Raw genomic sequence first — 115,343 nt, forward strand, 5'->3', positions numbered from 1 at the left:
CGAGACCGGCCGCCAGCTCGTCTCGTACATGAGCATCGAGAACTGGAACTCCGCCGGCCCCGCCGGGCCGCACTGGAAGTCGCGCTACGCGGGGCTGGCCTACAGCGACAACGGCAACGACTTCGTCCGTACGCCGCTGAAGTGGTGGAACGACGGCACCAACACGGACCCCTTCCAGATGTGGACGATGCAGCGCGACGGAGACTGGGTGTACGTCTTCTCGGTGCGCTCGGGCCGGCAGGACGGCCCGATGATGCTGCGCCGCGTTCGCTGGGACCGGCTCTTCTATCCCGAGTCCTACGAGGGCTGGGGCTGGAACGGCACCAACTGGGGCTGGAGCCGCCCGTGCACGCCGATCCTCACCGGCCGGTTCGGCGAGCCGTCGGTGCGGCGGCTCGCCGACGGCACCTGGGTGATGTCCTACCTCAACTGCGCGACCGGCTGCATCGTCACCCGCACCGCCGGCGGGCCGGACCAGGTCTGGACGGCGGAGAAGGTCCAGGTCACGCCGTGGCAGGAGCCCGGGCTCTACGGCGGCTTCATCCACCCGTGGTCCAGCCGCCGGGCCAACGACCTGCACCTGATGGTGTCGAAGTGGACCAGGACGCCCGACAACCGGAGCACCGCGTACCACGTCAGTCAATTCGTCGCGTCGGCGTGAACCCGCCGGACGGAGGCGGGCGCGCAGCAGTCGTCACGCCGGGTCGACGCGGCCCCGGCGCTGGAGGGAAACCATGAGTGAGAGTGGCAACGTCCGTCGTCGAGTGAGCCGCCGGCGCCTGCTGGCCGGCACGGCGGGAGTCGCCGCCGCCGGAGCGTTCGTCGGGGCGTTCTCCGCGTCGTCCCCCGCGGTCGCCGCTGTCGACGGCCACGGCCTGCACATCGTCGACCGCAACGAGAACCCCGGCCGGCTGCAGTACTACCGCTTCGCCACCGCCGCCGTCGAGTGGGACCCAGCGGTCAACGTCCTGCTGCCCGACGGCTACCACACCAGCGGCAGGCGCTATCCCGTGCTGTACCTCCTGCACGGCGGCGGAGCCGACTTCCGCACCTTCCACCTGCAGGACAACATCATCAATCTCACCGCCGGCCGGGAGATCATCGTCGTCATGCCGGACGCCTCGACCGGCTGGTACTCGAACCCGGTGCACAGCAACACCGGCCCCCGCAACTGGGAGACCTTCCACATGGCGCAACTGCTGCCGTGGATCGAGTCGAACTTCCGCACGTTCCCGGAGTACGACGGACGCGCGGTCGCCGGGTTCTCGATGGGCGGGTTCGGCGCCCTCAAGTACGCCGCGAAGTACTACGGCCACTTCTGTTCGGTCAGCTCCCACTCCGGTCCGGCCAGCCTGCGCCGGGACTTCGGCCTGGTCGTGCACTGGGCCAACGCCACCTCGGCGGCGCTGGACCTGGGCGGCGGCACGGTCTACGGCGCACCGCTGTGGGACGAGGCCCGGGTCAGCGCCGACAACCCCGTCCAGCGCATCGGCAGCTACCACAACAAGCGCGTCTTCCTCGCCGCCGGCACCTCGCCCGACCCGGTCAACTGGTTCGACACCGTCAACGAGACCCAGGTGCTGGCCGGCCAGCGCGAGTTCCGGGCGGCTCTCGCCCGCGCCGGCATCCCGCACGAGTGGCGCGAGGTTCCCGGGGGCCACTACTTCCGGCACGAGCTCTTCGTCCAGGACCTCGACGGCATGCTCCGCCGCCTCCGCCGCGCCGGCTGACCTCGTCGACGTCCCCGCCGCGCCACCCGAGCCGTGGCGCGGCGGGGACGTCGTCGCAGGCTGCGCGGTGCACGGAATCCGCGCCGGCGGGCACTCACCGCGGCGCGGCGGGCTGCCGGCCGGGATCGTCGGGCGCGGTGATGGTGACGTCGAAGACGTCGAGGAGGCCGAGCAGCCCCGCGAGGGCGACGGCTTCGTCTCGTTTGAGGATGATGCTGCGGGCGGCGTCGGGGTCGTCGCCGTCGTGGTAGACCAGCTCACGCCGGCCGCCGGCGTAGTGGGTCACCACCCCGACGCGGCATCCGGCGTCGGTGGTGAACATGCGGCGAAAACCGATGCCGGGCAGCGGTGTCAGTTCGACGTCCATCGGAACTCCAGGTGGTGAGGGAACCGCAGCGGTGGGCGCGGTGCGGTGACGGCCGGACGAGGGCACGTCCGGCTGCGGCGGCGACGGCAGGCACGGCGCAGTCGTCGGCTCGCCGTGCGGGGACCGTCGCCCGGGGTCAGCCGGTGAGCAGCAGGCGCAGGCCGGCGAGCGTGGCCAGGTGCGGATCCGGGGGCATCGTGACGGTGCGGCCGGTCAGGGCGGCCAGCCGGGCCGCGAGCCCCGGATGCGCCGCCCCGCCACCGGTGATCAGCAGCCGACGTCGACCCGGGCCGACCGGGCGGGCGCCGACGCGGCGCACGGCGGCCGCGATGAACGGCACCTGGTCGACGGCGTTGGGCACGTCGACGTGCTCGGCGGCGGCGACCGCGCGGTCGGCGATGCGGGCGATCTCGGTGCGGCCGTGCCCGATGTCGACGGCGACGACGTCGTCGCGGTCCAGGTCGGCCTGGCAGGCCAGGGCGGCCGCCAACGGCTCCTCCACGGTGGCGACGCGCCCGCCGAGCGCCCGGCGGACCACCGCGACGAGGAGGTTCTTCTGCTGCAACGTGGCGGTGGCCGGCACGCCGACGACGACCGGTGAGACGTCGTCGCCCGGCCGTCCGGCGGCCGCCGCCACCACCCGCAACAGGTGTACGCAGGTGAAGAAGTCCTCCACCACGCCGTGCCGCACCGGCCACAACAGCTTCGCGCCGCTGGTGGCGCGCAGGTCCATCGCGGCGCGCCCGACGGCATGGCCGCCGGAGGGTATCCGCGCGACGACGGCGGGTTCGGTGACGACCTCCCCGTGCACCGGGGTCCACACGCGCACCGTCGACGTGCCGAGGTCGAGGGCGACGGGATGCCGTACGCCGAGGCGGGCGTACGCGCCGGGAGCCAGCATGCTCATCGCCCCCGCGCCGGAGCGGGCGCGGCGGCGCACGTCGTCGGTCGGGGCGGTCCGTCACCGACGGACAGGGAACGGGGGCGCGTGTCGTGACGCAGGGTCGGCATGGTGCTCCAAGCCACGGGCCGGCGCCGTTGGGCGTCGGGAGGCGAACAGGCTTCAGACGGCGAACGTCAGCCTGGGCGGAGCACGGTCCGCCGACCACGCCGGCACGCAACCGGGGACGGCCCGCCGCGTGCACCGGAACACGATGCACAGCCCGACGGCCCGCGCCGCCGACAGCACCATGACCAGCACGGCCAGCATCAGCAGCGCCGACAGCGAGACGCGCTTGCCGACGCGGCGGAGACCGTGCCGATCCTGCATGGCCGACACCATAGCCGGGCGACCGGCCGCTCGGCCACGGCGTTCGACGGGCGCCACCCGGCCGCCGGTTCCGCAAGCCCTGGCGCCGGGACAGATAGCTGACTAAAGTCAGGTTTCATGACCTCGGATCAGCTCGTCGCCGCGGTGCGGCGGTTCAACCGGACGGTGACCCAGCGGGTGGGCGCCCTCGACGACGCGTACATGGCGCGCGGGCGTCCCCTCGCGCAGGCGCGGGTGCTGTGGGAGATCGGTCCCGGTGGCAGCGAGGTCGCGGCGCTCCGGGCCCGGCTCGGGCTGGACTCGGGCCACCTCAGCCGGCTCCTGCGCACCCTGGAGCACGACGGGCTGGTCACCGTCGGGCCCTCCGACCCTTTCGGGGGCGACGGGCGGGTACGGGTCGCCACGCTCACCGACGCCGGCCGGGCGGAGTGGTCCGAACTCGACAGGCGCTCCGACGAGTTCGCCTCGTCGATCCTCGCGCCGCTGTCCGCGCGGCGCCGGGAGCGGCTCGTCGCGGCGATGGCCGAGGTCGAGCGGCTGCTCGTCGCGTCGATGGTGGTCATCGCACCCTGCCCGCCCGGCGACCCGCGGGCCCGGGCCTGCACGCGGGCCTATGCCCGGGAGGTCTCCCGACGCTTCGACGACGGGTTCGATCCGAGCCGGAGCAACCCGGTGCACGACGAGGACCTCGTCCCGCCGGCCGGCCTGTTCCTGCTCGCCACCCTCAACGGCGAGCCCGTCGGGTGCGGCGCGGTCAAGCTCCACCGCGACGCGCCCGCCGAGATCAAGCGGGTCTGGGTGGCGGACACCGTACGCGGGCTCGGGGTCGGGCGGCGGATGCTCGGCGAGCTGGAACGACACGCCGCCGCACGGGGCCGGACCGCCGTCCGGCTGGACACCAATCGCAACCTCACCGAGGCGATCGCGATGTACCGCGCGGCCGGCTACCGGGAGATCGAGCCCTACAACACCGAGCACTACGCGCACCACTGGTTCGAGAAGCGCCTGACGCCGTGACGTGTCGACCGCCGCGCCGCCGCCCGACGGCGAGCCCGGGCGACGGGCGGACGGGCAACGGGCGACGGGCGGAACGACGCCAGCAGGGCGACGGGAATGGCGAATCAATTGACGCCGGCCCTCGTTCCCGCTGCGCGCATTCTGCTCTGACCGCCATGGGCCGGGGCACCAATCCGGGTAGTTTCTCCGTGTGGTCTACCCCCATTGCCGTGTGACGATGACGACGGTGGGGAATTGCCGTCTCCGGCGTACCGAATGACGGGCCCGGCATTTCTTCCGGGCCGGCTCGGCGGGCGCGGAACCACCGCGGAGCGTTGATCGGAGTGGTCACGACACGGCGCCTTCCGGCCGAACGGCCTCGCCAGTGGGCGGTCGGCAGGCAAGCGGCTCCCGGTCAGCGCTGGGGCGGCGCGGACGACTCCGGGACCAGCGGGTCGTGCGCGGCGTGCCGCAGTTGGCGGGTGCCGACGGCCTCGGCCAGCGCGAACGCGCACAGGGCGCCGGCGAGGACGGCCAGCCCCGCCAGCCGGGACACCGCGGTGGTCACCGCCGTCAGCCCGACCAGCGCCACGATCGCGACGAGCCGCAGGCCACGGACCCGGTGCTGGATGCGCCACCAGAAGGCCTGGTCGGCGAGGAGGAAGACGATCACCCCGCCGTAGAGGGTGAGGTGGGACATGTCCCACCACCCGACGGGTCCGGCGACCCGCTCGACCTCCGCCACCGTCTTGCGCAGCCCGAGCGCGACCAGCACGACCCCGACGATCATCGGCAGGTGCGAGTACGTGTACGCCTCGAGCGCGAGCCGGCTGCGCCGGCCGTCGTGCAGTCTCTGCACGCCTCGCTGCCCCGCGGTGGCGTCGACGTCGAAGTACGCCCACCAGAGCATGGCGACCACCACCAGGCTCAGCACGGAGGCGACGGCCACGGGCACGGAGACCGCGCGGTTGCTCACCGAGGCGCCGGTCGAGACGATCGCGCCGCCGAGCGCGACGAGGATGATCAGGCCGAACCGGTCGGCCCAGTGCTCGGCGGAGCGGACCGGCCAGTGCCGGGCGTTGAGCAGGTAACCGCTGCCGAGTTCGACGATGACGGCCGCGGCCCACAGGGCGGCACGGACGGGTCGGAAGGCCTGCGGATCGTCCGACGGCGGCGGGACGATGGCGGCGGCGTAGAGCAGCGCGAGCGCCACGGCGGCCGACACCGCGAGGCGCACCAACTGGCCGCGGAACAGCCGGTCCTTCCTGGCGACCGTCCAGAACGCGACGAAGTTCAGGGCGCGCACGAGGCCGTAGCACGTCACGAAGACCAGCGGTCCCGGCAGGCCGCCGGGCAGGCCGATGAAGACCGCGGGCACGGCGACGGCGATCACCAGGATGCTCGCCGCGGCGCCGAGGAGCAGGAGCCGGGCGAGGGCGTTCTCGGTGCGGAACGAGCTGCCGAGCCAGGCGTAGCTGCACCACGCCCACCAGAGCAGCACGAGCACCGCCAGCCCCTGGAGCAGCCCGCGCCAGCCGGGTTGCGCGGTCATCAGCTCGGTGACCTGGATGAAGGCGTAGACGAAGACCAGGTCGAGGAAGAGTTCCTTGGGCGTGACTCCGGTGGAGCGCTCGGTGACCGGCTCGATCGCCCGGTGCAGCGCCCGGTGCCGCACCCGGAAGACGGTGCGGTCGAGCAGGACCAGGCTGGCGACCGCGGCGGCGAGCAGCCCCAACTGGGCGACCACCGGCGCCCGCGCCGCCACCGGGACGAGCGCCAGCACCAGGACGAGGCCGACGAGCGGCCCGCGGCCCCAGATGCCGATCGTCCGGCGCTCGAAGGCGATCAGGGCGAGCAGGTACAGTGCCACCCCGCCGTACAGGGCGAAGAGGCCGAGCGCCGGCTCCGACCGCACCGACTGGAACGCCACACTGTTGAACGTGTGCTTGAGCCCGAGCGAGAGCAGGATCAGCCCGACGATCATCGGCAGGTGCAGGAACGTGTACGCGTCCCGGGCGAGCCGCGAGCGGGCGACGCCGGAGGCCTGTTCCAGCGCGTCCTCGGCGGAGAACCTGGCGATGTCGAAGTACGTCCACCAGAGCACGCCCACCAGCAGCATGCTGAGCACGGCGCCCCCGACCACCGCCCAGGTGACCGGGCTGGCCCAGCCGACACCCTGGCCCGTGCCGGCCGAGATGATGATCTCGCCGAACGCCACCAGGATGATCAGATGGAACCGTTCGGTCCAGTGCTTGACGGACTGGACGCGCCACCAGCTCACGCCGATGATCGCTATCCCGAGGTACTCGACGAGGAAGGCGGCCAGCAGCAGCGCGAAGCGGGCCCACTCCCGGGCTTCGCCGGCGGCACCGAACGCGCCGACGGGCAGGAGGCCCGCGGCCAGCAGCAACGGCGCGGCGGCAAGCAGGGGCACCCAGACACGCGGGTACGTGCGCCGGGCGGCGGGATCCCGCCAGACGGCGACGGTGGCCACCAGCAGCGCGCCGGAGCGGACGACCAGGTAGCAGACCACGACGACCAGCGGCCCGTGCAGGCCGCCCGGCTTGTCGGAGAACGTCTCGTTGAGGGTCACCCCCACGACCAGGATCAGCGCCGCCAGGCCGAAGATGACCACCGGCATGACGCCCCGGTCCACCCGGACGACGTTGCCGAGCCAGGCGTACGACAGCCAGCAGGTCCAGAGCAGGACCAGTAGCACCACGCCGTGCAGCAGGCTCGCGACGGTCAGGTCGGACGCGGCCGTGCTGGACACGGTGATGAAGGCGAAGACGAAGATCAGGTCGAGGAAGAGCTCCAGCCGGCTGACCGCGCTGGACTCCCCGACCAGCTGGATCCGGCCGGCCGCCACCGTCGGCCCCTTCTCGGTCACGTTCCCCACTCTGCCAAGGCCCGGCGGGGTGGACAGCGGATCCGGGAAGCGGGCCCGGGAGTCGGCGCCGCCCGGCCGGCACGCCCGGCGGTCTGCGGGGCGGCGACGGCAGGCCCCGCATTTCACGCCGTCGCTTTCTGCGTCATTTCCCTGCCGGCCCACCCGGATTTTCCAGTCGTCCACCGAAATCGTCGCGGGCGAGCCGTCGGGCGCCGCCGCATTGGCGGCGGCGGCCCGTGGTGGAGTCAAGAAGACGAAAATCACGCTTTCTCGGATTTCCCGCGCGGCCCGTCCCTTTGTAGGCTCTGTGGGCCGGTTTCCCGGCCCGGTCGGCGCGTGATTTCCGACGCCGAGGCACTACCCGCCACCCATCCCCGCCCATCCAGAGGGGCGGCGCCGTCGGCTGCGGTGACGCGTGTCCGGGCATGCCGGGGCGCCGGCCAGGTCCATCGACGACACGACACGGGAGCACGACACATGCAGGGGACATCCGCAGCACGCTGCCGGGCGACGCCGGCCCGACGGCGCCTTCTCACCGCACTGCTCGCCGCCACGGTGGGCGTCGTCGCGGCGGCGCCCCCCGCCCGGGCCGCGGACACCGGCTACGTGTCGGCGACCTCGGTGGAGGCCCTCGGCGGCGACCTGTCCACGGTGAGCCCCACGGTGCAGACCACCTATTCCGGCGACCCGCTGCGCCCCGCCGACTACCTCAAGCCCATGGGCCCGCTGGGCCACTACGGGCTGATCGGCCCCTGGGGGCCGCTCGGCGTCGCCGGTCCGATCGGCGTCGAGCCGTGGCACCCGTCAAGCTGGATCACCGGGACGGCCTGGGACGACTGGGCAGGCATGCTCGGCTGGTACGGCGGGCCGATGAGCGAGTGGGGCCCGCTCGGCCCCGACGGGCCGCTGTCGCCGGAGGCGTACCACGGGACGCTGCCCAGCCTGGGTGACTTCAGCAAGCAGGTCCAGGCCGGCGGCGTGTGGGGCGTGCTGGGCCCCGTCGGGCCGCTCGGCCCGCTCGGCCCGTTGGGTCCACTCGGCCCGGCCGGCGCGCACGGGCTCGGGCGCACGGCCGACGGCGCGTACGTCACCAGCGGCGGCGCGGTACGCCGTACCGCGACCGTGCCGTACGGGACCTCCACCCGCAGCTACGAGCTGTACGAGCAATACCGCGACGAGTACGCCCGCGGTCTCGGCTACGGCAACGACACCTCGTTCATGGTGGAGCGCAGCACGCTGTCGCCCGGCAGCTCCGTCGACTACCGGTTCACCTCCCAGAGCACCCAGTGGGTCACCGTCAACGTCGTCCCGAAGTGGATGCGCTACGACCTCGCCACCCTGTCGGGGTACGTGAGCAGCGCCGCGAACAACCACCTGGACTACCCGAGCGGCGCGGCGGGTGGCACGGCGCTCGTGGACGACTTCGACCTGCGGCTGACCGATGACACGGGGCGGGTGCTCGCCGTGTCGAACTCCGTCGAGCTGGCCGACACGATCCAGGTCCAGGTTGCCGCCGGCACGCGGCTGAACCTGCGGGTGACCCACCACCAGCGTGGCTCCTACCTCGGCTACCACGACGGCTACCGGCTCTTCGTCACCGGCTCCACGCCGCACATCGCCGGCACCGACATCACCGGCGCCCACCAGCGCCCCGTCGGGACGGTGTGATCCCGCCCGGAGGTCGTCCCGCCTGATGCGCGGGCCGTACCCGGTGGCGCCGTCGGTTCGCTCCGCACGGCGCCACCGGGTGGCGCCGTGCGGAGCGAGGATCGAGGTCCGCTGCCGTAGCGCGCGGCTCCGTCGACAGGGTAGAAACATGCCACGTCGAGAGAGCGCTCTCACGGAGAGGACGGTCCACATGAGAATCCAGTCCACCCGCCGAGGACGACTCGGCCGGGCGCTCGTGCTCGGCCTCGTGTTGACGACCGCCGCCAGCACGGCCGGCCCGGCCGCCGCCGGGCCGCCCCGCCCCGGCCCGCCGGACTTCGGGCCCCACGTGACGATCTTCGACCCAGGCATGCCGGTCGGCGAGATCCAGGCGACCCTGGACGCGGCGCACGCCCGGCAGGTCGACGACGAGATGGGCACCGCGCGGCACGCGTACCTCTTCATGCCCGGCACGTACGGCACCGCCGAGCAGCCGTTGCAGGTGAGGGTCGGCTACTACACAGAGGTCGCCGGCCTGGGCGCCTCCCCCACCGACGTCGGCGTCAACGGCAAGGTCGAGGTCTACAACCGGTGCCTCTCCGGCGGCGGCACGGGCAACTGCATCGCCCTGGTCAACTTCTGGCGCACCCTGTCCAACCTGTCGATCGCCGTCAACGCCGCCGGCCAGGACGGCTGCCGCTCGTCGGCCAACTTCTGGGCGGTGTCGCAGGCGGTGTCGATGCGTCGGCTCGACATCAGCGGCGGTGGGCTGTCCCTGATGGACTACTGCACGGCGGGCCCGCAGTACGCCAGCGGCGGCTTCATCGCAGACTCGCGGCTGCCCCTCACCACGAACGGCTCGCAGCAGCAGTGGCTGACCCGCAACAGCGAGGTCGGCGGCTGGTCCAACGCGGTGTGGAACCAGGTCTTCGCGGGCACCGTGGGCGCCCCCGACGACGCCGGCTTCCCCGACCCGCCGTACACCACGCTGCACACCACGCCGCTCAGCCGGGAGAAGCCCTACCTGTACGTCGACGCGAAGGGCGGGTACCACGTCCGCGTGCCCGCCGCCCGGCGCGACAGCCGGGGCATCTCCTGGGGCGCGGGCACGACACCGGGCCGGAGCATCCCGATCCGTGACTTCTTCGTCGCCCGGCCGTCGGACCCGGTGCACGTCATCAACCGCCAGCTCGCGCGCGGCAGGCACCTGCTGCTCACCCCCGGTGTGTACGACATCGCCCGCAGCATCGAGGTCAGGCGGCCCGACACCGTGGTCCTCGGCCTCGGCCACGCGACGCTGACCGCCGTGGACGGCGCCGTACCCCTGGACGTCGCCGGCGTCCCGGGCGTGGTCGTCGCCGGCGTCACCGTCGACGCCGGCCCCACCGAGTCGCCGGCGCTGCTGCGGGTGGGCCGCGAGCACGGCCGCAACGCCAGCACCCCACGCAACCCGATCACGCTGTCCGACGTGTACTTCCGGGTCGGCGGGCCGCATGTCGGCAGGGCGGACACCGCGCTGGAGGTCAACGCCGACCACGTCCTCATCGACCACACCTGGGTGTGGCGCGGAGACCACGGCGTCGAGGGCTTCACCGAGGGCGTGAACGGTGACACCGATCGCTGGCGGACCAACACCGGCCGCCACGGCGTCGTCGTCAACGGCGACCATGTGACGGCCACCGGCCTGTTCGTCGAGCACTTCCAGCGGTACAACACGGTCTGGACCGGCGAGCACGGCACGACGATCCTCTACCAGAACGAGCTGCCCTACGATCCGCCGACGCAGGCGGACTGGATGGACGGCGACGTTGAGGGCTGGGCCGGCTACAAGGTCGACGGCCGGGTGCGGCACCACACCCTGCACGGCGGCGGGGTCTACGTGTTCAACCAGAACAACCCGTCGATCCACACCGAGAACGGCTTCGAGGTGCCGGTGACGCCCGGCGTGCGGCTGCACCACGTCATGACCGTGAACCTCAGCGCCGGCACCATCGACCACGTGGTCAACGGCGTGGGCGGGCCGGCCGACCCGACCCGGGTCGGCGCGCCGGTCTACGTCGCCCGGTATCCGACGCCCTGAGCGGCGGCTCTCAGCACGGGCCGGAGCCGTGCGGCTGCGGCCCGTGCCGGCGGGCGTCAGCCGGCGCAGTTGTAGTTCTGCACCGGCTGGGTCAGCTTCTCCTGGCTGCCGAACTTCGCGTAGACCCGCAGGTAGCACGGCAGTTCGACGTCACCGTAGTAGCTCTGGACCGCGTTGTCGTAGTGCGTGGTGCCGCTCTGCGCGACCTGCCAGCCGCCCGCGTCGCCCGACTGGATCTCCCAGTAGACGTCACCCGAACAGCCCTGCAGCCCCTGGGACCAGGCGATCATGTTGGCGCCGTTGTAGATCTCGGACTGCACGAGGGTGCAGCTCGCCGCCTGCGCCGGGGCGGCGCCGGCCAACAACCCCACGGTCAGCAGGGCTCCCGCTCCGACCGCTGACATCACTTTGCGCATGACCAGTCTCCTCCACGATGGACGGTAGGTGGTCCCCAGGAGGGTAGTCGCTCTGGAGATAAGTTCCAAGAGGATCATCAATGGAGACGAAAACTTTTATCGAGACGTCCCGCCGCCGGCGAACACGAGGTCGAGGTGGGCGTCCAACGCGGCGAGCGCCTGCTCGGCGGTGTAGTGGCCGCCGAGCAGGTGGACACCCAGCCCCTCCATCAGCGCCAGCACGCCGGCCGCGTACTCGTCCCGCCGGGGACCCGGGATGAGACCGGCGACGAAGGCGCGCAGCTGGTCGGTGCCCTCGCGCATGCCGGCGGCCACGTCCGGCCGCACCGCCGCGTACGCGAGGAACGCCAGGGCTACCCGCCCGTCGGCGAGCGACTCCTCGGACAGCGGTAGCAACGCGGCGACCATCGTGCGGAGCAGCAGCCGGGGGGCCGGGTCCTCGCCGAGCCGGGCGATCGCGTCGGTCACCCGGGCCTGGCTGCGCTCCCGCACGACGGTCATGGCGAAGGCCATCATCTCGTCCTTGGTGCGGAAGTAGTGCTGGACCATTCCGGCCGAGACCCCGGCCTCGGCCGCCACGTGACGCAGGCTCACGGCCTCCACGCCCTGACGCGCGGCCACGCGCATCAGGGCGGCCGCGATCAGCGTGCGCCGTTCGTGGCGGTCGACCTTCTTCGGCATGGCCTCATGCTGTCACGACGCGGACGCCTCGCCGACCACCGACGGCTCCTCGGCCCCGGGGGCGGGGTGCAGGGTCACCGTCCCGGCGGCGGCGTCCACCGTGACGAGTTGGCCGGTCCGGATCCTGCGGGTGGCGTCGGGGACGCAGATGACGGCGGGGATGCCGTACTCCCGGGCGACCGTCGGGCCGTGCGCCATCACCGCCCCCGTCTCGGTAACCAGCGCGGCGGCGGTGAGGAACAGGGGCGTCCAACCCGGGTCGGTGGTGGCAGCGACCAGCACGTCGCCGGGTTCGACGTGGGCGGTGGCCGGGTCGTGGACCACCCGGGCCGGGCCGGTCGCCCGGCCCGCCGCCGCGCCCACCCCCCGGAGGGCGCCGTCCGGGGCCGGCGGCGGCGCGAGGACGGCCTCGATGTCGGTGCCGTCGGAGAGCAGGGCCACCGGCACCGCCGGGCGGCGCAGTTCCCGCCGGTACGTCGCGCGGCGCGCGGCGACCGTCGAGCGGTGGTCGGCGCCGTCATGCACGGCCGCGTGCGCCTCGTCGAGGGTGAGGAACATGATGTCGTCGGGCCGCCCCAGCAGCCCCCGCTCCGCCAGCTCGGCGCCGACGAGCAGCAGTTGACGGCGCATCTCCCGCAGCCGGTAGAGGCCGGCGAACTTGCCGGCCTCCCGCAGGCCGGCCAGCATCCGTGCCCGGCGCAGGAGGAATCCGGCGATCCGGCCGCGGACGGGCCGGCGCCGGCGCGCCCGGGCGACGAGGTCCGCGCAGGCGGCCTCGGCGGCCTCGGCGGCGCGGGCGAAGCGCCGGTCCGGGGCCTGCTCCGGGTCGGTGACGCGCAGGTAGTTGGCGATCATCGCGAAGACCGGGGTCGGGTCCTCGTCCCAGCGCGGCACCCCGAGGTCGACCTCGGCGGCGGCGCGGTGGCCGTAGCGGTCCAGGAACGCCGCCAGGCCGATGTCGGGCAGCGTTCCCCGCGCGTACGCCGTGGCCAGGTCGTGCGGCGGGGTGGTGAGCAGCAGGTGACGGTGCGCGGCGGCCTGCTGGCTCAGCCGCCACAACGCCAGGTCCATCTCGATGGTGACGTTGTGCGGCATGCCGCCCAGCACCGTGTCGATCTCGCCGGGGCCGGCCACGCCCCGCAGCAGCGCGGCCGGCAGCGTGGCGGCGAGCATCCCGGCGACGATCGGCCAGACGATGTCGTCGGGGCCGGCCGACGGGTCCTCGTCGCGCACGTACCGCAGCCGTTCGGCGGCGGTGTCCAGCCCGGCGGGCGCGGCCGAGCCGACCCGGAGACGTTCGACCTCCCGGAACAGTCGGGCCCGGGCGGCCTCCGGGCGGGCCAGCGCCCGCACGACCCCGGTCGCCGCGCGGGCGGCGGTCCGCAGCGCCGGGCCGGTGGCCCTACGCCCCGGACCGGAAGCCGGCAGCGGCGCGAAGCGCGGGTCGGCGAGCACGTGCTCCATCACCGCCTGGGCCCGCGGCCCGAAGTCCACCGCCATCAGCTTGACCAGCCGGTTGCGGGTCGACGGGTGCCGCGCGAGGTCGGTCAGGTCGCCGTAGAGGCGCCCGCCGATGTCGGTGATCTCCACGGTCAGGCCGAACGACGCCAGCATCGCCGCCACCAGCGACTTCAGGGTGGACATGCCCATTGGGGTGGCGGGTTGCCGCATGCCCTGCACGTGGCCGAACTCCAGGTAGACCCGGGGAGCCGGCCGCCCGGTCTCCGGCGGCAGCGGGAACAGCGTGGTGATCGGCCGCGACTGGAGCAGCCAGAGCACGCCCTGCCGGTCGTAGGCCCACTCGACGTCCTGCGGGCAGCCGAACCGTTCCTGGAGACGACGACCCGCGTCCCGCAGCTCGTCCAGCCGCTCGGCGGTGAGCAGGCCGGCACCGGCCCGGGGCGGTCCGTCGAGGACGTACCGCTCCACGGCGGCGCTGCCGTCCACGACGGCCGTGCCGAGCCCCTCGGCGGCCTCCACCATCATCTCGGTGCGGCAGCCGGTGAGCGGGTTGGCGGTGAACAGCACACCCGCGGTCACCGGTTCGACCATGCGCTGCACGAGGACGGCCATCCGCGCCGACGCGTGGTCGATCCCGTGGGCGTCGCGGTAGGCGACGGCGCGGGGGTCGTGCAGCGAGCGCCGGCATCCCTCGATCGCCGTCAGGAGATCGGCGATCCCGGTGACGGCGAGGAAGGTGTCCTGCTGCCCGGCGAAGCTGGCGTCCGGGAGGTCCTCCGCGGTCGCGCTGGAGCGCACCGCCACCGGTCCCCCGCCGAGCCGCTCGTACGCCTGCGCGATCTCGGCCCGCGGCGCCACGCCCCGCTCGTGGGCGGCGGTGGTGACGCAGAAGCCGTCCGGCACCCGCTCGCCCGACCGCGCCAGCTCCGCCAGCCGGGCCGCCTTGCCGCCCACCAGCTCGGTCATGTCCCCGGTCACCTCGGACAACGCGATCACACGCATGCCGACCCCTTTTTGCAATACGCCTGCATTGCTATCACCGTACGTCGTTCGCAATGCAGGTGCAATGCCATGCCTCCGGCGACCCTCCCGAGCGAAACACAAATGGAAACCGTTATCGTTTCGGCGACCGCCCGCACGACTGTCCACCTGCCTCCGGAAGGACCCGCCAGCATGGCCCTCTCGCCCTCCGCCACGCCGAGGCTGACCCGCCGCGGTTTGCTCGGCGCCGCCGCCCTCTCCGCCGCCGCCTCGACCGGTGTCGCGCTGACCGGCTGCGGCGTCCACACCGGCCCGGACGCCGCCCCGTCCGGCCGGCCCCGGCGCGGCGGGCGGCTGCGGGCGGCGTTCGCCGGCGGCGGCGCCAACGAGACCCTCGACCCCCACCTGGCGAAACTGTTCAACGAGGCGTCGCGGGCCAAGGCGATGTTCGACAAGCTCGCCGACTACGGCCCCGACGTCTCCATCCGGCCCCGCCTCGCCGAAGGCTGGGAACCCAGCGCCGACCTCACCCGGTGGCGGATCACCCTGCGCCAGGCCACCTTCCACGACGGCCGGCCGGTACGCGCCACCGACGTCCTGTACAGCTACGCGCGCATCACCGACCCGAAGCGGGCCTTCCGCGCCCGGGCGAGCCTCGACATGGTCGACCTGGCCGCGAGCAGGGCGGTCGGCGACCGCGTCGTGGAGCTGGCCCTCAAGCGGCCCTTCGCCGAGTTCCCCAACGCCCTCGCGGCCTTCGGCGCCTACGTCGTCCCCGAGGGCACGGAGACCTTCGAGCGTCCCGTCGGCTCCGGCCCGTTCACGTTCGACACCTGGCGGCCGGGCCGGTCGCTGCTGCTGCGGCGCTACGCCGACCACTGGGACGGCGCGGCCCACCTCGACGAGCTGGAGTACCTGACCAGCAACGAGGAGTCCGCCCGGGTCAACGCCCTGCTCGCCGGCCAGGTGGACTACGCGCACGACGTCACCCCGACCACCGCCCGCACGTACGCCGCCGACCGCCGGATGACCGTCACGCGGATGCCGAACAGCACCATGCAGTCCTTCGCGATGAAGGTGGACCGTCCCCCGTTCGGCGACCGCGACCTGCGCGAGGCCATGTTCCTGCTGACCGACCGGCGGCAGCTCGTCGACACCGTGCTCGCCGGCTCCGGGCAGGTCGGCAACGACCTGTTCGGCAAGGGCTACCAGCACTACGCCGACGACATCGCCCAGCGCTCCCACGACCTCGACCGGGCCCGGTTCCTCGTCGACCGGGCCGGCGCCCGCGGCCTGCGCGTGCCGCTCGACACCGCGCCGGTGGCCAGCGGCTTCGTCGAGGCCGCCAGCGTCTTCGCCGAGCAGGCCAGGAAGGCCGGCCTCGTCGTCGAACCGAGGATCGGCGACAAGGACACCTACTGGAGGGACATCCTCGGCTCGGGCGTGCTGGCCTCGTACCGCTCCGGCGCCATGCCCATCGAGACGCACATCTCCCAGCGGCTGCTCACCCACTCCACCACCAACGCCACCAGGTGGGCCCGGCCCGACTTCGACGCCCACTACGCCAGGGCCGTCTCCAGCGCCGACGAGCAGACCAGACGGCAGGCGTACGGCGACATGCAGCGCATGCTGCACGCCGAGGGCGGCTTCCTGATCTGGGGCTTCGCCGACTTCCTCGTCGCCACCAGCCCACGCGTCGGCGGCGTCTCGGCCGACGCCCCCGCCAACACCCTCGACTGGGCCCGCTTCGACAAGGTCTGGCTCGGATGAGCCTGCCCCGCTACGCCGCCCGGCGGCTGCTGCTCGGCGTCGGGCAGGTCGTCGGCGTCGCCACCGTCGTCTTCGTGCTCACCGAGGCGCTGCCCGGTGACGCCGCCGTGGTGATCGTCGGTGACCAGCCCGATCCGGCCCGCATCGCCCTGATCCGCGCGCACCTGCACCTGGACCAGCCGGCCTGGCAGCGCTATCTCGACTGGCTGACCGGCCTCCTGCGGGGCGACCTCGGCGTCTCGCTGGTCTCCCAGCGGCCGGTCGCCGAGCGGCTCGCCGACAGCGCCGGCGCCACCGTGCTGCTGGCGGCCCTCACCCTGACGGTGCTGGTGCCGCTGGCCGTGGGCGTCGGCATGCTGGCCGCCCGGCGCGAAGGGGGCCGGCTCGACCGGGCGCTGTCCGCCGGGTCCGTCGCCCTGTACGCCATGCCGGAGTTCGCCCTGGCGATCCTCCTCGTCGCCGGGTTCGGCGTACAGCTCGGCTGGTTGCCGCCCACGGCGTTCGGCGCCGACCTGTCCGCGCGGCCGGCCGTCCTCGTCCTGCCCCTGCTCGTCCTGCTGGCCCGGCCCGTCTGCACGATCAGCCGGCTCACCCGGGCCGGCATGGTGGACGCGCTGCGCGCCGAGCATGTCGGGCACGCCCGGCGGCTCGGCATCACCGGCGGCCGACTCTGGCTGCGCCACGCGCTGCCCCACGCCCTGGCCCCGGTGGCCCAGCAGCTCGCCCGCACCACCGACTGGCTGCTCGGCGGAGTCATCGTCGTCGAGGCGGTGTTCGTCATACCCGGTCTCGGCACCGCCCTCGTCGACGCCGTCTCCACCCGGGACGTCCCCACGGTCCAGGCGCTGTGCGTACTCGTCGCCGTCACCGCCGTGGCCGTGAACCTGACCGCCGACCTGGTGGCGTTCCGGCTCGCGCCGCGTACCGGAGCCGTCCGGTGAGGCCCCCGCTGCGTACGCTCGTCGCGGGCCTGCTGCTCGCCGTGCCGCTCGGCCTCGCCGTGCTCGGCCCCGCCCTGGCCGGCGACGCCGCTCCCCGCAGTCTGCCGTTCGCCCCCGAGGGGCCGCTCGGCACCGACTTCGTCGGCCGGGACGTCCTGCACCAGGTGCTGCTCGGCGGCCGGTCCGTGGTCCTGGTGGCCGTCGCCGCCACCCTGCTGGCCTACCTCGTCGGGGTCCCCGTCGGCCTGCTCGCCGCGACGACCCGCCGCCGGTGGGTCGACGAGATCCTCATGCGCCCGCTGGACCTGGTCCTCGCCGTGCCGTCCCTGCTGCTGCTGATCCTGGTGGCCGCCGTCGCACGGCCCGGGCCGGCCACCCTCGTCGGCGTCGTGGCGCTCGTCGCCCTTCCCGAGGTCGCCCGGGTCACCCGGGCCGCCGCCCTGCCGCTCGCCCACGGGCCGGCGATGGAGGCGATGCGCCTGCACCGGGAGACGTGGTGGCGCCGGGCCGGCGGGTACGTGGGGCGCGGCGTCCGGCGGGTCCTGCTCGCCGACGCCGGGGTCCGGTTCGTCGGCGCGGTCTACCTGGTCGCCACGGCCAGCTTCCTCGGCGTCGGTGTCGCCCCCGACGCCGCGGACTGGGCCGTGATGGTCGACCGCAACCGCACCGGACTGTTCCTGCAACCGTGGGCCGTCGTCGTACCGGCCGCGCTGGTCGTCGCCCTGGCGGTGGGCGTCAACCTGGTCGCCGACCAGGTGCTGGCCGCCCGCGCCGACCCGGCCCCGCCGCCCGGGGACGCGGAGCCGCCCGCCCGGGGCGCCCGCCCGCCCCGCCGGGACCGCCGCTCCGGCCCGCAGGCTCCCGGAGCCGATCGGCGACCACCGCCCGGCGGGCCGCTCCTGCGGGTACGGCGACTGACCGCCGCGGCCGGGCAGCGGCGGCTCGTCGACGGGGTGTCCTTCGACCTCGCCGCCGGGGAGATCCTCGCCGTCGTCGGCGCGTCGGGCAGCGGCAAGACCACCACCGGCCGGGCGCTGCTCGGCGAGACCACGCCGGGCGTCCGCCTCACCGGCGGGATCGCGCTGGCGGGCTCGGCCGTCGCCGCCGGCGCGCCGCCCCCGGCCGGCACCGTCGGGTACGTCCCCCAGCAGCCCGCCGTGGCGCTCCATCCCCTCCGCCGCGTCGGCGCCGTGCTCGGCGAGATCGCCCGGCGCCACCCGCCCGGCCGGACCCGCCGCGCGCGTCGACAGGCGGTGGCCGACGTGCTCGACCGGATGGCCCTGCCCACCGACCGCCGGTTCCTGCGGCGCTTCCCCCACCAGCTCTCCGGCGGGCAGCAACAGCGGCTGGTCATCGCCCACGCCCTGCTCTCGCGGGCGGTCCTCCTCGTCGCCGACGAACCCACCACCGGGCAGGACGCGCTCACCCGCCGCGACGTCGCGCGCGAACTGACGGCGCTCGCCCGCCACGGCATGGCGGTGGTCCTGCTGAGCCACGACCTGCCTCTCGTCCGCGCCGTCGCGGACCGCGTCCTGGTGCTGCGCCACGGAACCGCCGTCGCGCAGGGCCCGACGGCCGAGGTCCTGACGGCGCGGGACCACCACGACCGGCAGGAGGAGGCACCCGTCCCGCCGACCCGGGGCCCGGCCACCGGTCGGGAGGCCCCACCGCTGCTCGCCGTCACCGGCCTCGTGGCCACCCACCGCCACGGGGGTCTCCGGCGCACCGTCGTCCGCGGCGTCGGCGCGACGGCCGCCGCCGGGGAGTGCCTCGCCGTGGTCGGCCGGTCCGGCAGCGGCAAGACGACGCTGGCACGCTGCGTCGCCGGGCTGCACCCGCCGACCGGCGGCCGGGTCGCGCTCGCCGGCCGACGCCTCGACCCGCACCTCGACCGGCGGGACCGGCGCGACCTCGCGGCCGTCCAGTACGTGTTCCAGGACGCCCGGGCGAGCTTCGACGCGTACCGCCCGGTCCTCGACCAGGTCGCCCGCGCCGCCCGGCGCCTGCGGGACGCCACCGACGCCGAGGCCCGGCGCACCGCCCTGCGCCTGCTCGACCAGGTGGGCCTCGCCGAACACACCGTGGCCGGCACGCCCGACCGGCTCTCCGGCGGGGAGTTGCACCGCGCGGCACTGGCCCGCGCCCTCGCCGGCGAACCCCGCGTGCTGATCTGCGACGAGATCACCGCCGGCCTGGACGGCGACGCCCGGGAGCGCATCCTCGCGCTGCTGGACGACCTGCGCCGACGCCGCGACCTGGCGCTGGTCGTGATCAGTCACGACCGCGACGTCGTGGCCCGCCTCGCCGACCGGATCGTCGTGCTCGACGGCGGACGCGTCGTCGAGCAGGGACCCGCCGACGCCCTGCTCGGCGCGGCCCGACACCCGCTGACCCGCGCGCTGCTCCCCGCCGCCGCGGAGCGTCGGCAACAGGACGACGAGGAGTGGCGGGCGGATCCGGCGGCGACACGATGAGGGAAGAGACCATGCGGCAGTACCGACACGGCGTGGGCGCGTACGAGGTGCGGATGGCCGACGGCCGGCACCTCGACGGGGCCCGCAGCGTCATGCTCGACACGTTCTACCGGGAGTTCGGCCACGGCTACCGTCCCGACTGGCACCACGACGTCATCGACCTGGCCGGCACCTACCTGACGCCGCAACCGCACGCCCTGTTCGTCGCGACCCGGGGGGACGAGGTCGTCGGCACCACCGCCGTCCGCGCCGCGGCGCCGAAGAGCCCACCGCACCCGCGCTCCCTCGCGGAGCGCTTCCCCGAGGAGTCCACCGCGCAGCTCTTCCGGGTCTACGTCCGGCCCGAGCACCGCCGCCGGGGGCTCGCCCGCGCCCTCGTCGGTCTCGCCGTCGACTTCGTCGGCCGGCAACCCCGCTACCGGGAGCTGTACCTGCACACCGACACCCGGGTCGACGGTGCCGAACGGTTCTGGCGGGCGGTGGCCGAGCCGGTGCACGACGCGCGTGACGGCCGGGCCGGCACCCACCAGACCGTCCACTTCCGGATCCCGCTGGCCGGCCGCCGACCGCGGGCGTAAGAATCCTTCCAGTCATCCATTGACTTCGATGATTTACGCCACAACAATCACCTCCTATATCGATGAACGTCGCTGTTGATCGGATCTGGAGGGGAGGTACCCGTGGTTGCTCTGAGAGGCGAGGTGTCGTGGTTCTGCTGCGGCAACGCCTGGGGTCCCTGCGGCTCGGCCGGTGGTGGTGCCTGCGGCACCTGTTCGTCCGGCAACTACCAGCACGCCTGGCCGAACACCTCGGACGCGTGCCTGGCCATCACCCGCCCGCACGTCTGCGGGATCAGCGGGATGAGCCGCCGCGGCTGCGGCTTCCGGCACTACACCACCAACCTCTGCAACGGTGCCCGGGTCGGCACCGCCATCGCCGACTGCGGCCCGCAGACCGACCTCTTCTGCGGCGAGCGCACCTGCTGCGGCTCGGCCTGCGGCAGCAACCGGATCATCGACCTGACGCCCGCGGCGTACAGCGCGATCGCCAGTCTCTCCACCGGGCTGCGGCCCTGCTCGGTCGACAGCGTCTGAACGGGAGGACCCCATGGACCAGACCCTGAGGCGCCGCCGGCTGCTCGCCACCGCCGCGCTCGGCGGCGTGGTCGGCGCCACCGGGCTCGGCTCGCTCGCCCCCGAGGCGGCGTTCGCCGCCGACGCCGCGACCGTCGAACCCGGCACGCCGGACCCGAACTTCGCCGAGGGCCGGATCAGCACGATCTCCGGCAACATGCTGCTGGTCACCGGCTCGGACACCGTGCTCCACTCGATCCGGATCACCGACGGCACGAGCATCTGGAAGCTGCACCCGACCACGTTCGACCGGGTCGCCGTCGGCGACGGGCTCTACGCCCGCGGCGTCCGCCTGCCCGACGGCACGCTCGCCGCGGACGCCGTGTGGGTCAACATCGTCAACCTGCACGGGCACATCGCGGCGGTCGGCCGCAACGTGCTGCACCTCGACCACAAGGGCCGTCGGATCGTCGCGCACGTCGTGCCGGACCGCTCCGCCGCCGTCTACAACGGCACCCCGGCCGTCAGCGACATGTCGCTGCTGCGGGTCGGCCGGCACGTTCAGGTGCTCGGCGCCTGGCACCCGGACACCAACGAGATCGACATCGCCACCGTCTACGCCGCCGCCTGACGGCGCGGCCTCCGGGCGCTACGCAGCCGCGGACCGCCCGGAGGCCGCCCGCCGGACCACCCGATGGAGACCACATGTTCGACATGATCGCGGCGCTGCAACCGCTGGTCGTCGGCGCGGTGCTGATCTGGTCCGCCCGCGTGAAGCTCTTCAGCCGGCACGCCGCCGCGGCGGCCGGCCGGTCGGCGCTCGTCCGCCTGCTCGGGCAGCACCGGGCGCTGCCCGCGTACCGGCTGCTCGGCGGTGTCGAGCTGGCCCTCGGCGCGCTGCTCGTGCTGCCGCCCGCGCTGCCCCTGGAGGCGGTCGGCGCGGCCGCCCTGACCGCCGGGTTCCTCGCCTACCTGACGTACGCCCGGCGCGCCGCCCCCACCTCCTCCTGCGGGTGCCTGAGCGCCCGGCCGACCCCGGTCTCCGGCCGCGGCCTGGCCCGGGCCGGGCTGCTGCTCGCGGCGGCCGGGCTGGCGGGGCTGGCCGACGGCGGCTGGGCGGGCGCACTCACCGGGCGGCCGGTGGCCGGCGGCGCCGTGCTGGTCGCCGAACTGGCCGCGGTGGTGGCGCTCTCGCCGGAGCTGGACGCGGCCTGGCTGCTGCCGCTGCGCCGGCTGCGCGCCCGGCTGACCCATCCGCTGCGCGGCGGCACCGGCGTGCCGCTGCTGGCCACCGTGCAGCAGCTCCAGCTCAGCGACGCCTACCGGCGGGTGGCCCCGCTGCTCCGCTCCGACGTGCGGGAACACTGGGACGACGGCGACTGGCGCTTCGTCGGGCACGCCGCGCGCTACCGGGGCCGCCCGGCGACCGCGGTGTTCGCCGTGCCGCTGGCCGACCGGGAGCCCGACGCCGTGCGGGTCGCCGTGGTCGACGACGCCACCGGGCACACCCTGCTCAGCCTGGCCGCCGCGCCGCCGCCCGCCGGCCCTCGGCTCTCCGTCGCGCCGGTCTGAAGCCTCCCCCACGTCCCCCTCCGGCGACCGGCGTCAGGGCTGGAAGCGGTACCCGCCGGGGCTTCAGTCGGCGGTCAGCCAGGCGCGGATCTCGTCGCCGTGCTCGTCGAGGCGGGGCGGCGGCAGGTCGTACCGGGGCGGCGTGGCGGAGAAGCCGATCGGGTTGCGGACGCCCGGCACCCCGCCGACGGTGACCACCGGGTCGAGCCCGAGGTCCCGGGCCAGGGCGACGCCGCCGTCGACCGTGTTGATCGGGGCGCACGGTACGCCCGCCGCACGCAGGTCCCGGAACCACTCGTCGCGGGTGCGCCGGACCAGCCGCTCGACCAGCATCGGGCGCAGGACGTCCCGGTTCGCGGTCCGGTCGGGGTTGTGCCGGAACCGGGGGTCGTCGGGCAGCCCGGGCAGGCTGAGCACCTCGCACAGCTTCCGGAACTGGCCGTCGTTGCCGGCGATGACGACGAGGTCGCCGTCGGCGGCCGGCAACGGCTCGTACGGGAACAGGCTCGGGTGGGCGTTGCCCATCCGGAACGGCGCGGCGCCGGCGGCGACGTGGCCGCTGGCGTGGTTGACCAGGCCGGACAGCGCCGAGGAGAGCAGGTTCACCTCGACGTGCTGGCCGACCCCGGTATGGGCGCGGTGGTGCAGGGCGGCGAGGATGCCGAGGGCCGCGTGCAGACCCGCCATCACGTCGAACACGGCGACACCGGCCTTGTACGGCGGGCCATCCGGCTCGCCGGTGAGGCTCATCAGGCCCGACGCGGCCTGGACCACGAGGTCGTAGCCGGGCAGGTCCGCGCCCGCGCCGGTGCCGAAGCCACTGATCGAGGCGTAGACGATCCGTTCGTTGTCGGCGGCGACGCCGTCGTAGTCGAGGCCGAAGCGCTTCAGCCCGCCGGGGCGGAAGTTCTGGATCATGACGTCGGCCCGCCGGACGAGTCGCCGGGCGACGTCGAGGTCGTCGGGGTCGGCGAGGTCGAGGACCACCGAGCGCTTGTTGCGGTTGACGCCGAGGTAGTAGGTGGACGTCCCCTCCCGGACCGGCGGCATCCAGGCGCGGGTGTCGTCCCCGCCCGGGCCCTCCACCTTGACCACCTCGGCGCCGAGGTCGGCGAGCAGCATGGTCGCGTACGGCCCGGCCAGGATCCGCGAGAAGTCCGCGACGAGGATGCCGCTCAACGGCCCGGCCTGCTGCTCCGCCATCGCCCCTCCCCTTACCCGCTGCCGCCGCGGGCGCGCGCCGTCGGGTGCGGGCGTTTCGCCGTCCGCACCCGACGGAACCCGATGGAAGGACAACGATGGCACAGCCGGCGCGCCGGACATCGCCCGCCCCGAGGGACCCGACGCCGGACGGGCGCGCCCGCCTCATCGGACGTGCTGGCACTCCGGCAGGCTGTCCAGGTTGTTCGGCGACGCGTCGTCGGCGACGGTACGCAGGTAGGGCCGGCCGCGCTTGGGCCGGACCACCCGGATGGCCGTACGTTCCGTGCCGGGCTCCTGCACGAAGAACGCGAACCGGCCGCTGCCCATCAGCTCGATCGCCTCCGGCACCGGGATGAGGAAGTGACTGCCGTCGCCGTTGTGCCCGCCCAGGGCGAGGGTCGTGCCGCTCGAGGTGCGCACGCAGCTCACCCGCACCGGCACGGCCGTGTCGTGGTACTCGGTGTCGGCGACCAGCGCCACCTGCAACCAGCCCTCGCTGGCCGTCGACGGCTCGTTCGGCAGCAACGCGTCCGGGGTGCTCGGCACCACCACGTCCGTCCGCCACGTGCCCGGCTCGGCGCGCCGGTGCCAGTGCCACGAGCCGCGTACGTCCTGCGGCAGCGGCAGGCGGGTCGTCTCCAGGTCGTGCAGGACCGGGCCGTGGCGCAGGGCGGGCGACAGCCGGGACAGTGCCGAGGACGTCCACTCCCGCAGCAGCCCCACCGACTTCTGCGGCACCAGCCCCGCGGTGACGTGCACGTCGGAGCCGGGCACCATCAGCAGGGTCAGCGGCACCGGCACCCCCGGGTTGACCGTGAACACCCCGGAGGTGTCCACGTACGGCGAGGTGATCGGGTCCGCGCCCGGCAGCGCTGCCGCCCCGCCGGCGTCGGGCAGCCCCGGCGCGAGCAGCGCCACCGCCGGGTCCACGATGTGCAGCCGGTCCATGTCGTCACCGACGCAGTACGCCAGCAGCCCGTCCTGCGCCCGTGACAGCGTGCCCAGCCGCACCGGGACGCCGGTGCGCGCGTTCTCCGGGGGCTGCCGCGGATCCTCCACCTCCACCTTCAGGTACGCCCGCACCACCGCGACCGGCCGGCCGAGCAGCAGCGCCAGGTGCTCGTCGCCGGCCCGGCCGGTCACGTCCACCGTCCACCGGGTGGTGTCCAGCACCCGCAGCAGCGACTCCAGCGCGCTCTGCGCGCCGCCGGCCGGATGGCCGCCCGCCCGGGCGGTGGCCAGCGCGTGGTCGGCGGCCAGCATGCGGTCGGCGAAGCGGGCCAGCAGCGGGTTCGGCAGGAACCGGCTCGGCGGCGCGCCCAGGGTCGCCGGGCGGCCCGGGTCCTCCTCCCACGCGGTCACCGTCTCCGGGTCGGGGCGCAGCCGCCCGTAGCCGTTGCCCTTGTCGTCGAAGAACTCCAGCGTGCGGTCCACCGACGACGGCACCAGGTAGCCGCACACCGGGCTGACGCCCGCGTCCGCGTCGCGCGGCGCGCCGAGCGCGTCGGCGAAGCGCAGCAGGACCCGGGCCGGGGCGGTGAAGCGCGGCCGCAGGGCGGCCAGGTCCGGGTGGCCCGGCACGGCGAGCGTCACCCCGTGCGTCACCGGCGCGGGCGTCGCCACGTCCGGGCCGAGCACCTCCAGGAACCGGCCGTAGCCGTCGACCAGGCGGGCCCGGTCCAGCCGCAGGAACCCGGCCCGCAGGGCCACGAAGTCCGCGGCGCGGGGGGTCTGTGGCGGCTGCGCGGCGTCGGTGGCGTTCGGGGCGTCCACCACCAGGCCGGTGGCGTCGCGACGCAGCTGCTCGGCGATCCCGACGAGTTCGCCGGAGAGCAGGTCGCGTTCGGCGTCCCGCGGGTCGACCGTGCCGTCGAGCAGCGCCGCCGCCGACGCCGACAACATCACCCGCCCGCGCAGCGTACGGCCCGTCTCCGGCGCCGGCTCGGTCACGACGGCCGGCAGGTCGTGGTCGACCTCGCCCAGCGGCCAGTCGTGCGCGCCGCGCGGCGTCGGCAGGTAGGTGGCCGACCACTCCAGCAGCAACGGGTTCCACGGCCGGCTCGGCGGGGTCACCCCGACCGGGCTGGGCAACTGGCCGTCGACCACGGCGCCCGCCGGCGGTCGCGTCGGGTCCCCCACGCCCGGGTCGAACGTCGCCCACCACGCCGCCCGCGCGGCGGCCACCGGCGACGGCCGGGTGTCGGTGGCCAGCGCCAGGTCGGGGGCGGATCCCGGGTCGATGCTGGCCAGCTCGACGAGCAGGTCCGTGGCCACCGCCGGCACGCCGTACTGCGGCAGCAGCCCGGCCAGCGGGGTCGGCGGCAGCACCGCCGCGCCCGGACCGGCGTCGCCGCCGGCCACGCCGAAGCCGCGTACGGTCTGCCCGTCCACCCGGCACAGCAGGTTGCCCAGCTCGGAGTAGCGGCCGTCGGCGCCGTGCTTCGGGCTGCGTCCGCCACCGGCCACCACCAGCGCCGGCTCCAACGCGTGCCAGACCCGCGGCCGGGTCCGTTCCACCTGCACGAACGACCCGCCGCCGGCGGCACCGCCGGAGCCGGCCGCCGGCTGCCAGATGTACTCGTTGCCCGCCGCCGCCGGGGCCGAGCCGAACCGGCTCTGGTGCAGCGAGGCGTCCAGCCGGGCGGGACCGTCGGCGCCGGTCACGTCGGACAGCGCGCCCTGCAGCAGCGCCTCGACCATCCGGGCCGCGTCGGCGGGGTCGTCCGGTTCGGCGGCGAGCGCCGCGAGGGCCTCGGCGAGGGTCTCCCCCAGCGCCACCGCCACCGCGTCCGACGCGGGACGGTAGTCGGTCTCCCGACCGAGCAGCCCGCCGTCGCCGGGCCAGTTCGGCTGCGGCCAGCCGATGGACACCGCCGCCGCGTGGTAGACCGACCGGTCCGGCACCGGCTGGTCGTCGCGGCGCGGCGGGTAGACCTCCCAGCCGAGGTCCTCCATCCGCTCGGTGTACGCCGTCTCCCCGGCCACGTGCAGCGGGTCGCGAACGGGGTCGGTGTACCAGCCGAGCACCAGGTACGCCACCGGGCCGGTCACCCCGGTCAGCTCGTCGTGCAGGGCGAACCGGTGGGTCACGTTGTCGTAGTAGCCGGCCCAGCCGAGGTCGCCGTGGCCGAGCGCGGTCAGCGGGGACCTCGGCGCGGCGCCGGGGGCCGGCAGGGTCGGGCCGGTCAAGGCCCGGTCCACCCGGACGGGTTCGATCGCGCCCGCGTACGGCAGCAGCCACGCCTCCACCGCCCGGGGACCGGGCGTCGCCGGGCCAGAGATCCGCACGACCAGCCACCGGTCGGGCACCGGCGGGAACGTGGTCGCACCGGTGTCGTCGGCGACGCCGCGGGTCAGCCCGTCGGGCAGCCCCCAGTGCAGGTGCGCGCCGGGCGGCCGGGCGGTCTGCCGCGCGCTGAACGGTTCGGGCAGCACGTCCTGCTGCACCCGGCCGCTGGCCGGCGGAGTGGGCCGGGTCAGCGCCGTACGCGCCCAGTCGGAGGCGGCGCCGGGCTCCCGCACGACCAGGACGTCGAGCGCGACCGGGACGAGGACAGTTGTCACGACGAGGGGCTCCCTCTGTTCGGCGGGCCTGACTGCGGTCGGGCCCCGCGGTGGATCGGCGACGCCGAGGATCAGGCCGGCGGGGTGGAGGCGCCGAACCGCTGCCGCGACGGTGCCTGGAGCAGGGACAGCGCCACGGCGGCGCCGCCGCGCGGCCGGGGCAGGGGGCGGGCCTGGTCGAGGTTGCGGGCCAGGCCGGCGACGTCGACGACGCCGGGCACCGGGCCGGGGCGCATCGGCACCGGGACGCTGCCCAGGTCCGGTCCCGCGCCGTCGCGGATCGGCGCCCGCCAGCCCGCCCCGTCGGCTTCCAGGCCGAACTGCACGCTCTGCGGCGGTTCCTCCAACCACACCAGGCGGGGGGCGCCGCGGAACAAGGCCACCAGCACCGACGGCGACAGCCGCTCCAGGCGCAGCAGCTCCACCACCAGGTCGGGTCGGGTGCGGGCCAGCTCGTCCGGGTCGACGCCCGGCCGCACCACGGCGGGGTCGTCGCTGGTCCAGGCGCGTACCTCCATGCCGGGCCAGCCGCTGACCAGGGACGAGCGGAGCAGGAACCCGGTGACCGGGACCGGCCCGGCCGCGGCGGTGAGCTCCCCCGCGGCCCGGGCCTCGGCGAGCAGGTCGGCGGCGACCGGAATCGACATGCGGGTGCGCTGCACCTCCCGCACCAGCGGCAGCTGCTCGGTCACCGCGGCGGTGACCCGCGGCAGCAGCGTTCGGGTGCCGGCGCGTTCCCGGCTGCCGTCGCCGCCGACGGCCAGCGCCCCCGCCCGCAGCCGCTCCAGCCAGCCGTCATCCAGGCGGAAGAACCGGATGGACTCGGGCGGCAGCAGGCGCGCGTCGGGCACGAGGTAGCGGAACGGCAGGTCGTGCAGCAGGCTCCAGCGGGCCAGCAGGTGCTCGACGTACGGGGGCAGCGGCGGCGCGTCGGCGGTCGCCGCCGCGACCGGCTCGGCGACGGCACGCGCGGCGGCGGCGGCCAGGGTGCGGGCCCGCGGCGCGGGCTGCCCGGTGGTGTCGGCGGGCGGGCCGACCAGCGCGCCGAGCCGTTCGGCGAGCAGCCGGCCGCCGGCGGACAGGTGGGTCGTCACGACGGTTCTCCTTCCGGGCGCAACTGGCGCGGGATGACGCTGGAGCCACCCGGGTGCGCCTGCCACAGGTCGGCGCGGGCGGTGCGGGACAGCAGCCGCTGCGCGAACGTCTCACCGAGGGCGGCGAGAGGGTCGGCGCCGTCGACGGCCACCGCGGCGGCACGCCGCAGGTCGGTGCCCTCGGCGGCCACCGTGGCGGTGCGGCGCACGGCGGTGCCGGAGGCGGCGTACGAGCGGGCGCTGTCCTCGCGGAGACCCGCCGCGCTGCCGGCTCGTGCCGCGTCGTCGGCGGCGCGGTGCCAGGCCACCACCTCGCGGATGAACCGGCCGTCGGCGGCGGCGAGGAGCCGGCCCAGCTCGAACGCGGCGTCGCCGGTCACGTCGCCCGGCCCCGCGGGCAGCGGGTCGGGTGCCGCACCGAGCAGCGGCGGGCGGTAGCCCATGGTGGCCGGCGTGCCGTCGCGGCGGGTGGCGGCCAGCGCGAGCGCCCCGTCGGCGTCCACCAGCGGGGGCTGCCCGGCCGGCGGGGCGCCGAACGCGCCGAGGTCGAGGTGCCCGGCGACGTGCTCGAAGGTGCCGCCGGCGGTGCTGGTCACGAACGGCCAGGACGCCAGCACGAGCAACGTGGGCACGCTGGTCAGGTTGGTCGCCCAGACGTCGTCGCGGGCCTCCAGCGACACCAGGCAGGCCGTGTACGGCGTGGGCGTAACCCCGCCCAGCGGCAGCCGGTTGGCGGTGACCACGGCGAACCAGCCGTCGTCGTCGCTGCCGGCCAGCGCGGTGTCCGCGACGTTGACCTGACGCACATGGGTGAGCAGCCTGACGTCGGTGCGGCTGGGCAGCAGCGACCGGAACGTGGTCAGGTCCTTGGCCCGCAGCCCGACGACGGCCCGGTTGCCGTCGACCGGCTCGATGCCGTTGAGGCGGGTGAACACCGCCTCGCCGACGACGGAGCGCAGCGTCCCGGTGGTCAGGGTCGCCTCGTCGGACCGGACGACCAGCAGCGCCAGCCAGGGCGTGCCGTCGCCGAGCCGTCGCTCCCACGGCAGGGCGCGTCGGCCCAGCACCACGTGCGGCAGACGGTCGCCGAACGCGCCCACCGCGTCGCGGGGCGGGTGCTGCCCGGCGACCTCGGTGGCGTCGAGGGCGAGCCGGGGCGCGCCGACCTGCACGTGGGTGGCGTGCTCGGGTGGCGAGGTCTTCGGGGTGCCCCGGTCCGTCACCTCCAGCCTGCTGGTGAACCGGTAGATGCCGGCGGTGAGCGACGGCGTCACCGTGTCGTGCAGCCGGATCGATCCCGGCGCGACGGGGGTCTCCGTCATCACGCCTCCGTTTCGTCGTCGTCGAAGGCGACGAACGCCGCCGCTGGTGCCGGGGCCGCCGGCTCGGTCGCCGGGGCCGCCCCGGCGACCGCGGTACGCGCCGCCGACCGGGCGGCGACACCCGGGCGGCCGGGCACCGTCGCGGGTCTGGTGACCCGGGCCAGTTCCCGCCGGGCGGCGGTGCAGTCGGTGTCGACGGCGTGGTCCGGGGTGCCGATCACGCCGGCGACCCGCCAGCCGTCCCCGGCCACGACCTGCACCGAGATCGCCTCGGCGCCGCGCTCCGCGTCGACCGTCAGGAGGATGCGGTGCGGCTGGTCGTCGTCGGGGGCGTCCTCCCGGCTGCTGACCCGCACCCCGTCGAGTTCGACGCGGACGTCGGCGAGGCTGGCGGTGGCGGACACCGGTTCCAGGGACACCACGACCGCGCGGGTCGTGGCGGGCAGGTTGGTGACCAGACCGTCGACGGCGGCGGAGAGCAGCGCCGCGGGCACCGGCACGTGCTCGCCGGCCTGGCGGTAGCGGGCCGGCGGATGCCACGGGTGCGGCAGCAGGACGGTGGCGCCCGGCGCGACGAGCACGCCGTCGGTGACCGGGACCAGCGGCGTGTCGGCGGCCCAGCCGGCGGCGGCGCCGGCCGCCGGGGTCACCACCGCGCGGGCGGCGTCGGCGGGCACCCGGGTGCCCGCCCGGGCCGGGCCGTCGCTGAGCGGCGCGCCGGTGCCGGTGAAGGTGACCAGCCGCAGCGGCGCGGACCCCTCGTCGAGGCGCAGCCGCAGCCCACCGGCGCCCGTGGTGTCCCAGACCTGGGTGCCGCCCACCGGCAGGGCCGCGCCGCTGTCCCCCTCCGCGCGGGCCCGGGCGACGGCGCGGAGCTCCGCCCGCCCCGCGCCCCGGTGCTGGTCGGTGGAGACGGTCGCGCGCAGCCTCGGCCCGGCCGGCGCCGCCACGGCCCGGCGGGCCGCGGTCACGGCGGTCTCGGACGAGTCGGCGGTACGTCGCAGGCGCAGCACCGACGGCGCCGGCGCGACGGCGTCGGGGACCGACAGCGGCAGGTGGCGCTGTGTCTCCTCCTCGATCATCGTGGCCAGGGCCACGTCCGGCAGCACGCCGGTCGCCTCGGAGACGGTGATCGGGGCGGCCAGGCCCACCGACGACAGGGCCCGGAGCATGGTGGGAGTGGCGCCACCCTTCGCCGTGCCCGCGAGGGCGCTGTCCCACAGGCCGGCCGGGAATCCGGCGGTGGCGGTGGAGGGCCGCAGCGTCTGGATCTGCGCGGCGGGCACCGCGACCCAGTTGGCGCCGACGCGCTGTTCGACCGCGACGACCATGGTCGCGCGGGTCCTGCCCATGTTCCATCCGGCGGGGACGACGTCGACCTCCCGCCCGTCGGTGCGGTCGTCGGCGCGGCCGCTGCCGGTCAGCCGCCACCCGTACAGCGGCATCAGCGACTCCACCCGGACCGCGAACTCCGGCGCCACGGACCACGGGCGCTCCAGGGTGCCGTCGGGGCGGCTGCCGACCGCCGGCGGCAGGGTGCCGGCGGTGACGGTGCCGCTGGTCGCCGGGCGGGCCGCGTCGCCGCCGCCGAGGTACTTGACGGTCACCTGGTTCCAGTCGAGGAGCGGCTGCTGCTGCGCCCTGCCGAACTTGACGGTGACCGAGGCGATGGCCAGGTCGACCGTGACGGTGCCGTGCAGCGGCGGGCCCTGGATGCGTACCCGGGCGCCGAGGGAGACGCTGACGTTGATCCGCGCGCAGGCGAAGAAGCACACCTTGATCGTGAAACGGGCGCCGACGCTGACGCTGGCGGTGATGTCGTAGGTCAGCGGGTCCCACCGCAGGTACACGTCGAGGGCGGCGACGAACCAGACCCGCACCGGTGAGCGGTCGTAGGAGGCCTCCAGGCGACCGCCGAGCATCACCGCCGACGGGGTGAGGGTGAAGTACGCCTCGCCCTTGACCACCACGCCGCCGCCGACGGACCAGTGGAACCCGACCCGGGGCACGTCCGGGTAGTGTGCCGGCTTGTTGAACCGGGGGTGGTAGCCGCCGATGGAGAGCAGCACCTCCGGCCGGTCGAGCCACACCACGAAGGCGAACCCGCCGGTGACCTGGCAGTCGCGGCTGAGCAGCCACGAGTTGCGGGTCAGCGCCGCCCGGACGGAGAGCACCTTGTCCACCGTGCTGTACCGGGCGGCCAGGGCCAACTCCAGGTTGACCACCGCGGCCTGCGCGTCGGGCAGCGCCATCCGCATGAGGCCGAGGAGGCCGACCTCCAGTCCCCGGTCGGCGGAGACGTAGGCCAGGGCGGTGGTGTGCAGCAGTTGGAAGGTGGAGAACTTCACCCCGGCGGCGAGCCAGAACGCGCCCCGGGCCGGCGGGATGTCCCTGGACATCCGCGCCAGTGCGCCCATCGGGCCGCCAGAGCCCCCGAAGCCGCCCTCGTCGATGGCCTTCACCAGGGGGAAGGCGGGCACGCCCTGCGGGTCGCGGGGCACCATCAGCCGGCGGTTGTAGCCGGCACCGCCGGCGAGGCCCAGGACGTACAGGTAGGGCGGGCCGCCGAGCGGGAACCCGACGGACAGGAACACGAACAGCGAGGTGTACTCGCCGAGGTCGTCGCGGGGTCGGGCGTACGAGCCGACCGCGGTCAGGCCGCGCCCGGCCAGGTCGACCGAGAGCATGCCGTCGTACTGCACGCCGTTGGCGCCGGTGACCTTGACCAGCCCGCCCGCGACCGACACCCCGGGCGAGCTGAACGACACCGACAGGCCGGCCAGGTCCACCTCCCAGGCGCTGAGGTCGGTGGGGTTGCGCAGCGGCACCAGCAGCGACAGGTCGTCGACGTCGAGGGTGAGCCCGGCGACGGCGACCCCGCCGTCGACGGACACCCCGACCTTGCCCGGCCCGGAGGTGGCCGCCTTGTACAGCAGCGCCAGCTCCGCGATGTGCAGCGGACCGTAGCTCCGGTTGATCTCGAACCGGGCCTCGGCCTTCCCGCCGAACAGCACCAGCCACCGGCCGCCGCCGCGGGCGACCAGCACGTCCAGGGGCGGATTCGCCGGGGCGGCGTCGCCGCCGCCGCCGGTCTGCAGCAGCGACGCCGCGACCGGGTTGGACCCGCCCCCGCCGGGGGCCATCGGGAACCCCAGCCCGTCGAGCATGACGGCCCCGTCGACCACGGTCGGCCGGTCCAGCGCCGCCGGGCCGGTCAGCGCCAGGTCGGCGCGGACGTGGGCGCCGACGGCACCGAGGCGGAATCCGCCGGTCTCGACCAGCGCCCTGCCGGACGCGCCGGCGGCCACCCGGATGCCCAGCCCGCCCAGCCGCAGCACCGGCCGCAGCTGCGGCGCGGCGGGGGTGGTGAGGTCGAGCAGCAGCAGGCCGACGCCCCGGCCGGCCTGCCCCCACCCGGCGTCGACGGTGTCGGGCAGCCCGAAGCGCAGCTGCACGGCGGTGTCGCCGGCGGGCAGGGCCAGCTCGCCGCGCAGCACGAGGCCGTAGCGGGCGCCGTCGGTGACCACGGACAGGGTCAGCCCGCCCGGCACCGGCACGGGCACCCCGGTGACGGCGTCGAGGGCTCCGCGCAGCAGCCCGACCGGGGTGGGCAGGGCGGGAGCCATCCGCATCCCGTCCGGGGAGTCCACGGCCACGCCGGCGCTCGTGAGGATCTGCGCGGCGGTGCGGCCGCCGGACCACAGGGGCCGGCGCAGCCACGGCTCGGCCGCGCGCAGGGCGAGGGTTCCGGCCATCGGCACGACCAGCCGCTGGGCGAGCTGCGCCAGCTCGGCCGCCCCGGGCAGCTGCACCACCGGGGCGAGCTGGACGCCCAGCTCACCGGTGCCGGCGTCGTCGCTGCCGAGCAGGCCGAGCCGCACGGCCAGTCCCGCCGCCGTGGCCTGCGCCGACAGCCGGGCGCGCAGGGTCACCCCGAGCCCCGTGTCGACGTACGCGTGGGCGGCCAGCGACGCGGTCACGGCGGAGTCGGCGTAGCCGACGGCGATGTCGGCGGTGACCGCGCCGGCGGTGAGGCCCTGCACGGCCAGCCCGAGTTCCGGTCGATCGGCGGCCAGGTCGGTACGCAGTTCGACGGTGCCGTCGAGCACCGCGACCCGGACCACCACCTCTCCCGGAGTGGCCGGCGGCGGCACCTGGGCGTCACCCAGGACGCGGCGCAGCAGGGCCACGACGGCGGGCGCGGCGACCGTGCCGACGCTGGCGAGGGCCCCGGTGGAGAGGTCCCGCGCGAGGTCGGCGAGCGCGCCGGTGCGGGCGGCGAACCCGTACGGCGCCGACTTCGGGTCGTAGACGCCGAGCGCCGTGGCGACGTCGAGCACGTCGTCGAGGGCGGCGGGGTGCGGGTCGCGGGCGCCGATGCCCTCGACGAGCCGGTCGAGGAGCTCCGGCAGCAGTCTCGCCCCGGCGGCCTCCACCAGCGTGTCCAGGCCGCTCACCGCCGGCAGCAGGGTGACCGTGGCGTCCAGCGCGGCCGGGGTGACGGCCACGGACAGGCCCGAGGCATCGGCGCCCAGCCGCAGGTCGAGCGCGCCCCAGTCGCCGGGCAGCGGCAGGTGCAGGGTCAGCTCGCCGCCCGGCCGCACCTGCCGGGCGGCGTCGACGTCCAGCCGCAGCGCGAGGTCCAGGGTGGCCGTGCCGGCGTCGTCGGTCCACAGCACGATCGGGTCGGTGGCGCCGACCAGCAGCCGCAGCGCCCGGTCCTCGGCGGTGCCGACGTCGAGCAGGTCGACGGTGACGCCGCCGGGCAGGGTGAGGGCGTGCGCGGGGTCGGCGGCCAGGCCCAGCGGGGCCGCGGCCAGGCGCAGCAGGCCGGCCAGCGGCGCGGCCTGCGGCGGCGCGCCGGGCGTACCGGCGAAGGTGCGCTGCAGCCAGGCGGCCGGCTCGGTCAGCAGCCCGTCGAGGGAGGCCACCCGCAGGTCCTCGCCGGTCAGCTGTTCGAGCAGGACGCCGAGCGCGCCGCCGACGAGCAGCCGGGGCAGCAGCGACGCGAGGCGGGCGGGCAGGTCCGGGCCGGCCGGCGACAGCCCGACCGGCCCGGGCAGCCACGGCGCGGCCAGCGACATCGCGCCGGCGGCCCGGGTGAGGGTGACGCCGCCGACCGCGAGCGCGGCCTGCACGCGCGGGGTGGGGTCGGCCAGCGCCACGGTCGAGGAGCCGGTGAGGGTGACGCCGTGGCCGAGCCGCAGCCCGGTGCCGGTGGTGCGGGCGGTGAGCCGCCACGGCCGGGCCTCCAGCACCAGCTCGACCGGCAGTCCGGCGAGGCGGCGCCGCCAGGGACCGCCGCCGGCGGCGGTGTCCCGGACCAGGCCGAGGAGCCCGGCGGCCCGGTCGACCAGCGCGGGCAGCCGGGGCGCCAGCCAACCGGTGGCGTCGGTGCGCAGCGCGGCGACCGCGTCGGCGAGCACGGCGGCCGGCCGGCCGGGCGCGGCGCGGTGGATGACGCCGAGGGCGGCGAGTTCGTTCAGCAGCCGGGCCAGCCGGCCGTTGGCGGCGGCCACCCGGTCGAGTTCCTGCACCAGGGCGTCGAGCAGCTCCGGCGACCGGGGGTCGGCCAGGTCGACGGCGGCGGCCGACTCGCCGCGCAGGGCGGCGTCGTGCAGCACCACGTGGATGTCGGTGACGGGGCCGGCGGTGCCGGCGCGCACGGTGGCGCGGACGGTGAGGGCGCGGACCCGGGCAGGCCTCGGGGCGCCGGTGCCGGGCCCGCCGAGCAGCCACCCGCCGGGGCGGGCGACGCGGACGCGCACCTGCGCCGACGAGAGGTCGGCCGGCGCCGCCGGGTCCAACGCCACCGAGCCGAGCCCGAGGCGTACGTCGACGTCGACGTCGGGGTCGCCGGCCGCCGGGGCGCCCAGGTCGAGGGCGAGCCGCAGGGCGGCGACCGCGTGGGTGGGCGGTGCGGCCGGTCCGGCCTCCTCGACGGTGTGCGTGGTCAGCGCGGCGACGAGCGCCGCCCGCAGGTCACCCGCTCCCCCACTGCCGTCGACGTCGCCGAGGCTGCCGTGCAGCGCGAGCGCGGGCACACCGCGCAGGTCGACGGGTGTGCCGAGCCAGCGGGCGAACGCGGCGGCGGGTAGCGGGCGGGGGCGGGCCTGCGCGCCGGGCTCCCCGGCGGCGTACCCGTCGAGCAGGCGGCGCTGGAGGCGCAGGGCGGCGTCGAGCAGTGGCGCGGCCGGCAGGCCGGTCGGGGCCAGCACGCCGGCCAGCCGCACCCCCTCGGCCACCGCCGGGGCGTCCAGCGGCAGCAGGGCGCCGTCGAACGCGGTGCCGACGGTGATCAGGCCGAGCACCTGCGCGGGGACGGCCGCGACGAGTTGCCGGGCGACCAGGCCGAGGTAGGAGTGTCCGACCAGGATCGTGCGTACGCCGGGACGCACCGTCCGCACCGCGTCCTGCACGTGCCGCAGCGCGGCGAGCGCGGCGGCGGCGGGGAGGGTGCCGTCGTCGGCGAGGTCCACCACGTACCAGTGGGCGGCGGGCAGCGTGCCGAGGTCGACCAGGTCGGGTGGGGTGCCGGGGACCCGCAGGTCCACGGTGGCGACCTGGTCGGGCGCGACGTCGCCGAGCAGGTCGGCCCAGGGTCGTGACCCGGCCAGCGGCGGCGCGAGCAGCAGCACCGCCCAGTCGTCGCCGGCGGCGGCCGTGCGGGCGGCGATCTCGTCGCGGAGCTGGGCGACCGCCGCCGGCGCGGTGGTGAGGGTGTCGTGGGTGGCGGCGACCGGGGTGCCGGCCCGCCAGCCGGTCTCGGCCGGCAGGGCGGTGCCGGCGGGGACCAGCCCGTCGCCATCGGTAAGCACGCCGGCCAGCGCCCCGAGCGCCGCCGCGGCGTGGGTGGCGTCGACGCCGTCGAGCACGCCGGCGACCTCCGGCAGGTACGCCCCGGCGGCCTCGGCCGCCGCGAGCACGTCGGCGCCGGTGACCGGGATCGGGTCGGCCTCCTCCGAAGCGTCGTCGGTGTCGGCGCCGGCGAACCGGTCGACCAGCGGCGCGATCGCCCACTTCGCGGGCGGGCCCTGCGGCTCCAGCCAGGCGAGGACCTCCACCGCGTCGTCGCCGGCGCGGTGGACCGGCACCCGCCAGGGCGCCGCCTCGGTGCCGCCGCCGGAGACGGGCAGGTCGACCTGTGGCAGGTCCTGGCCGGGCAGGGCGGGCAGCCGGTCGGTCAGCGCGGCCTGCAGCAACCGCAGCAGCGCCACCAGGTACGGCGTCCCGTCGTCGGTGCGGGCGTCCTCGTCGCGGGCCAGGTCGGCGAGCCACCGGCGCAGCGCGGCGGCGGGGTCGGCCAGCAGCGACGACAGGTCGGTCGGGTCCGGGGGCAGCAGCGGCGGCATCCCCGCGAGCGGGCCGGTGGTGCCCGGCCCGGCGATGCCGACCAGCGCCAGCAGGTCGCGGGCGGTGGGGCCGGCCCACGACTCGGCGACCCGGGCGAGCAGGCCGCGGGCGGCGCCCCACAGTGCGGCGGGGTCGACGCCGAGGCCGAGGTCGGGCAGGGCGGGGTCGATCGGGCCGGCGGGCGGCAGGGTGAGGTCGCCCAGCAGGTGGGGCACGCCGTCGACGGTGACGGCGAGGTCGTCGACGGTCGCGGTGACCGCCACCGGCGACCCGAGCGACCAGGCGACGTCGAGGCGGACGCCGTCGGTGGAGACGCGTACCGGCGCGCCGATGGCCAGGGCCGGCGGGTCGAAGACGGCGGTGGCGGTGACCCCGCCGAGCCAGGCCGGACCGGTCGCCCCGTCGAGCGGGATCGAGGCCAGCGCCGCGCGGACGTCCACCCGCCAGGGCAGGGTCGCGTCGAGGTGGGCGCCGCCGCGCAGGGCGAGTCCGAGCTCGACGACGGGCGCGGCGGCGGTGCCGGAGTCCCACAGGACGAGGTCCAGCGCCACGGGGGCGCCCGGCGCGGCGGCGAGCGCGTCCACCGGGACCCGCCACGGGTCGGCCGGGGTGCCGGCGCCGGTCACCACCGGTGTGGCGGTGCCCGCGAGCCGGGCGACGTCGCGCAGCACGCCGGGCCAGCCGTCGGGTGCCTGGCGCAGCTGCCGGTAGTAGGCGGCCAGCGCGCGGGTCGGCGCGGTGGTGAGCAGTCCGAGGTCGACCCCGGGGGTGGTGCCCAGCCCGAGCAGGCGCCGCAGCGCGGCGACCGGGCCGGCGGCGGGGCCGAGCCCGGTCTCGATGGCTTCCTCCAGCAGCGACTGCGCGGCGGAGGTCAGCGACCGGGCGTCGGTCAGGTCGACCAGGTGGAGGTGGTGCGGGTCGTCGCCGATGGCGACGGTGACGTCGCGCAGTTCCAGCAGCGGGGTGATCGTGCCGCTGGCCGCCCGGTAGCGCAGGCCGGCGCGCAGCCCGCCGACCTGCACGGCACCGGCCGGCTCGCCGGCGGCCGGGAAGAGCCGACCGCCGTGGGCGGGCGCGGCGACGAGCACGTCGAGGCGTTCGAAGAGCGTGACCGGGGCCGAGCCGGTCAGCGGCACCACCAGCAGCACGGCGTCGCCGCGTACGACCGCGTCGAGCGTGCCGTCGCCGGTGTAGGTGACCCGGGCGCCGACCACGAGGGCGCCGGCGCCGGTGGCGGGGTCGGTGCGGACGGCCACGGTGAGGTCGACCGACGGCGGGCCGGCCAGCACCGGGATCAGCAGCGGGTCGGCGTCGGTGGGCAGGTCGGTGCGCTTGGACTCGTCGGCGCCGAGCAGGCCGGCGACCGAGTCGAGCCAGCCGACCAGGCCGGGCGCGCCGTCCGGGGTCCGCGCGGCGACCAGCGCGGCCAGCCAGGACCGGAACGCCGCCGGGTCGGTGGCGAGGTCGCCCAGGGGCAGCGGCACCAGGCCCGGGGCCAGGCCCAGCAGGCCGGGCAGGTTGGCCGCGACCAGTCGCACCGGTGCGGGCACGCCGTCGCCGACCTCGGCCAGGACGTAGCGCAGCAGCGCGGTGACGAGCAGGGCCAGCTGGGAGCTGCCGGCGGCCGGGTCCAGCACGAGCGGCTCGGTGGCGCCGGGCAGGCCCCGGACGGTGACGGTGACGCGGCTCAGCGCCTCGTCGGGTGGGGCGACCAGCAGGACGGCCGCCTCCACGCTGGCGCCGGTGTCGCCGAGGGGCGCCCGGGCGCGCAGCCGGATCGGGTGTTCCCTGCTGGCGGCGACGGCGGTGACGGTGCCGGCGGACGCCACGAGCAGGTCGAGCCGCGCGGTGACGGCGGGGCCGCCGGCGACCGGCCCGGCCTCGGCCTCGATCGCCAGGGTCAGCGGGGCGGACGCCGCCGGCCCGGCGCGCTCGACGACCAGGTAGACCTGACCTTTGCCGCCCTGCTCCAGCAGCGGCACGTGCCGGGCGACCCGGTCGGGCCGGCCGGCCGCCTCGGTCGCGAAGCGCGGCCGGGCCGAGGGCAGCAGCACCTCGATCGCGCGCACCAGCGCGGCGCGCTGGACGTCGCTGGCGACCAGCTTGCCTACCCGCGTCCACGGGTCGGCGAAGAACTCCTCGACCAGCCGGACGCCGCCACCGGAGGGGGCGAGCAGCCCGAGCGCGATGCCGAGGTCCTCGACCTCGGCGGGAATGCCGTCAACGTTGATCATGGGCCCACCCACCCCATCGTCCCCCCTCGGTTCCCGCCCTCCTCGGTGGATTCGGCGCGGGAGTTCCCGGAGGCTACGGAGGACCGACCCCGAAACTCTGTCGCCCTTCGGACGTTGCCGACCGTGCCGTCGCCGAGACGGTCCGAAGCGTCAGACCGCGTTCGCCCGTTGCGGCACGCGGCTCCCCCGCCCGGCCAACCGGGTCGACGACTCGGTCGGCCGGCGGCTGACCGATCGATCAGTCAAACGCGTCCCCGGCCACTGGAATACCTGGCCGGAGTGGACACGTTCGACGACCGTCGACCGTCGTCCGGCGGCGGTGACCGACCGGTCGGTCAGTCGTGATGCCAATAGGCGACTCTCCCCTTGCCGGCCCGCCGCCGCGATCCCGAAGGTTGCCCACGAGAACGTCAGTCACCCGCCGTCGACCCGGGGCGGCGACGCCCGTGCCGCACACCGCGAGGCGCGACGCGGCCGGGCCGCCCTGATCCGGCCGGCAGGGTGACGATTCGGAAGAGGGGGGACCACTGGTGGACACCGCCAGCATCGACGCCGAGTACCTGGTGGCCACGTTCGAGGAGGACGACGACCCGGAGCAGCTGATCGGCGACGCCGTCGACTACGACCTGCTCGCGGCGCTGGCAGAGGAGGAGTGACGATGGGCGTGCACCTGGCCCCGACGCTGCGCGTGCTGCGTGAGGAGATCAACACCCGCTGGCCGCACCGGGACAAGGCCTCCGACGGCTGGATCGGCGACGCGGCCCACCAGGCCCGCAAGTCCGACCACAACCCGGACGCCGACGACCGCTCGGTCAACGCGGCGGACTTCGACATCGACGGGATCGACCCGTTGCTGGTCGTCCGGCACTGCATCGAGCACCCGTCCACCCAGTACGTGATCTACAACCGGCTGATCTGGAGCCGTACCCGCGACTTCCGGCCCGCGCGCTACACCGGATCCAACCCGCACACCAAGCACCTGCACGTCAGCGTCAGCCACGCCCGGGCCCTGGAGGACAGCCTGCGCCCGTGGGGCGTCGCCACGGCCCGGGCCGCCAAGCTCGGCGACCGGGTCCTGCGGGCGGGCTGCAAGGGCAGCGACGTGCGGGAGTTGCAGACCCTCGTCAACCGGTTGGGCGCCCGCCTCACCGCCGACGGCGTGTTCGGGCCGAAGACCACCGCCTGGGTCCGGACCTTCCAGAAGTCGAAGAAGCTGACGGTCGACGCCGTCGTCGGACCGAAGACCCTGACCGCTCTCCGCACCGCCACCAGGCCACCGGCGCCGCAGCCGGCAGGCCGGGCCCCGGGCTCGCGCACCGTCCGCGTCGGCAGCACCGGCGAGGACGTGGCGTACGTCAAGCGGTTCGTCGGCGCGCGGCGGTGCGGGCCGCCGGGCACCCGCTTCGACGCGAAGACCGAGGCGGGGGTCCGCTGGTACCAGCGGATGCGCGGGCTCACCGACGACGGCATCGTCGGCCGGCTCACCTGGGCCGAGATGGGCGTACGCGTCACCTACTGATTCACGGTGCGGAACCGGGTCGCCCCGGTCCCGCGCCCGTACCGAACCGCCTGGTCGTGCCGACGACCCGGGGCGCGCAATCGATGACCGGAGTGTCCATGGTGTGGCGTGGTCGCCACGCCGGCGGGGCGGGGGAGTTCATGACCCAGAGCTTGAGCGAAGAGGGCGTACGCGGGGCCGTCCTGGCGACCGTGGGCACGCGGCGGCCGGACCCGGTGGCCGTCACCCAGAGCCCGACCAGCCGCGTGCCGCACGACCTGTTGCTCGCGGAGCTGCTCGACGCCGTCGACGACCTCGTCCCGTACGCGCGGGAGCTGAAGCCGGCGCGCCGCCGGCTGTGGGCCATGCTGAACCCGGCGGCCGGCGCGCCGGCGCCCACCGCCCGGGCGATGGCGCGCCGGGTCCGGGGCGTGGAGATGGCCTGGGCGGTGACCGTGGCGCTCGGCCCGGCCCTGCGCCAACTGGCCGACCTCGCCCGGCCCGGCCAGTACCTCCCCCCGTTCGAGCCACGGCTGCGCGGCTACCTCCACAAGGCCCGCGAGGCGTACTGCGCCGCGATCACCGAGGCGCTCGACGCCGCGCCGCCGCACCGGATCGAGGCCCGGCAGAACGAGGGCGACCGGTTGGTCGGGGAGTTCTCGACGACGATGCCGCTGCTCTACCTGACCGACCGCATGGGTCTGGAGGCCGTGATCGGGCAGCTCGCCGACCAGGTCACCGACCTCGTCGCCCTGCGGGCGGAACGGGAGGACGACGCCCTTCCCGGACGGGCCGCGGACGCCGAGACCGGCGTCGCCATGACCGCCCCCGGGCAGGAGTGGTTCCTGCGCCGCCGCCTGCTGGCCGAGCTGTACGCGGTACGCGCCTACTCGTTCCGCGACTACCTGCAGCCGTATGTGCGGTTCAGCCAGAAGTTGCGCACCATCAGCCTGGCGGTGCAGATCCTGACCACCCGGGAACGGCTGTCGTGGCTCGCCGACCAACCGGTGCTGCCCAGCGCGGCGACGGAACGGGTGGACGGGTACGTCGTCGAACTCGCGTCGGCCCTCACCCATGTGGAGCAGAGCTTCCTGCTGCACAAGGACGGCGCGTACGTCGAGGCGGCGGAGCGGCACCGGCTCGCCGTCGCGGTGCTGGCCACCGTCACCGGCCGACCCGGGTTCAAGGCCGACCTCGACGACATCGCCGACACCATCGAACTGCAGAAGACCGTCAAGGCGATCGCGGCCGGAGTGGCGATCGGCGTCGCCACGGCGATCACCGCAGGGGCGGCCGGCGCCGCCGCCGGCGCGGTGCTGGAGACCGTCGTCGGCAGCGGCACGGTGCTCGGCTCGATCGCCGTCTCGGCGGGCGTGGTCGCCACCCGGCTGATGTGGGAGACGCTCGTCGCCCGTGGCGCGTCCGAGCTGCTGCTGGGGCCGGAGTCCATCACGGCGACGTCGTTCCAGGAGGACCTCGCGTGGCAGGCGCTGCAGGCCGCCGTCGTCCGTGTCGTGCTCTGCGGCTCCGGGGACATCTTCAAGGCGGTGGCCCGGTCCGGTGACCGGGCCGAGCAGGTCGCCCGGCTCGTGGTCGAGCAGATCACCACCTTCGGGTTCGGCGAGGCGCAGCACCTGATCCGCACCGGGGAGCTGCGCAGCCTGCGGGACAGCGTGGTGGCCGCGGTGCAGCAGGCCGCCACCACGGGCGCCGTCATGGTCGGCGGGCTGATGGCGAGGTCGTTCCTCGACCGGCTCGGCGCGGCCCGCGGGGCGCTCACCGTCGACGGCGAGCGGCGGCTGCAGGAGCTGGAGGCCGAGCGCGCGCAGGTCGCCCAGGACTTCGAGGCCGTCCGCAACGGCACGGCCGGCCCGGAACAGTTCCGGGCGTGGGCGGCCCGCGCGGCACAGGCCTGGAACGGGCTGGTCGCCCTCGTCGACGGGCTGCCGCCCGGGGCGGAACGCGACGCGGCGCTGCTCCGGCTCACCGCCGCCAAGGGCGAGATCGAGCTGCGCCTCGCCGAGGCCGGGATCAGCGCCTCGCTGACCTGGCCGGACGCCGTACCGACCTTCGAGGGCCTGCTGCCGGGCCTGGTGGTCTTCAGCGACGACGCCCGGCCGGTGCTCGACGCCGCCTACCCGCCCGGCACCCGGCGGCCCACCGACCTCCCCGACGCCGTGCTCGTGTCCGGCTCCGGCGGCCGGCGCCTGCTCCTGCTGCCCGAGGGCGACCTGCCGGCGCGGGCCGCGACGCCGGAGCGGCTGGTCCACGTGCCCGAGGCGAGCATGCGGCCCGGGCCAGCACCCGAGCCGGTGGTGCTGCCCGGCGCGGCGACCCTGGGCCTGGAGCGCCTCCAGGCCGCCTTCGGCCCCGACAAGGTGGCGAAGATCCTCGCGCAGGCGGCCAGGGGACGGGAGTCGTTCCTGCGTCTGCTCGCACACCCGGACCTGGCCGGCGTCGGCGCCGTCCAGTCCCGCTCGACCGCCCTGTACGGGCTCGCGTCGCATCCCGCGTCGATCGCGTTCGGGCGGCAGTGGGGTCCGCTGCTGGTGCTGCGGCTGCGCAAGCGGCTCGGCACGGCGCAGGTCGACGACGGGCTCGGCCGGGCGGGCACCCTGCTGGAGCAGGCCCCGGCGGGTGACCGCCCGGCGCTCGTCGCCCGGCTGATGTCGCTGACCAGCCAGCAGTTGCGCCGGGAACTGGCACTCGCTCCCCCGCTGCGCCCGCCGCGCCGCAAGATCACGCCGGAGAACCTGGGCGTCGACCGGGCCCACCCCAGTTGGCGGGTCCTGGCCGACGAGGTGGCCCGGGACTTTCCCGCGCTCACCCCGGACCAGCGCCGGGCGATGACCGACTGCCTGCAGGTCGTCGAGGTCGCCGAGGCCGGCGAGTTCGACGCGTACCGGCCGCAGACCAGGATCGCGCTCGTCGACTCGTTCGAGAAGATGATGGTCGACGGGCAGATCCGCGTGCCGGATCTGACCATCGTCGCCAACCGCATGCGCGGCCGGCTCGCCGAGCACGTCTTCCTCGGTCCGCTGCCCGTCCTGCAGCAGACGATGTGGTTCCTCGGCGCGCGGATCGGCACCTGGCTGACCGGCCGGTCCAACCTGGACGGGCACTGGATGGCCGGCGACGTGCCGTGCTTCCTCGAGCTGAAGTCCGACGCGATCCACCTCCAGACCGCCGCGGAGCAGCAGGCGACGGCCCGGCAGTACCTGCGCGACGCGCTCGGGGACTTCGAGAACATCCCGGCCGGATCGCAGTACCACCTCTGGTTCATCCGGGACCCGGGGCCGGACGGGCGGCAGCGGATGCTCGAGATCCTCCTGCCGCCGGGCGGCCCGATCGCGGGGGTGCACTTCGGGCCGGAGCCGCCGCCGGGCGTGCCGCAGCGGTGACCGCCGCGGCGCGACACCACGGCCGACAATCCGGCAGGAGCGTCGGCGACCGGGATCGACACGTGGACTCCCGGCCGCTACTCGACGAGTGGGACGCCGTCCTCGACCGATGACGAAAAAACAGGCGTGTCGGCACGGCAAGTCCTTCACATCCGCGTGGAATCAGCAGGAAACGCGGAAATTCTTTCATCTATACATTCGAATGCATCGCCGTCTAGCATCACCTCCGACCAGATCGACATTCCCGGATCTCCGCACCACCCCCCGCACGGGATCCGGCGTCAGGAGAGGGACGACCGATGACACTCCCCCGCCTGTCCAGGCGCCACTGGCGTCTGGGCGTCGCAACAGCCGCGGTCACCGCCGCGGTGGCGTTCGGCACCCCAGCGACCGCCGCTCCCGCCGAGGGGCAGATCCTCCAGGCCGGCGGCGCCACCGCGGTCTCCGGCTCGTACATCGTGGTGTTCAAGGACACCGCGGTGACCCGGGCCGAGGTCACGGGCAACGCCCGCGCCCTGGCCAGTCGGCACGACGGCACCGTCGCCCGGACCTTCCAGCACACGGTGCGCGGGTTTGAGGCCCGGATGTCCGCCGCGCAGGCCCGGCGGTTGGCCGCCGACCCGTCGGTGAAGTACGTCCAGCAGAACCACGTCGTGCGGATCTCCGGTACGCAGAGCCCCACCCCGTCGTGGGGCCTGGACCGCAGTGACCAGCGCGACCTGCCGTTGAACAACTCCTACACCTACCCGAACGGCGGCTCCGGCGTCCGGGCGTACATCATCGACACCGGCATCCGGTTCTCGCACAGCGACTTCGGTGGCCGCGCGGTCACCGGTTTCGACTCGGTCGACGGCGGCGCGGCCGACGACTGCAACGGCCACGGCACCCACGTCGCGGGCACTGTGGGCGGCACCGCGTACGGCATGGCCAAGAACGCCACCCTGGTCGGCGTCCGGGTCCTCGACTGTGGGGGCAGCGGCACGTACGCCGGGGTGATCGCGGGCATCGACTGGGTCACCGGCGACCACGACCCCGGCGAGCTGGCGGTGGCCAACATGAGCCTCGGCGGCGGGAAGGACCAGGCCGTCAACGACGCGGTGACGGCCTCCATCGCCGACGGCGTCAGCTACGCCATCGCGGCCGGCAACGACTACTCCGCCGACGCCTGCGGCGTCTCGCCGGCCAGCACCCCCAACGCGATCACCGTGGGGGCGACCACCAGCACCGACGCCCGGGCGGACTACTCCAACATCGGCACCTGCCTGGACATCTTCGCCCCGGGCTCGTCGATCACCTCGGCGTGGCACACCGGCGACAGCGCCACCAACACCATCAGCGGCACGTCGATGGCCACCCCGCACGTGGCCGGCGCGGCCGCGCTGGTCCTCGCCGCCAACCCGTCGTACACCCCGCAGCAGGTCCGCGACAAGCTCGTCAACGACGCGACCAACGGCAAGGTCACCAACCCGGGCACCGGCTCACCGAACAAGCTGCTCTACGTCGGCAACATCAGCACGCCGACGCAGGACTTCGCCATGTCGGTGTCGCCCACCTCCGGAACGGTCAACCCGGGCAGCTCGGTCACCGCGACCGTCGGCACCACCACCACGGTCGGCAGCGCGCAGAACGTGACGTTCTCCGCCAACGGCCTGCCCGCCGGGGCCACGGCGAGCTTCAGCCCGGCGTCGGTCACCTCCGGCAACTCCGCCACGATGACCATCTCCACCACCGGCACCACCGCGCCGGGCACCTACCCGGTGACCGTCACCGGCACCGGCACGGTCACCACCCAGACCGCGTCGTACACGTTGACGGTCAACGGGCCGCCCGGCTGCTCGCAGACCAACGGCACCGACGTCAGCATCGGCGACAACACCACGGTGGAAAGCTCGATCACCATCAGCGGCTGCTCCGGCAACGCCTCCACCGCAAGCACCGTCGCCGTGAACATCGTCCACACCTACATCGGTGACCTCGTCGTCAGCCTCGTCGCCCCCGACGGCACCGCCTACACCCTGCACAACCGCAGCGGCGGCTCGACCGACAACATCAACCAGACCTACACCGTCAACCTCTCCAGCGAGGCCGCCAACGGCACCTGGAAGCTGCGGGTGCAGGACGCCGCCTCCGGCGACACCGGCTACCTCAACACCTGGACGCTCAACCTGGTCGGCGGGACGCCCCCGGGCTGCACCGGCACGAACGGCACCGACGTCAGCATCGGCGACAACACCACGGTGGAAAGCTCGATCACCATCAGCGGCTGCTCCGGCAACGCCTCCACCGCAAGCACCGTCGCCGTGAACATCGTCCACACCTACATCGGTGACCTCGTCGTCACCCTCATCGCCCCCGACGGCACCGCCTACACCCTGCACAACCGCACCGGCGGCTCGACCGACAACATCAACCAGACCTACACCGTCAACCTCTCCTCCGAGGCCCGTAACGGCACCTGGAAGCTGCGGGTGCAGGACGCCGCCTCCGGCGACACCGGCTACCTCAACACCTGGACGCTGACGCTCTAGCGGCAACGGCGCCACCAGCGCACCCCTACACCGGGACCCCGGCTGAACCTCGGGATCTAGCGGTCCTCGCAACACCCAGACCTTCTGGGAGTTGCGAGGACCGTGTCCGTTTCTGCTGGACTCAAGGCGAAGTTCTTCGAAGACGCTGCGCGAGCAGACCGGGTTCGCCGACCACCTCGCCCGCCGCGCCACCGACCCCCGGCTACACCGTCCGGTAGCACCCGCGGCACGTGGGCGGCGCGATCGAGGAGTGACCGGAGCCCGCCGGTTCGGCCCCGGGTTCGGCGTGGGTTCGCTACCGGGCTCGGCGTCGGGGTCAGCCTCAATTCGCCGCCTGGTCGGCAGCGTCTCCGCTCGCGCCGGGCGGCGCCACGTGAGGGTGGTCATAGCGGCTGGACGCGCCACCACGGGGGGCTGCTAGCCTCGTCGGCAGGTCATGAGCGCCAGCGTCAAGCCCCGGCTCGCTGGCCGGCAACCCTCGTCCGCGCAGGGGTGCCCCGGGTGAAGACCAGGCACCGGAGCAGCTCCGGTGCAAGCGTGGCCTGGTTCCCAGGTCAGCAACGACCGAGGAGAGCCATGTCCTTCCGCATCTGCGTACCGACGGTCCCCGCCGCGGCCCCGACGCCGCCCCTGACCCGGCGCCGCCACGTCGACATGATGCGGGTCTGCAGCGCCTCGTGTCGCCCCGGCGACCCGCGCTAGCCACGCACCAGACCCCCTTCCCAGGACCACCCCAGCGGTACGCCCACCGGGCGCACCGCCGGCGACGCACGCCCGTGCCCGCCGTCGGAGACCCCTTTCGGAGACACCTGTGCGATTCCTTCCCGCCCTCACCCGCGCCGCCGCCCTCGGCGTCGCCGCCGTCCTCGCCGCCACCGCTCTGACCGCCTGCGGCGACGACGCGTCCGAGGCGACCGACAACCCGTACAACCTGCTCCAGCCGGGTGTGCTGCGCACCGGCACGCTCACGGACGCCCCGCCGAACGTCTACCTCAAGGACGGCAAGTTCACCGGCTTCGACAACGACCTGCTCACCGCGGTCGCCGCGAAGGTCGGCCTGAAGGTCGAGTTCGTCGGGACGGACTTCTCCGCGCTGCTCTCGCAGGTCAACAACCGCAAGTTCGACGTCGGCAGCTCCTCGATCACCATCACCGAGGCCCGCAAGAAGACCGTCGACTTCGGCAACGGCTACGATTTCGGCCACTTCGGGCTCGACGTGCCGGCCAATTCGTCGATCACCGGTTTCGACCAGCTCGCCGGCAAGCGGGTCGTGGTCGTGCAGGGCACCGTCCAGGACGACTACGCGACCGGCGAGGGCCTCGACCCGGTCCGGGTGCCCGACTACAACGGCGCGATCAACCAGCTCAAGGCCGGCACCGCCGACGCCTGGATCGCCCCCGCCGAGATCGGCGACAAGTCGGCCGCCGACAGCAACGGCAAGATCAAGGTGGCGGGGAAGCTGCTCAGCCCGGCCCCGACGGCGTACGCGTTCGCCAAGGGCAACGACAAGCTGCGCGAGGCGCTGAACAAGGGCCTCGACGAGGTGATCGCCGACGGCACGTGGAGCCGCCTGCAGGCCCAGTACTACCCGGGCCGCCCGATCCCCGCCGACTTCAAGCCGGGCAGCGGCACCGTCCCGGTGCCGTCGGCCTCGGCCGCCTCCTGACACGTACGGACGACGAGCGAGCGGGACGGTAGGAGAACACGATGGATCCGTTGAGCACCCTGTGGGAGACCTTCTTCGACTGGGACTCCATGCGCGAGGCGCTGCCCGAGATGCTGACGGTCGGGCTGCCCAACACGCTGATCCTCGCGATCTCCGCCGCCCTGCTCGGCTCGGTGCTGGGCATGGGGCTGGCCGTCGCCGGCATCTCGCGTACCCGATGGTTGCGCTGGCCGGCGCGGGTCTACACCGACGTTTTCCGCGGCCTGCCGGCCGCGGCGACCATCCTGCTCATCGGCGTCGGTCTGGCGCCGCTGGGCATGGAGGTGTGGGGCCCCAACCCGTATCCCCTGGGCATCCTGGCGCTGTCGCTGATCGCGGCGGCCTACATCGGCGAGATCTTCCGCTCCGGCATCCAGTCGGTGGAGGCCGCCCAGCTGGAGGGGGCCCGGGCGCTGGGCCTGTCCTGGGGCGAGGCGATGCGCCTGGTGATCGTGCCGCAGGGCATCCGCCGGGTGCTGCCGGCCTGGGTGAACCAGCTGATCGCGCTGATCAAGGACTCCAGCCTGGTCTACTTCCTCGGCCTGCTGGCCAGCCAGCGGGAGCTGTTCCGGATCGGGCAGGACTACGCGGCGAACACCGGCAACCAGTCGGCGCTGCTGCTGGCCGGCCTGTTCTACCTGGCGCTGACCGTGCCGCTGACCCACGTCGTGAACTGGATCGACCGGCGGCTGCGGCACGGCCGGCAGGCCGCCGCGCCCGCCGACGCCGAAGACGACCTCGACCTGGCGCTGCCGGGGGCGGCGGGAGGAAACCAGCGATGAGCATCGACACGACGACCTCGGTGAGCCTGAGCGTCCGCGACGTGCACCTGGCCTTCGGGTCGCACCGGGTGCTGCGCGGCGTGGACCTGGACGTCGCGCGGGGCGCGACGGCCTGCGTGATCGGCCCGTCCGGCTCGGGCAAGTCCACGCTTCTGCGCACCATCAACCGGCTCATCGAGCCCGATCGGGGCGACGTGCTGCTCGACGGGCGCAGCGTGCTGGGCGACGACCCGGATGCCCTGCGGCAGCGGGTCGGCATGGTCTTCCAGCAGTTCAACCTCTTCCCGCACATGAGCGTGCTGCGCAACATCACCCTCGCGCTGCGCCGGATCAGGAAGCTTGGTGAGGACGAGGCGGCGGCGGTCGCCCGCGACCACCTGGAGCTGGTGGGGCTCGCGGCCAAGGCCGACGCCCGGCCGGCGCACCTGTCGGGCGGGCAGCAGCAGCGGGTCGCGATCGCCCGCGCGCTGGCGTTGCGGCCGCAGGTGATGCTCTTCGACGAGGCGACCTCGGCTCTGGACCCGGAGCTGGTCAAGGGGGTGCTGGGGCTGATGGCCGAGCTGTCCGCCGGCGGCATGACGATGGTGGTGGTCACCCACGAGATGGGCTTCGCCCGCGAGGTCGCCGACACCGTCGCGTTCATGGATCGCGGCGTGGTGCTGGAGGCCGGCGAACCGGCCGCGATCTTCGAGGGGGCGGAGCACCCCCGGCTGCGCCGCTTCCTCTCCCAGGTGCTCTGACCCGCCGCGACGTCCCCACCGAGGAGCACCACCGGCGCCGCCGGGAACTGGGACAACGGGCATGCGGCCGGCTGAGGCGCATCTTCCGTGAATGCACGCGGTCCGGTGCCGAACGAGTATCGCGGGCACGCCGCTGTGCGGTAGCCCCCCGCTCGGTGCGGCCCGATCACCCGACCGTCGGCGGACCGTCCTTCTCGGAGGATCGTCGGACGCCGGTTCGCGCCGCGGATCCGCCCGTACCGGTCTACGCTGCCTGGTGACGCCTCCTGACGGTCCGCGCTGTCGTCGGTCCGGGCAGCCGGCTCGTTCACCGGCCGAAGCCTCCGTTGTCGGAACCCGACGACCCACGGCCACCTGCGCGTCGCTGCCCGTGATCCTCGACCTCGGCACGGGCGGTCACCCGGACGACCGGTCGACTCCTTATTGACCAGCGGCGGCGGCCTGGGCAATATCTTCCACAACACAGGCGGCCACTGGAGTTTCCTTTCACGCACCCCCTTCCCACCCCCGACCCGGCCGCACAGGAGATGCCATGCACCTCGACCACTCCGAACTGGACCGTCGGACCCTGCTGCGGGCCGGCCTCGGCGCCGCCACGGTCGCGGTCGTCGGAAGCGAACTCGCCTTCCCCTCCGCCGCGCAGGCGGACCCCGGCGCCGACCTGGACTGGATCTACAGCTGCGACGAGTGGGGCGCGCGTCCGCCGGCGGACCCGCTGTCGGTCAGCGCCATCCCCACCAACAAGATCATCGTGCACCACATGGCGTTCCCGAACGTCACCGACTACTCCGAGGCGCAGGCGATCAAGCTGGCCCGCGACTGCCAGGACCTGCACATGGACGGCAACCGCTGGTCCGACACCGGCCAGCACTTCACCGTCAGCCGCGGCGGATACGTCATGGAGGGGCGCCGGGGCAGCCTGGAGCGGCTGCAGGCCGGCGACCGGCAGATGATCTCGGCGCACTGTCCGGGCGAGAACGGCCGGGCGATCGGCATCGAGAACGAGGGCACGTACGTCACCGAGACTCCGCCGGAGGCGTTGCTGGACTCGCTGGTCAAGCTCTGCACGGCCATCTGCCGGCAGTACGGTCTGCACGCCCACGACATCTTCGGGCACTGGGACTTCCGCACCACCCAGTGCCCCGGCGCCGCCTTCTACCGGCAGTTCCCCGACCTGCGCCGCCGGGTGTTCGAGGCGCTCGACACCGACCTGGCGGACGTGCCGGCCCGCCGCTGGCCGGACCTGTGGCGGTTCGTCGGCTCGCCGTCGGTGCGGGTCGTGCAGTACCTGCTGGCCCACCGCGGCTACACCGTGCCGGTCAACAGCGTCTTCGACGCCGCCACCGTCGCGGCCGTGCAGGACTGGCAGTACCGCAACGGCATCCCGGTCGACGTCGACGCCACCCTCACCGCGCCGACCTGGGAGACGCTGGCGCCGGAGCTGGACAAGGACGCCACCGGCATCCCGGTCAGCGCCGCCCAGTTCATGCTCAACTTCAAGGGGTGGGCGGACGTCGCCGTCACCGGCGAGTACGACCACGCCACCAAGAAGGCCGTCCAGGACCTCCAGGCGCTGCACGGCCTGCCCCGCGACGGCAAGCTCACCACCAACACGTGGTGCGTCCTCGTCGGCGGCGTCGTGCGCCACTCCTTCCGGCACTGACCGCCCGCGGCCCGTGGGACGGCCTCCCGCTCCCACGGGCCGCGAAACGCGGGCGCGCCTCGTCCACACCCGGCCCCTGATCTGCGACGATGACGCCTTCACGACCGGAGGAGGGTGCTGTGGCGTCTCGGCTCAACCCGTACATCAGCTTCCCGGGCACCGCGCGGGAGGCAATGGAGTTCTACCAGCGGGTGTTCGGCGGCTCGCTGTCGATGAGCACCTTCGGCGAGTTCGGCACCGACGATCCCGCGCTGACCGACAAGATCATGCATGCGATGTTGGAGACCGACCGGGGCTACACCCTGATGGCCTCGGACACCGCGCCGGGGATGGAGCACGACCCGGGCAACAACGTCGCCGTCAGCCTCAGCGGTGACGACGCCGACGATCTGCGCGGCTACTGGGAGAAGCTGACCGACGGCGGCACGGTGACCATGCCGCTGGAGAAGCAGATGTGGGGCGACGAGTTCGGCATGTGCGTCGACCGCTTCGGCACCCGCTGGATGGTGGACATCGTCCAGCCCCAGGGCTGATCTCGGGAGCGCTTCCGCGACCCGGCGGCCCGGCCGGAGGTGTACCGGCGGCGCGACCGGGTACCGACCGCTGTCCGACGGGTCCGCGGCGCGCCGCACCGGCGCGCCCGGGCCCGCAGCCGCCGGTCAGGGGGTGCACCGATGCCGTCGACGCCGCCGAGCGCGTCTGCCGCCGGGACCCCCGCCGGCCGCGCGACGTCGCCGCACCCGCCGGCCGCCCGCCCCGCCGGGACCGCCTCCGGCCGCGGGAGGTCGCGCCGGCCGCGGCCGCCCCGGACGCCGATGCCACGCCGGCCGCCGGGCCGATGAGCGGCGTCCGGAACCTGCGGGTCCGACCGGATCTGCTCTACGTGGCGAGCGGCTGGAGCACGCTGGTCACCGACGTGCGCGGCCGGATCACCGGCGCCGACCCGCAGGGCTTCTTCGCGCGCAACACCCGGGTGCTCAGCACGGAGCGCCTCGCCGTGGACGGCCGGGAGCCGGTGCCGTTCAGCACGGCCAACGTGGCCGGCCACGCCCAGCTCTCGTACGCCGCACTCGGCGACGGTGAGACACTGCCCTCCCGCGCGGCCTACCTCCTGGTGGAGCGCTTCGTCGGCGAGGGACTGCGCACCCGGCTGACCGTGGTCAGCTACGCCCCGGTGCCGCTGGAACTGGAACTGCGGATCGATCTCGCCGCCGACTTCGCCGACACCAGCGAGGCCGAGACCGGCCGCCGGATGCAGTCGGGCGCGGTGGACGCGAGCTGGCACCCCGACGACCGCGAGCTGCGCCTGACCTACCGGTGCGACGGCCTCGACCGGGCGGTGGCGATCGGCGTACGCGCGGATTCGCCCGTCCGGTACGTGGACGACGCCGTCCTGGTCGCGGTCACGGTGCCGCCCCGGGGGTCGGGCCGGGTGGAACTCGTGGTCGAGCCGGTCTTCGAGGGACGGCGTCTCGCCGCGCCGCCGCCGACCTTCGCCGAGCCGGGCGACGACGCGGCCCGCGCCCGTGCCCACCTCGCCCGGGAACTGACCCGGCTGAGCAGCAGCAACTTCGACGTCACGGCGGCCTGGCGGTGCGCGGTCGACGACCTGGCGGTGCTGCCGCTGGGTGAGCCGGCCGGGCCGACGGCGCCGATGGCCGGCCTGCCGATCTACCAGGAGATCTTCGGCCGCGACACGATGACCGCGTCGTGGCAGGCCCTGCTCGCCGGGCCGACGATGCTGGCGGACAGCCTGCGGCTCAACGCCGGCCACCTCGGGCGCCGCATCGACGACTGGCGCGACGAGGAGCCCGGCAAGCCGTTGCACGAGGCCCGTCAGGGACCGGTGTCCGCGCTCGGGCTCGACCCGTTCAGCGGCTACTACGGCGACTGGTCGACCGCGCCGGACTTCCTGATCTTCCTCGGGCAGTACTTCGCGTGGACGGGGGATCTCGACACGGTGCGGGATCTGCTGCCGGTCGCGCGCCGCGCCCTGGACTGGATCGACCGGTACGGCGACCCCGACCGGGACGGCTTCCTCGAATACCACTGCCGGTCCCGGGCCGGGCTGAAGAACCAGGGGTGGAAGGACTCGGACACCGCGATCGTCGACGAGCACGGCGAGGTGGTGCCCAACCCGATCGCGACCAGCGAGCTCCAGGCGTACTGGTACGCCGCGCTGCGGCACGCCGCCGTGGTGTTCGCCGCGGCCGGTCACCCCGCGCTCGGCGCCCGGCTGCTCCGCCGGGCCACGGTCCTTCGTCGCCGTTTCCACCGCGCCTACTGGATGCCCGAGCGGGGCTGTCACGCCATGGCGCTCGACCCGGACAAGCGTCAGGTGCGTTCGGTCAACTCCAACGACGGTCACCTGCTCGCCACCGGGATCGTGCCGGCCCGGCTCGCTCCCCTGGTCGCCGACCGGCTGCTCGCCGACGACATGTTCAGCGGCTGGGGGGTGCGCACCCTGTCGTCGGCACACCCGGCGTACAACCCGTTCAGCTACCACCGGGGCAGCGTCTGGCCCGTGGAGGCGGGCACGATCGGCCTCGGGCTGGCCCGGTACGGCTGCTGGGAGCACCTGCACCGCCTCGCCGAGGGGATGTTCGCCGCGGCGGCGCTCTTCACCGAGCACCGCCTGCCGGAGGTGCTCAGCGGCCTGCCGCGCGACGACGCGCACCCGCACCCCGGCGTCTACCCGAACTCGTGCTCCCCGCAGGCCTGGTCCGCCAGCGCGGTCGTCGCGCTCATCCAGGCGCTGCTGGCGCTGCGCCCGGCCGCGCCGCTGCGAACGATCTTCGTCGACCCGCACCTGCCCGAGTGGCTGCCGGACCTCGTCCTCGAGGGCGTGCAGGTCGGCGGGCGCACCGTCGACCTGACCGTCCGGCGTGGACGCGGCGGGCGTACGTCGCTGCGCGCCCGCGGCGACCGGATCGCGGTGGTGCGCCGGCCGACGCTCCAGGCGATGTCCGCCCGCCGGCACCGCCCCTGACCGGCCGCGAATCCGGGACCGCCGGCGCCGCTGCCGGTCTCGAAACACCCGAACGGGCCGGTTCGGGACGATCCTCGCGGTCGTCACCGTCCGGCCGGCGTCGCGCACCGTACGGGCTGCTGTCGGCGCAGGTCGGATAGCGGCGGAACCAGCCAGCGGGACTAGGATCCTGTCGTGGCCGACGCGGGGCTCATCCAGGACGACGAGCGGTTACGCCGTCTCGAGGCGGTGACCGACGCTGCCCTGTCCCGGCTCGACGCGGCCGATCTCTTCGACGAGCTGCTCGATCGCGTCCGGGATCTGCTCGGCGTCGACACCGCGGCCATCCTGCTGCTGGACGCGCACGCCCAGCAGCTCGTGGCCACCGCCGCCAAGGGTCTCGAGGAGGAGGTCCGGCAAGGTTTCCGCGTCTCGGTCGGCCGGGGTTTCGCCGGCCGGATCGCGCTGACCCGACAGCCGGTGGTCATCGAGGAGGTCACCCCCGACGCGGTGGTCAACCCCATCCTGCTGGCGATGGGCCTGACGTCGCTGCTGGGCGTGCCGATATTCGCCCGTGGTGAGCTCATCGGCGTGCTACACGTCGGCACGCTGCAGCACCGTCAGTTCACCGCCGACGACGTCCGCCTGCTGGAGTTGGTCGCCGACCGGGCCAGCCTGGCCCATTTCGCCCGGGCGAACAACCTGGCGCAGACCGCCGCCCTCGCCCTGCAGCGCAGCCTGCTGCCCAACCAGCTGCCCGAGGTGCCCGGCCTGGCCATGTCCGCCCGGTACGTGCCCGGTCACGTCGCCGGCGTCGGCGGGGACTGGTACGACGTGTTCAGCCTGCCGTCGGGCTGGCTGGGGCTGGTGATCGGCGACGTGTCGGGGCACGGCCTGCAGTCGGCCGTGGTGATGGGGCGCGTCCGCAGCGCGCTGCGCGCGTACGCGCTGGTCTGCGGCGATCCGGCGGAGGCGTTGGCGCTGCTGGACCGGAAGGTCTCCCACTTCGAGGCCGGCAGCCTGACCACGGCCCTCTACGTCATGGTCTCCCCTGATCGAAGCAGGATCCGGATCTCCAGCGCCGGGCACCTGCAACCCGTCCTCGCCGTGCCGGGCCGGCCGGGCGCCCTGGTCCCGGTCCCCGTCGACCCTCCGCTCGGCACGGGCCGCCGCCCGCCCGCCCGCCGGCAGACCGAGGTGGACCTTCCGCCGGGGGCCGTCCTGGCCTGCTTCACCGACGGGCTCGTCGAACGCCGCGACGAGGTCATCGACGTCGGCCTCCAGCAGCTCGTCCACGCGGTCCGGCCGGACCCTCCCGAGGAGGTCTGCCGCACCGTCATGGCGGCCCTCGGCGTCGAGCAACCGACCGACGACATCGCCCTGCTGGTGGTCCGTCGGCAGCCGACGCACGGCTGATCCGGCCGGGTCCGCCCCGCCGGCCCGTTTGGCGGAGGGCGATCGCGGAAAGAGTGGCGGGCATGAAGTGGGCAAGTCGAGCCGTACCCGCCGCCGTCGCCGCCGTCGCGGCCCTCGCCGCGCGCGACCTGATCCAGCGCGACCACGCGTTGCTGCGCAACTTCCCGGTCCTCGGCCGGGCCCGCTACCTGCTGGAGTCGATCGGGCCGGAGCTGCGCCAGTACATCGTCGCGGGCAACAACGAGGAGCGCCCGTTCACCCGCGACCAGCGCCGCTGGGTGTACGCGTCGGCGAAGCAGCAGAACAACTACTTCGGTTTCGGCACCGACAACGACATCGAGTTCACCCCCGGCTATCCGATCATCAAGCACCGCACCTTCGGCCGCGCCGTACCGCCGTCCACTCCGGGTGCCGGGCACGATGTGCGGCTGCCGTGCGCGAAGGTGCTCGGCGCCGCCCGGAGCCGGGCCCACGCCTTCCGGCCCGAGTCGGTGGTGAACATCTCCGGAATGAGCTTCGGCTCGCTCTCCGGCAACGCGGTGGAGGCCCTCAACCGGGGCGCGGCGCTGGCGGGCTGCCTGCAGAACACCGGCGAGGGTGGGCTGTCCCCGTACCACCGCAAGGGCGGTGACCTGGTCTTCCAGATCGGCACGGCGTACTTCGGCTGCCGGGACGAGCAGGGCCGGTTCAGCCTCGACCGGCTCAGGGACCTCGTCGCCGGGGCGCCCGTGCGGGCGCTGGAGGTCAAGCTCAGCCAGGGCGCCAAGCCCAGCCTCGGTGGCCTGCTGCCGGCCGCCAAGGTCTCCGCGGAGATCGCCGCGACCCGGGGCATCGCGCCGGGGCGGGACTGCGTGAGCCCGTCCCGGCACGCCGAGTTCTCCGACTGCGACAGCCTGCTCGACTGGGTGGAGCTGCTCGCCGCCGAGACCGGCCTGCCGGTGGGCATCAAGTCCGCGGTGGGCGACCTCGGCTTCTGGGAGGAGCTGGCCACCCTGATGCGCGACACCGGGCGCGGGGTCGACTTCGTCACCGTCGACGGCGGCGAGGGCGGCACGGGCGCCGCGCCGTTGATCTTCACCGACTCGGTGTCGCTGCCGTTCCAGCAGGGCTTCACCCGCGTCTACAAGGTCTTCGCCGAACGCGACCTGCACGAGCAGGTGGTCTTCGTCGGCGCCGGCAAGCTCGGCCTGCCCGACAACGCCGTGGTGGCGTTCGCGCTCGGCTGCGACATGGTGAACGTCGGCCGGGAGGCGATGCTGGCGATCGGCTGCATCCAGGCCCAGAAGTGCCACACCGACACGTGCCCCACCGGCGTCGCCACGCAGAACCCGTGGCTCGCCCGGGGCCTCGACCCGACCCGGAAGTCGGTCCGCGCGGCCAACTACGTCAGGACCCTGCGGCGGGACCTTTTCAAGGTCGCCGAGGCGTGCGGTGTCGAGCATCCGGGCCTGATCGACACCGACGCCATCGAGGTCCTCGACGGCCGCACCGCCTCCCACCCGCTGCACGAGGTGTACGGGTACCGCCCCGGCTGGGGCCTGCCGTCCGCCGCCGACCGGGCGGAGATCGTACGCCTGATGACGGCGGAGGCGCCGCGGGGCGGCAGCGCCCCGCCCTCGCCGACCGCGATGCCGTGATCGAGGTGTTCACCACCGTGTGCTTGGCGGGCGCTCAAGGGGCTGTGTCGGAGTAGACCTCGACGTCGTAGAGCAACTGCACGTTGCGGCGGCCGTTCGTGATGCCGACGAAGATCGGGTCACCGGCCGGGGTGGAGCCCTGGCGCCACACCTGTTCCCGAGCGGCTTCCCGCGACTCGTGATGGATCTTGCCCGCTTGGTGCAGTTGCAGGACGCGACGGGCGGTGGTCCGGTCGCTGTCGAGGTGGACTCGCAGCAGAGGCATGGCGTGAACTCCTTGCCGACCGTCAGGGCCATACTTTCGTACGTTCGACTAGCTTACCGCTGTTAAATTGCCTGTCCACTGGACTAGAGTCGGCTCCATGACCACCGCAGAGCCCGGTGTGCCGACGACACCCTCGGCGGGGCGACGGGGCAGCCGCACCCCTCCGCCGGTGTGGCTACGGGCGGAGTCCTCGCGTGCACGGCGCAAACCGCCGCTGACCCTTGAGCGCATCGTGGACACAGCGGTGACCTTGCTGGACGAGCACGGCATCGAGGGCCTGACGATGCGCTGCCTCGCCCAGCAGCTCGACGTGACGGCGACTGCGTTGTACTGGCACGTGAGGACGAAGGATGACGTCCTGGACCTGGCCGTCGACCGAATCTTCGGCGACGTGCCAGTTCCGGACGTGAGCGACAACTGGCTGGAGGACATCCGCGTCCTCGTCCGAGGCTGGCGTGGCGCCATGCTGGGCCATCCCTGGGCACCAAGGCTGGTCGGACGTCCGATGCTCGGGCCCAACGTCCTGGCCCGTACCGAGTTCCTGCAATCGGCGCTGGTGCGCGGCGGCTGTTGCGGACTTCAGCTTGCGGTGGCCACGCGAATGCTGGCCAACTACGTCATCGGCGCCTCGCTCACGGAAGCCACGTGGCACCAGACCGCGGACCCTGACGCGAGAGCCGCAGCCCGCGACCATGTCGCCGCGAGCGCCAACGCCTATCCGACCCTCAGCGCCTCTGGCCATCTCGACGACACCCGATGGGACGACAACCTGCTGTTCGAGGAGGGCCTCAACGGGATTCTCCTGACAGCGGCACGGACAGGGATGCCGGAATGAGCATGTGCGCCACTCAGTTCTTTGGTTCCGGCTGGCGCGCGTCCGGCTGGACAGCGGGATCGTGGAGCGCCGCCGATCGCGACAGCCATTCCCGGGCCACCAGCGCGAACACGAGCCGGTCGGCCCACTCGCCGCGGAACAGGTAGCTCTCGACATGCCGCGCCTCGCACCGCATCCCCAGCCGGGTCATCAGCCGGGCCGACGCCTCGTTGCCGGCGTGGCACCGGCCGTAAACGCGGTGCAGGCCGAACTCCTCGAAGCCCCATCCCAGCAGCGCCGCCACGGCCTCGGTGGCCAGCCCCCGGCCGGAGAACTCCGGGTTGAAGACGTACCCGATCTCGGCGGTGCGGTCGGCCCGGCTCCGCCAGACCAGCTCGACGGTGCCGGTCACCCGCCCGTCCAGCTCGGCGGCCAACGTCAGGATGTCACCCTCGGCACGCAGCCCGTCCTCGCGGGTCATCGTCGCCACCGACTCCCGCGACTGCTCGCGGCTGCGCGGCTCGTTGCCGAGCATCCAGCGGCACACGTCGGGCCGGCGCTGGTACGCGTACACGTCGTCAAGGTCGTCCATCGTGACCGGCCGGAGGGTGAGCCGGCGCGCGCGAATCGGGGTGAACACCGCCGGAGCGTACGGGATTCGGCCCGTTCGGTCCGGACCATTTCGACAGAGCCCGGGGCAGGCGGCCTGAGCCGACCTGGCGCATGCCGCGCTGGGCACCCACCCGTAGTCGGTCGGTCCGGGTATGGCCAGGGCCTGACCGACCACCGTCTCCGTACCTGTCAGGTCGGGGACGGCTCCTACCCGCGGCCTGCGACCTTGGCGGGCTCGGCGAGGCGACCGGTGCCGGGCAGGAACCGGCCCACCCGCGAGGCATAGGCGGCGTAGGCAGCGCCGTGCATACGGGCGAGGTATGGCTCCTCCACCGCGCGGACCTGCAACTGGATCGACACGACCAGGACCACGGTGGCGGCGAGGGAGATCGGGTTCGGCACCATCAGGGCCAGGGCCAGGCTCGTCACGATCATCGCGGTGAAGATCGGGTTGCGGGCCAGCGCGAACGCACCGTCGGTGACCAGGTCGGTACGTTCGTCAGGGTCGACCCCGACCCGCCACGAGGTGCCCATGCCCGTTTGCGCGGCGAGGGCGGCGATCACTCCGGCGACGGCGAGCACCAGTCCGATGATCCGCATCGTGGGCCGGTCGAGAGTGTCGATCGGGTTCATGCCGGCGAGCGCGGCGACCGGGCCGGCCGCGCCGAGCAGCAGCGCGGCGACGAACAGCAGCTTGGCCCACCAGCGCAGCGTGCCGGCCGGTACGGGGTCCAGCCGCAGTCCGGTGTCGCCGGTGCGGCGCCACTGCGCGAAACTGCGCCACCCGAACGCCAGTCCGAGGGCGAGCAGGTAGATCAGTAGGGCGACGGCGGCCATCGGCTCACTCCTTGCCGGCGCAGCAGTCGTCACCGCAGCCATCCACGGACGCGGACGGGGCGGTCATGGCGGACACCGCGGTGGCCGGCGGGCAGCAGGTGTCACCGCGCCACGCCTCGCGGCCTTCCTTCACCGCGACGGCGGCGATGACGAGGGCGGCGACCGGGTCGGCCCACCACCAGCCGAACAACGAGTTGGCCGCCAGCCCGACCAGCAGCACCGCGGACAGGTAGGTGCACAGCAGAGTCTGTTTGGAATCGGCCACCGCCGAGGCGGAGCCGAGTTCACGACCGGCGCGGCGCTGCACGGCCGACAGCACCGGCATCACGACCAAAGACAGCGCGGCCAGGACCAGGCCAACGGCGGAGTGCGCAGCCCGGTCGGCGCCGGCCAGGGCCCGCACCGACTCCACCGTCACGTAGGCCGCGAGGGCGAAGAACGACACTGCGATGATCCGCAGCGTGGTGCGTTCGCGGCGTTCGTGGTCGGCGGCGGAGAACTGCCACGCCACCGCGGCCGCCGAGACGACCTCGATGACCGAGTCCAGCCCGAAGCCGATCAGCGCCGTCGACGACGCGAGAGTCCCCGCGGTGATCGCCACCACCGCCTCGACGACGTTGTAGGTGATGGTCGCGGCGACCAGCAGCCGCACCCGGCGGGCAAGCACCGCCCGCCGGGTCCCATGGCCGAAACGCGCCAGCACCTGCCCGTGCGTCAACCTCTCCACACCCCCAACCATACAGCAGCCGCTGTATTCAGCAAAGACTGTACCGTGGTGAGAGGTGGATCAGGTGGCGAACAGGTAGTCGTTGGCCTTTCGCTGGAAGCGAGCCGATGGCTACCTTCTCGGCTCGTACCGCATCACCACCGCCCCCGAGGCGAACTCCAGCCGACTCACGAGCTTCAAGTCGACACACTTCGATAGACCTGCGAACGGTGTCGGCCCGTGACCCGCTATCCGGGGCTGCACCACGAACTCGTACTCATCGATCAATCCCAGCTCCGCCAACGCCAGCGGGAGCTGCACGCCTGACACGAAGAGCCCCTTACCCGACTCCTGCTTGAGGTGCTGAACGGCCTTGCCCAGATCCCCGCGCACGAACTCCGCGTTCCAATCGACCCGCTCCAGGGTGCTTGACACGACGTACTTCTTTGCCGCGTTGATCGTCTGGGCGAAGGGCTCCATCCAATCAGGTCTCGACCCCGTCGGCGCCGCCGGCCGCCACGCTGTCTCCATCATCTCGTACATCACCCGGCCGAAGAGAAGTGCATCGGCCCGGGCGAGGTTCTCGGTGTGGTGACGATGCAAGTCCTCGTCGGCGGGAATTGCACGATGGTCGCAGCACCCGTCCAATGTGACGTTGATGGAATACCGAAGTGGTCGCATTCCGCTCGCCTCGTCGCGTGTGGTCATGGGCGTGGTCTCCTCATGGCTGGCGGGTCCGGTCCGATGAGGGACGAACACCACAACCGTTGCGTCGCCCCGGTCATGGCCAGCAGCATACGGGGCGCTGCCCCGGTTATGCGGGACGCGGATTTGGCCCGGACGTCATCGCCGCCACGATCGACGGTGCGGCCATTGTCAAGCAGTACCGAGCCCGCGGCGGCCCCGTCGGACTCGTCCCTCGCAAACCGCGCTACCCACTGATCCCGGCCGGGCCGGCGCCGATGACGGCGACCCGTGCGGGATTGCGCATGGTCGGTTCCTCACTTGCGTACGTGATCCTGCAAAAGCGTTCTTGCGGTTTGGAAGGTATCCGCGCGTGTGGCGCCGACGAGGCCGATGCAGCCGCGTTTGGCCCAGCCCGTGACGTAGAGTCCCGGCTCGCCGAGCACCGCCCCGGCGCGATGCGGAACAGTGCGGGTTTCGGGGTCGAAGGGCACACCTGCCAGGGGTGAGGCGGCGTAGCCGATGGCGCGGTAGACGGCCTGGACCTTGTGGTCCTCGTAGTCACCGGAACCGGTGATGTGCCCGTAGCCGTCGGGAACGGCACGTTCGGTGCGCAGCCCTTGCACCCGGTCGACGCCGAGAATGGCTGCGGGGATCCGGTAGAAGTGCAGGTGGACGCGCCGTGACGCGGTCCGTGCGGCAGCGGGGATCCGCGACCAGGCTCGCAGGATGTCGACGACCTTCCGGGTGGGCGCGAATTGCCGGGTCATGCGCTCCATGTGCAGATCGGGGGCCAGGTCGGCAGGGTCAACGATGACATCGACGTCATCCTGGTCACCGATCTCGCCCAGCTCCGTAGGGCTGAAGCGGGTGTCGGCCGGGCCGCGGCGCGCGAACAGATGGATGTCGCGGACGGGGCTGGCGGCGAACTCACTCGACACGTGCAACGGGATGCCGGTGCCGGCGAGGGCGTACGCGGGCTTGCTCAGCATCCGAATCACATCGAGGGCGACGTTGCCGGCGCCGATCACCGCAACGGACTCCGCTCGCAGCGCCCACGCCGGCGGCGCGTCGGGGTGGCCGCCGTACCAGGCGACGAAGTCCGCCGCCCCGAAGGAGCCGGGCAGACCGAGGCCGGGTAGCTCGACGGGGACGTCCCGCCGGGCGCCGGTGGCGATGACGACCGCGTCGTAGCGGTTGCGCAGGTCGCGCACCGTGACGTCGGTGCCGATCTCGACACCGCAGAAGAGCTGGGCGCCGCTGCCGGCGAGCACGGCACGAAGCTCGTCGGTGAGCTGCTTGACCCGGGCGGGATGGTCCGGGGCGATGCCGTGCCGGACCAGGCCATACGGGGCGGGCAGCCGCTCGAAGATGTCTATCCGCGTCCCGGGTGCGAGCTCGCTCAAGGCACCGGCGGCGTAGACACCGGCCGGGCCGGCGCCGACGATCGCCACGGACAACTCGATCGTCACTCCGTCTCCTGCGGTGGCAGCGCGGCCACGAGCGCATGGTCAGCCGGGATGGGCCCGACCCGCCCGGCCGCGCCCGGCGACCCCAGTTCGTCGAAGAACTCGGCGTTGACGGCCCGGTAGCCCTTCCACTCGACGGGCAGATCACGCTGGTACCAGATCGCTTCGACGGAGCAGACCGGTTCGCAGGCTCCGCGGTCGACGCACTCGTCCGGATGGACATACAGCATCCGATCGCCCTCGTAGACGCAGTCGGCGGGGCATTCGTCGACGCACGCCTTAACCTTCAGATCCACGCACGGCAACGCGATCACGTAAGTCACGGCGTGAACGCTAAGACCTCAACCGCACTTCACCTCAACCGCTTGAACTCAACCAGGGTTCAAGTTCTACGGTCTCCGGGTGCCACCAGAGCAGCCTGCGGGCCCGGATGATCTGCTCACCGTCGGCGAGGTCACTGCTCGTACCGGGCTGCCGCCTCCGCACTACGGTTCTACGAGGACAAAGGGCTGATCGCCGCCGAGCGCAGCCCTGGCAATCAGCGCCTCTACCGGCGCCATATGCTGCGCCGCATCTCTCTCGTCCTCGCCGCCAAGCGGCTCGGCGTCTCGCTCGCCGACGTCGCCGCAATCCTCGCCACGCTGCCGGCCGGCAAACCGCCAAGCCAGCACGACTGGCACCGCGTGTCGCGTATGTGGAAAGGCGAGTTGGAAGCCCGGCGGCGCTACATCGGGAACCTCGAGCGCCAGCTCACCGGCTGCATCGGGTGCGGCTGCCTCTCCATGCGGTCATGTGGGATGCGCAATCCCGGGGATCGGCTTCGCCATCAGGGCCAGGGACCGGTACGCCTCGACGAGAAGTGTGAGCAGGACAGCACCGGCTTGACCTGAAGTCGGGTTGAATGTCTAGCGTCCTTGTTGTGGATCAACGAATCGGCGTCGCGGAGCCGCAGTCCGCCCACCATCTGCTGGTAGCGCCGAGTTCCAGCATCCACCTGCGGTGGTCCAAGCAGGCTGACCTGACCCGCGACGCTCGTCGCGGCTTCTGTGCTCGAGGTTTTCCTCGGGCCGACGACGGTCCGCTCGTCTGTCACGCCAGGGGTTTCGTCACTACACCGTCGTTACCGGAAGGAATCTGATGAGGCTGTCATCTCTGCTGCGCCCGCGGACCACCGCGAGCGCCCACTGCGACCTGCCCTGCGGGGTCTACGACCCGGCCCAGGCCCGCATCGAGGCCGAGTCGATCCTCGCGATCAGCAAGAAGTACCAGGACAACACCGACCCGGAGTTCCGCACCCGTTCGCTGATCGTCAAGGAGCAGCGCGCCGAACTGGTCAAGCACCACCTCTGGGTGCTGTGGACCGACTACTTCAAGGCGTCACACTTCGAGAAGTACCCGCAGTTGCACGGCCTGTTCAACGAGGCCACCAAGCTGGCCGGTGCCAGCGGCACGAAGGGCTCCGCCGACCCGGCCGTCGCCGAGCAACTCCTCGCCAAGATCGAGGAGATCGCGAACATCTTCTGGGAGACCAAGCAGAGCTGACACGTGGGTGACCGGGTGGCGCCCTGCCACCCGGTCCCGCGCAACCCGTTTAGGAGGGTGTATGCCGTCTCGCACCGATCTCGTCGAGAATATGATGAGCCGTTTCCCACAGGTACCGCACGAGGCGGTCATCAAGGAGGACCTGCTGCGCGGCGGGCTCGCCTTCGACGACTCGGCGCTGACGGACAACGAAAACGGCGACGTCAAACCAAAGTCCTACTTCATTTTCTCCTTCGACCACCGGACCCTGCCGGAGCTGGGCACGGCCGCGCTGCGCCGGCCGCCGGAGGAGATCGTGCTCACCGGCGGGCCGTACGGGCTGCGGCGGACGATCGTGTCGGTCCGCACCAATCCTGCCTCGCCGTACCGCGTCAAGACCGGCGACGACGGACGGATGCAACTGTTCCTGGACGGCAAGCCGATCGCCGACGTCGGGCTGCCGCCAATGCCGGCGTACTACCAGCAAACGCTGGCCAACGGGAAATCGGTGATGGAGGTAGCCCCGACGATCCAGTGGGGCTACCTCATCTACCTGACCGTCTTCCGGGTCTGCCAGTACTTTGGCGCCAAGGAGGAGTGCCAGTACTGCGACATCAACCACAACTGGCGGCAGCACAAGGCGGCCGGGCGCCCGTACACCGGGATCAAACCCGTCGACGAGATCCTCGAGGCCCTGGAGATCATCGACAAGTACGACACCGAGCGTGCGTCCCAGGCGTACACGCTTACCGGCGGTAGTATCACTTCAAAGGTCGACGGGCGCGCTGAGGCCGACTTCTACGGCCGGTACGCCCAGGCGATCGAGGAACGGTTCCCGGGGCGCTGGCTCGGCAAGGTGGTCGCGCAGGCCCTGCCCCGCACCGACGTGCAGCGGTTCAAAGACTATGGCATCCAGATCTACCACCCCAACTACGAGGTGTGGGACAAGCGCCTGTTCGAGCTCTACTGCCCCGGCAAGGAGCGCTACGTCGGCCGCGAGGAGTGGCACCGCCGCATCCTCGACTCGGCCGAGGTCTTCGGGCCGCGCAACGTGATCCCGAACTTCGTCGCCGGCGTCGAGATGGCCGCCCCGCACGGCTTCACGACCGTGGACGAGGCCATCGCGTCCACCGCCGAGGGCCTCCAGTACTTCATGTCGCGCGGCATCACCCCGCGCTTCACCACCTGGTGCCCCGAGCCGACCACGCCGCTCGGCCGCACCAACCCCGAGGGGGCGCCGCTGGAATACCACGTCCGGCTGCTGGAGGTCTACCGCGCGACCATGGAAGGCAACGGCCTCTCCAGCCCGCCCGGATACGGGCCGGCCGGACCTGGCCAGGCCGTATTCTCCGTCAGCTCCTTCATGGACAGCCTCCCGACTGGGCGTTCGTGATGACAGACTCCCCTATCGCCTCGATCGACCAGGAGCCGGCATTTCTGCAGCTACGCGAAGTTCGTTCGGCCACGCTCCCACACGACCAGTTCACCGCCTATCTGCTGTTGCGTGAAACCGCAGCACCTGGCGTGGTGCCACGCCGTCGTAGACATGTCGGACAGGGGACGCCGGCCCGGGCGTCGCCCGGACTGGTGCGGCTCGGCTGAAGCAGCTTGCTTCTACCGGGCGTTCGAGGGCGCGACGCGGCGTCTTCGAGGTGGAGAGCCAGAAACGTCACTCATATCCCATGGCCGGTATGACGTCGCCGAATGCTTCTTCGATGAACTCACGGGTTTCGTCGTCGAACTGGTCGTTGCGGTTCGCCAGCTTGTGAGACTGGAACGTTGACGGGGTGGCAAAGTCGTCGACGTCGAGTCGTTCGAACAGGGTGCGGCGCTGCCCGGGCCAGTCGGCTGCGAGGTCTTCGGCTTTCACCTCGATGTATCGCCTGCCCGTAAGGTCGACCGTGTTCTTCCAGGTGAGCCACCGGGTGTAGACCGGCTTGAGGTAGGCGAGCGCGCCGTCGACGGTGGGCGGCGCCCATGGCTGGGCCAGGTGGGATGCGAGCACTGAGACCGGGTGGCGCTTGATGTGAACGATGGTCGCTTCGGGGACGAGTTCCCAGAGGAAGTCCATGTACAGCAGGTTGAACGGTGTCTTCTCGCACCAGGTCGGCTTGCCCGCGTCGGCGGCTGCGCCGCCGAACGTCGTGTCGATCAGGCCACGGAGGATCCCGAGCAGTTCACGCCGATCGCCGAAATACCTCGGGAGTACCCGCCTGCGGCTCGACGGTTCGAACGGTCCGGCAGGCCGGTCGGCGTTCCCGAAGCCTCCCGCAGGCGCAGGTTCGTCGAATGTGTACGCGACCAGCTGCGGCCAGAGCTGTTGCACCGCGTCTCGGTAGCGCCGCTCGCCGACCAGCTCGGGAACGGTTTTGCCGCGATCGTCGCGCCGGCCGGGCACTCGTACGGTGAGGAAGTCACTCAGCCGGTACAGGGCGTCCTCACCAACGATGGGGTCGTATCGATCGGTGAGCGCGTCGGCCAGGTCCCGCAGGCCGCCCGGGTCGATGAGGAACCTGGTCTCCATGGGAATCCGGTGGATCAGCGGATGTTCGCCGATGATGTCGGCGATCCGTGACGTTCCCGAACGACCGGTACCCGCGACGAAGATCGGTGAGGGGGATGGCATGGTGGGCAGTCAAGCTCTCGGACCGGCGCCTGTGCAAGCCACTTATCCCGTTCGCCCGGTGCTGCGGGCCGGACGCGCACCCGTCGCGCTGGGCGCGTGCCGGGACGGCCGTCTCCAACCCCGCGCGAGGTCGTTAGAGCCGGGCCGAGCGGGTCGGCTCGGCGAGGGGCCGACCGACCCGGAACAACGCGAGCGGCTGGCCACCCACCCGTTCCGCGAGCCGGGCGGCGGTCACCGGGCAGTCGATGAGCTGGCTGAGCGGGTGGACCGCTAGGCCGTGCCTGGCGAGGGCCAGCCATGTGCGCAGGAGACGGCGTCCCGCAGCGATGTGATCGTCGCCGTTCGCCAGCATGACCAGGATGCTGCCGTCGTACCGCAGCAGGCTCCGGCCGCTGACGGCCAGCAGCGCCGCGAGGCCCAACCGGCGGGTGACGGGATACGCGCGCAGCGAGGCGGCCAGGAACCGTGCTTCGAACCGGGACAGGACGAGAGCCCGGTCGGTGAGTCCGTCGAGGTGGTAGCGCGGATGGCGTGGGTCGAGGCGCAGCCAGTCGCGTAGCTCGGCCGCGACGGCCGGGGTGCCGAACAGCCAGCGGTCGGCGACCACCAACTCGCGCGCGAGATCCTGGGCGGGAAGGTGGACGAGTCCGGGTTCCAGGTCGGCGAGAACGGCCGGGTCGACCGGCCCGTTCGCGTACCGGCCACGGGCGACCCGGCGGGACTCGATGTCCACGATCCTGAACGGGGTTGGGTACCTGTGCGGCGCGGCGACCAGGCGGGGGCCGGGCGCCGCGGTGACGTTGAGGCCGAGGTCGGCGGCGACGATGAGGCACGTCTCGACGAACGCGCCGATTCCGAGGCCGAGGTCGCGTCCGGTCGGGTCAGAGTCGGGCAAGGAGCGGGACTGATCGACGTTGATGACGATCTCGTCGGCGTGGTACTCGGGCAGCCATGGCTGTGTGTTGTGTGCGCTCGGCGCCCTGCGGCAGGTCGCCTCGTGCGCCCGTAACTGCTCGACCCACGTCATGCCGACCGCTTCTCGTAGAATGTGTACCCGTGCAGCGGTCGCCCGCCAGCCCGCCGGTACTGGGCGGCCGAGGCGGCGTTCTCCCGCTCGACGAAGGTGCTGCGCAGTGTCCGGTACCCGCCGGCAGCAAGGTTGCGGTGCAACTCCCGAGACAGCAGCGTCAGGTACCCCTTGCCTTGTTCCTCGGGCACGGTGCCCTTGATGATGAGCACTGCGTCGCGCCGGTACCGGGCGCGGGTCGCCAGCAGGCGCAGCTGATTGAGTACGCCGAGCCGGCCACCGACCTTCATGAGGAACTCGGAGATGTCCGGTACGGTCACCACGAACGCGATTGGCCGGCCGGCCTTCTCCAACCAGAGCAGCAACGCCTCGTCGAGCAGGTAAGCGAGGCCGTCGGTCTGCTCGGCCAGTTGCTCGGTGGAGATCTCGGTGTAGTAGCCGAGCTGCGCGAAGCTGGCGTTGAGCAGCTGCCGCAGGATCGGCAGCTGCTCGCGGAAGTGCCGCCGCGAGCCGTGCCGGATGATGAGCTGCTCCGCGGGGATTCGGGTGTCGTCAAAGGTGAACCCGTAGTCACGGTCGGTGCCGGCTGGGGCGCGGGCGGGGGTCGAGTCGGCCCCGGAGTCCCGGCCAAGGTCGACCAGCCAGGTGTCGGCCTCGAAGCGGCGTTGGAAGCCGTGCCGCTCATACATCACCGGGTAGTAGGCGGGGTTCCAGGCTGAGTCCACGAAGCCACGCTCGACGAAGCCGGAGGTGATCACCCCGCCGGTCTGGTTGGGCAGCAACGCGACCGGTCCGAACAGCGGCCGGCCGTCGGCCCTGGCCTCGACCGTGTCCATGATGGCGGCGAAGACGGCGTCGTCGTCGACGAACTCGGTGTGCCCGAACAGTTGCCGCGGACCGACCTTCGCGTCGAAGGCGCTGCTGCGGTGCACGCTGGTCCGCCCGACCACGGCGCCGCGTCCGTCGCGGATCAGGAACAGTTCGGCGGTACGGCGGTGTGCGGCGATCACCGACGACAGCAGGGGCACGTACCGGTTGGTCGGGTGCAGCCGAAGTGGGAAGTCGACAAACGCTCGCAGGTCGGCCCGCGACTTCACGGCGGATACTCTCATGCGCGGTGCACCGGCGGGCCGGCCGTCTCGGTGGACAGCGGGGTGAACGTCTGGATGTGCGCCATGCCGTCAGCCTCGGCACGCCAGACGCCGTTGGTGTAGCCCTCGGGCTCGGCGTTGTACAGCCGGATGTAGCCGCCGGTGGCGTTCCGCGCGCCGTGGTCGGTCACCCAGCACATGAGGTCGCGGTGGTGGCGGCTGCGGGCGAACTTCAGCAGCGCGTCGCGGTCGCTGAAGAACGCGATGGTGCCGAGCGTGAACGGGAACTGGTAGTACACGGTATGCCACCGGTATCCGTCCATCCGTTGCATCTGCTTGACCATCTTGAACCAGGTGCGGGTGAGGGTGAGGATCGAGCGGGGCCCCCGGTATCGGGTGGCGCCGACGAACATGGCGGTCGCTTGACCAACCGGCGGCGCGGCGGAAAAGTCGGAGGTCCTCACGTCGTCGCGCCCTTCACCAGGTACACATTCTTGATTTTGGATGTTGCGCCGGCGAACGGGCCGGTGCCGTAGTCATGAACTCTCACCCGCAGGTCGGCTGCGGACGGGTCCTCGACGAGGGATTCGGCGAAGTCCCGGCTGACCTCGGCGAGGTAGCGCAGCACCCCACCGCGGCAGGTTTCGGCGAGGGCCAGCCGCTCGTCGGGACCGAGCGCGAGATCCTCGCGCAGCTGCAGGTTGACGACCGGCCGGCTCTCCAGGTCCGCGTGCTCCTCCAGCTCCAGGCAGAAGCTGTGCAGCAGGTGAGCGAGGGGATTGTCGGCGTAGAGGCCGTACTCGACGTCCTGCGGGTAGATGTTGGCACCCATGTAGGAGATCGTGCTGTCCTTGCGGCCGAACAGGAACAGCAGCGGCAGTTGCATCCGGTCGGTCCGTCCGGCGCGTTCGGCGTCCGACCGCGCGGCCGGGTCCCCGATCGCGGCCAGCACATCCGGGTACGCGATCAGCCGGCCCTCGTCGCCGATGTTGTAGCGGACCTTCGGGTTGAGCACCGCCGTCGAGTTGATCGTGCAGAGCACCTCGTGGTCGGCGTTGGTCTCCAGGTACGTCTCAAGCGGGTTGTACTGGAAGATCATTGGCAGCCGGTGCTCGTCGGGGCCGAGCAGGGCGGTCCGCAGGGCGACGTCGGTGCGTAGCCGGCGGCGGACCCAGACGGTGAAGTCGGTCTCCCCGGCGATACCGATGGTGAGGTCGCTGGCGCCGTAGCCGGAGCGTACCTTGAGGAAGCGCTCCTCCAGATAGTCACGCAGCGCCTCGGTCATCCCCTCCCCGCCGACCAGACCGCTGATCCGGTACTCGCCCCACGGGAAGCCCTCGGCGTCGAGCTTGTCGCGCAGATGCTTGAGGAACGGCGGATACGCGGTGACGATGTACTCGAACCCGGGCCCGAAGTACCGCAGCGTGTCCGCGATCTTCTGCAGATCCGGGCCCGTGTTCTTCACCATCGCGATCTTGGACATGGCGATGCCGGTGTTGGTGCCCGTGGCCCAGGCACCCATGGAGTACGCGTTGATGACGAACCGCCGTTTCGACGGGAACACCATGGTCGCGTAGCCGGCCAGGTTCTTGTGGACCGAGCGCAGTTCGCGGCGGCTGCGAATCCAGTTGAACGGCTGGCCGGACGATCCCGAGGACTCGTCGACGACGCTGCCGGCGATCTCGATCTCGCCGTGCCAGCAGCGCTGGGCCTCCGGGTACGCCTTCACGTACGACTGCTTGTCTGTCGGCGGGTACGACGACAGGTCGAACCAGCGGAACCGCCATTGGTTGCGGCGCAAGAAGTCGCCGTACGCGGGCACGTCGATCGCGGCGAACTGACAGGTCATCCACGCGTGCAGCCGAGCAAATCGACCCATGTACGGACGGTAGTTCCGCGCCATGAGTCGCCACACCGCCGGATGAATCTGGTGCAGTGTATAGAGCCACGTCAGTGAGAAGCTCGTGAGCCGCAGCGTCCCCTGGCGCAGGAAGGTCATCACCACGCGTCCACGATAGGAGTCTTCGCAAGTCCCTCACCTGGTCACGGATACTCAACCGCCCTGGGTACCCCGACTCAACGACCTCCCGCCTTCGGCCTCGGCATGCTCCGGGCCGTGGACGTGGTCGACCCGGCGGCGTGGGTCTACGTCGCCCGGTGAGTCCGTCAGGACCGCGCCCGGCACGGCGCCGCTGATCACCACGTCAAGAAGGAGTCGTTATCGCCCACCCGGCAGAGCGTGGCGGAACAGCGGGTTCAGCGCATCGGTTGGGTCCTGCAGCGCTGCCCTGGGTCGTTGGGAGTGGGATGATCAGCGCAGTGGTCGCCGGGCCCGCGAGCAGTGTCGCCTCAGCGGGTGGCGGTCACGGGCGGGTCGCGGCCACCACGGTGTCCAGGGCGTCGACCGTCTTGTCTCGCATCCGGACCGGGCGCCGCGCCGTCTCGGACCGGTGGATCCGCATGCCGGGGAGTTCAGCGACCACCATCTCCGGAGTCTGCAATACTGCGGCATCCTGCGGGCCGCCGGTGCCCGCGGTGAGGTTGGCCAGATCGTGGCCGACGAGGACGAACGACCCGCCGGGGCGCACGGCGCTGGCCGCGTGCCGCAGAACGGTGGCCAGGTCGGGTCGGGGCAGGTGCAGGTAGGCGATGAGGACCAGGTCGTAGGCGTCGGCTTCGGGCCGGTAGGCGGTGACGTCGGCGATCTGCCAGTCGATGTCGACGCCCCGTTCGCGGGCAAGGTCCTGGCCGCGTCGCACGGCCACGGCGGAGAAGTCGACGGCGGTGGCCCGCCATCCGCGTTCGGCCAGCCAGACCGCGTTGCGACCTTCGCCCGCGGCCAGGTCGAGCGCCCGGCCCGGTGGCAGGTCGGCGGTCTCCTCGACGACGAACCGGTTCGGCTCGGCAGTCCAGACAAGCTCGGGGCGTCGGCGTAGCGGGCATCCCAGTCGGCGCTGTCCACGTTCGGCCTTCCTTCGGTTTGGCGGTGTCTTCCACCTCCCAGCATCAGCCGGCAGGCGAGGTGTGAGCGGGTCTTTCCCAGGCTCAGCCGCGGACGGAGGTGTGTGAGTGCGAGCAGGTGGCCCGGTGCACGGCGATTCCCGCGGCTGTCGCGGTCATGACCAGGGGCCCGCACGTGACATGCGGGACCCAACGAACCCCTCGCACTGACTCTTCGAACCAACCGAACGCCCCACGCAGCACGTCCTCGGGCACCCGGGGCCATTATGGGCATCTGGTTACGCCCCGCCACGCGCGACAGTTGTCAGCCTCGCTGGCGGTGGAGGCGTGGCGCGGATGACGCCTACGCGGCGCGCCGCGCACCCGTCACGGCGGAGGTGCCAAGGTCGCTCTTCGGCAGCGACCGCCCGGCGGCGACAGCGCCGGACCAGGTCGCGGTGTCGGCGACGGCGGCGAAGTTCGAGTTGAGCAGTGCCAGCAGAGTCGTGTGGACCGTCTTCGCGTCGGCGAAGCCGGCCTCGTTTGCGATGTTGATCGCGCCGGTGGCGTCGGAGAGGACTTCGGCGGCCAGGCCGTGGGTCTCGGCCTCCGCGGCGGAGGCCAGCACGCAGTTGTTGGTCATGTAGCCGACGAGGGTGACGGTGTCGATCTCGTGCTCGCGCAGCCAGGCGAGGAGGTCGGTGCCGGCGAACACGGTGCCGTACTGCTTGACGACGGACTTCCACTCGTCCGTGCGGCGGCTCTCGACCTCCGGGTGCAGCTGGAAGCCGGGCTGGGTGGGGTTGAACACGGGCGCGTCCTCGCCCATCGCGTGCTGCACCGCGACGACGGGAATGCCCGCGGCGGTGGCCGCGTCGATCGCGTGCGTGATCTGCGGCAGCGACTCGGCGTGGGGCGGGTACTGGATCTCCAGCGGGCCGTCGCCGAAGTAGTCCCGCTGCACGTCGATGAGGATGAGTGCGCGGCGAGGGGTGGTCATGGCCTGTGCTCCTTGGTCTCGTTGCCGCCGTCTTCGTGGGCGACGCACATCGAGTCTGCGGGCTGTGAACCGCGTCGGCCATTGGCACGCGTGCAGCGTTACGATGGATTCGTGCCAACGTCCGAGGATGCTCTGCGGATCGCCGTCTACGCCTTCGACGGCGTCACGATGTTCCACCTCTCTGTGCCGCAACTCGTCTTCGACGAGGTCGCTCGGCAAGGCCTGGGCAACTGGGAGACGATGCTCTTCTCGGACCGCGCGGGGTCGATTCGTACCGCCGAGGGCTACACACTCGGCGAGGTGCGCGGGCCCGCGGCGGCTGAGGAGGCCGATGTCGTCGTCGTCCCTTCCTGGTTCGAGGACGGTCGCACTGCCGGGCCGGCGCTTCAGCGAGCGTTGACGAGGGCCCACGGCCGCGGCGCGACGGTCGCCGGGCTGTGCCTCGGGGCCTTCGCCGTCGCCGACGCAGGCCTGCTGTCCCGACGCGCGGCCGTGACGCACTGGCAGGCCGTCGACCTGCTCGCCGCCCGGCACCCCGATGTCGACACGGATGCCTCCGTGCTGTACATCGATCACGGTGACGTGTTGACCTCGGCCGGGACGGCGTCGGCGATCGATGCATGTCTGCACCTCGTCCGCAGCAGGCTCGGCGCGGCGGCGGCCAACCGGGTGGCTCGCAGTCTCGTGGTGGCCCCGCACCGCGAGGGCGGGCAGGCGCAGTACATCGAACGGCCCCTACCCCCGCACTCCTCCGACGACCCGATCACCGAAGCGATGGAGTGGGCTCTGCGGCACCTGGCAGAACCCCTCACGGTCGAGCGGCTGGCTGGCGTCGCGCACATGAGCCGGCGCACCTTCATCCGAGCGTTCCAGGCATCTACCGGCGTCACCCCGGCCGCCTGGGTCAAGCGTCAGCGCCTCGACGAGGCCCGTCGGCTGCTGGAGTCGACGGAGCTGTCGGTCGACCAGGTCGCTGCCGCATGCGGTATCGGCAGCAGTGTCACGCTGCGGCAGAGCTTCGCCGCGGCCTTCGACACCTCGCCGTCGGAGTACCGCCGACGGTTCGACACCCGTACCGCAGACCGTCGGACGAGCAGTCACCGAGCAGTCCCACCTCCACAAGGGATAGGCAAAGCAAGAGCCTGACCTGCGTTTCCGCAGGTCAGGCTCTTTTGATCTTGCACGCCCGAAGGGAGCCGAGCCCCTGACCCTCCGATCCCCAGCCGGATGGGGTGGACGTGCCTGAATCAATGACCGCGGGCGATCCACTCGTCCAAGTGCGGAGCTTCGGCGGCAATCGTGGTGCCGTCACCGTGACCGGTGTGGACCCGGGTGTCGCCGGGCATGGTGAGCAGCCTTTCCCGGATCGAGGAAATGATCGTCGGGAAGTCCGAGAACGAGCGGCCGGTGGCGCCGGGGCCGCCGGAGAACAGGGTGTCGCCGGTGAACAGGACCCCCGCTTCGGGCAGGTGCAGGCAGACCGACCCGGGCGAGTGCCCCGGGGTGTGGATCACCCGCAGTTCCGTGCCCGCCACGGCGATCCGCTGCTCGTCGGTAGCCGGCCAGAACTTCTCGTCCGGGTGGCTCTGCCGCCACAGCTCCTCGTCGCCGGGGTGCAACAGGACCGGCGCGTAGCACTCCTTGGCGAGCCGCGGCGCGGCGGTGACGTGGTCGTTGTGCCCGTGTGTGCACACGACGGCGACGACGGCACGCGAGCCCACGGCCTCGATGATCGGCTCGGCATCGTGAGCGGCATCGACGATGACGACCTCGTCGTCGTCGCCGACGAGCCAGACGTTGTTGTCCACCTCCCACGTGCCGCCGTCGAGCTGGAACACCCCGGAGGTGACCACGCGGTCGATCCGCAGCGCGCCACTCATAGCACCACGACCGAGCGCAGCACCTCGCCGGCGTGCATGGTGTGGAACGCCTTCTCGACGTCGTCGATCGCGATACGTTCGGTGACGAACCTGTCCAGCGGCAGCCTGCCCTGCAGGTACAGGTCGATCAGCATGGGGAAGTCCCGCTCAGGCAGACAGTCGCCGTACCAGGAGGACCTCAGCGCGCCGCCGCGGGAGAAGATGTCGAGCAGCGGCATCTCCAGGCGCATGTCCGGGGTGGGCACGCCGACGAGCACGACGGTGCCCGCGAGGTCGCGGGCGTAGAACGCCTGCTTCCAGGTCTCCGGCCGCCCGACCGCGTCGATCACGACGTCGGCACCGAACCCGCCGGTCAGCTCCGCGATCGCGGCGACGGCGTCGGTGGCTGAGGCGTCGACGGTGTGGGTGGCTCCGAGGTCCCGGGCCCACTCGAGCTTGCGTGCGTCACGGTCCACGGCGATGATCGTCGAGGCGCCGGCCAGACGAGCGCCGGCGACGGCGGCGTCGCCCACTCCCCCACAGCCGATGACGGCCACGGAATCCCCGCGCCCCACCGCACCGGTGTTGATCGCCGCGCCGACGCCGGCCATGACCCCGCAGCCGAGCAGGCCCGCGACGGCCGGGTCGACGGACGGGTCGACTTTCGTGCACTGGCCGGCGTGCACGAGCGTCTTGTCCGCGAATGCGCCGATACCCAAGGCGGGGGTGAGCTGCGTGCCGTCGGTCAGGGTCATCTTCTGGGTCGCGTTGAACGTGCTGAAGCAGTACTGCGGGCGGCCCCGCTTGCAGGCCCGACACTGACCGCAGACCGCTCGCCAGTTCAGGATGACGAAGTCGCCGGGTCGCACCGACTCGACGCCTTCGCCGACGCTCTCGACGGTGCCCGCGGCCTCGTGGCCAAGCAGGAACGGGAACTCGTCGTTGATCCCGCCGTCGCGGTAGGTCAGATCCGTGTGACATACCCCGCAGGCGGCCACCGCGACCACGACCTCACCGGGACCGGGGTCGGGGATGACTATGTCCGTCAGCTCGACCGGCGCACCCTTGGAACGGGCAATGACACCGCGCACCTGCTGTGGCATGGAGATGCTTCCTCTTTCGATCGGCGGTAGATGCGACAGCGACACTAGCTGCGCTTTCCCGGTACGCGACCTGGCCGGCGGACGAGAGAAACCTGGTCTTTCGGCTAGGGTGTTCGAATGGGAACGGAACTTGCCGGGCTGCGTGAGGTGATCGAGGGGCCACTGCACGAGATCGCCGGACGGTTCTCCCGGTTCCTGGCAGACCGCTGGCCGCATACCGCACTGATCATCTTCACCCGCGAGTGCACCGGCCGCCCCCGCAAGGTGGCCGGGGCGATCGAGACGATCAACAGGGTCACTCTCGCGGAACTGGAGGACCTCAAGGCGCGCATCGAACCCGGTCGTCCGCTCTGCACCACGGCGACGATAGCCGGGGAGGCCCGCGCGGTGTGGGTGGTGCGGGATCGGGTGGATACGCTGCTCGTCCTCGTCGCTCGCAGCGCGGCCAGGCGCTTTCCTCAGTCCGAGGTCCTGGCGGAAGTCTTCGGTATCGTCGCGACGTCGATCCGGCAGCAGGTTGCCCAGGCCAGTCCGGACTACCTCGCTGAATCGCGCGCGGCGTCGACCGAGCGGGCACGCACGATCGCGGAGATGGCCGCGGCCCACGAGACCGCGCTCGTCACCATTCTCACGACGCTGCGTTCCACCGGCCTCGACGATCGCCGCGCCCGTCTCGCCGCCACCGACTCGGCGTCCGCCGCGCTCGTGGCGTTGCGCACCGCTCAGGAGTCCGACCTGGCCTCGTCCGAGGAACCAGCGCCGGCCGTGTTCGCCAAGCTGCGCAAGGAGATCCGCCAGGTGCTGCGCCACCACGACGCGCAGCTGGATTTCGTGCCACCGCCCAAGGACGTACGCCCGGTGCCCGGCGAGATCGCCCGCGCGGCGCACGCCATGACCCGTACGGTCGTGCTGGCCTTCACCGCCCAGCCGGGGCTCGCACGGCTGCGTATCGCCTGGGGCTGCGACGGCACGTCGCTGCGGGTCGATGTGCGCGACCAGGGCGCCGGCCGCCTTGACACCCACGCCTTGCGCCGCGAGCTCGACGGCCGTGCCCGTGCGCTCGGCGCCACCGTCGAGTTCGACGCCGTACCCGACTGGGGCAGCCGCGCCACCATCAGCCTTCCGCTCGCTCCAGCTCCCGATCGTTCCGGCGGAAGCAGGCTGAGCAGCCTGAACCGGCGGGAACTCGAGGTACTTCGCCTTGTCACCCAAGGAAAGCGCAACAAGGCCATCGGCATCGAGCTCGGCATCAGCGAAAGCACTGTGAAGTTCCACGTCGCCGGTCTGCTGAAAAAGTTGGAAGTCAGCTCCCGCGGCGAGGCGACGGCGCTGGCGCTCGACGCGGGCATCTAGTGCTCCAGCCGGGGACCGTGATCATGGCTTGATGAGGTCTTGTCGGGTGTAGTGGCTGGTCTTGGCTCGGGCTCGGTGGCGGCGTCGGCGGATGGACCAGAGCGGCAAGGGCCAGGTCGGCCTGGACCACAACCAGGTGCGCGGTTGGACCGGCTGACACCGGTTCATCACCCTGGCCATGCTCGCCCTGGCCGTCCTGACCATCCTCGCCGCCCAACAGCCCGACACCGACCGACCAGACCATGCCGCACATCCGCCGCGACCTGCCGGGGCCCTGCCCAGTTGAGCGCCGTCCCGAGGAGCTTCGTGCACCCCCTACTCGACTGGAGGCTGGGCGACTCGGCGTTTGGCGTTCCGCCACATGAGGCGGCCGAGGACCATGAGCCAGAGGGATTCCAGCGGTAGGACCATCACGAAGAGAAACAGGTCGGTGCCACCGGCCGGCGCCAACCCGACCCCGGCGAAGGCCAGCAGGCCATTGGTGAGCACCAGCGCGCCGGCGATCGCCCCGGCAACCGCGAACCAACGGGGATAGCGGGCATCGAGGGCGACCGCCAGCCCGGCCAAGAGCATGGTCAACCCGTAGAACACGACTATTTCGCTGTGGAAGGTGCCGTTGAGAAACCAGATTCCGGTTTCGGCCATGCGTTGCAGCGCCTCTTGTTCCGGGCCGGTAGCGGTTGCCCACTCGTCGGCCAGGACCTTGAGCGCGTAGCCGTCCACCCCGTAGTCGAAGACGACGAAGAGACTCCCAACAATCGCGCTGGGTATCAGGAACCGGCCGACCGCGCGGGCGGCGCCCCGCATCAGGGTGTTCGCGAGTGCGACGAAAGCACCGAGCCAGATAAGCCCAGCCACGATCGTGCCCAGATGGATGAGCAGCCAGGTCTGGTGGTCGGCGATGAACCGCAGGGCCACGGCCTCGCCTACGAGACTCTCCTCGCGCGTGGGGAGATCACCGTGCGGGGCGAACGACGCGCCGAGCACAAGTGGCCCAGCGATCGCGCACACCGCGCCGATTCGGAGCAGAATCCGTTGCTCGGAGTCCACCGGCTCCGCCGTCGAGCGCGTCATACCTGTCTCCTATCGGTGGGTGCGTCGGTCTTTGTCGCCTGGGGCATGCGCGGTGGCGTGCCGGCCGTCGCGCAGCCGCCGTACGAGCACCGCCAGCCCGCCCGCGATGAGGCCCCACAGCATGTTGGTGACGAACAGCGGGATGACCGCGAACGGCATGGCGAGCGGGCCCTGAAGCTCTCCGGTGAGAATCGGCGAGAGCACTGCGCTGAGCAGGATCGCCGCGGCCGCGTAGGTGAGCCCGGCGGCCACGAGGGTCAGCAGCGGCTCGCGTACCCGGCTCAGGCCCACGATCAGGACCCAGGCCGAGGTGATGGCGATGGTGAGGATGAGCGGTGTTGCCGGCTTCCCCAACACATCGCTCAGGCCGACGATGGAGAAGAGCGGCCGGACGAGCGCCAGCGCGGCAAGGCCGAACACCAACGGCCAGTTGAGGCGTCGAACAACTGAGGCAGGTTCCATGTCTTCACGCTAGGGTCGCCTGCTCGGCCGGCCTGTCGGTCAAGTCTCGTCACTTTTCGGCGGGCGCTACACCGTGGGGCGACATGGGACGTCGCCCCTCGACGTACACGTCGCCCGGCGAACGGATGCGATCATGTCGTCCATGACCCATGGCGCGGGCGACAATGAGGTAGCCCCGTGGGTCCTCGCGGCTCTGGTCGCCGCCGGCCAGGCCATCACGGTCGCGCTCATCATCGCGATCGGCTCGCACGACGGTGGGCGACACGACGTCGGGGCGTACGTGTTCGCGGCCGGCTTCGGTGCGCTGCTGCTGCTCCGCAGCCGGCTGCCGGTCGCCGTGCTGATCACCGCGGTCCTGCTCGTGTTCGCCTACTACGCCGCCGGATACCCGCCGATCGGCATGGCGCTGCCGCTGGTCGGGGCCTTCTACGGCGCCGCCGAGCGCGGGCGCGCAGCCGTGGCCTCCGTTGTCGGAGCGGTCCTGCTTGCGGTCTCGTTGTACTTCCGCACCACCGACGGCGAGTCCAGCGCCGTCCTGGCCTACGACCTGATCACGAACGTGGCCCTCATCGGCTGCGCGATCGCCCTCGCCCTCGCGGTCCGCAGCACGCGCGCCCTGCGCAACCAGCAACGCCGAGTGGTCGCCCTGGAACGTCACCATCAGCAGGAACGGGCCGCCCGCCACCTTGAGGCCGAACGCCTGCGCATCGCACGGGACGTCCATGATTCCGTCGGCCACGCGCTGTCCCTGGTCTCCGTCCAGGCACGCGTCGCGCAGCAGTCGCTCGGCACCAACGACGCGGCCGTCGGGCGGGCCCTCGACAACGTCGTCGACGCCGCCCGGTCATCCCTGGCGGATTTGCGCCGCACCCTGGCGATCCTCCAGTCCGATCGCGAGGACGCGGGCCGGGCCCTGCTCACCCTGACCGGCATCGAACGCACGGCGCAGGCGGCCCGCGACGCCGGACTCGACGTGACCGTCTCGATCGACGTCGACGAGGCCGCCATTCCCGCGCCGGCGGCAAGCACCGCCTTCCGGATCGTGCAGGAGTCGGTTACCAACGTGCTCCGTCACGCGAGTGCCAACCGGGCCACGATCACCATCTGGAGCAGCAAAGACGAGCTGCGCGTACGCGTCGCCGACGACGGTCACGGCGCGCGGACGGAACCCGTCTTCCGGTCCACCCGGGGCGACGGGGGGCGGGGAATCGACGGTATGCGGGAGCGGGCGGCACTGCTCGGCGGCACCCTGACAGCCGGATCCACCCCCACGGGATTCAGTGTCGAGGCGGTACTGCCGATCGGAGGAGCACGGTGATCAGGGTGGTCATTGCCGAAGACGAGGTACTGCTGCGCGGCGGCCTGAAGGCCCTGGCCGAACATGACGGTGACATCCAGATCGTCGCCGAGGTGGATCAGGGCGGGGCCGCCGTCGCCCGGGTACGCGAGCTGCGACCCGATGTGGTCCTCATGGACATCCGGATGCCCGGCCTCGACGGCATCGCAGCGACCCAGATCATCACCGAGTCCCCCGCTCTCGCTGATGTCGCCGTGCTGGTCCTGACCACCTTCGCTGAGGAGCAGACCGTGCTGGAGGCGCTGCGGGCGGGCGCGGCCGGCTACGTACTCAAGGACATCGCCCCGGAGGAGTTGCGCGAGGCGATCCGGGCGGTCGCTGCGGGCCGGCCGATCCTGTCCCCCGATGTCACCACGACCGTCATGCGGGCCGCCGTCAGGTCCCGTTCCGGACCCGACCCGGACCTCATCGACCGGCTCGCACCACGGGAACTCGAGGTCCTCGCCGAGATCGGCCTCGGACTGAACAACGCCGAGATCGCCGAGCGGCTCTTCATCAGCCCGGCGACCGCTCGGACCTATGTGAGTCGGCTGCTCCACAAGCTGGACGCCCGTGACCGTGCCCAGCTGGTCGTGATCGCGCACCGCGCCGGCCTCGTCGACACCCCTCGGTGAGGCCGGACCGGCGGTGGTATCCGATGGTCCGGTCCAGATCCCGGGCCCAGTGCGCGATCGCGGCGAACGTGACTGCGCCGGCCAGCACCGCGCAGACCGCCACCCCAGGGGGTAACCTGGGCGCGGGACCCGTCCGAAGGCGATCGGGTCGACCCCGTCAGGTTTCGCTGCCAGGTCCGGTCTGACTTCAGGGCCCGGCATCGGTCGGGCTCGACATCGACTGAGGAGACAGACATGGCGGTAGGAGTGTTTGCGGGCATCCCGGTGCGCGACTATGACAGCGCCCTGGAGTGGTACAAGCGGCTGCTCGGTGCTGAACCGGCCTTCTATCCCAACGAGATCGAGGCGGTCTGGCAGTTGGCCGAGGATCGGTACGTGTACATCATCCAGGATCCCGACCGGGCCGGCGGAGCTGTCAGCATGATCTGGGTCGACGACCCGGTCGCCGAGGTTGCGAGGATCTCCGGACAGGGCCTGGAGCCGGTCGACGTTGAGAAGCACGACTCGGTCTGGAAGTACGTCTTCCACGACAGCGACGGCAACGAGACCGGAATCGGCGGAGAGGTCTCGACGACCGGATGATCACTGGCCCCGCGCTGCAGGCGTGGTGACCTCGGACCACTCCCAGCAAACCTTGTCGAGTTCCGCTCGGCGGGCCAACGTGCCCGCCGTCTTGTCGATGAAGATCTGCTCACAGTGGGTGGCGTCCTGGAGACGCCACCCACCCGGGCGGCGGCAGTGGCAGCTCGACGGCGTCAGCCGCACCGATCCGTCACCGACCGCCGGGTGCCCGCCCCAGAGCTCGCGCCGCGTTGTCGGTGGCCACCTGCCGGGCGTAGTCAGCGCCCCGGTGTGCCACCGTGGCGGACGGAGCGTCGGTGCCCATCGGGAACGGCCAGTCGCTGCCGAGCACCAGCCGGTCCGCGCCGAAGACCGACACCGCCAGGTCGACCACCTCCGGGTCGTGGGCCAGATTGTCGACGTAGAGGGCGCGCACCGCCTCGGCCGGGGTGGGCGACAGCACCGGTACGCCCGGTCTGCTGGTGGTGTGACCGCGCTCCCAGCGCCCGACCACCGCCGGCACGCAACCGCCACAGTGCACCAGCACGAACCGGATCCCCGGGTGCCCGCCGAGCACCCCGCCGAAGACGAGCTGGGCCACTGCCACAGTCGTCTCGACCGGGTTGCCCAGCAGGTTGGCCAGGTAGTAGGGCTCCAGGCGGGGGTCCGCGGAGTGCGCGGGGTGCAGTTGCACGGTGCGCCGGTCCGCATCGAGACGCTGCCACAGGGGGTGCAGCGGCGGACCGTCGAGCGGTCCGGTGTCTCCACCGGCGGCGCCCACCACGCCGGCCCAGCGGTCGTCGGCGGCGATCCGGTCGTACTCGGCGAGGGCCACTTCGGGATGTTCGAACGGCAGGTACGCCAGCGGGGTGAGCCGGGGCCGGTCGGCGACCACGGCGAGCAGGCCGTCGTTGACCGCACGGACCCACGCCGCCGCCTCCGGTCCGGACATCCGCTGACGATAGAAGGGCGGCGGGACGCTGACGATCGCCTCGTCCAGCCTTGCCTGGTCCAGGTGGTTCTCGAGCCGGTCCGGGTGGTACAGGTCGGGCGGGCCGACCCGTTTGCCGCCGAGAACGGCGGCGCCGTCACCGTCGACCGCGACCCCTGGCAGATTGGCCGGGCGCAGGTCGGGGGCGAGGTGGGCGTGCATGTCGATGCCAGGCAACGGGGCTTCCTAACGGTTGGCCCGACCGGCGGTCACGACGGGACGCGCCGACGGTACGGGATGGTGGCTGGCGTGGCCGCTCACCCGGCGGCGGACAGTCCGTCGGGGCGGGGGTGCCCCGACGGTTGTTGGGCGGCGCCACTACCGGCTGACGCGGTGGCGCCGGCGGTCAGCTCCCGGGACGCGCGCGTCCCGGTGCCCGGGCGGCAGGCACTGCCGCGGCGTCGGTGTTCATCTTGCCGATCACCCGGTCTGCCGCGTGCTGGATGTGGACCTGCACGGCGGCCACCGCCGCCGCCACGTCCCCCGCCACGCACGCGTCGAGGATGGCCCGGTGCTCGCGGACCCGCTCCTCGTTCTGCCCCGTCGGGGTGACCGTCGCGAACCGGTACCGCTCGCTGTTCTCCCAGACCGGTTCCAGGCCGCGCAGCAGCCAGCGCGATCCGGCCGCCCGGTAGATGGTGAAGTGGAACTCGGTGTGTGCCCTGCGGGCAGCCGTGGTGTCGCCGCGCGCGGACGCGGCGATGTGCTCGTCGAGTGCCGCCTCGGCCCGCCGGGCGTCCTGGGCGGTGAACCGGCTCGCCGCCCGCTCGATCAGTGCCGTCTCCATGGCGATCCGGGTCTCATGGGTGTCGACCGCGTCCTCGACGGTCAGCGGCATGACCCAGGCGCCCTTGTGCTGGACCACCTCGACCAGGCCGAGCGCGGCCAACCGCCGGATCGACTCGCGGACCGGGCTCATGCTCATACCGAGCAGGTCGGCCATCTCGTTGAGCCGCAACGGGGTGCCGGCCGGCAGCCGACCGGTGAGGATCGCCTCGTGCAGGACCGCGGTCGCCGAGTCGGCAAGGGTGCGGTGCTGTCCGTCGGCTCCACCGGCACCGGTCCGGCCGTCGTCGTCGTTGGCGTCGCTCAGGACGGATCGACGATGCGTTGTTACCACGGTTTGCCTCCGGATAGAGCCGCTGGTGGATGCCGTGCTCGTCCCGTTCTCGCAGGACATGATCCATGTTCATGGGTGCTCGGGTGATCCCACAAACGCATCAGGGCCCTGGAAATGGTACCAATTTCGTCGCTGTGGAATGGTGCGGGCCGGCGCCGCGCTGCGCCGCCCCGCACCCGTCGCGGGGTCAGTGCAGCTTCGTCAGTCGCACCTGGTTGCGCAGCTCACCGAGCGCTTCCACCCGGGTCACCACCAGGTCCCCGTCGTTCAGGAACACCTGTGGGTCACGGGCGTTCCCGATGCCGCTCGGCGTACCGGTGAGCACCACGTCGCCGGCCCGCAGGGTCATCCCCCAACTCAGTTCCGCGATGATGCGGGCGAATGGGAAGGCCATCTGCCCGGTCGACGCGTCCTGGAGCAGCACGCCGTTCACCTCGCACTGGATGCGCAGGTTCGCCGGGTCCGGCACCTCGTCCACGGTGGTCAGCCACGGCCCGAGCGGCATGGTGGCGTCGATGCTCTTGCCCTTGAGCCACTGGCCGCCGTGCGCGCGTTGCAGGTCGCGCTGCGACACGTCGTTGGCCACGCAGAACGCCGCCACGTACGACAGCGCGTCCGCCTCGCTCACCGAACGGCAGTCCGCGCCGATGACCAGCGCCACCTCCGCCTCGTAGTCCCACTTTGCGGAGAGTTGCGGGTCGTAGGCGATGTCGTCGTACGGGCCGACGACCGTGTCCGGGCCCTTGGTGAAGAAGGTCGGGTGCTTGGGCCGTTCCGCGGGCTCCTGCCCTTCCCGCTTGCCACGCGACTCCTCGAAGTGGTCCCAGTAGTTCCAACCGGTGCAGAGGATGTCCCGGTTGAACCGGCGCAGCGGCGCGTCGAGCCGGACCTCGGCCAACGGCACCGCCGCGACCTGCCGCGCGGCGGTGCGGACGGCCGCCAACGCGTCCGCGCCACCACGAATCGCCTCGTCGAGGTCGCCCAGCTCGGCGGGGAGCACGGCGACGCTGTCGCCGTCCACCACCCCGATCCGCCGGCCAGCCTCGGTGAGAACGCTGGCGAGCTTCATCAGGCGTCCTGCTCGTCGTCGATCACGCCGATCGCGTTGATCTCGATCAGGTAGTCCTTGTTCACGAACTTGGAGACCTCCACCATCGTCGAGGCCGGCGGCTCACCGGTGAAGTACTGCCGGCGCACCTCGTGGATGGCGTGGAAGTCCTCCATGTTGCGGACGTAGACATCCACCCGCACGATGTCCTCCAGCGACCCGCCGGCAGCCGTCATCGCGGCGCGCAGGTTCTGGCAGACCTGGTGCGTCTGGGCGGCGATGTCGCCGACGCCGGTGACCCCGCCCTCGCGGTTGCGGGCGGTCATGCCGGACACGAACACCATCCGGCCCCGCGCCCTGATCTGGGTGGCCTGGGCGAAGTGACCGTTCGGGGCGGCCAGCTCGGGGGAAACAATCTGCTGCTTGGGCATGGTCATCTTCTCTTCTTCGAGGTGGAGCTAGCGGGCGTCCGCCGGGTCGGTGTACCACTCGGGCTGGGTCGGGTAGTGCGGCCCGTCGTAGATCTCCAGCAGGACGCTCTCTTCTTCGGCCAGCGTGGGCCCGTGCAGGCTGCCCTTCGGGTTCCAGTAGAAGGAGCCCGGGGTGAGGGTGAGCCCGGTGGGCACGTAGGTGTACCGGCCGCTGAGGCAGAACATGAACTGGTTGGACGCGTGTGAGTGGCGCAGTGGGATGCCGGCGCCCTTGCGGAAACGGATCAGCGAGATGGACGCCTCGGTCTCCTCGTTGCGCCACAGCGCCTTGTGGGAGAGGCCGGCCAGCGTCTTGTCCGCCCAGTCCAGCTCGTCGGTCTGGAGCAGGATCTCGCGGAAGCGGGCCAGCACCAGGCCGTCCGGGCCGGGCACCAGTTCCTCCCGCGACCGGTCGGCCGCCTCGCCGCCGTAGTTCGACGGCTCGGAGAGGTTGTTGGCCCACTCCTGCGGGTCGACGCCGGCCGGCACCGGCGGGGTCGGTACGAGCGGCAGGTCGCTCACCGCTCGCCCTGACCGGACACGAGGTTCTCCCCCAGGCACTTCAGCTCGACGAGCCGGCTGCGGTACCGGGTGGTGCCGTTGTTGGTGAGCATGTGGATCTCCCCCGGCTCGCGGTAGACCACCCCGCCGATGGCCTCGTGCACCAGGCGGGGGTCGCCGCCGGCGAGCGCGTCGATCCGGTTGTCGGCGGCTTCCAGCGCGATCACCAGGTACGGGTTGAGGTGGTGGTGCCAGGGCTGCTGCTCGCCGGGCGCCAGGCTGATCTCCCAGACCCGCACCTGGTCGTTCTCGAAGACCACCTGCTGGCCGACGGCACCGAGCTCGACCTGGGTTCCGTCCGGGGCGGTCGCGTGACCGTAGTTACTCATTGTCATCCCTTTCGCAGACGAGGGTGTTGTCGGACCGGGTCACGGGCGGTGGGCAGCCGGTGATCCGGGCGTAGAGCTGGGCGGCCGTGTCGATGCCGGAGACAGGGTCGAACGGGACGATCGCCGCCACGTGCCCGTCCGGGCGAACCAGCACCAGTGTGTCGTTGTCGACCCCGAAGCGGCGCCGCACCCGGTCTCCCGGGTCGAACAGCGCCCGGTCCCGCAGCCCGGAGTCGTGCGGCGCGTCCCACCGGCTCACCACGTAGTGCCGCAGCGCGGGCGACTCCTGTGGCGGCAGTGCCGGGACCCGGCGCGGGTCGGTGAAGTAGAGCGCCACGAAGGCGTCGGCAGCCAGGTCGTGCAGGTGCACCGTGCCGGACTGACCGAACAGCGGCAGGTCGGGGCTGCGCGCCCCGGCCAGCACCGGCAGCGGCTCGTCACCGGCGGCGACCATCGACCAGTCGCCCGTGCCGCTCACGTCGAGGCGTACGCCGAGCATGGCGCGGGTGAACGCGTTGCCCCAGTTGCCGGCGGTCATCACCCCCGGGTCGTCCGCGCGGCGGGCCATGTAGGCCCGCGCCGCCGCGGCCATCGCCGCGGAGCCCTTGGTGGCGACGGGTTCCTGCTCGACCTGGTAGCCGTCGAGCAGGCTCGGCTCGGCCCAGCCGCGCAGCACCCAGGCCATCCGCCAGGGCAGGTTGGAGGCGTCCAGGACACCGGTGTTCAGGCCCAGCGCCCACATCGGGGTGATCAGGTGCGCGGCGTCGCCGAGCAGGAAGACCCGCCCGTCCTGCCACCGGTCGGCCACCCGCTGGTGCACGTTGTAGATGTTGGTGCCGACGATCTCCAGGGTCTTGGTGTCCCCGATGAAACGGCGTGCCTTGTCGACCAGTTCCTCCCGGTCCGGCTCGGCCTGCCCGGCCGGCAGCGGGTAGAGGAAGCGCCAGCAGTGCGGCTGGCGGACCAGGATCATCCACTCCTGGGGATCACCGAAGTAGGCCAGGTACGGGTAGTCGCGCGGGTTCTCCACGTCCAGGTCGACCTTCAGGTCGACCAGCATGTAACGCTCCTGGTACGTCTCGCCCTCGACCCGCGCGCCGATCTGGTCCCGGACGGCGGACCGACCGCCGTCGCAGCCCAGCAGGTACCGCACCGGAACCGTCCGCTCCCCCTCGGCGGTGCGCAGCCGCAGGTCCACCCGGTCCGGGTGCTGGACGAAGTCGAGCAGCCGGTGTCCCATGTGCAGCGCGCCGGGGGCGGTGGTGTCGAGCCGCTGCCGCAGGATCGGCTCCAGTTCGTGCTGCGGGATGTTGATGACGAACGGGAAGCGGGTGTCCTCGGTGAGGTCTCCGGTCCGGACGCTGAGGGTCTGGGTGTTCGTGGCCCGGTCCAGCTCGCCGATCTCGTCGATGCGCAGCGACCCGGCCAGCACGTCGTTCAGGGCGCCGTACCGGTGCAGCACCTCCAGGGTGCGGGTGAGGACGGTGCCGGCCTTGGTGTCCAGCGACAGCCGCTCGTCCTCCTCGAAGATGACCACCGGCACGCCGTAGTGGGCCAGGCCCAGCGCGGTGACCAGGCCGACCGGCCCGGCGCCCACGATGCCCACCGGCAACTGCTCGGTCGTGCTGCTCATTGTGCTTCGCTCCTCGGGTACGCCCGGTCACGGGTCAGGGTGGATCCGGTCATGGTCGCAGCGGGCGAGAGCAGGAACATCAGCGGGCCGACCACGTCGGCCGGCGTGCCGATGCCGGTGGCCCGCGCCCAGTGCTCCCGTTCGCCGCCGCTCGGGTTGGCCTGCTGGAACTGCGGGGTGTCCACCACTCCGGGGAAGACGGTGTTCACCCGGATCCGGTGCTCGGCGACCTCGGCGGCGAGCGACTTGGCGAAGGCGATCAACGCCCCCTTGCTCGCCGCGTAGGCCGACGCCTGCGCCCGGCCGGCGGTGGCCAGGCCCGACGCGAAGACCAGGATCGCGCCCGAGCGGCGGGCGATCATGTCCGGCAGGACCGCCTGCGCGCACCAGACCACCCCGTCGAGGTTCACCGCCAGCGTGCGGCGCCACTGCTCGGGGTCCATGTCGACCACGTCGCACCGCGGCTGCACCGCCGCTCCGGCCACCAGGGCGTCGATCCGGCCGTGCTCGGCGAGCACCCGGGCGACCGCGGCGTGCACCGCGTCCCGGTCGGACACGTCCACCCGGTGCTCGTGCACCCGCCCGCTGGGGTGCGGCTGACCCGATGTCACGTCGAACACCACGGCCGTGCCGCCCGCGTCCGCGTACGCGTGGGCGAGGGCGGCGCCGATGCCGTTGGCGCCCCCGGTGACCACGAGCACCTCGCCGGTGGCGTCGAAACTGGCCTGCATGACGTCCTTTCCTCCTTCTCGACCGGGGTCAGCCGGCGCTGGGCGGTGGCGGGAGCGGCACGCCCAGCCCGGCGGCGACCTCCACCAGTCCGGCGAAGACCGACGGCTGGAGCGCGACGCCGTCGCGCGACGCCCGGTCGTACCGGTCGGCTTCGATGTCACCGGGCAGGTGGACCCGCTCCGTGCCGGGTGCCAGCGCGGAGCCGAGCACCTGGTCGGCCAGGTCGTCGACCCGGCGGGCGAGCTCCTCCGCGTCGTCGGCGAACGCCTCGGCGTCGAGGGCGAGGAAGAAGTGCGCGCAGTCGTTGGGCACCGACACGTCGGCGTAGAGGCCCTGGACGCCCCGGCCGTACGCCCCGCCGGACAGCACCCCGGTCAGTACGTCGATCATGAGCGCGAGACCGTATCCCTTGTGGGCGCCGGACGGCAGCAGCAGTCCCTTGAGCGCGGCGGCCGGGTCGGTGGTGGGCCGCCCCTGCGCGTCGGTCGCCCAGCTCGCGGGGATCTCGCGGCCCTCACCGGCGGCCAGCCGGATCTTGCCGAGCGCGGCCTCGGAGAGCGCCACGTCGAGGATCACCGGCTTGCCGCCCGCGCGGGGTACGCCCACCGCGAGCGGGTTGTTGCCGACCACCGCCGAGGCGCCACCGGGGGCGGGCATCAGCGGGCGGGTGTTGGCCGCCGCGATGCCGACGCAGCCGTTGTTCGCGGCGAGGTCCACGTACCGGAACGCCCCGCCGAAGTGGAACGCCCGGCGGACGGTGACCACGCCGACGCCGTACGTCTGCGCCTTCGCCACCGCCAGCCGCATCGCCTGGTCACCGGTGAGCTGCCCCAGCGCGTGGCCGGCGTCGAGCACCGCGATGGCGCCCTTGTCGCGCACCACCTCGGCCCGCTCGGCCCGGCTGACCGAGCCGGCCCTGATCCGGTCCACGTACATCGGCAGCAGCATCACCCCGTGCGAGGGGATTCCCCGCATGTCGGCGTCCACCAGGGAGCCGGCGACCAGGCCGGCCGCCTGCTCGGAGAAGCCCAGTGCGCCGAAGACCGAGGCGACGGCGTCGGTGAGCCACCCGACCGGGACGGTCGGCGGGAAATCCGGCGCGCTCATGACCGGTCCGCCCACGGCACGAAGAACCGCTCGACTGCGGCGAGCAGGTAGAACAGCACGACGCTCAGCACCCCGAGCAGGATCATCGCGGCGAAGGCCAACGCGGTGTCGGCGCTGGCGCCGGAGGCGACGATCGCGTAGCCCAGCCCCTCGGTGGCCCCGACGAACTCGGCGATCACCGCGCCGATGACGGCGAGGGTGATGGCGAGCTTGAGACCGACGAAGAGCTGCGGGATGGCGGCCGGCATCCGGATCATGCGGAACGTCTGCCACCAGTTGGTCTTCAGCGACCGGCCCAGCTCCACCAGGTCGGCCGGGGTGGAGCTGAGGCCGGCGGCGGTGGAGATGACGATCGGGAAGAAGCAGACCAGGAAGACCAGGAAGACCTTGGGGAACTGGCCGAAGCCCATCCACACCACCAGCAGCGGCGCGACGGCCACCTTCGGTACGGCGTTGAGCATCAGCAGCAGCGGGTAGACGGTCCGTTCCAGCATCCGCGAGGCGGTGACGATCAGCGCCAGCGGCACCCCGATCGCGATGGCCATCGCGAAGCCCAGCAGCGTTTCCCAGAGGGTGACCAGGGTGTTGTCCCACAGGTAGGCGGACTCCTCGACCATGGTCTGCGCCACCTGCCCCGGGGACGGCAGGATGAAGCTCTCCACCTCGAAGACGACCGTGATCGCCCACCACAGGGCGGTGGCGGCCACGACGCCGAGCACGGGCGGGAGTTGCTGGGCCCAGCGGCCGGCGGCGCGTGGCTTGTCGCGGCCGGTACGGCGGGATTCGGTGACCGTCACCGTGCCACCTCCTCGGGGGTCATGAGCAGGTCGTGCAGTTGGGCGCGCAGCACGCCGAGTTCGGCCGAGTGGCCGTCGCGTCCCAGCGAACGCGGGCGGGCGATGTCGATTCCCACGATCTGCCGCAGCCGGCCCGGTCGCGGGCTGAGGACGACGACCCGGTCGGCGAGCAGCACGGCCTCGTCGACCGAGTGCGTCACGAAGAGCACCGTCGAGGCGTGCTTCATCTGGAGGCGCTGGAGTTCGACCGTGAGGTCGGCGCGGGTGAGCGCGTCGAGTGCGGAGAACGGCTCGTCCATCAGCAGCACGCGCGGCTGCTGGATGAGGGCCCGGCACAGCGAGACCCGTTGCTGCATCCCGCCGGAGAGTTCGTGCGGCAGGCGCTTCTCGAAGCCGTTCAGCCCGACCAGGTCGAGCAGTTCGTGTGCGCGGGTCCGGGCGTCCCGTCGGTCCTGCTTGAACACCTCGGTCGGCAGCAGCACGTTGTCGATGACCGACCGCCACGGCAGCAGAGCCGGGCGCTGGAACATGAAGCCGATGTCCCGCCGTGGCCCCCGGATCGGGGTGCCGGCGACGGTTATCTCGCCCGAGGTGGCGGCCTGGAGGCCCGCCACCAGCCGCAGCAGGCTGGACTTACCGCACCCGGACCGCCCGACGATCGCCACGAACTCGCCGTCGGCGACCTCCAGCGACACATCACGCAGGGCCTCCACGTCACCGGCCCGGGTGCGGTAGATCTGCGAAACGTTACGAATTCCGATCATGGTTTCGCCCCTCGCGGTGCGCGCCGCAACCAGCCGCGCGCACCGCCGTCGAAGAGGAAGTTATGGCTTTGCGATGTCGTAGACGCCGATGTCTTCGGCGTTCGGCGTCGACTTGAGGGTGCCGGTGCCGGCGAGGAGCTTGATCATCGCCTCCACCCGCGCCCGGTCCAGCTTTCCGGCCGGTCCGCCGTCGCCCAGGACGTACGGGCGCATCTCGGTGAGTTCGGCGGCGGCGACCTTCTCGTCGGCCGTCCGGTCGTTCTTCTTGAGCAGCTGGGCTGCTTCCTCGGGGTGCTCCACCGCGTAGAGCAGGCCCTTGACCAGCGCTGCCGTGAACTTCTCGACCTCTGCGCGGTTGCTTTCCAGCTTCGCGGCGGAGACCAGCAGTCCGTTGCCGTACAGGTCGGGAAGCTTGTCCGCGTACGGCAGCATGGTGACGGTCTTGCCACCGGCCGCCTTCTCCAGCAGCGGCTTGCCGGCGGCGAACTGGCCGATCGCGTCCACCGAACCGGCGGCGAGCAACTGCGGGAGCGACTGCGGCGAGGACGGGACGAACTTCACCGACTTCGGGTCGATGCCGGCCGCCTTGGCGTACGCCGGGAAAATGATCATGTTGGTGGAGCCGGAGCTGTCCGCGATGCTGGCGCCGGGCAGCTTCTCCGGCGAGTCGATCGCCTTGTCCAGCGAGGCGATGCCGGCCATCGACCGCTGGTGGATGGCGGCCACCACGCGCACTGGCATCTTCTCGTTCGCCAGTGTGGTGATGACCCCGGAGAGGTCGCCGGGGCCGTAGTCGGCCTGCCCCGATCCGATCAGCTTCATGACATCGACGGTGCCGGTGCCGGGCTTGATGGTGACGTTGAGCCCGGCCTCCCTGAAGTAGCCCTTCTCCAGTGCGACGTATGCGTACGCGTCCCGACCGAACGTCCCGAAGGAGGTCAGGTAGGTGACGGAGGCGGCATCGGGGGAACCGGTCTTCTCCGAATCACCACAGCCGGCGACGGTGAGTGTGAGAGCCGCTGCGGCGACGGCCGCGACGAGACGGGTGCGAGCTGACATGAGACCTCCTGCATCGGCGGGATTTATCAAATGTCAAACTTCCCGGCCCGTCAAGACCTCGTTTTGGCAACACCGCCCCGCTCCGGCGGTCCCGGCCCGGCGACCGCACCCCCGCCAGGCCCACTGACCTGGCAGTACGCCCCGCCCAGTGGCGACCACAGTCGACACCGCAGGATCGCGTTACGCGCCGACAGCGAGCACGTCGCCGCTCGGCTCGACTCCGCCCGGCGGTTCGTTCTGCGGAGGGTCAGGTCGAACCGCCTCGTCACCGCTCTGGGTGGCCACGATGTCTCCGGCGAAACACGGCCTAGCATCGCCGGAGTGTCGATCACTCCTCGGCGGTGCCGGATCCTGATGCTCGCGGCGGCGGCCGTGTTCCTCGCGGTCGCCCTCGTCATCCGCGCGACGGCCGGCGGCGGCCTCGAACAGCACTCCGGCACCGCCCTGTACGGGTCCATGGTCTGGGCCGGGGTGCTGTTCCTCCGGCCGCGCACGGTGCCGCTGTCGGCGGGCGCGCTGGCGGTCGCCTTCTGCTGGGCGGTCGAGGTGTCGCAGCTGACCGGCATCCCGGCGGCGCTGTCGGCGCGCAGCCTCGTGGCCCGGCTCGTGCTCGGCGTCCAGTTCGACCCGGTCGACCTCGCCTGGTACCCCGTCGGGGTGCTGCCGCTGGTGGCGCTGGCGCAGTTCGTGCGCCGCACCCGCCGGCGGCGCGCGGACTGAACGGTCGGCGCCGATAATCGGGAGCGCTGGGAGGCCCGCCCCGCCTATCGTGGCGCGGTGCTGATCAGACGCGAGACCCCCGCCGACATCGACGCCGTCCGGGCGGTGCACCTCGCCGCCTTCGCCGATCCCGACAAGCCGGACGCCGTACCGGTGGAGGCCGGGCTGGTGGACGCGCTGCGGGCGGACGCCGGGTGGCTGCCCGCCTTCTCCCTCGTCGCGACCGCCGACGACGGGCAGGTCGTGGGGCACGTGGTGTGCACCCGGGGCCGGGTGGCCGGCGAGCCGGTCGCGCTGGGGCTGGGGCCGCTCGGCGTGCTGCCGGCCTGGCAGCGGCGGGGGGTCGGCTCCGCGCTGATGCACGCGGTGCTCGGCGCGGCCGACGCGCTCGACGAGCCGCTGGTGGTGCTCCTCGGCCACCCCGACTACTACCCCCGCTTCGGGTTCGGCCCGGCCGTCGACCTCGGCGTCACCCCGCCGCAGCCGTGGGGGCCGCGGTACTTCATGGCGCGTCCGATGAGCGCCTGGCGGCCGTCGATCCGGGGCGAGTTCACCTACGCCCGCCCCTTCGACGACCTGTAGGCGGGCCCGACGGCCTTGGCCGCCTGTCGATCGTCGGGCATGATTGGCGGATGGGAGAGGTGTTACCGATGCCGAGCTTCGGTGACCTGTTCACCGACCTGCGCGGCAGCGACCGGACGATGCGGGTGAGCTGGCATCCCGAGCGGGGCGCCGTGGTGCTGTCCCTGTGGTCGGGCGCGGTGTGCCGGGGGTCCTTCCGGCTGGCCGCCGCCGACCTGCCGAGGCTGCTGTCGCTGCTCACCGACATCACCGCCCCCGCCCCGGACGGGCCCACGCAGGGCGCCGCACCGGCCCGCCCCCGTGCCGCCTCGGCCGTGGAGCAGACCGGCGAGATCGACCGGCCCGCCCCCCGCGGCCTGCTCCCGATCGTCGCTGCCCCGCGCGTCGCCTGACAGCTCCGCACACCTCCACGTCACTCGCCCTGTCGGCTGCCGTGGTCTTCGCCGGTAGTGGGATCGGCGGGCACGCGACCGGACAGCCCGGTCGGCGTCGCCCCGGGAGGCAAGCTCCAACGCTTGCAGAGTGAGGAGTCGCAAGGCGTACGGCGGCGGGCGCGTGCCGCTCGGCATCCCCGTCGCGGCGGTGGCCGCCCGGCGCTGTCCGGGCAGGTCAGCGCCGGTGTCGACCCGTTCCGTGCGAACATGTGTTCGTGTCGCGCGAGGCCCGCATCCTGCACGCCGACCTGGACGCGTTCTACGCGTCGGTCGAGCAGCGCGACGACCCGCGCCTGCGGGGCCGGCCGGTGATCGTGGGCGGCGGCGTGGTCCTGGCGTGCAGCTACGAGGCGAAGGCCCGGGGCGTACGCAGCGCGATGGGCGGCCGGCAGGCCCGCCGGCTCTGCCCGGAGGCCGTCGTCGTGCCGCCGAGGATGGCGGCCTACACGGCGGCCAGCCGCGCCGTGTTCGAGATCTTCCGGCAGACCACCCCGGTCGTCGAGGGCATCTCCATCGACGAGGCGTTCCTCGACGTCGGCGGCCTGCGGCGGCTGGTCGGGCCGCCCGCCGACATCGCCGCCCGGCTGCGCCGGGAGGTGCGCGCGCGGGTCGGCCTGCCGATCACCGTGGGCGTAGCCCGGACGAAGTTCCTCGCCAAGGTGGCCAGCGGCGTCGCGAAGCCCGACGGCCTGCTGGTCGTGCCGCCGGACGAGGAACTGGCCTTCCTGCACCCGCTGCCGGTGGAGCGGCTGTGGGGTGTCGGGCCGGTGACCGCGGGGAAGCTGCGCGAGCGGGGCATCCGTACCGTCGGGCAGGTCGCCCGTCTCGGTGAGGCGACGCTGGTCTCGCTGCTCGGCGCGGGGGCCGGCCGGCACCTGCACGCCCTGGCACACAACCGCGACCCCCGGCCGGTGCAGGTCGGCCGCCGACGTGGGTCGATGGGCGCGCAGCACGCCCTGGGTCCCGTCCCGCACTCCCCCGCCGAGTTGGAGGCGATTCTCGCCGGCCTGGTCGACCGGGTGACCCGGCGGATGCGGGCGGCGCCGCGGGCGGGGCGGACGGTGACGCTGCGGCTGCGGTTCGGCGACTACACCCGCGCGACCCGCTCGCACACGGTGGCCAAGGCGACCGCCGACACGACGCCGCTGCTCGGCGCCGCGCGGGCGCTGCTGCGGGGGCGCTGCCGGAGATCGAGCGGCGCGGCGTGACGCTGATCGGCGTGTCGGTGGGCAACCTGGACGACTCCCCCGTGCAGCCGCCGCTGCCGTTCGACCGCGACCCGGGGGCGGACCTGGACGCGGCGGTGGACGCGGTGCGCGACCGGTTCGGGTCGGCGGCGCTCACCCGGGCGGTGCTGCTGGGCCGCGAGCCGGGCCTGGAGATGCCGCTGCTGCCGGACTGATCGAAGGCGGCGGAGCAAGCAGCGGCCGTGACGGTGGCCCCCGATGCCGCCGGTGACCGCCGTCGTCGTCTCGCATCTGGCCGAGGCGAGGCAGCGACACCCGGCAACCGGTCGCCCGTTCATCGCCGTGACATGCGCTCCCGCCGCGGCGATCCCACCGCTCATCGCATACGCATTGCGGTCGGTGAATATTGATAGCTAGGCATGACCCACGCCGATCCGGCGGACCCGACCTACCCGACCTGCTGGAGGTCCGAGTCATGCCCCGTCCACCCCGTTCCCGGCGGACACGCGACACGCGCCGTGCCGCCATCGCCGCAGTAGGCCTCCTCCTGTCCACCGTCGCAGTGGTGTTCGGGCAGCCGCCTGCCGCCGGCGCCGCACCCGACCCTGTCAGCTCCAGGCCGATCGACGGCACCTCGTGCGCCGCCAACGTCGACGGCATGGCCGACTTCACTCCCGTCCTCGCGCTGGACCTGCCCGAACGGGCCAGTTGGTTGAACCAGACGCCGCCGTACGCCTTCGACCACACCGCCGAGGTGGCCGCCGGCTTCGACCGAGTCGGATACTGCCTGGAGCTGGCCACTCCGGCGGGCCCGCAGTGGGTGTGGACGGCGATGGCGCCGTTCACCACCGACGCCGGCCGGCTCGGCCTGCCGACCCGCACCGGGGAGATCATCCGACAGCGGGTCAGCGACCTGGAGGTCGCGTCGAACGTCCCGGGCGTCACCACCGGCACCGACCTGGCCGGTCACGTGGAGATGTGGCCCCACACCTACAGCAGCGGAGGGTCCCGCCAGATCGCCGGTGCCTCGCCGAGCGTCTACGACGCCGACGACACCGTCAACCCGTCCGGCGGGTACGGGTCGTTCCAGGTGCACCAGGTCGGTGCCACCCGCCCGTCGTCCGTGGCGCCCCGCACGGTGCTCGCGGTCAACACCTTCACCTCCTCCGGGGCGCCGCTCTCGCTCGGCATCGGCCCCGCACCCAGCGGGCACCCGGACTGGACCTTCGCGGGGAACGCGGGCACCTTCACGCAGCGCCGGCTCACCGTGTACGCCCGGCCGTCCGTGCTCGCCCTCGACCAGCACCCGCAGGACCGCCAGTTGTACCCACGGGACGCCTCGAACGCGGCAACGGTGCCCGTGTCCGGGACGGTCACCGATCCGCGGGTCAAGGCGGTACAGCTGACGGTGACGAGCGGCGAAGACGAGTGGACCTACCTCACGACGGTCACCGACCGGCGCGACTTCTCCTTCAGCCCCCGCATCGACGCCGCGCTACGCGAGTACCGGTTCGAGCTACGCGCGCTCGGCGCCGGCGTCACCCGCCGGGCCGGCCTGTGGGAGGGCGTCCTGGCCGGGGACGCCTATGTCATCCAGGGCCAGTCCAACGCCGTCTCCGCCGTGTACCGGGGTTCGTCCGCCGGCGAGGAGTCGCCGTTCATCCGCAGCTACGGCTCGCCCACCGCGGACCCGGTGCTGTCCGCGGCGGAACGCAGCTGGAACTACGCCGCCAGCGAGGTCACCAACCAGCCCGGTTCCGTCGGCCAGTGGGGCATTCGCATGGCCCGCCGGATCGTCGACACCTACGGCGTCCCGGTCGCCCTCGTCAACGGCGGCCACGGCGGCCGGCCCATCTCGTTCTTCCAGCGCGACGACGCCGACCCCGACGCCATCAGCACCAACTACGGGCGGCTGCGGCAACGACTGGTCGCCGCCGGAGTCCAGGCCGACGTGCGCGGTCTCCTCTGGTATCAGGGCGAGTCCGACAACGACAACGCCGCCGTCCACGTCTCCGGGTTCACCGCGCTCCTCGCCGACTGGCGTAGCGAGATCGGTACCCGCGCCGGCGACGGCGCCCGGTACTTCGTCTACCAGGTCCGCACCTCCCCCTGCGGCAACAGCACCACCGGAGCGCTCCGGGAGGCGCAGCGGCAGATGGGTGACACGCTCGGCGTCACCCTGCTGTCCACGAACGGCCTGTCCGGCCACGACGGGTGCCACTACGCCTGGGAACAGGGCTACCGGGAGATGGGTGACCACACGTTCGCCGTGGTGGCCCGCGACCTGTATCACGGCCCCAGCGCCGGGGTGGCACCACCCAACCCGCGCAGCGCGACCTTCTCCAACGCCGAGCGCACCGAGGTGACGGTGCAGCTGCGCAACGACGACCCGCTGGTCGTCGATCCTGGTGTCGCGGCCGACTTCCGGATCAACGGCAGCACGGCGGCGGTCACCGACGTCGAATACCGGGCGGGCGGTCGACTGGTACTGACGCTCTCCGCGCCGGCCGACGGGGCGACCGGGGTGAGTTACCTGAGCCACCTGCGCGCCGGCCCGTGGATCGTCAACGCGACGGGCAGCGGGCTGCTCACCTTCCACAACCTGCCGATCGCCTGACCGGCGGCCGGCAGGACGGGAACGGCGCGGGCCACCCGAGGTGGTCCGCGCCGTTCCCGGCTCCGCGGCAGGGGCCCGCCGGGCCATCGGTACCGGCCGGAGGACCTCAGCCAGCAGGAAGGATGGCGGTGCCCTGGCGGTAGTTCGTGCCGTTGCCGTCGGGGCGGTAGTTGTTCTCGACGTTGCCCGCCGAGTCCACCGAGAACCAGTGGACCGTGGTGCCCGCCGGGACGGTCAGCGTCTCCCCGCCCTCGCGGACGCCGGCGGAGCCGTAGAGGGTCGACGCGTACGTCGGGGCGGCCCGGTCGAGGGTGTAGAAGACGGCCGCCGGCTCGCTCGTGGAGAACGTCACGGTCACCATGCCCGGCGTCGAACTCGGCGCGACCGCCAGCGTGCTGCGCGGCCGGCTGTTGTCCTTGGCGAAGTCACGGGCCACCCGCATCAGCTCGACGAGGCCGTTGGCGAACTCCATGGTCTCGTCGTGCGCCTCGTCCCACTCCGGCTGGAACGAGGTGCCGACCTCGAAGTTCCAGGCGTAGATGCCGTACTTGTACCAGAGCATGTCCCCCGAGTTGCCGGCCGCCGAGTAGAGCACGTCGGAGATCGGGCCGGTGCGCGCCGGGGTGACCGCCATGTTGCGGTGCCGCTTGATGGCGGCCAGGATCCGCGACGACGCGCCCCAGAACGCCGACTCCTCGGCCAGGGTCGGCCGCGGCGCGGAGACCCGGTCGGGCAGCGCGTACGCCCCCGGCGACCACATGAAGTAGTTGCCCGACGAGTGCAGGTTCATCGAGAACCTGATGTTCGGGCGGGCGGCCAGCCAGTCGACGTTGCGGTTCTCCGGCTCGGACAGCTCGCTCGGGCCGGCGTAGGTGCCGCTGGTGCAGCTCGACGACGCGCCGGAGTAGCCGTCGAAGAGGCTGTACTCGGTGTAGTTGCGGTTGTTGTCCACGCCCCACGAGTTGCGGGCCAGGAAGTCGGCGGCCCCGGTCGACGGGCAGTGGTTGGTCATGTTCTTGCGCTGGGAGTTGAAGTCGTAGAACGAGTAGTGCCCGCCGTCGGGGTTGACCGACGGGGCGATCCAGATGTCGAGGTTGTCCAGCAGCTGCTTGGTCTGGCCGTCGTGGGCGTAGTTGCGCAGCAGCCGTTCGGCGGTCTCGACGGTGACCAGCGGCGGCACCCACTCGCGGGCGTGCTCCTGGGCGTAGGCGAGCACGCCGAGCTTCGAGCCGTCGCGGTGCTTGCCGATCCGGATCGCGTACACGGGGTGCGGGTCGCGGGAGACGCTGGTGGGCGCGCTGAGGCCGTCGCTGAGCGGGGTCCGCGGTGCCGGCGCGACCACGCCGGTGCCCGGGCTGCCCCGATAGGTGTACGCCCGCAGCAGCGCCCCGGCGCCGGCGTTGAGCGCCGCGACGACCTGGGCGGCGGTGCTGGTCACCGCGCCCGCGCCGTCGGTGCCCAGGGTGACCCGTACCGCGGAGCCGGTGACGGTCACCGACAGCGGCGTGTTCGCCGCGCCCGGGTCGGCGAGTACCACGGAGATGGCGTTGCCGCCCTCGTGGCCCCAGGCGAGGGAGTCCACCGCGACGCGGCTGGCGGTGGCGGTGCCGAGCACCGCCTGCGCGTGCCGCCGGTAGCCGTTGGTCTTGTAGGGCAGCTCCACGACCTCGGCGAGCCGCGGGAACTCGGCGGCCAGCTGGTGGATCCGCGCGTACAGCTCGGTGGGCGTCAGGTAGCTGGTGACGAAGTCCTTCTGGTAGCCCGGGCCCTCGGGGCCGGTGCCCGGGGTCGGCAGCCACTCCCGCACCTGCGCGACGGCCACGTCGCCGGTCGGGCTGGTGATCCGGATGCGGTCGGGGCGGCTGGTCACCGTGGCGGCGCCCCGGTGGTACAGGTAGACGCCGGCGTCGACGAACCGGGACAGGGTCTGCGTCCCGCCGGAGCCGAACTCGGTGCCGGGGCCGCTGTCCCGCTCGACGGTGAGGGGGGTCGCTGCCGTCTGGCCCTGTGCCCACTTCGCCTCGACGGAAAGGATCTGGCTGGTCCCGGAGGTGTACCAGTCCGCCCGGATGATCTTGACGTCGGAGGCGTCCGGGGCGGCCGGGTCGGCCGCGGCGGCGGCGAACTGCCGGTTCTCGGCCACGTGGCCGGCGATGGTCGCCTCGCGTTCCGCCACCCGCTCCCGGGCGTCGGCGGGCCGGTGCAGCACCTTGCCGAGCGTGAAGCCGGCCTCGGTCAGCGCCGCCGCCTCGCCGGCCGCGACGACCGCGTGCGCGACGACGCCGTTCTCGGTGTGGGCGACGTGGTGGTCGAGGTCGACGCCGGTGGCGACGAGGGCATCCAGCTGTGCGGTGCCGGCGAGCAGCACCTCGACGACGTTCGCCTCCTCGTCGCCGACCCGGACCAGGTCGACGGCGGGGGCGGCGGACGGCGCGGTGGCCGAGGCCGGGCTGACCAGCAGCACCACGGCCACGGCCCCGGCCAGCACGGCGGGGAGGGGAAGGCGGCGTCGCCACCGGGGACCTAGGGGATCACGCATCTGTCGACCCTTCTGTTCGTCGGCACGGGTGACCGAACGAGATGGCCGAGGGGCCCGCCCGGGGTACGCGGCTCCGCCCCGTCGGTCGCGCGCCACGCCTGCGGCGCCACGACACGGTGGAAGGAAGGTGGTGGTGCTGTCCGGTTGCGGCGGACCGACGCTGGCCGCATCGCCGAGCTGCGGAAACGTCGTCAGGCTGATGGACGGGAGGCTGCTCCGGTGACGGTCGGTGGACTGCGCCAATCCTCAGTGCGCCCAAAGTGATCTGTCAATACCTCCGGTAAGCCCCCCGGGGGGTTCGCCTCGGCGGCCCGGGGCACCACTGATCCCCGGCACCCGAGGGGGCGGGAACACGCCGCCGTGGCCGCCGGTCAACCTTTTCCGGCGTCCCAGGGTCATCTTCTCGTCGATGATGCCCAAGATAGGGCTGGAGGGTGCACTTGACGGAAGACGGCTTCCGCGAGTTCGTCGAGATCCGATATGCGGATCTGCTGCGGACCGCGTACCTGCTGACCGGATCACGGCACGCGGCCGAAGACCTGGTGCAGAACGCGCTGATGCGGGCGATGCGACGGTGGCGGCACGTGGACGAACCGATGGCATACGTCCGCCGGATCATGGTCAACGAGCGGGTCAGCCTGTGGCACCGGTTCGGTTCCCGGGAGTTTCTGGCCGGCGTGACCGGCGCCTGGCGGCTGCACGCCGACCGGGGCAGCCGCGACGTGGCGGACGACGTCGTGGTACGCGAAGAGGTGCGCGCCGCCTTGCACGGTCTGCCACCCCGGATGCGGGCGGTGTTGGTGCTGCGCTACTGGGAGGACCTCACCGAGGCGCAGACCGCCCAGACGCTCGGTTGCTCGGTCGGCACGGTGAAGAGCCTCGCGTCCCGCGGGATCGCCCGGCTGCGGGCGGTGCTGCCGACGCCGTCGGCAGGGTCGTCACGGCCGGGCGCTCAAGAGCCGCTGCCAACCGACCCGCCACCGACCGTCGTGTTGCCCGCCGCCACTAGCTGGAGAGGTGCGAACGATGCCCGATGAGATCAAGGAGACGTTGGCCCGGCTCGCCGAGCCAGTCCTGCCGCGCCCCGACCCGTATCACCGGTTGCTGGTCCGCGTCCGGCGGCGCCGGCAGCGGCGGATGGCGGCAGGCGTGGTCGGTCTGGCGGCGGTGGCGGTGGCGCTGCCGATGTTCGGCGTGGCCGGCCCCCCGGCAGGCACCGACGCGGGGTCGTCGCCGCCACCCGCGATGGGGACGTACCAGCCGGCGAGTCGGGTCGACAAGCCGATGGTGCGACGGTTGTTGGACTCGCCGACCCGGGGCAACCTCGCCGGCGACCGGGCGCTGATCGCGGACATCGAGCAGCAGTACCGGTCGGCTCGCGCCCACCTGCTGGTCGACCCGGCGCTGGACGAGGTGAAGGTGCTGCTCGCACACGACGCACCGGGTGCCCGGACGGTGGTGGTGGCCTTCCTGAACGACTCGCACGCGTTGCTGCGCCATGGGCTCGGTGATGCCGGTGCGTCCGTGCCGGAACTGCTGGACAAGACCGGCACCCCGGACGAACCGCAGCCCTTGGAGCCGATCGTCTTCCTCGGCCGGCTGTCTCCGGTGGACGGCCGCCGTCTCGCCGACCTCACCGTCGGGCTGGCACCGGCCGGGTGCCGCGTCGAGACCTCCGCCGACGGCCGGATCCAGCCGGACGGATCGGTCGCCCGAAGCTGGCAGACGGTCAACACCGATGGTTTCGTGGTCCGGGGGGCGGGCCAGGTGGCCGAACGGTGGCGGTTCACCTGCGACGGCGTCGTGCGATACGCCGGTCCGGGCGGTGGTGGACCGGGCATGGCCAGCCCGACGGAGAACGCGCCGCCGGGTTCCACCACCGGCGCACGCGGCTCAGCGGAAACCACGCTCGCCACGACCGCCGTACGCGCCCTGCAAGACGTGCTCGATGGCCACGGGCTCACCGGGCCGGCGCCCCAGGTGATCTGGAGCGGACGGTTACCCGACTGGGTTCCTGGCGCGCCAGTAGCCGCGGTGGTGAGTTCCTGCTCGCCTGACGGCGGCTGCGCCGCCCTGCTGATGACCGATACCGACCAGCCGCAGCATGCGGAGTCAGGGGCACCGGTCACCTACCGGACCGCCACCGGGCTTCCTGACCTGGTGGCCGTCCAGGTGCCCGGCGAGACAGGCGGCGTGCTGGTCGTCGGGCCGGAATCGGCGGTCCGCGCCGAGTTGCTCGACGGCAGGGGACGCACGATCGCTAGCGGTCGGCTGGAAGCCGGTGCGGGCACGATACGCGTCGATCCCCGCCAGGTGGCCACAGTGAACATCCTCGACACGAGTGGCCGGGTCCTGCGGACGGCGGCCACCCCGGCCCTCGGCGCCGACATCGGCCAGCTCGGTGAACCGACCGTCTGGGCGAGGTGACGACCGACCGGACCACCGACACGGGGCGGTCGGTCCGGTCCCACCGCCGGATGGTCTCCGGCGGTGGGACCGGTTCTCGCTGGCCTGCCGAGCGGCCCCTGGCATACGAGTTACGCGCCCGGGCCGGTCAGTGCCCACCGATGGATCCGGGCTGAGGGCAGCTCAGCCGCAATTGCCCCAGCTGTACCGGCCAGCGCCCTGCCAGCTGGTGCCGTACAGGACCTCGCCGCTGTACATCACGCACTTGTCACGGGCAGAACGTTGGATCGCGGCGTAGTACTTGAAGTTTCCGGAGTCGTAGACCCAGGAACCACCCTCCACCCGGATCCCGGCGGAAACCCCGGTCGTCGAGCCGACAGCCACCCGCTTGAGGGTGGCGACACAGTTGTACGCGGTGGCGCTGTTGTACATCAGGTAGACGTCGCCCACCCTGGTGCCGTCCGGCGCGTAGATCGACCGGTGGCCGTCACCGGCGTACGCCCACGAGCCACCGAAGTCGTTGTTGCACGCCTGCGCCGCGGTGAACGGATTCGTCGCGGCCTGAGCGGGCGAAGCGAGCCCCACCGCCGCAACAGTGGCGGAGATGATCGAGATGGTCAGTCGTCGCGCTGGTCCACGCACACAGTCCCCCAAATGCTCCGGCGCCAAGATCGCGCATGAGCCGCCATGGTCCCACAGTGGATCATCACCACGATCCGGGGCAGCGCCGCGGGCAGCCGGGATCGCTGGTGCAGGCGCCGGAGAAGGTGGAGCAGAGTGCTGACGGCCGCGCGCCCCGGCAGCGCCCGACACCGCGCCAGTTCCGCCGGCAGCGCGAGGTGATATCCGTTTTGCACTGGTGAGACCATGCGGGCGTGAACAAGATCCCCACGCTGTTCCGCCGCGACCCGGACGACCGCAAACGCGTCCTGCCCGAGGCAGACCCTGCCTGCCAGTGGGTCCTCGACGGCGAGGGAACGCCGACGCGCAAGTACGACGGCACCTGCGTGATGCTCGACGAGGACGGCACCTGGTGGGCACGGCGCGAGGTGCGGCCCGGCCGCGCGCGACCGCCCGGCTACCGGCCCGTGATGACGGACGAGGTCACGGGCAAGACCGTGGGGTGGGAGCCGATCGAGCAGTCGCCGTACGCGCGGTACCACGCCGAGGCCCTCGCCGGCTCGCCCGAGCGACGCCGCGCCGGCACCTACGAGCTGATCGGCCCGAAGATCAACGGGAACCCCGAGGGCGTGCGGGGCCACGAGCTCGTACCGCACGGCGACGCGGAGATGCTGGACGTGCCGCGCGACCTGGCCGGCCTGCGTGACTGGCTGCTGGCGCACCCTCAGTACGAGGGCATCGTCTGGCACCATCCGGACGGCCGGCGGGCGAAGTTGAAGCACCGCGACTTCGCCTGAGCCGGCGGTTGTACGTCTTCACGCGCTGCTGCCCGCAAGGCGGCGGCGCCGTGGGGAACACATGCCAGAACGGCCCCTGGTGCCCTGCCCCCTCAGTCCTCGACGTCGGGTGACTCCGGCGGCGGCAGCGGCAGTTCGACGGCGGCGACCGCTCCCACCCGCACGGCGGAGTGCGCCGGCGGCAGCTTGTCCGCTCGCGGCGAGCGGCTGTGCACCCGGCCCCGGCCAGTCGGGTCCGGTCGCCGGCCCACCTCGCAGGTCACCATCCGGATCGGCGGAGGCGGGGCCGTGAACCGGCCGGCACCCCAGCGCACCCACACCGGGATCCGCCCCGCGTCGGCCTCGGCGAGCAGCTTCTCCCAGGTGCGGCGGCGCGTACCGTGATCGACCTCGACGACGACCGGCGGGCCGTCCGGGCGGGCACAGGCCACGTCGAGCACCGACTGCTGTGCGGACATCGGCGGTGGCAGCGGCAGCACGCTGGACGCCCGCCGGTAGACCCGCCAGCCCCGCTGTTCCGCCCAGTCGACCACCGCGTCGATCAGCCGGGCGGTGACCTGATCCGTGGTCAGGTCGGTGAAAGTGACCGCGTCGAGCCGGTCAGCCAGCGACGCCGCCAACCGCTCCTCGTCCTCGCCGAGCACCACCGCCGCAGGGTAACCGCGCAACCGGCCGTCCGCGCCGGCGGGGCAGCACGAGTGGGCGAGTCGGCGATGCGCCACTGCGACTCGTACCAGAGCCCGGACGCGTGGATGATGGCTGGCTGTGAGCCACGTGCACTCCATACCGGTGCGGGTCCCTCCCGAGCCGTGCGAGACGATCGCCAGCCTCCCGCATGCGCGACTGCGGCCGTATGTCGTCGGTTACGCGGGCTTCCGCTCAGGTTCGGGGGCAGCCTTACGGCACCGGGTCCTGCCGATGAACCTGGCCACGATGATCGTCGACTTCGCCGGGCCGAGCAGGGTGGTCACCGGGCCCCGAGGTGACCCCGCCGTCTACGAGCAGACTGCGTGGGGGGACGGCGTCTCGATCGGCTTGACGCCGGCCGGAGTGACCGCGCTGTTCGGCGTGCCGATGCGGGAGGTGGCCGGCGGCACCTTCCGGCTGGCGGACGTCTTCGGCCGCTTGGAGGTGGAGTTGGCCGAGCGGCTCGGGGAGGCACCGGACCGGCCGACGTGGTTCGCGGTGCTGGACGACTTCCTGACCGCTCGGCTCGCCGCGGACACGGGGCCGGACGGGCTGACGATGCGTGCCTGGTGGCGACTCCAGCAATCGGCGGATCGGCTCCGGATCAGCACGTTGGCCGACGATCTCGGCGTCAGCCGGCGCACCCTTGAACTCCGGTTCCAGCGACAGATCGGTCTGTCGCCCGGAACTGTCACCAGGATCGCTCGGTTTCAGCGCGCCCTGCGCATGCTCACCCGGTCCGCCGGCCTGCCGCAGACGGCGGTCGACTGCGGTTACGCCGACCAGCCGCACTTCAACCGTGAGGTCCGCGCCATGTCCGGCCTGACGCCGACCGAGCTGTGCGCATTCTTTCAATACCGGGAACTCGCCCCCGGCTAGCGTCCCCGGCATGAGGCTCACCGGTAAGACCGCACTCGTGACCGGCGGTTCGCGGGGAATCGGCCGGGCGATCGTGCATCGACTCGCCGGCGAAGGCGCAACGGTCGTGTTCACGTACAAGGAGAACCAGGCGGCGGCCGACGACCTCGTCAGCCAACTCGCCGGCACGATCGCCGTCCGCGCCGACCAGGAGGACCTCACCAGCATCTCGGCGATGTTCCAGCCGGTTCGCGACGGCCTGGACATTCTCGTCAACAACGCCGCCGTCAACCCCCGGGCGCTGATCGCGGACATCACCGAGGACGAGTTCGACCGAGTGTTGACGGTCAACACCAAGTTCCCCGTGCTGGCCATGCGCGAGGCGGCGCCGGTGCTGCGCGACAAGGGCCGCATCATCAACATCTCCACCCTCAACACGGTGGTGCCGGCGCCCGGCCACTCCCTGTACTGCGCCAGCAAGGCCGCGCTCGAACAGTTCACAGCGGTCGCCGCCCGAGAGTTCGGCGGCCGTGGCATCACTGTCAACACGATCTCGCCCGGCGCGACCGACACCGACCTGCTGCGCGCCGTCAACCCCCCGGAGGCCCTGGCCCAGACCGCCGCCGTCACCGCGTTGCAACGGATCGGCCAGCCCGACGACATCGCGGCCGTGGTCGCCTTCCTCGCCGGGTCCGACGCGCAGTGGATCACTGGTCAGAACATCCGGGCAACGGGCGGGCTGCTCGTTTGAGCACGACGCCGACGCGGAGCCCTGCCAGGGCGGTTGTCGGTGCCCACCGGAAACCCGGTGAACTTCAGTGGACACCGCACTACCCTCGTCCGGGTGATCGCCGATCTGCCCTCGTTCGAATTCGCCTTCCCTGGCCCACTGCGCGACAAGTTGGTCGCTGCCGTGCTCGACGGGACCAAGACCACCACCACCGGCCTGCTCCAGGACTACGAGATCGACGGCGAGCCGCTGCCGGTGGTGGGCACCCGAGCGGCGGTGGTCGACTCCGCCGGCCGCCGGGTCGCAGTGATCGAAGTGACCGACGTACGTGTCAGCCGACTGGGTGACGTCGATTTCGACCACGCTCGCGACGAAGGCGAAGGGGACGACTCGGTTGCGGCCTGGCGAGCCGGGCACGAGGACTACTGGCACGGAACGGACTACCGGGGCTGGCTGGGCAAACCGGACTTCACCGTGAACGACGACACCCCGGTCGTGCTGGAGCGGTTCCGCCTCGTTGCGAAGCTCTGACCTCCACGGCTGAAGGACGGTCGCGCTCGCTGCCCGGTCGCACCACCACGAGATGCCCGGGAGGCGACGCGTCAGCGCGAGCAGGCCGACCGCGGCTCCGATCACCGCCACGTCGCTGTGACGTTCCCGGACAGGTGCCGAGCGCGGGACGCCGCCACCTGGACCGCACGCCCGCCGGTCGGATGTTCTCCCGGCCAGTGCCGGGAGGTTAGGCTTCGGCGCATGTCGAGGTGGCGATGGCAGGGCCGTCCAGCGAACATCGCCCTGGTGCTCGTGGTCGGCCTGGTGGCCCTCGTCGGCCTGGTGGTGCAGTCGCGTGGCATCGACACCGCCGCTGAACGGGCGGCGCTGCTGGCCGTGCTGGCCTCTTCCGGCGCGCTGTACGTCCGCCGCCGCCATCCGGTCGCGGTGGGCGTGGTGGCGCTGGCCGCCGTCGGCGCGTACGGAGTGTTGCTGCACCGGCCCGGGCCGATCATGCTGGTGTTCGTCGTGGCGCTCTACACCGTCGTCGACGAGGGGCACCTCGCGGTCGCCATCGGGCTCGGTCTCGCCTCGGTGGTCGCCTTCGCCGTCGCGGACAGCTACAACAGGACGGCGAACAGCGCGAACGGGGCGACGCTGCTGCACGCCGGCTGGCTCGTCGCGGTCATCGTGGGCGTGACCCGCAACCGCCGGGCCTACCTCGCCGAGGGACAGGCTCGGGCGCTCGCCGCCGAGCAGCGGATGGAGGAGGAGGCCCGGCGCCGGGCCACCGAGGAGCGGCTGCGCATCGCCCGCGAGCTGCACGACGTGCTCGGGCACCACCTCTCGCTGATCAACGTGCAGGCCAGCGCCGCGCTGCACCGGCCGGACCCCACCCGGTCCACGCAGGCCCTCACCGCGATCAAACAGACGAGCAAGGAGACGCTGCGCGAGTTGCGTACGACTCTCGGCATACTGCGGCGGGAGGGCGAGGCGCCGACCGCGCCCGCACCCGGCCTGAATCGCCTGTACGAGCTGGTCACGGCGGCCGGCCGGTCCGGATTGGAGATCCGCACCGAGCTGACCGAAACCCGGCCGCTACCGCCGGAGGTCGACCTGGCGGCGTACCGGATCGTCCAGGAGGCGCTCACGAACGTGACCCGGCACGCGGGCGCGGCCGCCGCGGTGATCCGAGTCCGGCCCGACCACGACGACGTGCTGGTGGAGGTCGAGGACGACGGTACCGGCGCACCCGGCCCGCCCGGCAACGGGATCCTCGGCATGGGCGAGCGGGCCCAGACGTTGGGCGGTTCGCTGAGCACGGGCCCCGGGCCGGACGGCGGCTTCCGGGTGCGCGCCCGCCTCCCGCTGCGGCCCGAGCCGGTGCCGGCGGGAGCGCCGGCGCTGCGATCGGAACCGGGGGGCGCGGCGTGATCCGGGTGCTGCTCGCCGACGACCAGACCCTGGTTCGCGCGGGATTCCGGTCCATCCTGGACGGCGAGGACGGCATCGAGGTGGTCGGCGAGGCCGCCGACGGTGCCGAGGCGGTGCGCCTGGCCCGGCAGCTGCGGCCGGACGTCGTCCTCATGGACATCCGGATGCCCGTGCTGGACGGCCTGGCCGCCACCCGGGAGATCGCCGCGAGCTCCGATGTCCGCGTGGTCATCCTGACCACCTTCGACCTGGACGACTACGTCTACGGCGCGCTGCGGGCCGGCGCGAGCGGCTTCCTGGTCAAGGACACCGAGCCGGCGGAGCTGATCCACGGAGTGCGGGTGGTGGCGCGCGGTGACGCACTCATCGCGCCGTCGATCACCCGCCGGCTGATCTCCGAGTTCACCGCCCGGGCCACGCATCCGGACCCGGGGCCACGGCTGAGCGCGCTCACCGAGCGGGAGCGTGAGGTGATGGCGCTGGTCGCCGCCGGCCTGTCCAACGACGAGATCGCGGCGCGGCTGGTGCTGAGCCCGGCCACCGCGAAGACGCACGTCAGCCGGATCATGACCAAGGCCCAGGTCCGGGACCGGGCCCAGTTGGTGATCCTCGCGTACGAGTCCGGCCTGACCGTCCCCGGCTGGCTCGCCCGCTCCTGACAACAACCTGCGAGAGCACGCCGGCTGCCTGGCGGTGGGCTCGTCGGGCCTGCCGGCGGGGGCGAGTGTGCGGTTGCGCCGGTACGGAGGGAGACAACCGCAGCGGTACGACGCCCCGAGCGCGTACGACCCGGGTGGTAGGCCCATCGGCAACTCCGGCATGACGACCCGGAGACACGCTGGTACATACGCTGCCGCCTGTACCCGTCACGCGACCGAAGGGATCCTCGATGTCCATCCGCCACATGCTCGCCGCAGCCGCAGCCGCCCTGCTCGGGGCGTTCGGACTTGCCGCACCGGCGGCCGCGCACGTCTCGGCCCAGCCGGCCGCCGCCAGTGTCTACACCATGAGCGCCGGGCGACTCGGGGCCAGCGTGGCCGCCGTGCTGGGGCTGGCCGGCGTGATCATCGGCGGGCTCGCTCTGGCCCGCCCCACCAGTCGCATCGGCACCGGCAACGGGCGCGGCGGAGCGACCATGGCCCTGGTGGCGGGGCTGATCGGCATCGCCCTCGGTGGACTGGTCGTGGCAACCTCCGACAGTGGCATCGGCACCGGCAACGGGCGCGGCGGAGCCTACGTGGCACTGGTGGTGGGGCTGATCAGCATCGTCCTCGGTGGGCTGGCTCTGGCCCGCACCCGCCGCACCGGCTGACCCGGCCCTCGAGCCGCCGCCGACCGGGTGCGCCCGCCCGGTTCGGGCAGCCGACTTCCGGCGGCGGCGTACGGTGGCGAAACGGGATGCTACCCGCCTCTGAGCAGCGCAAACATGGAGCGGCAGGTGGGAGTGGGTGCCGTTTTCAGGCGGCGCCGTCGGTGCTGTCGGTCAAGCGCAGCCCGCCGTTCCCACCTGCTCCTCGCCGTCACCGCGACGTGCATTTCTCCAATCGCACCGTACCCGCCTCTGCGCCGATTACCGTACGTTAACGTGACTGACTTTCGGGTTACCGCCTTGACGCTCAGCGCGCTCCTGGTTCTGCCCGCTGGCGCGCTCGTCGTGACACCAACGCCGGCGGTAGCCACGCCGTACGTGCCGTGCCCCGCCGTGAAGCCGTCGGTTCCTCCGCCCACCACGCCGTCTCCCCCACCGGTTGACCCCGCTCAGCAGGCAGTCGGAGGGCAGGCGCTGGCGACGCCAGGACTGGCCATCCCTGCGGGTGCGCCGAAAGCTCCGGCAGTGACCGCCACCGCGTGGCTCGTGGCGGACCTCAACAGCGGTGAGGTCCTGGGTGGGTGCGGCCCCCACGAGCACCGAACGCCAGCCAGCGTGCAGAAGCTGCTGCTCGCGGCGTCCCTGATGTCCCGCCTCGATCCAGCCGACGTCGTTCAGGTGACCCGGGCGGATCTGCACGATCTCGATCCGGCGAGTTCGCTGATGGGGGTGGTCGAGGGCGGCCGGTACTCGATCGAGAGCCTGTGGCTGGGGCTGCTCCTCAAATCGGGGAACGACGCGGCCAACGTGCTGGCTCGCGTCGGCGGCGGCGCCGCCGGCCGGCAGGGCGGAGTCGACGCGATGAACGACGAGGCGCAGCGGCTGCGCGCGAACCAGACCCACGCCGCAACGCCCTCCGGCCTGGACGGCCCCGGCCAGTACACCAGCGCGTACGACCTCGCGCTGATCGCGCGAACCGTCTTCGCCCGCGAGGACTTTCGGCGCTACATCGCCACCGAGGTGGCACAGATACCGGCACGGCCGGGAAACCCGGCAATCGAGATCACCCATGACCAGACGCTGCTGGGCCACTACCCCGGGACGCTCGGAGGGAAGACGGGCTTCACCGACCTGGCTCGGCAGACGTACGTCGGCGTAGCCGAACGCAACGGGCGACGGCTCGCCGTGACCCTGCTCGGGGCGGAGACCGCGCCGCTGGGGAGTTTGGGTGAGTCGGCAGCGCTGCTCGACTGGGGCTTCGCGCTTCCTGCCGGCGCGTCCGTCGGCCACCTGGTCGCACCCGAGGAAAAGAAGCACGACCGGCCCGTAGTCCCCGTCAAGGGCGAGCAACACGGCGGGGCCGGGGAATCGTCGTCCCTGTCCGTGCCCGCCGGGATCGGCCTCGGCGCCGCCCTCGTGCTGGCCGTCCTGATCCTGGCGGCCCCACGGCGGCGCACTGACGCGCGGGATGAAGGCAGCCAACCGTAGGGAGTCCAAGCCCGGCGCAGCCGCACGGGCTGGGCTGACGGGCCGCCGTCGCGCGCCCCCGAACGCTGATCGGCGACTTCAGCCAGACGGCCTCCGTCGATCGCTCGCCCTCCCGGCGTATCCCCGGCCGGACGCCTTGCCCGGACCAGGCATGATCTCACCCATGACGATCAACAGCGCCGGCCACTCCGGAAGCCAGGGGCCCTGCCGCTGCCGTAAGCCGGCCCACTGCCACGCCGTGGGCCACTGCCACAGCGAGGTCGGCTCCCGTCGTCAGGGACCCGGCTGCAAGGGCCGCAAGGGGGCCCTGGACTCCTGTGGCGACGACCCTTGCAGCAGCCCGGGCTGCTGCGACCTCGGCCTCTTCTCCACCCTGCTCACCCTGGGCGCCGCCATGGCGGGCGCCGCCGGTGGCCTGGCGCCCGCCCGGCAGGGCCGATCGGCCCGCAATCGGCCGGGAACCCTGGACCGGGCCGGTCTCGCCGCGATCCGCGGCTACCGCCGCTGGCTGTCGCACCGCTGGCCCGGGCAGTGCCGGTACACCCCGACCTGCAGCGCGTACGGACTCGCCGCCGTCGACCGCTACGGGCTGGCCGTCGGCGGGCGGCTCGCGGCGGCCCGGCTGCGCCGTTGCCGGCCCGAGGTGCCGCTCGGAACCGTCGACCCGCTGCGCTGATCCGGGGCCGCCGGTTGTGGTGACCCGCAGGCACCGCCCGGCCAGACGGGCCGCTCCGGGCGGCCAGCGGGCGCCCACTCGCCGGGTGGCGACCCCGGGTGCCGCGTGAGCCGGTGATGCCGCACTCCACGGCGTGGCCCGCCGCGTAGTCCTCGGCATCGGACGATGGCGGTCGGCCGACGGCCTGGCCCCGCCTCTTGCGGGGCTCCACCCGGCCTGCGGCGCCGGGATACTGCCGAAGGACGCCGACGCACCGGCGATGCTCCCTCTTTCGGGGCCTGTTGTTAGCGCCGGTGGCGTGTTCTCATACCGAGACGACGATGTCTGTGAGCTGGTCGGGCCGCCCCTCGCTCGTCCGCTCTGTGACCCCATCCCCCATGCGTGAAAGGTGCAACGATGCACAGGAGACTGACGTTCCGACTGGCAGTCCTGACCGCCACCGCCGCGACGTTCCTGGCGGCCGGCGGAGCCTCCGCGGCGGTGGGCACGGCCGCGTCCGTGACCGCCTCCCCGGGCGTCGCGGAATGCGAGCCGGGTGCCGAGGGGCACAGCGCGGCGCGGGTGAGCGAGGGCGCCACGGCGCAGGAGCCGGAGCTGTATTCCAAGAACGAGGCAAACGCCTACGGCGTGATCAAGGATTCGCCGCGCCTGCCCAACGGCAGCGTCACGGTGCCCACGGTCTTCCACATGATCTCCGACCACCCCCTGAGCGCGGCCGAGACGAACAGGTGGAACACCCTGATCGCGGCGCAGATGACGGTGCTCAACGATTCGTTCGCGGGCCGCACCGCGGCGAACGCCTCCGACACGCCGTTCCGGTTCTCGCTCGTCGACACGACGTGGACGGTGAACAGCGACTGGTACACGGTAGTGCCGGGCAAGAACGAGCGGGACATGAAGAGTGCGTTGTACACCGGCGACTCCCGCACCCTGAACGTGTACGCGGCGAACATCGGCGGCGGGCTCCTCGGCTGGGCGTACTTCCCGAAGGGTTACAACAACGGCCGGGACTACATCGACGGCGTGGTGATGCTCGACGAGTCGATGCCGGGCGGAACGGCGGGCAAGTACGCCCTGGGTGACACGCTCACGCACGAAGTCGGGCACTGGCTGATGCTGGAGCACACCTTCGCGCACGGGTGCTCCGCTTCCGGCGACTACGTCGCGGACACTCCGCGGGAGGCGGCGCCGCAGTTCAACTGCCCGGTGGGCGCGGACACCTGCACGGCACCGGGGCTTGACCCGATCCACAACTTCATGGACTACACGCAGGACGCCTGCATGAACATGTTCACCCCGGGGCAGGCGGACCGGATGAGCGACGCCTGGGTGGCATTCCGGGCCGGTGGCGGCAAGTAACCACGCACTGTCGGGGTTGGCGGGCCGCGGTCGGCGGCTCGTCAACCCCCTTTGTGTACGCGGACCGAAGCGCTACCGAGAGGCCCCAACCGCACCCCCGCCAACGGCAGCTCCCGCTGGGTGGCAGGTGCGCGTCGCGGAACAGGAATCGACGTTCCTTGACGCCTGTCCGGCGGCTGTCTAGCGTCGGTTGCCATGACCCGGCCCAAGTTCCTGCCACTGCTCACCGCCCTGATCATCACCGTGGCCGCGGCGGCCCTGCCCGGCAGAGCCGCGTCCGCCGATCTCGCGGGATCGGCGAGCGGACCGGGGGCGGTCATGCTGATCGGCGGCGCTCTCGCCGACGACAACAGCGCCGTCTACGGGGAGTTCGTCCGGCAGGCCGGTGGCTCCGGAGCGCGGATCGGCGTGTTGAGCGCGTCGTCGGCGTCGCCGCACTGGGCCGCCAACCAGGTGGGCAAGGTCCTCGAGCGGTACGGGGCGGCGGAGGCCGCCTGGATCCCGGTGAGCGTCAAGAAGAACGGCAGCGGCGACGACGCGGCGAACGCCGCGCTGGCCGCGTCGATGACCGGGTTCTTCTTCGCCGGTGGCGACCAGTTCCGCTACGTGCAGTCGATGATCCACGCCGACGGCTCCGACGGTGCGGTGCTCGCCGCGATCCGGCAACGCTTCCAGGCCGGCGCGCCGGTCGCGGGCACCAGCGCCGGCATGCAGATCTTCGCCGGCCCCGACATGATCACCGGCGGGTCGAGCTACTACGGGGTCCGCGACGGGGCACACACCGGCTACTACGACACCGACGAGATCCTCGGCTACTGGCCCGCCGGTGGCTTCAACCTCTTCACCTCCGGCCTCGTCGACACCCACTTCGACGCGCGCGGCCGCAACGGGCGGTCGCTCCGGCTCGCCGCCGACACCGGGCACGACCGGGTGTACGGGGTAGGTGAGAACACCGCCCTGGTGGTCACCGGGGCGGGCACGGCGAGCGAGACCGCGCGGGTCGTCGGCACGAACGGGGTGTCGGTCCTCGACCTGCGCTCGGCCCAGGTCGGCACGGTCGGCGGGCACTGGTCGATCAGCGGTGTCCGGTGGAGCTACCTCACCGACGGCGACAGCTACGATCCCGGCCGGTGGCAGGTCACGAAGGGCGCGACGAGCACGCCCGCCGTCACGCACGACCGCGCGGCGGCACCGCCGTCGACCGACGTGTTCGGCCCGTACGCGCTGCGCGACGCCGCCCTCGACCTCGCCGACGCCGGGCGGTCCACCGCGACGACCGGCACGACCGCGGAGACCGGTCCCCGTTTCGCGGTCAGATTGGCCAAGGGCGCCTCGTTCCTCGCGTACACCGCCGGCGGGGCCGGTCCCGCGTCCTTCACCGACCTGACGGTGTCGATCCAGGCGGGCTGAGCCACCGGGTTCCAAATGGCTGGAGGTTACGGTCCCGATCGACCTGTCAGCCCGCCGGCTGACCACCGATCGTGATCGCAGGGGCCACCGACCCCGGTTCGCCATCCGAACTCGCACGCTCCCGCGAAAACGGCTCGGTCATCTTGGCCGCGCCGCCGTGCGAGACACCCCGCCGCTGGACGTGCCGCCCCACTACCCGCCCACCGTGTGCCTCCACCGCAGTCGCCAGCAGGTCGAGCTTTGGACCGGGCCGACGGAGGTAGGCCGAGAAGGCGGAACGCGTCAGCGAGGTCCGCCGCGCTGCCCGGACGACAGCCTCGGCTGTGCCGCGCCGGCATGGCACGATACTCAATGTCCTCCGCCGCCGGGTGGTCGGGACACGACGTTGATGGAGTCGGGATGACAGGACTGGCCGGCGCACCGGTGCCGGGGCTGACCCCACTGTGGACGCACGACCCGGTCACCGCCGGCCCCTACCGGCTGGTCGGTCGTCTGGGCGCGGGCGGGCAGGGAGTGGTATACCTCGGCGAGGACGACCAGGGCCACCGCGTCGCGGTCAAGATGATCAACATCGACCTGCGCGACCCCCGGGCCCGGTCGCAGTTCACGAAGGAGATCGCCGCGGCACGCCGGGTCGCGCCGTTCTGCACGGCGCAGGTGCTCTTCGCCGAGGTGGACGGCGAACCGCCCTACGTGGTCAGCGAGTTCATCGAGGGACCGACCCTTCACCGGCACGTCCGCGAACACGGGACGGTCAGTGGCAACGCGCTGCACCGGCTCGCCGTCGGCACTGCCACCGCGCTCGCCGCGATCCACCGTTCCGACGTCGTGCACTGCGACCTGAAGCCGGACAACGTGGTGCTCGGCCGGGACGGCCCCCGGGTGATCGACTTTGGCATCGCCCGCGCACTCGGGGTCACCGAGACGGTGACCAGCCGGGTGATGGGGACGACC

General features: G+C 72.8%; 96 protein-coding genes, 1 pseudogene and 1 riboswitch (2 of these 98 only partly in view). Of the genes and pseudogenes, 52 read left to right on the forward strand and 45 right to left on the reverse strand.

Going from position 1 to position 115,343, the window contains the following annotated elements; all coding sequences use genetic code 11:
* Both ACGF5G_RS18250 and ACGF5G_RS18255 read left to right on the forward strand, forming a co-directional pair.
* Positions 1-661 carry the 3' portion of a DUF4185 domain-containing protein gene (locus tag ACGF5G_RS18250; protein WP_393264021.1) on the forward strand. It extends 455 nt beyond the left edge of the window, so 661 of the gene's 1,116 nt are visible here — the last part of the coding sequence; the start codon falls outside the window, past its left edge; it ends in the stop codon at positions 659-661.
* A 73-nt stretch (positions 662-734) separates the two neighbouring features.
* A complete protein-coding gene (locus ACGF5G_RS18255) occupies positions 735-1,730 on the forward strand; it encodes an alpha/beta hydrolase (protein ID WP_393264023.1) in 996 nt (331 codons plus the stop codon).
* 94 nt (positions 1,731-1,824) lie between these two features.
* Here the strand turns inward: ACGF5G_RS18255 and ACGF5G_RS18260 are convergent, their stop codons facing one another.
* The 3 genes from ACGF5G_RS18260 to ACGF5G_RS18270 all read right to left on the reverse strand — a co-directional run bounded on the left by ACGF5G_RS18260 (position 1,825) and on the right by ACGF5G_RS18270 (position 3,367).
* Positions 1,825-2,097 carry a potassium transporter TrkA gene (locus ACGF5G_RS18260; protein ID WP_393264024.1) on the reverse strand — a complete coding sequence of 91 codons (273 nt, stop codon included), beginning with the start codon at positions 2,095-2,097 and terminating at the stop codon, positions 1,825-1,827.
* A 136-nt stretch (positions 2,098-2,233) separates the two neighbouring features.
* Positions 2,234-3,004, reverse strand: a complete 771-nt coding sequence (locus tag ACGF5G_RS18265) for a rod shape-determining protein (RefSeq protein WP_357702800.1) — start codon at positions 3,002-3,004, stop codon at positions 2,234-2,236.
* A 156-nt stretch (positions 3,005-3,160) separates the two neighbouring features.
* Positions 3,161-3,367 carry a hypothetical protein gene (locus ACGF5G_RS18270; RefSeq protein ID WP_357702798.1) on the reverse strand — a complete coding sequence of 69 codons (207 nt, stop codon included), beginning with the start codon at positions 3,365-3,367 and terminating at the stop codon, positions 3,161-3,163.
* 117 nt (positions 3,368-3,484) lie between these two features.
* Between ACGF5G_RS18270 and ACGF5G_RS18275 the strand changes: the two genes are divergently transcribed.
* The gene (locus ACGF5G_RS18275) at positions 3,485-4,384 is read left to right on the forward strand and encodes a GNAT family N-acetyltransferase (protein WP_393264027.1); all 900 of its coding nucleotides are present in this window, start codon (positions 3,485-3,487) and stop codon (positions 4,382-4,384) included.
* Positions 4,385-4,778: 394 nt separating this feature from the next.
* On the opposite strand, the gene ACGF5G_RS18280 is transcribed toward ACGF5G_RS18275, so the two are convergent.
* Positions 4,779-7,253, reverse strand: coding sequence for a low temperature requirement protein A (locus ACGF5G_RS18280; protein ID WP_393264028.1), 2,475 nt, complete (start codon positions 7,251-7,253; stop codon positions 4,779-4,781).
* 477 nt (positions 7,254-7,730) lie between these two features.
* On the opposite strand from ACGF5G_RS18280, the gene ACGF5G_RS18285 reads away from it, so the two are divergent.
* Together ACGF5G_RS18285 and ACGF5G_RS18290 are read left to right on the forward strand one after the other, a co-directional pair.
* A complete protein-coding gene (locus tag ACGF5G_RS18285) occupies positions 7,731-8,921 on the forward strand; it encodes a hypothetical protein (protein ID WP_393264029.1) in 1,191 nt (396 codons plus the stop codon).
* Between the two features lie 190 nt (positions 8,922-9,111).
* Positions 9,112-10,980 carry an adenylyl cyclase gene (locus tag ACGF5G_RS18290; protein ID WP_393264031.1) on the forward strand — a complete coding sequence of 623 codons (1,869 nt, stop codon included), beginning with the start codon at positions 9,112-9,114 and terminating at the stop codon, positions 10,978-10,980.
* A gap of 56 nt (positions 10,981-11,036) precedes the next feature.
* On the opposite strand, the gene ACGF5G_RS18295 is transcribed toward ACGF5G_RS18290, so the two are convergent.
* The 3 genes from ACGF5G_RS18295 to ACGF5G_RS18305 form a co-directional block, all read right to left on the reverse strand.
* Positions 11,037-11,396, reverse strand: a complete 360-nt coding sequence (locus ACGF5G_RS18295; RefSeq protein WP_393264033.1) for a hypothetical protein — start codon at positions 11,394-11,396, stop codon at positions 11,037-11,039.
* A 96-nt stretch (positions 11,397-11,492) separates the two neighbouring features.
* Entirely contained in the window at positions 11,493-12,077 is a 585-nt protein-coding gene (locus ACGF5G_RS18300; protein WP_393264035.1) for a TetR/AcrR family transcriptional regulator, read from the reverse strand.
* Positions 12,078-12,089: 12 nt separating this feature from the next.
* Positions 12,090-14,540, reverse strand: a complete 2,451-nt coding sequence (locus tag ACGF5G_RS18305) for a PEP/pyruvate-binding domain-containing protein (RefSeq protein ID WP_393264037.1) — start codon at positions 14,538-14,540, stop codon at positions 12,090-12,092.
* 171 nt (positions 14,541-14,711) lie between these two features.
* Between ACGF5G_RS18305 and ACGF5G_RS18310 the strand changes: the two genes are divergently transcribed.
* The 7 genes from ACGF5G_RS18310 (at position 14,712) to ACGF5G_RS18340 (ending at position 22,349) form a co-directional block, all read left to right on the forward strand.
* Entirely contained in the window at positions 14,712-16,289 is a 1,578-nt protein-coding gene (locus ACGF5G_RS18310; protein WP_393264039.1) for an ABC transporter substrate-binding protein, read from the forward strand.
* Positions 16,286-17,230 (forward strand): ABC transporter permease, encoded by a 945-nt coding sequence (locus tag ACGF5G_RS18315; protein WP_393264041.1) that lies wholly within the window; start codon positions 16,286-16,288, stop codon positions 17,228-17,230. Before ACGF5G_RS18310 ends, ACGF5G_RS18315 begins: the two co-directional genes overlap by 4 nt.
* Positions 17,227-19,704 carry an ATP-binding cassette domain-containing protein gene (locus ACGF5G_RS18320; RefSeq protein WP_393264043.1) on the forward strand — a complete coding sequence of 826 codons (2,478 nt, stop codon included), beginning with the start codon at positions 17,227-17,229 and terminating at the stop codon, positions 19,702-19,704. Before ACGF5G_RS18315 ends, ACGF5G_RS18320 begins: the two co-directional genes overlap by 4 nt.
* Before the next feature lie 11 nt (positions 19,705-19,715).
* Positions 19,716-20,282: a GNAT family N-acetyltransferase gene (locus tag ACGF5G_RS18325; protein ID WP_393264044.1), complete on the forward strand. Its 567-nt coding sequence runs from the start codon at positions 19,716-19,718 to the stop codon at positions 20,280-20,282.
* Positions 20,283-20,384: 102 nt separating this feature from the next.
* On the forward strand, positions 20,385-20,798 hold the full coding sequence (locus ACGF5G_RS18330; protein WP_350708163.1) for a hypothetical protein: 414 nt from the start codon (positions 20,385-20,387) through the stop codon (positions 20,796-20,798).
* 13 nt (positions 20,799-20,811) lie between these two features.
* Entirely contained in the window at positions 20,812-21,408 is a 597-nt protein-coding gene (locus ACGF5G_RS18335) for a cell wall protein (protein WP_350685971.1), read from the forward strand.
* 74 nt (positions 21,409-21,482) lie between these two features.
* The gene (locus ACGF5G_RS18340) at positions 21,483-22,349 is read left to right on the forward strand and encodes a MauE/DoxX family redox-associated membrane protein (RefSeq protein ID WP_393264046.1); all 867 of its coding nucleotides are present in this window, start codon (positions 21,483-21,485) and stop codon (positions 22,347-22,349) included.
* Between the two features lie 63 nt (positions 22,350-22,412).
* Here ACGF5G_RS18340 and ACGF5G_RS18345 read toward each other — a convergent pair whose 3' ends face one another.
* The 5 genes from ACGF5G_RS18345 to ACGF5G_RS18365 form a co-directional block, all read right to left on the reverse strand.
* Positions 22,413-23,552, reverse strand: coding sequence for a CaiB/BaiF CoA transferase family protein (locus ACGF5G_RS18345; protein WP_393264048.1), 1,140 nt, complete (start codon positions 23,550-23,552; stop codon positions 22,413-22,415).
* Between the two features lie 162 nt (positions 23,553-23,714).
* Positions 23,715-27,116 (reverse strand): DUF3892 domain-containing protein, encoded by a 3,402-nt coding sequence (locus tag ACGF5G_RS18350; RefSeq protein WP_393264050.1) that lies wholly within the window; start codon positions 27,114-27,116, stop codon positions 23,715-23,717.
* A 71-nt stretch (positions 27,117-27,187) separates the two neighbouring features.
* The gene (locus tag ACGF5G_RS18355; protein ID WP_393264052.1) at positions 27,188-28,210 is read right to left on the reverse strand and encodes a hypothetical protein; all 1,023 of its coding nucleotides are present in this window, start codon (positions 28,208-28,210) and stop codon (positions 27,188-27,190) included.
* A complete protein-coding gene (locus tag ACGF5G_RS18360) occupies positions 28,207-29,532 on the reverse strand; it encodes a hypothetical protein (protein ID WP_393264053.1) in 1,326 nt (441 codons plus the stop codon). Before ACGF5G_RS18360 ends, ACGF5G_RS18355 begins: the two co-directional genes overlap by 4 nt.
* Positions 29,532-39,119, reverse strand: coding sequence for a DUF6603 domain-containing protein (locus ACGF5G_RS18365; RefSeq protein ID WP_393264055.1), 9,588 nt, complete (start codon positions 39,117-39,119; stop codon positions 29,532-29,534). Before ACGF5G_RS18365 ends, ACGF5G_RS18360 begins: the two co-directional genes overlap by 1 nt.
* A gap of 530 nt (positions 39,120-39,649) precedes the next feature.
* Between ACGF5G_RS18365 and ACGF5G_RS18370 the strand changes: the two genes are divergently transcribed.
* From ACGF5G_RS18370 to ACGF5G_RS18425, 12 genes are all read left to right on the forward strand, one after another.
* Positions 39,650-39,775 carry a hypothetical protein gene (locus ACGF5G_RS18370; protein ID WP_350679578.1) on the forward strand — a complete coding sequence of 42 codons (126 nt, stop codon included), beginning with the start codon at positions 39,650-39,652 and terminating at the stop codon, positions 39,773-39,775.
* 2 nt (positions 39,776-39,777) lie between these two features.
* Positions 39,778-40,638 carry a peptidoglycan-binding protein gene (locus ACGF5G_RS18375; protein WP_393264058.1) on the forward strand — a complete coding sequence of 287 codons (861 nt, stop codon included), beginning with the start codon at positions 39,778-39,780 and terminating at the stop codon, positions 40,636-40,638.
* A gap of 140 nt (positions 40,639-40,778) precedes the next feature.
* On the forward strand, positions 40,779-44,018 hold the full coding sequence (locus ACGF5G_RS18380; protein ID WP_393264061.1) for a hypothetical protein: 3,240 nt from the start codon (positions 40,779-40,781) through the stop codon (positions 44,016-44,018).
* A 299-nt stretch (positions 44,019-44,317) separates the two neighbouring features.
* A complete protein-coding gene (locus tag ACGF5G_RS18385) occupies positions 44,318-46,546 on the forward strand; it encodes a proprotein convertase P-domain-containing protein (protein ID WP_393264064.1) in 2,229 nt (742 codons plus the stop codon).
* Between the two features lie 432 nt (positions 46,547-46,978).
* Positions 46,979-47,090, forward strand: a riboswitch (SAM riboswitch).
* Between the two features lie 267 nt (positions 47,091-47,357).
* The gene (locus tag ACGF5G_RS18390; protein ID WP_393264066.1) at positions 47,358-48,212 is read left to right on the forward strand and encodes an ABC transporter substrate-binding protein; all 855 of its coding nucleotides are present in this window, start codon (positions 47,358-47,360) and stop codon (positions 48,210-48,212) included.
* 41 nt (positions 48,213-48,253) lie between these two features.
* The gene (locus tag ACGF5G_RS18395; RefSeq protein ID WP_393264069.1) at positions 48,254-49,033 is read left to right on the forward strand and encodes an amino acid ABC transporter permease; all 780 of its coding nucleotides are present in this window, start codon (positions 48,254-48,256) and stop codon (positions 49,031-49,033) included.
* The gene (locus ACGF5G_RS18400; protein ID WP_393264071.1) at positions 49,030-49,773 is read left to right on the forward strand and encodes an amino acid ABC transporter ATP-binding protein; all 744 of its coding nucleotides are present in this window, start codon (positions 49,030-49,032) and stop codon (positions 49,771-49,773) included. Before ACGF5G_RS18395 ends, ACGF5G_RS18400 begins: the two co-directional genes overlap by 4 nt.
* A 532-nt stretch (positions 49,774-50,305) precedes the next feature.
* Positions 50,306-51,436: a peptidoglycan-binding protein gene (locus ACGF5G_RS18405; protein WP_393264074.1), complete on the forward strand. Its 1,131-nt coding sequence runs from the start codon at positions 50,306-50,308 to the stop codon at positions 51,434-51,436.
* Between the two features lie 119 nt (positions 51,437-51,555).
* Positions 51,556-51,969, forward strand: coding sequence for a VOC family protein (locus ACGF5G_RS18410; protein WP_393264076.1), 414 nt, complete (start codon positions 51,556-51,558; stop codon positions 51,967-51,969).
* A gap of 305 nt (positions 51,970-52,274) precedes the next feature.
* The gene (locus ACGF5G_RS18415; RefSeq protein ID WP_393264079.1) at positions 52,275-54,425 is read left to right on the forward strand and encodes a glycogen debranching N-terminal domain-containing protein; all 2,151 of its coding nucleotides are present in this window, start codon (positions 52,275-52,277) and stop codon (positions 54,423-54,425) included.
* A 174-nt stretch (positions 54,426-54,599) separates the two neighbouring features.
* Positions 54,600-55,820: a PP2C family protein-serine/threonine phosphatase gene (locus tag ACGF5G_RS18420; RefSeq protein ID WP_393264082.1), complete on the forward strand. Its 1,221-nt coding sequence runs from the start codon at positions 54,600-54,602 to the stop codon at positions 55,818-55,820.
* A 62-nt stretch (positions 55,821-55,882) separates the two neighbouring features.
* Complete coding sequence (locus ACGF5G_RS18425; RefSeq protein ID WP_393264084.1) at positions 55,883-57,457, forward strand: FMN-binding glutamate synthase family protein; 1,575 nt, start codon at positions 55,883-55,885, stop codon at positions 57,455-57,457.
* A 34-nt stretch (positions 57,458-57,491) separates the two neighbouring features.
* Here ACGF5G_RS18425 and ACGF5G_RS18430 read toward each other — a convergent pair whose 3' ends face one another.
* Positions 57,492-57,722, reverse strand: a complete 231-nt coding sequence (locus ACGF5G_RS18430) for a hypothetical protein (protein WP_393264087.1) — start codon at positions 57,720-57,722, stop codon at positions 57,492-57,494.
* A gap of 97 nt (positions 57,723-57,819) precedes the next feature.
* On the opposite strand from ACGF5G_RS18430, the gene ACGF5G_RS18435 reads away from it, so the two are divergent.
* Positions 57,820-58,557: a TetR/AcrR family transcriptional regulator gene (locus tag ACGF5G_RS18435; protein WP_393264090.1), complete on the forward strand. Its 738-nt coding sequence runs from the start codon at positions 57,820-57,822 to the stop codon at positions 58,555-58,557.
* 13 nt (positions 58,558-58,570) lie between these two features.
* On the opposite strand, the gene ACGF5G_RS18440 is transcribed toward ACGF5G_RS18435, so the two are convergent.
* From ACGF5G_RS18440 to fdxA, 6 genes are all read right to left on the reverse strand, one after another.
* Positions 58,571-59,176 carry a GNAT family N-acetyltransferase gene (locus ACGF5G_RS18440; RefSeq protein ID WP_393264093.1) on the reverse strand — a complete coding sequence of 202 codons (606 nt, stop codon included), beginning with the start codon at positions 59,174-59,176 and terminating at the stop codon, positions 58,571-58,573.
* 179 nt (positions 59,177-59,355) lie between these two features.
* Positions 59,356-59,985 carry a methyltransferase family protein gene (locus tag ACGF5G_RS18445; RefSeq protein ID WP_393264095.1) on the reverse strand — a complete coding sequence of 210 codons (630 nt, stop codon included), beginning with the start codon at positions 59,983-59,985 and terminating at the stop codon, positions 59,356-59,358.
* 4 nt (positions 59,986-59,989) lie between these two features.
* On the reverse strand, positions 59,990-60,703 hold the full coding sequence (locus tag ACGF5G_RS18450) for a cation transporter (RefSeq protein WP_393264442.1): 714 nt from the start codon (positions 60,701-60,703) through the stop codon (positions 59,990-59,992).
* A 120-nt stretch (positions 60,704-60,823) separates the two neighbouring features.
* Complete coding sequence (locus ACGF5G_RS18455; RefSeq protein ID WP_393264098.1) at positions 60,824-61,399, reverse strand: dihydrofolate reductase family protein; 576 nt, start codon at positions 61,397-61,399, stop codon at positions 60,824-60,826.
* Positions 61,400-61,692: 293 nt separating this feature from the next.
* Entirely contained in the window at positions 61,693-62,847 is a 1,155-nt protein-coding gene (locus ACGF5G_RS18460) for an FAD-dependent oxidoreductase (RefSeq protein WP_393264100.1), read from the reverse strand.
* The gene (gene fdxA, locus ACGF5G_RS18465) at positions 62,844-63,167 is read right to left on the reverse strand and encodes a ferredoxin (RefSeq protein ID WP_393264103.1); all 324 of its coding nucleotides are present in this window, start codon (positions 63,165-63,167) and stop codon (positions 62,844-62,846) included. The genes ACGF5G_RS18460 and fdxA overlap by 4 nt, the downstream gene beginning before the upstream one ends.
* Positions 63,168-63,353: 186 nt before the next feature.
* Here fdxA and soxR point away from each other — a divergent pair, with 186 nt between their 5' ends.
* From soxR to ACGF5G_RS18480, 3 genes are all read left to right on the forward strand, one after another.
* Positions 63,354-63,734 carry a redox-sensitive transcriptional activator SoxR gene (soxR, locus tag ACGF5G_RS18470; RefSeq protein ID WP_393264444.1) on the forward strand — a complete coding sequence of 127 codons (381 nt, stop codon included), beginning with the start codon at positions 63,354-63,356 and terminating at the stop codon, positions 63,732-63,734.
* 247 nt (positions 63,735-63,981) lie between these two features.
* The gene (sodN, locus tag ACGF5G_RS18475; RefSeq protein ID WP_393264105.1) at positions 63,982-64,386 is read left to right on the forward strand and encodes a superoxide dismutase, Ni; all 405 of its coding nucleotides are present in this window, start codon (positions 63,982-63,984) and stop codon (positions 64,384-64,386) included.
* Between the two features lie 94 nt (positions 64,387-64,480).
* On the forward strand, positions 64,481-65,758 hold the full coding sequence (locus tag ACGF5G_RS18480) for a radical SAM protein (RefSeq protein WP_393264107.1): 1,278 nt from the start codon (positions 64,481-64,483) through the stop codon (positions 65,756-65,758).
* A gap of 276 nt (positions 65,759-66,034) precedes the next feature.
* Here ACGF5G_RS18480 and ACGF5G_RS18485 read toward each other — a convergent pair whose 3' ends face one another.
* The 7 genes from ACGF5G_RS18485 to ACGF5G_RS18515 all read right to left on the reverse strand — a co-directional run bounded on the left by ACGF5G_RS18485 (position 66,035) and on the right by ACGF5G_RS18515 (position 73,049).
* Positions 66,035-66,991: a sulfotransferase family protein gene (locus ACGF5G_RS18485; RefSeq protein ID WP_393264110.1), complete on the reverse strand. Its 957-nt coding sequence runs from the start codon at positions 66,989-66,991 to the stop codon at positions 66,035-66,037.
* Between the two features lie 133 nt (positions 66,992-67,124).
* A complete protein-coding gene (locus ACGF5G_RS18490) occupies positions 67,125-68,018 on the reverse strand; it encodes a hypothetical protein (protein WP_393264111.1) in 894 nt (297 codons plus the stop codon).
* Positions 68,015-69,130 carry a hypothetical protein gene (locus ACGF5G_RS18495; protein ID WP_393264114.1) on the reverse strand — a complete coding sequence of 372 codons (1,116 nt, stop codon included), beginning with the start codon at positions 69,128-69,130 and terminating at the stop codon, positions 68,015-68,017. The genes ACGF5G_RS18490 and ACGF5G_RS18495 overlap by 4 nt, the downstream gene beginning before the upstream one ends.
* A complete protein-coding gene (locus ACGF5G_RS18500; RefSeq protein WP_393264117.1) occupies positions 69,127-69,573 on the reverse strand; it encodes a DUF4188 domain-containing protein in 447 nt (148 codons plus the stop codon). Before ACGF5G_RS18500 ends, ACGF5G_RS18495 begins: the two co-directional genes overlap by 4 nt.
* Positions 69,570-71,108: a phenylacetate--CoA ligase family protein gene (locus ACGF5G_RS18505; protein WP_393264446.1), complete on the reverse strand. Its 1,539-nt coding sequence runs from the start codon at positions 71,106-71,108 to the stop codon at positions 69,570-69,572. The genes ACGF5G_RS18500 and ACGF5G_RS18505 overlap by 4 nt, the downstream gene beginning before the upstream one ends.
* 364 nt (positions 71,109-71,472) lie before the next feature.
* Positions 71,473-72,126 (reverse strand): methyltransferase domain-containing protein, encoded by a 654-nt coding sequence (locus tag ACGF5G_RS18510; protein WP_393264449.1) that lies wholly within the window; start codon positions 72,124-72,126, stop codon positions 71,473-71,475.
* Positions 72,127-72,413: 287 nt separating this feature from the next.
* Positions 72,414-73,049, reverse strand: a complete 636-nt coding sequence (locus tag ACGF5G_RS18515; RefSeq protein ID WP_393264120.1) for an isochorismatase family protein — start codon at positions 73,047-73,049, stop codon at positions 72,414-72,416.
* A gap of 90 nt (positions 73,050-73,139) precedes the next feature.
* On the opposite strand from ACGF5G_RS18515, the gene ACGF5G_RS18520 reads away from it, so the two are divergent.
* Complete coding sequence (locus tag ACGF5G_RS18520) at positions 73,140-74,195, forward strand: GlxA family transcriptional regulator (RefSeq protein ID WP_393264451.1); 1,056 nt, start codon at positions 73,140-73,142, stop codon at positions 74,193-74,195.
* Positions 74,196-74,296: 101 nt separating this feature from the next.
* Here the strand turns inward: ACGF5G_RS18520 and ACGF5G_RS18525 are convergent, their stop codons facing one another.
* Positions 74,297-74,929: an MBL fold metallo-hydrolase gene (locus tag ACGF5G_RS18525; protein WP_393264122.1), complete on the reverse strand. Its 633-nt coding sequence runs from the start codon at positions 74,927-74,929 to the stop codon at positions 74,297-74,299.
* A complete protein-coding gene (locus tag ACGF5G_RS18530) occupies positions 74,926-76,011 on the reverse strand; it encodes an S-(hydroxymethyl)mycothiol dehydrogenase (RefSeq protein ID WP_393264453.1) in 1,086 nt (361 codons plus the stop codon). Before ACGF5G_RS18530 ends, ACGF5G_RS18525 begins: the two co-directional genes overlap by 4 nt.
* Before the next feature lie 117 nt (positions 76,012-76,128).
* Here ACGF5G_RS18530 and ACGF5G_RS18535 point away from each other — a divergent pair, with 117 nt between their 5' ends.
* Positions 76,129-77,364, forward strand: a complete 1,236-nt coding sequence (locus ACGF5G_RS18535) for a LuxR C-terminal-related transcriptional regulator (protein WP_393264124.1) — start codon at positions 76,129-76,131, stop codon at positions 77,362-77,364.
* Positions 77,365-77,679: 315 nt separating this feature from the next.
* Here ACGF5G_RS18535 and ACGF5G_RS18540 read toward each other — a convergent pair whose 3' ends face one another.
* A complete protein-coding gene (locus ACGF5G_RS18540) occupies positions 77,680-78,438 on the reverse strand; it encodes a hypothetical protein (RefSeq protein WP_393264127.1) in 759 nt (252 codons plus the stop codon).
* 9 nt (positions 78,439-78,447) lie between these two features.
* Complete coding sequence (locus ACGF5G_RS18545) at positions 78,448-78,900, reverse strand: hypothetical protein (protein WP_393264130.1); 453 nt, start codon at positions 78,898-78,900, stop codon at positions 78,448-78,450.
* A gap of 142 nt (positions 78,901-79,042) precedes the next feature.
* Here ACGF5G_RS18545 and ACGF5G_RS18550 point away from each other — a divergent pair, with 142 nt between their 5' ends.
* From ACGF5G_RS18550 to ACGF5G_RS18560, 3 genes are all read left to right on the forward strand, one after another.
* Positions 79,043-80,218: a sensor histidine kinase gene (locus ACGF5G_RS18550; protein ID WP_393264133.1), complete on the forward strand. Its 1,176-nt coding sequence runs from the start codon at positions 79,043-79,045 to the stop codon at positions 80,216-80,218.
* Positions 80,219-80,223: 5 nt separating this feature from the next.
* On the forward strand, positions 80,224-80,871 hold the full coding sequence (locus ACGF5G_RS18555; RefSeq protein WP_393264136.1) for a response regulator: 648 nt from the start codon (positions 80,224-80,226) through the stop codon (positions 80,869-80,871).
* 234 nt (positions 80,872-81,105) lie between these two features.
* Positions 81,106-81,453 carry a VOC family protein gene (locus ACGF5G_RS18560; RefSeq protein WP_393264138.1) on the forward strand — a complete coding sequence of 116 codons (348 nt, stop codon included), beginning with the start codon at positions 81,106-81,108 and terminating at the stop codon, positions 81,451-81,453.
* A gap of 190 nt (positions 81,454-81,643) precedes the next feature.
* Here ACGF5G_RS18560 and ACGF5G_RS18565 read toward each other — a convergent pair whose 3' ends face one another.
* The 12 genes from ACGF5G_RS18565 to ACGF5G_RS18620 form a co-directional block, all read right to left on the reverse strand.
* Complete coding sequence (locus ACGF5G_RS18565; protein WP_393264141.1) at positions 81,644-82,600, reverse strand: amidohydrolase family protein; 957 nt, start codon at positions 82,598-82,600, stop codon at positions 81,644-81,646.
* Between the two features lie 169 nt (positions 82,601-82,769).
* Positions 82,770-83,543, reverse strand: a complete 774-nt coding sequence (locus tag ACGF5G_RS18570) for a GntR family transcriptional regulator (protein ID WP_393264143.1) — start codon at positions 83,541-83,543, stop codon at positions 82,770-82,772.
* A 187-nt stretch (positions 83,544-83,730) separates the two neighbouring features.
* Entirely contained in the window at positions 83,731-84,612 is an 882-nt protein-coding gene (locus ACGF5G_RS18575) for a fumarylacetoacetate hydrolase family protein (protein WP_393264146.1), read from the reverse strand.
* Positions 84,612-85,028 (reverse strand): RidA family protein, encoded by a 417-nt coding sequence (locus tag ACGF5G_RS18580; RefSeq protein ID WP_357454537.1) that lies wholly within the window; start codon positions 85,026-85,028, stop codon positions 84,612-84,614. The genes ACGF5G_RS18575 and ACGF5G_RS18580 overlap by 1 nt, the downstream gene beginning before the upstream one ends.
* Before the next feature lie 21 nt (positions 85,029-85,049).
* A complete protein-coding gene (locus ACGF5G_RS18585) occupies positions 85,050-85,583 on the reverse strand; it encodes a cupin domain-containing protein (RefSeq protein WP_363704988.1) in 534 nt (177 codons plus the stop codon).
* On the reverse strand, positions 85,580-85,951 hold the full coding sequence (locus ACGF5G_RS18590; RefSeq protein ID WP_357695882.1) for a cupin: 372 nt from the start codon (positions 85,949-85,951) through the stop codon (positions 85,580-85,582). The genes ACGF5G_RS18585 and ACGF5G_RS18590 overlap by 4 nt, the downstream gene beginning before the upstream one ends.
* A complete protein-coding gene (locus ACGF5G_RS18595; RefSeq protein WP_393264148.1) occupies positions 85,944-87,584 on the reverse strand; it encodes an FAD-dependent monooxygenase in 1,641 nt (546 codons plus the stop codon). Before ACGF5G_RS18595 ends, ACGF5G_RS18590 begins: the two co-directional genes overlap by 8 nt.
* Positions 87,581-88,315, reverse strand: coding sequence for an SDR family NAD(P)-dependent oxidoreductase (locus tag ACGF5G_RS18600; RefSeq protein ID WP_393264150.1), 735 nt, complete (start codon positions 88,313-88,315; stop codon positions 87,581-87,583). The genes ACGF5G_RS18595 and ACGF5G_RS18600 overlap by 4 nt, the downstream gene beginning before the upstream one ends.
* A gap of 28 nt (positions 88,316-88,343) precedes the next feature.
* The gene (locus ACGF5G_RS18605) at positions 88,344-89,423 is read right to left on the reverse strand and encodes an Ldh family oxidoreductase (protein ID WP_393264153.1); all 1,080 of its coding nucleotides are present in this window, start codon (positions 89,421-89,423) and stop codon (positions 88,344-88,346) included.
* Positions 89,420-90,220 (reverse strand): ABC transporter permease, encoded by an 801-nt coding sequence (locus tag ACGF5G_RS18610; RefSeq protein WP_393264156.1) that lies wholly within the window; start codon positions 90,218-90,220, stop codon positions 89,420-89,422. The genes ACGF5G_RS18605 and ACGF5G_RS18610 overlap by 4 nt, the downstream gene beginning before the upstream one ends.
* Positions 90,217-90,984, reverse strand: a complete 768-nt coding sequence (locus ACGF5G_RS18615; RefSeq protein ID WP_357695892.1) for an ABC transporter ATP-binding protein — start codon at positions 90,982-90,984, stop codon at positions 90,217-90,219. Before ACGF5G_RS18615 ends, ACGF5G_RS18610 begins: the two co-directional genes overlap by 4 nt.
* A 60-nt stretch (positions 90,985-91,044) precedes the next feature.
* Positions 91,045-92,043 (reverse strand): ABC transporter substrate-binding protein, encoded by a 999-nt coding sequence (locus tag ACGF5G_RS18620; RefSeq protein WP_393264159.1) that lies wholly within the window; start codon positions 92,041-92,043, stop codon positions 91,045-91,047.
* Between the two features lie 321 nt (positions 92,044-92,364).
* Between ACGF5G_RS18620 and ACGF5G_RS18625 the strand changes: the two genes are divergently transcribed.
* The 5 genes and pseudogenes from ACGF5G_RS18625 (at position 92,365) to ACGF5G_RS18645 (ending at position 97,583) form a co-directional block, all read left to right on the forward strand.
* On the forward strand, positions 92,365-92,763 hold the full coding sequence (locus tag ACGF5G_RS18625) for a DUF2809 domain-containing protein (RefSeq protein WP_393264162.1): 399 nt from the start codon (positions 92,365-92,367) through the stop codon (positions 92,761-92,763).
* A 57-nt stretch (positions 92,764-92,820) separates the two neighbouring features.
* Positions 92,821-93,345, forward strand: coding sequence for a GNAT family N-acetyltransferase (locus ACGF5G_RS18630; protein ID WP_393264165.1), 525 nt, complete (start codon positions 92,821-92,823; stop codon positions 93,343-93,345).
* A gap of 50 nt (positions 93,346-93,395) precedes the next feature.
* Positions 93,396-93,737 (forward strand): hypothetical protein, encoded by a 342-nt coding sequence (locus ACGF5G_RS18635; RefSeq protein ID WP_393264167.1) that lies wholly within the window; start codon positions 93,396-93,398, stop codon positions 93,735-93,737.
* A gap of 257 nt (positions 93,738-93,994) precedes the next feature.
* A pseudogene (dinB, locus tag ACGF5G_RS18640) lies at positions 93,995-95,181 on the forward strand (DNA polymerase IV).
* A 350-nt stretch (positions 95,182-95,531) separates the two neighbouring features.
* Positions 95,532-97,583, forward strand: coding sequence for a sialate O-acetylesterase (locus ACGF5G_RS18645; protein WP_393264170.1), 2,052 nt, complete (start codon positions 95,532-95,534; stop codon positions 97,581-97,583).
* A 106-nt stretch (positions 97,584-97,689) separates the two neighbouring features.
* Here ACGF5G_RS18645 and ACGF5G_RS18650 read toward each other — a convergent pair whose 3' ends face one another.
* Positions 97,690-100,122, reverse strand: a complete 2,433-nt coding sequence (locus ACGF5G_RS18650) for a M14 family metallopeptidase (protein ID WP_393264172.1) — start codon at positions 100,120-100,122, stop codon at positions 97,690-97,692.
* A 434-nt stretch (positions 100,123-100,556) separates the two neighbouring features.
* Between ACGF5G_RS18650 and ACGF5G_RS18655 the strand changes: the two genes are divergently transcribed.
* Complete coding sequence (locus ACGF5G_RS18655; RefSeq protein ID WP_393264173.1) at positions 100,557-101,159, forward strand: SigE family RNA polymerase sigma factor; 603 nt, start codon at positions 100,557-100,559, stop codon at positions 101,157-101,159.
* Positions 101,149-102,549, forward strand: coding sequence for a hypothetical protein (locus ACGF5G_RS18660; RefSeq protein ID WP_393264176.1), 1,401 nt, complete (start codon positions 101,149-101,151; stop codon positions 102,547-102,549). The genes ACGF5G_RS18655 and ACGF5G_RS18660 overlap by 11 nt, the downstream gene beginning before the upstream one ends.
* Before the next feature lie 162 nt (positions 102,550-102,711).
* On the opposite strand, the gene ACGF5G_RS18665 is transcribed toward ACGF5G_RS18660, so the two are convergent.
* The gene (locus tag ACGF5G_RS18665; protein ID WP_393264178.1) at positions 102,712-103,170 is read right to left on the reverse strand and encodes a hypothetical protein; all 459 of its coding nucleotides are present in this window, start codon (positions 103,168-103,170) and stop codon (positions 102,712-102,714) included.
* A gap of 233 nt (positions 103,171-103,403) precedes the next feature.
* Between ACGF5G_RS18665 and ACGF5G_RS18670 the strand changes: the two genes are divergently transcribed.
* Positions 103,404-103,946 (forward strand): DUF5565 family protein, encoded by a 543-nt coding sequence (locus ACGF5G_RS18670; RefSeq protein ID WP_393264180.1) that lies wholly within the window; start codon positions 103,404-103,406, stop codon positions 103,944-103,946.
* Positions 103,947-104,038: 92 nt separating this feature from the next.
* Here the strand turns inward: ACGF5G_RS18670 and ACGF5G_RS18675 are convergent, their stop codons facing one another.
* A complete protein-coding gene (locus ACGF5G_RS18675) occupies positions 104,039-104,593 on the reverse strand; it encodes a hypothetical protein (RefSeq protein WP_393264183.1) in 555 nt (184 codons plus the stop codon).
* Positions 104,594-104,864: 271 nt separating this feature from the next.
* Here ACGF5G_RS18675 and ACGF5G_RS18680 point away from each other — a divergent pair, with 271 nt between their 5' ends.
* The 11 genes from ACGF5G_RS18680 to ACGF5G_RS18730 all read left to right on the forward strand — a co-directional run.
* Positions 104,865-105,512, forward strand: a complete 648-nt coding sequence (locus tag ACGF5G_RS18680; RefSeq protein ID WP_393264186.1) for a helix-turn-helix domain-containing protein — start codon at positions 104,865-104,867, stop codon at positions 105,510-105,512.
* A 10-nt stretch (positions 105,513-105,522) separates the two neighbouring features.
* Positions 105,523-106,242, forward strand: a complete 720-nt coding sequence (locus ACGF5G_RS18685) for an SDR family oxidoreductase (protein ID WP_393264189.1) — start codon at positions 105,523-105,525, stop codon at positions 106,240-106,242.
* Between the two features lie 93 nt (positions 106,243-106,335).
* On the forward strand, positions 106,336-106,752 hold the full coding sequence (locus ACGF5G_RS18690) for an ASCH domain-containing protein (protein WP_393264191.1): 417 nt from the start codon (positions 106,336-106,338) through the stop codon (positions 106,750-106,752).
* 222 nt (positions 106,753-106,974) lie between these two features.
* Complete coding sequence (locus tag ACGF5G_RS18695; RefSeq protein WP_393264193.1) at positions 106,975-108,147, forward strand: sensor histidine kinase; 1,173 nt, start codon at positions 106,975-106,977, stop codon at positions 108,145-108,147.
* On the forward strand, positions 108,144-108,806 hold the full coding sequence (locus ACGF5G_RS18700) for a response regulator transcription factor (RefSeq protein WP_357703381.1): 663 nt from the start codon (positions 108,144-108,146) through the stop codon (positions 108,804-108,806). The genes ACGF5G_RS18695 and ACGF5G_RS18700 overlap by 4 nt, the downstream gene beginning before the upstream one ends.
* Positions 108,807-109,036: 230 nt before the next feature.
* Positions 109,037-109,459 (forward strand): DUF6223 family protein, encoded by a 423-nt coding sequence (locus tag ACGF5G_RS18705; RefSeq protein ID WP_393264195.1) that lies wholly within the window; start codon positions 109,037-109,039, stop codon positions 109,457-109,459.
* Positions 109,460-109,732: 273 nt separating this feature from the next.
* Positions 109,733-110,944, forward strand: a complete 1,212-nt coding sequence (locus tag ACGF5G_RS18710) for a D-alanyl-D-alanine carboxypeptidase family protein (RefSeq protein WP_393264197.1) — start codon at positions 109,733-109,735, stop codon at positions 110,942-110,944.
* A gap of 163 nt (positions 110,945-111,107) precedes the next feature.
* Positions 111,108-111,620 carry a membrane protein insertion efficiency factor YidD gene (yidD, locus tag ACGF5G_RS18715; protein WP_393264199.1) on the forward strand — a complete coding sequence of 171 codons (513 nt, stop codon included), beginning with the start codon at positions 111,108-111,110 and terminating at the stop codon, positions 111,618-111,620.
* Between the two features lie 396 nt (positions 111,621-112,016).
* Positions 112,017-112,979 (forward strand): zinc metalloprotease, encoded by a 963-nt coding sequence (locus tag ACGF5G_RS18720; RefSeq protein ID WP_393264201.1) that lies wholly within the window; start codon positions 112,017-112,019, stop codon positions 112,977-112,979.
* 195 nt (positions 112,980-113,174) lie between these two features.
* Complete coding sequence (locus ACGF5G_RS18725; RefSeq protein WP_393264204.1) at positions 113,175-114,389, forward strand: cyanophycinase; 1,215 nt, start codon at positions 113,175-113,177, stop codon at positions 114,387-114,389.
* A 399-nt stretch (positions 114,390-114,788) separates the two neighbouring features.
* Positions 114,789-115,343, forward strand: the 5' portion of a protein-coding gene (locus ACGF5G_RS18730) for a protein kinase (protein WP_393264206.1). Its footprint extends 699 nt past the window's final position; the window shows 555 of its 1,254 coding nt (coding positions 1-555); the start codon lies at positions 114,789-114,791; the stop codon falls past the right edge of the window.

The organism is Micromonospora sp. NPDC047730 (assembly GCF_043204765.1).
In the GTDB taxonomy this organism is placed as follows: domain Bacteria; phylum Actinomycetota; class Actinomycetes; order Mycobacteriales; family Micromonosporaceae; genus Micromonospora.

Coding starts and splice junctions, on each gene's coding strand:
- ACGF5G_RS18255 (WP_393264023.1), top strand. CDS start 735: ATGAGTGAGAGTGGCAACGTCCGTCGTCGAGTGAGCCGCCGGCGCCTG.
- ACGF5G_RS18260 (WP_393264024.1), bottom strand. CDS start 2,097: ATGGACGTCGAACTGACACCGCTGCCCGGCATCGGTTTTCGCCGCATG.
- ACGF5G_RS18265 (WP_357702800.1), bottom strand. CDS start 3,004: ATGAGCATGCTGGCTCCCGGCGCGTACGCCCGCCTCGGCGTACGGCAT.
- ACGF5G_RS18270 (WP_357702798.1), bottom strand. CDS start 3,367: ATGCAGGATCGGCACGGTCTCCGCCGCGTCGGCAAGCGCGTCTCGCTG.
- ACGF5G_RS18275 (WP_393264027.1), top strand. CDS start 3,485: ATGACCTCGGATCAGCTCGTCGCCGCGGTGCGGCGGTTCAACCGGACG.
- ACGF5G_RS18285 (WP_393264029.1), top strand. CDS start 7,731: ATGCAGGGGACATCCGCAGCACGCTGCCGGGCGACGCCGGCCCGACGG.
- ACGF5G_RS18290 (WP_393264031.1), top strand. CDS start 9,112: ATGAGAATCCAGTCCACCCGCCGAGGACGACTCGGCCGGGCGCTCGTG.
- ACGF5G_RS18295 (WP_393264033.1), bottom strand. CDS start 11,396: ATGCGCAAAGTGATGTCAGCGGTCGGAGCGGGAGCCCTGCTGACCGTG.
- ACGF5G_RS18300 (WP_393264035.1), bottom strand. CDS start 12,077: ATGCCGAAGAAGGTCGACCGCCACGAACGGCGCACGCTGATCGCGGCC.
- ACGF5G_RS18305 (WP_393264037.1), bottom strand. CDS start 14,540: ATGCGTGTGATCGCGTTGTCCGAGGTGACCGGGGACATGACCGAGCTG.
- ACGF5G_RS18310 (WP_393264039.1), top strand. CDS start 14,712: ATGGCCCTCTCGCCCTCCGCCACGCCGAGGCTGACCCGCCGCGGTTTG.
- ACGF5G_RS18315 (WP_393264041.1), top strand. CDS start 16,286: ATGAGCCTGCCCCGCTACGCCGCCCGGCGGCTGCTGCTCGGCGTCGGG.
- ACGF5G_RS18325 (WP_393264044.1), top strand. CDS start 19,716: ATGCGGCAGTACCGACACGGCGTGGGCGCGTACGAGGTGCGGATGGCC.
- ACGF5G_RS18335 (WP_350685971.1), top strand. CDS start 20,812: ATGGACCAGACCCTGAGGCGCCGCCGGCTGCTCGCCACCGCCGCGCTC.
- ACGF5G_RS18340 (WP_393264046.1), top strand. CDS start 21,483: ATGTTCGACATGATCGCGGCGCTGCAACCGCTGGTCGTCGGCGCGGTG.
- ACGF5G_RS18345 (WP_393264048.1), bottom strand. CDS start 23,552: ATGGCGGAGCAGCAGGCCGGGCCGTTGAGCGGCATCCTCGTCGCGGAC.
- ACGF5G_RS18360 (WP_393264053.1), bottom strand. CDS start 29,532: ATGACGGAGACCCCCGTCGCGCCGGGATCGATCCGGCTGCACGACACG.
- ACGF5G_RS18365 (WP_393264055.1), bottom strand. CDS start 39,119: ATGATCAACGTTGACGGCATTCCCGCCGAGGTCGAGGACCTCGGCATC.
- ACGF5G_RS18375 (WP_393264058.1), top strand. CDS start 39,778: ATGGGCGTGCACCTGGCCCCGACGCTGCGCGTGCTGCGTGAGGAGATC.
- ACGF5G_RS18380 (WP_393264061.1), top strand. CDS start 40,779: ATGACCCAGAGCTTGAGCGAAGAGGGCGTACGCGGGGCCGTCCTGGCG.
- ACGF5G_RS18385 (WP_393264064.1), top strand. CDS start 44,318: ATGACACTCCCCCGCCTGTCCAGGCGCCACTGGCGTCTGGGCGTCGCA.
- ACGF5G_RS18395 (WP_393264069.1), top strand. CDS start 48,254: ATGGATCCGTTGAGCACCCTGTGGGAGACCTTCTTCGACTGGGACTCC.
- ACGF5G_RS18400 (WP_393264071.1), top strand. CDS start 49,030: ATGAGCATCGACACGACGACCTCGGTGAGCCTGAGCGTCCGCGACGTG.
- ACGF5G_RS18405 (WP_393264074.1), top strand. CDS start 50,306: ATGCACCTCGACCACTCCGAACTGGACCGTCGGACCCTGCTGCGGGCC.
- ACGF5G_RS18415 (WP_393264079.1), top strand. CDS start 52,275: ATGAGCGGCGTCCGGAACCTGCGGGTCCGACCGGATCTGCTCTACGTG.
- ACGF5G_RS18425 (WP_393264084.1), top strand. CDS start 55,883: ATGAAGTGGGCAAGTCGAGCCGTACCCGCCGCCGTCGCCGCCGTCGCG.
- ACGF5G_RS18430 (WP_393264087.1), bottom strand. CDS start 57,722: ATGCCTCTGCTGCGAGTCCACCTCGACAGCGACCGGACCACCGCCCGT.
- ACGF5G_RS18435 (WP_393264090.1), top strand. CDS start 57,820: ATGACCACCGCAGAGCCCGGTGTGCCGACGACACCCTCGGCGGGGCGA.
- ACGF5G_RS18445 (WP_393264095.1), bottom strand. CDS start 59,985: ATGGCCGCCGTCGCCCTACTGATCTACCTGCTCGCCCTCGGACTGGCG.
- ACGF5G_RS18455 (WP_393264098.1), bottom strand. CDS start 61,399: ATGACCACACGCGACGAGGCGAGCGGAATGCGACCACTTCGGTATTCC.
- sodN (WP_393264105.1), top strand. CDS start 63,982: ATGAGGCTGTCATCTCTGCTGCGCCCGCGGACCACCGCGAGCGCCCAC.
- ACGF5G_RS18480 (WP_393264107.1), top strand. CDS start 64,481: ATGAGCCGTTTCCCACAGGTACCGCACGAGGCGGTCATCAAGGAGGAC.
- ACGF5G_RS18485 (WP_393264110.1), bottom strand. CDS start 66,991: ATGCCATCCCCCTCACCGATCTTCGTCGCGGGTACCGGTCGTTCGGGA.
- ACGF5G_RS18490 (WP_393264111.1), bottom strand. CDS start 68,018: ATGACGTGGGTCGAGCAGTTACGGGCGCACGAGGCGACCTGCCGCAGG.
- ACGF5G_RS18495 (WP_393264114.1), bottom strand. CDS start 69,130: ATGAGAGTATCCGCCGTGAAGTCGCGGGCCGACCTGCGAGCGTTTGTC.
- ACGF5G_RS18505 (WP_393264446.1), bottom strand. CDS start 71,108: ATGACCTTCCTGCGCCAGGGGACGCTGCGGCTCACGAGCTTCTCACTG.
- ACGF5G_RS18515 (WP_393264120.1), bottom strand. CDS start 73,049: ATGACCACCCCTCGCCGCGCACTCATCCTCATCGACGTGCAGCGGGAC.
- ACGF5G_RS18525 (WP_393264122.1), bottom strand. CDS start 74,929: ATGAGTGGCGCGCTGCGGATCGACCGCGTGGTCACCTCCGGGGTGTTC.
- ACGF5G_RS18530 (WP_393264453.1), bottom strand. CDS start 76,011: ATGCCACAGCAGGTGCGCGGTGTCATTGCCCGTTCCAAGGGTGCGCCG.
- ACGF5G_RS18535 (WP_393264124.1), top strand. CDS start 76,129: ATGGGAACGGAACTTGCCGGGCTGCGTGAGGTGATCGAGGGGCCACTG.
- ACGF5G_RS18540 (WP_393264127.1), bottom strand. CDS start 78,438: ATGACGCGCTCGACGGCGGAGCCGGTGGACTCCGAGCAACGGATTCTG.
- ACGF5G_RS18545 (WP_393264130.1), bottom strand. CDS start 78,900: ATGGAACCTGCCTCAGTTGTTCGACGCCTCAACTGGCCGTTGGTGTTC.
- ACGF5G_RS18550 (WP_393264133.1), top strand. CDS start 79,043: ATGACCCATGGCGCGGGCGACAATGAGGTAGCCCCGTGGGTCCTCGCG.
- ACGF5G_RS18560 (WP_393264138.1), top strand. CDS start 81,106: ATGGCGGTAGGAGTGTTTGCGGGCATCCCGGTGCGCGACTATGACAGC.
- ACGF5G_RS18575 (WP_393264146.1), bottom strand. CDS start 84,612: ATGAAGCTCGCCAGCGTTCTCACCGAGGCTGGCCGGCGGATCGGGGTG.
- ACGF5G_RS18580 (WP_357454537.1), bottom strand. CDS start 85,028: ATGACCATGCCCAAGCAGCAGATTGTTTCCCCCGAGCTGGCCGCCCCG.
- ACGF5G_RS18590 (WP_357695882.1), bottom strand. CDS start 85,951: ATGAGTAACTACGGTCACGCGACCGCCCCGGACGGAACCCAGGTCGAG.
- ACGF5G_RS18595 (WP_393264148.1), bottom strand. CDS start 87,584: ATGAGCAGCACGACCGAGCAGTTGCCGGTGGGCATCGTGGGCGCCGGG.
- ACGF5G_RS18600 (WP_393264150.1), bottom strand. CDS start 88,315: ATGCAGGCCAGTTTCGACGCCACCGGCGAGGTGCTCGTGGTCACCGGG.
- ACGF5G_RS18605 (WP_393264153.1), bottom strand. CDS start 89,423: ATGAGCGCGCCGGATTTCCCGCCGACCGTCCCGGTCGGGTGGCTCACC.
- ACGF5G_RS18615 (WP_357695892.1), bottom strand. CDS start 90,984: ATGATCGGAATTCGTAACGTTTCGCAGATCTACCGCACCCGGGCCGGT.
- ACGF5G_RS18620 (WP_393264159.1), bottom strand. CDS start 92,043: ATGTCAGCTCGCACCCGTCTCGTCGCGGCCGTCGCCGCAGCGGCTCTC.
- ACGF5G_RS18635 (WP_393264167.1), top strand. CDS start 93,396: ATGGGAGAGGTGTTACCGATGCCGAGCTTCGGTGACCTGTTCACCGAC.
- ACGF5G_RS18650 (WP_393264172.1), bottom strand. CDS start 100,122: ATGCGTGATCCCCTAGGTCCCCGGTGGCGACGCCGCCTTCCCCTCCCC.
- ACGF5G_RS18660 (WP_393264176.1), top strand. CDS start 101,149: ATGCCCGATGAGATCAAGGAGACGTTGGCCCGGCTCGCCGAGCCAGTC.
- ACGF5G_RS18680 (WP_393264186.1), top strand. CDS start 104,865: ATGAACCTGGCCACGATGATCGTCGACTTCGCCGGGCCGAGCAGGGTG.
- ACGF5G_RS18685 (WP_393264189.1), top strand. CDS start 105,523: ATGAGGCTCACCGGTAAGACCGCACTCGTGACCGGCGGTTCGCGGGGA.
- ACGF5G_RS18695 (WP_393264193.1), top strand. CDS start 106,975: ATGTCGAGGTGGCGATGGCAGGGCCGTCCAGCGAACATCGCCCTGGTG.
- ACGF5G_RS18705 (WP_393264195.1), top strand. CDS start 109,037: ATGTCCATCCGCCACATGCTCGCCGCAGCCGCAGCCGCCCTGCTCGGG.
- yidD (WP_393264199.1), top strand. CDS start 111,108: ATGACGATCAACAGCGCCGGCCACTCCGGAAGCCAGGGGCCCTGCCGC.
- ACGF5G_RS18720 (WP_393264201.1), top strand. CDS start 112,017: ATGCACAGGAGACTGACGTTCCGACTGGCAGTCCTGACCGCCACCGCC.
- ACGF5G_RS18725 (WP_393264204.1), top strand. CDS start 113,175: ATGACCCGGCCCAAGTTCCTGCCACTGCTCACCGCCCTGATCATCACC.